We start from the raw sequence: 115,343 nt of genomic DNA on the forward strand, positions 1-115,343 counted from the left end.
CTTCATCCGCTTCAACATCGCCTGCCCGCGGTCGGTGCTTGCGCGCGCACTCGACCAGCTCACGGCCGCGCTTTAGATTCGTGTGGGACGACGGGGACGGAGGGTGTCGTCCCACATGGGACGACACCCTCCGTCCCCGTCGTCCCACACCCGTCGTCCCACACGCGAAGGGCCCGCTGGACGAACCAGCGGGCCCTTGCGTTCTGCGGCTACTTGTTGCCGTTCTTACCCTTCTTGCGTGCGATAGCCGCGAGGACCGCACCCGCTAGCGCGAGTGCCGCGGCCCCTGCCGCAAAGGGCAGGGCCTCATCGCCCGTGGTCGGGGTCGTAGCCGCAGGGCCGCCGGTCGCAGGCGTGGGGGCGTGGGGACCTGCGGTCGGGGTTGCGGGAGTGTCAGCCGGAACGGTGGGAACAGGTGGCTCTTCAGTCGGCGGCTCCTCATCGGCCGGCGGGGCCGTGTAGACGTTGGTGAAGACCGCCTCATCGGGCGCCGTCACCGACGCTTCGAGCATACCGCCCGCGTCTTTCACCGTCACCGTGTAGGTCAGCGCTGCATCGCTGTAGGCCATGCCTTCCTGGCCGGCATTGACTTCGGTCACCGTGTAGGTGAAGGTTCCCGTTTCGGCGAGGGGCACCACGAAGGCCACCGTGCCGTCGGCAGCGTTGGCCACCGTCTGCAGGACGGCTCCGCTCTCGTCGGCCAACTGGAAGGCGAAAGCGCCCTCGGTCAGGTCGGCTCCTTCAAGCACCTTCGTGGCCGTAATCGTCGCCACCGTCGGGTAGGGCTTGTAGATATTGGTGAAGGTCGCACCGGCGCCTTCGGTCACCGCCGCCTCGAGCGTGCCCGCACCCGTATCGGTTACGGTCACGCGCACCGTCTTGGCCGACCCGTCCATCGTGAAGCCGGTCGCATCGGGGCCGATCTCGCGAATGGTGTAGAGGTGGTCGCCCACCGCCGCAAGCTTGTAGTCGACGTTGAAGGTCACCGTGCCGCTCGCGTCGTTGAAGGCCGTCGCCACCTGCGTGTCGCCCTCGAACAGGCCGAACTCGAACTGGCGGTTCCCCAGCTGCGTGGGGCCTTCCACCACCTTGGTGGCCGTGATGGCAACCGTGCCTTCCGCCGCGTAGGTGTTGTTGAAGACGGGCGCCGTACCGGTCTGGGTGGCCGTGAGCGTGCCGTCGCCGTTATCGACCACGTGCACCGTCACCACCTTGGCTTCGGGGTCGTAGGCGTAACCGGCCGCATTGCCCTTGGCTTCGACGATCGTATAGTGGTAGTCCACGTAGCGCTTGCCGTCGGGACCCACCTGCACGGGAGCCGCGGGAGCAGACGCATCACCTTCGGCCGCATCGGCAGTTTCAGCGAGAAGCGAAGCCTTGGCATCCTTGGCTGCAGCCGCGCCTTCGTCGGAAGACGCTGCGGAGTCGTCGGCGTCCTTGTTAGCGTTTGCCTTGTCGGCGGCGCCGGCCTTGGCAGCCGCTTCGTCATCGGCGCCCGCCGCATCGGCCGAAGAGCTCTCGCTCTCGGTGGCCGCCGGCTTGGACGCCACGTCTTTGCCAGCTGTCGTTTCCTTCTTGGCAGCGGCATCATCCGCGCCCGACGTCGCAGCGGCGTCGGAAGCACCGGCCGCCCTCTCGTCGGTAGTCGCGGCATCCGCGGCAGTCGCGTTGGTCGCCGCAGCATCGGCCGGCGTCGCTTCGGTCGCCGCGCCCGCGAAGATGCTCGCGTCGTAGACGATCGGCCCGAAGGCCACCACGCCGCCCTCGTTGGTCACCGTGGTCTGCGCCGGCAGGGCGCCGCCGTCCTGGGCGGTGATCGTGAAGGTGAACAGACCGCTCGCTTCAGGCGCCTGGCCGTTGACGAGCTTGGCCGCTTCGATGACGGTCTCGCCCGACGTGGCCGTGTAGGTGTTGGTGAAGGTCGTGCCGTCCGGGTAGGACACCGTAGCCTCGAGCGTGCCCGTTGCCGGGTTATCGACCACGTTCACCGTCACCGTCTTCACCTGCGTATCGTAGGTGTAGGGCAGGCTGGCGTCGGCGGTTTCCTTCACCGTGTAGACGTAGGTGCCGGGCTTGGTGTAGGTGATGGCACCGAAGGCAACCGTGCCGCGTGCGTCGTTGACCGCGTTGGTCGTTGCCGGCAGCGGCGCGCCGTCCTTGGCAGAAAGCTCGAAGTTGAAGACGCCGTCCGCGATGTCAGCGTTGTTCAGCACCTTGGTGAAGGAGAAGGCCGCCGTGGTTGTCGCCGGCGTGTAGGTGTTTTCGAACACCGCCGCATCGGCATCGGTACCGTAGGCCACCTGGGCAACCAGCTTGCCTTCCGCATTGTCGGTCACGAGCACCGTAACGGTCTGTGCGTGTTCGTTATAGGCGACGCCTGGAATGATCCCCGCCTGCTCGCTCACCGTGTAGGAATAGGCACCCGGCTTGGTGTAGGTGATGGCGCCGAAGGCAACCGCATCGGGACCCGTCGCCGTCACCGTGGTTTCGGCGGGCAGGGGCGCGCCGTCCTTCGCGGCGAGCGCGAAGGCGAAGGCGTCACCGCTCATCCAATCGCGGCCCGTCAGCTGCTTCTGCACCTTGATAAGGCCCGTGGTTTCAACGGGATCCGCGGCGTAGGTGTTGGTGAAGACGACCGGATTGTCGGTCGTGGCAGAGCTTTCCGCAACGAGGCCGCCCGTACCATTGTCGGTCACCGTCACCGTCACCGTCTTTTCTGCAGCGGCGTCGTTGGTCACGCCGGCGAGGGAGCCGGATTCGGCAACCGTGTAGGTATAGGTGCCCGGAGCGGTGAACGCGATTGCGCCGAAGGTTGCCGCCGTGCCCGTACCATCGGGATTGGTGACGGTCGTGCCGTCGGCGGGCAGGGGCGCGCCGTCCTTCGCGGCGAGCGTGAACGTGAAGGCGCCCTTCACCTTATCGGCAGCCGGGCCGTCAAAGCCCGCAGGCACCACCAGGTTCTTGGCAACCGCAATGGTAGCCGTCGTGGCATCGGCCGCATAGGTGTTGGTGATCGTGGCAACGCCGCCGTCAACCGCAGCCTCGAGCGTGCCGTCGCCCTTGTCGGTCACTTTGATCGTAATGTCATGGTCGCTGTTGTCGCAGGTCCAGCCGTCCCCCGAGGCAGTCGTCTCGCGCACCGTGTAGTGATAGGTGCCGGTCGCGGTAAACGTCAGCTTTCCGAAGTCGATGGTCGCGGAGCCGGCCTTGGTGAAGGTCGCTTCGGCGGTGGCCTTCTCGGGCAGGGGCGTTGCCACGCCGGCGTCGTTGGCGCCGGCCTCGATGGCGAAGGCGAAGGTCTTGCCGCTCTCGCCCGCCCAGGCGTCGCCCGTAGCCTCGACCGTCTTCTTGATCAGGGCTTCGGCGAAGGTGCCTTTCGCGGCGTAGGTGTTGGTGAAGACCACCGGAGCGGCTTCGGGAGCGGAGCTCACAGCCGTAAGCGTGCCGTCATGGTTGTCGGTTACCGTCACCGTGACGGTTTTTTCGACAGCTTCGTTGGTCACGCCGTCAAGAGCGCCCGCTTCGGTCACGTGGTAGGTGTAGGTGCCGGGCTTGGTGTAGGAAATCTCACCGAAGGCGACGGGCGTCGCCGCGCCGTCGGTATTGGTGACGGTCGTGCCGCCCTTGGGCAGGGGCGCGCCATCGACCGCGGCGAGCGTGAACGTGAAGGCGCCCTTCACCTTATCGGCAGCCGGGCCGGCAAGGCCGGGCGGCACCACCAGGTTCTTGGCCGCGAAGATCGTGGCTGTGGCAGGCGTTACCGCATAGTTATTGGTGAAGACGGCCGTGGCCGTTTCGCCCTTCTCGATCGTGCCCGTATCACCCTCTGCCGTGGCCCTGAAGCCATCCACCGGGTTCTCGGTCACCGTGTAGCTCGCACCCGCCGGCAGGCCTTCGAACGTCCGGGACTCGCCGCCGCGCAAGTCAACCGTGGCCACGCCGTCGACGAACGCCGTGCCGCTGAAGACGCCGGAGATCTTCTTGTCGAGCGTAATCGTGAAGGAGAACGTCGCATCGGGCGCCGTCAGACCGTCGGCGGCGGTCACCTTCTTGGTCAGCTTCAGGCTGCCCGTATCGATCGTGTTGGTGATCTTGCCCACGTCGACCTTAGCGTCGTAGCTGCCCGTGTAGCCGGCGACCGGCTCTTCTTCGATCGTGTAGCCGATCGTATGCTGCTTGGCGGAATCGCTGTAGACCGGCAGGTTGAAGAAGCTGCCCGCCCAGCCTGTGTCGGACGTAAGCGCTATGGCCTTGCCCTTGAAGACGCCGTCTTCAAGCAGGCGGAAGGTCACGTGGTCGGGGCGCAGCTCCGTGAGCTCGTCGTCGCCCGCCCACTGCTTGGCCACATCGAGCTGCGTGGTCTCGTAGTCGTTCCAGAAGGCAGCCGTTGCGCCCTGGTTGGCATTGGTCGTCGCCGTAAGCGTGCCATCGCCCGCATCGACGACCTCGATCGTCACGATCACCGGCGTGGGATCGGTGGTGATGCCGGCCACGGTGCCCGATTCAGTCACCTTGTAGGTGTAGGTGCCGGGCGCATCGAAGCTGAGCCCCTTGAAAGCGCCCTGGCCCGAACGCGCGTTGCGGTCGCCCGCGATGGTCTGGGTGTCGACCGTGACGCCGTCGGCGTTGGCCAGCGTGAAGGTGTACTCCCACGCAGGCACTACCGCATCGTCAGCGGCCCGTACCGTCTTGGCAATCGGAATGGTCACCTCGACGGGCGTGATGCTGTTGTATGTGTTCGTGAAGCGCACGGCTTGATTGGGGTCAGCAGCCGCGTTAGTACCGTCGGCCACTTCCCAGGAGGCCGCAAGCTTGCCGTCGTTATCCTTCGCAACCGTTACCGTCACGATCTTTTCGGCAGCGGCGTCGTTGGTCACGCCGGCAACCGTGCCGGACTCGGTCACCTTGTAGCGGTAGGTTCCCTCGCTCTTGAACACAATCGGTCCGAAGAGCTCGGTGCCGCCGTTGTCGGCCGGGTTGGTCTTCACGACCTTGCCGCCGACGGCATCCGCAGGCAGAGGAGCACCGGCCGATGACGCCTCGAACGTGAAGGCGTATGCGCCCTTGATGCTCTGGGGGCCGGCAAAGCCTTTGGGCACCTCAAGCACCTTGGTCACGGGAATCACGACGGCGGCCTCGTCGTAGGAATTGGTGAAGACGATGGTCTCGCCGCCGTTGACGACCGCCGACAGGGTGCCGTCGCCCTTATCGGTCACATCGACGGTGATGCGCTTGTTGACGTTGGGGTCGTTGGTGACGCCCTCCACCGAACCCGTTTCGTTCATCAGGTAGGTGTAGACGCCGGGCTTGGTGTATTCGATGGCACCGAACGTCGTGGAGTCGCCGGCCTTCGGCGACGTCACCCTCGCGACGCCCTGATCGTCAACGTCCTCGGGCATAGGAGCCCCGTCAACCGCCTGCAAAGTGAAGGTGAACTTGCCCGTGACGTCGGGCGGCGTTTCGCCGTCGGGGGCCACCAGGTCCTTGCGCACCTCGATCTGCGCCGTGGTGGGCTTCACCGCATAGGCGTTGGTCACCGTGGGGTTGTTGCCCTCGACGGTCGCCTTCAGCTTGCCGTTGTCCTTGGCAACGGTGACCGTGATGGTCTTGTTGCCCGTATCGTAGGTCCAACCGGCAGGTGCCTGCGCGTTGGTCTCGTGCACCGTGAAGGTGTAGGTGCCTTCCCGGTAGAAGGTGACGTCGCCAAAGTTCAGCGTCTGCTTTTCGCCGTCGACCATCTTGTCGCCGGTCGCAGCAGTCGTGGCGCCCATCGTCACCGTACCCGCTTTCACGGCCACAGCCGTAGCGTCATCGCCTGCGGCAAGCTCGAAGCCGAAGGCTTCGGTCGCCGGGCGACCCGTTACCTCTTTGGTGACTTTCAGAGCCGTATCGCCCGAAAGCGTCACGCTGTCGAAGCTATTCACGCTCGCGATCGCGTAGGCCGTATCGGCCGCACCGATCGTGCCCTTCAGGCCCTGCTGAACATCGGTCGCGTTCGTCGGCGTCCCATTGGTGGCTTCCATCTTCTCGAAGCTGAAGCCTTCGGGCATACCGGTTTCCACGATCGAGAATTCGGTGCCCCTTGCCAAGCTCTCGAAGACCACGGTCCAGTTGGCCTTCAGCTTCAAGACGAATGGGGAACCGCTTTCGATCGCGTAGGTTCCGTCGCCGTTGTCTTTTGCGCTCGTTTCAACCGTCGCAGGCTGGCCGTTGGCATCGCGCACGGAAAACACGATGCCGGCGCCTTCGGGGCTCTTGAACTCAATCGCGTAAGAGAAGGCGACATCCGTCGGAGCCGCCCCGCCCGTGCGGTCATCGACGAGCTTTGCCAAGCTCAGGCTCGAACGGCGCACGTTCTGAGCCTCAAGCGATGCGCCGGCTGCGCCCGTCTGATACCAGCTATCGCCGATCTTGTAGGAACCCGTTTCCTGACCGGTTTTGACCAGCATGGTGGGCGTGCCGTTCACGATCATGGGACGCACAACCTCCGCGCGGAACTCCCATGCTCCGCCGTCGAAACCGGCCGGTTCGACAACCGTATAATCATGCCCGGCTTCGAGCACCTCGTAGCTGCCGTCGGCGGTCACCGCCATAAGGCCCGCAGAGACGGTCGCAGTCTCCTTGTAGGAATTGGCGTCGTCAAGGTTCACGCTCGTGTAAGAGAGCCCGTCGCGCGTGACGTCCAGCGTCACTTCCGAAGCCGCACGGGTGTCGACGTCGTTCTTCCAGAGCTTTTCTACGGGAAGCTGCGCGCTCGCAAGCGGCAGCGGGTCGGGATTGGACAAAGCTACGGTCCCCGTCACGATCTTGGTGCCCACCCACGTGCCGTCGGCTGCCTGGGTGAAGGTATAGCCGTCGTTCTGGATGCCCTCGGTCTGAGGATCGTCATCCACCGGAGCGTTCTTCGAGGTCCGCGTGAATACCTGGTCGTAGGTCACGTCGTTGCCCGTAGGCGTATTGGTCGCCAGACCCCAGCCGTCGGCGATCTTGACGATCTGCGCCCTCTGGTCGGCGGTGAGGTTGTCGTAGGATTTCAGCCCGCCCGCAAGCTCGGCCCGAAGGTCAAGCGCTTCCTGGCTGGGCCACACGCGGAACGACACCGCATAGATCACGTTGTGCTCGAGCTGTCCTGCACGCGAAAGGTCCCAGGAGACCCGACCGTCTGCGTAGGTTGCAGCGGGAGCATCGGGCCAGGCCGTCCCGTCCTTGGTATAGGTGAAAGACGCAGGGTCGGCGTTCAGGGCCGTCGACGTGAGTTCGGTAAGGGCATCGGTCACCTTCACGTTCGAGAAGACGACCGCGTTGGTGATGCGGTTGACGATTTCGTTGAAGGCCGCCGTGAGCGCGGCGGGATCTTCGGCGCTCTGGTAGGTGCCGCCCAGGTTCTGCATGTTTTCGGCGTCGCCGAAGGCGTTCACCGTATAGAGCTGGTAGCCAGCACCGACGATTTCGTCTGCCATAGCTTTGGCAGCGTCGAAGTTGCGGCCGTTGGGGTCGGAGTTGCCCGTGCCCCACACGCCGTAGGTGTCGTTCCAATCGTTACCGCCCAGGCGGCTGTTGCGGAAGGTGGGGTTGCCGTCGGATACGAAGACGACGTAGGTGGCTTCATCGGGTTGGGCCTGGGCCTTGGTGTCTGCCAGGGCCTTCGCGCGCGAAAGGGCGGCCTCCCAGTTGGTGCCCCCGCTGGCGCGGTAACCGTCAACCTGCGTGACGAGGGCGTACTCGTTGGTGGTCCAGTCGGTCACGCTGTTGACCGTGCTCGAGAAATTGACCATCGAGATTTCGACCGCATCGGGGTGGTCCGCGGTGTTGTTGGAAAGAAGGCTTTCGATGAGCGCGTTGGTCGCCGCCTTGGCGTTCGACATGCGCGTGCCCTGCTGTTGCTGCACAAGGCGATAGCGCTGGCCGTCATAGCGTTGCAGGGTGCCGCTCACATAAAACGCGCCCGTCCGATAGCTGTAGGTGAGCGGCACGTAGGCGCCATCGACCAAACCGTACCGGTTCTGCGTGTTGTAGTCGTTCACAGGGAGGTATTGCTTGGTGTACGCCGCCTCGTCCATTGACCCCGAAGTATCGAAGATGATGACGACGTTGGCGTTCGAATTCTCTTGCGACGAGCTCGAACGGCCCGCGACCGAAAGGGTGAGGTTGTAGGTACCGTCCCCGTTCGCGGTAAGGGTTTTGCCCACAGCGGGCTGGGAAGCTTCTTCGGCGGCGTAAGCTGCCGTCGGCAGCAGCCACGCGCACGCAAGGAGTGCGAACAGCGCGAAGAGAACAGCCGCCCCTCCTCTCAGCGACCGCGTAAGCAAGAGGTGAATTTCGCCTTTCATCTGCACGCCCCTTTCTCGCATGGGCGCGCGAGCGCCCACCAGCTTCACAACCTTGCAGGCCGTGTAAGCGAGCGGTCAGCGCATTCCCCCCCCGTCGCGATGGACGACTTTCGCGCCGGAACGCTCACCAACGGCTCCACGCGGCAACGATTGCGAAAATCACGTATCGGCCGCGCCGTCAAGGGTTACGTGATTATTTTACCATCCCTTCACATTTAACTGTCATATGTGTCGGTCAACCTTCGGCGATTGAGGTAATTTTTAGGCAGACTTGGACATGTGTCGCAAAATCAGCGCGAAAATCACCCCAGATAAACGCCTTAAGGTCCCTCATACAGGAGAAAATGGGGGGGGCGGAAACCGAGCTCCCCAAGAGATTGGCATTCTTTGGCACACAACCCCGACGGTGTGTCCTGGGACAACGGGGACGGAGGGTGTCGTCCCACATGGGACGACACCCTCCGTCCCCGTTGTCCCACCCGTTCACAGAAGAGCGGCGACCGCTATCAGAGCCGCGACGCAAGCAAGAGCCGCCGCCCATTGAAAGGGCGCAGCCGGAAGCGGATGCAATCGCGTGGGCATGGGAACCGCCCCGTAGCAGCGGACTTCCAAGGCGGTGGCAAGCGTAGCAGCCCGTCTGAACAAACGGATGAACAAGCCGATGAAAAGGGACTGCCACGCCCGCACCGCCGCGCGTACCCCTCCCCCTGCGAAACGAGCGCCACGGGCTTCGAGCGCTTCGCGGGAGGCGTAATACTCGTCGAGGATCTGGGGAATGAAGCGAAGGGCCACCGAAACGACGGCAGCGACGTCGCGCACAGGCACCCGCAGACGTGCCAGGGGAGACAGGAGGTCTTCAAGCGCTTGCGAAAGCGCCGTCGACGAGGTCGTCACCGTAAGACAGAAGGACGCCATCACGAGCACGACGATGCGGGCGCCGAAAAAGCAGCCCCGATCCAGCCCCGCCAGCGTGAAGCCCGCGGGAGCGCACGCGTTAGCCACAAGGGTAAAGGCCACCAGAATCTGCACGGCAACCGTTTGCCGCAGGGCCGGGCGCACGGGTATGCGGGCTGCCGCCCACACCAGGCATGCCTCCCCCGCGAACAGAGCCATTCCCGGCCAGGAGCTCACCCAAAAGAGAGCGAGCGAGTACACGAAGAGCAGAACCACCTTGGCGCGCGGGTCGGCGCGATGGACGCGGGTTGTTCCCGGTACGTATGCCGCAGCGTTCAGCGCCACGCCGCGCTCCTTTCGGCCGTTGCGGGGACGCGCTCTTTAGCATCCCCGATGAAATACAAAAAACGGAGGCCGCATGCACGACCTCCGTTTCAAAAAGCAAGCGCAAGCGCTTCCGGCCTACTCGGCCTTCTTTTCGGCTTCGGCAGCCTCTTCGACCTTGGCGTCGTCGGCAGCTTCGGCAGCTTCCTCAGCAGCGCCTTCAGCGGCCTCTTCCACAGCCTCTTCGGCCTTGGGAGCTTCTTCCTTGACGGGAGCAGCTTCCTTCTTGGCCTTCTTCTGCACCGGTTCGGTGACGAGCTCCATGATGACGATGGAAGCGTTGTCGCCCTTGCGGTTGCCGAGCTTCATGATGCGGGTGTAGCCGCCCTGACGGTCGGCGAACTGACCCTGAGCGACCTTCTCGAAGATCTCGCGGACGAGTTCCTTGTCACCCAGCTTGGCGATGGCCAGACGGCGAGAATGCAGGTCGCCCTTCTTCGCCCAGGTGATGATGCGATCGACATCGGGGCGAATTTCCTTGGCGCGAGCCTCGACCGTCTTGATGCGGTCGTTGGTGAACAGCGCGGCAACCAGGCTCTTCTTCATGGCCTTGGTATGCGCGGCGTCGGTACCGAGCTTACGACCTTTCTTGTAGTGTCTCATTGGTTTCTCCTATTGCTTCAAGTTGAGGCCCATGGAAATGAGCTTGTCTTTCACTTCTTCAATGGACTTCGCACCGAAGTTCCTGATGTTGAGCAGATCGTTTTCCGAGTACTCGACCAGCTGACGCACCGAATGGATGCCCGCGCGCTTCAAGCAGTTGTAGGAACGGACCGAAAGGTCGAGGTCCTCGATCTGCTTGTCGAGCTCGGCGTTGGTCTCTTCGCCTTCGGGAGCGAAAATCGAGGCCGGCGCTTCTTCGCCTTCCTCTTCTTCCGTTTCGTTGAGGGCGAGGAACGCACCCATGTACTGGTTGATGATGTTGGCCGCCTGGCACACCGCGTCGACGGGCGTGATGGCGCCGTTCGTTTCAACCTCGAGCTCGAGCTTGTCGTAATCGGTGCTCTGGCCCACACGGGTGTTCGACACGTTGATCGCGCAGCGGCGCACGGGCGAGAACAGCGAATCGACGTGGATGATGCCGATCGGGTCCTCGGTGCGCTTGTTGCGGTCGGCGACGACGTAGCCGCGACCCACACCGATGCGGATCGTCATATCGAGCTGGCCGCCGTCGGCGACGGTGGCGATGACGTGCTCGGGATTCACCAGGGTGAACTCGGTCGGAACTTCCAGGTCGGCGCCGGTCACCGTGCAGGGGCCTTCGACCGACACGTGCGCGGTGGCTTCGGTGGCATCGTCGATGAACGTGCTGAACACGAGGCCCTTCACGTTGAGGACGATGTCGGTGATGTCTTCGATGACACCTTCAGCCGTGGTGAACTCGTGCTGCACGCCATCGATCTGGATGGCGGTCGCGGCGGCGCCGTCGAGCGAGTTGAGCAGCACGCGGCGCAGAGAGTTGCCCAGCGTGTAGCCGTAACCGCGCTCGAGCGGCTCGACGGTAAAGCGAGAAGCGGTATCGCTGATTTCTTCCGTGGTAATCGTAGGCCTCATGAACTCTGTCATATGTTGTAAGCCTCCTAAAAAGCCGCGAGATGTTCTACTTGGAGTAAAGTTCGACGATCAGCTGTTCGTTGATGTCCAAGTCGATCTGATCGCGGGTCGGAAGAGAGAGCACGCTGCCCTGCAGCTTTTCGATGTCGACTTCGAGCCACGCGGGAACCTGCACGCGCTCGTTGCTCACGAGGGCGCTCTTGATGACGAGCAGGTCCTTGGCCTTGGGAGCCACGGCGATCAGGTCGCCGGGACGCACGCGGTAGGACGGGATGTCGACGCGCTTGCCGTTCACCGTGATGTGGCCGTGCGTGACGGTCTGACGGGCTTCCTTGCGGGTGCGAGCGAAGCCCAGACGGAAGACGATGCTGTCCAGACGGGATTCGAGGATAGCCATGAGGTTTTCACCGGTGATGCCGGGCATGCTCTTGGCGCGGCGGAAGTAGCCGCGGAACTGCTTTTCCTGCACGCCGTAGATGAACTTGGCCTTCTGCTTCTCGCGAAGCTGCATGCCGTATTCGCTTTCCTTGCGGCGGCGGTTCGGCTGGCGCTTGGATTCCTTGCCGGAATAACCGAGGACGACAGGGTCAATGCCGAGCTGCCTGCAACGCTTCAGAACCGGAGTCCTGTTCACTGCCATAATTCAAAATCCTTTCAGTTAAACGCGACGACGCTTGGCCGGACGGCAACCGTTGTGCGGGATGGGCGTGCAATCCTGGATGCTCGAAACTTCCAGGCCGGCAGCCTGCAGCGAGCGGATAGCGGTTTCGCGGCCGGAGCCGGGACCCTTGACGAACACGGAAACCTTCTTCAGGCCATGCTCCATAGCGGTCTTGGCGGCTGCTTCGGCGGCCATCTGCGCGGCGAAGGGGGTGGACTTACGGGAGCCCTTGAAACCCACGGTGCCGGCGGACTGCCAGGAAATCACGTTGCCCTGAGAGTCGGTGATGCTCACGATGGTGTTGTTGAACGTAGACTTGATGTGCGCGGCACCGGTCGTGACGTTCTTACGCTCGGAACGCTTGATGCGGGTGCGCACGTTTTTCTTCTGAGCCACTGGTTACCCCTACTTCTTCTTGCCGCCGATTTGCTTGCGCGGACCCTTGCGGGTACGAGCGTTCGTGTGGGTGCGCTGACCGCGAACGGGCAGGCCCTTGCGATGACGCAGGCCACGGTAGCAACCGATTTCCATAAGGCGCTTGATGTTCTGGTTGACTTCGCGATGGAGGTCGCCTTCCACCGTGAGGTTTTCGTTGATGTAGTCGCGGATCTTGGAAAGATCTTCTTCGGAGATGTCGCGAACGCGGATGTCGGGATCGACGCCGGTCTCGGCGAGGATCTTCTTGGCGGTCGTAGCGCCAATGCCGTAGATGTAGGTCAAGCCGACTTCAATGCGCTTATCGCGAGGGAGGTCGACACCAACAAGACGTGCCATATTCTTTCTTCCTCTTTCTCTAGCCCTGACGCTGCTTATGACGCGGATTTTCGCAGATCACGTAAATCTTGCCGTGGCGTCGGATGATCTTGCACTTGTCGCACATTTTCTTGACCGAAGGACGTACCTTCATATCAATCTTCCTTTCGGTATGTGTGGTTAGCCTATATGCACACCCAGCCGCAGGTGATTGCTTTCCAACAGGCGCGCAGCGGCTTGCGCGGAATTGCTGCCTACTTGAAGCGGTACGTGATACGGCCGCGTTCGAGGTCGTATACGGAAAGCTCGACCGTTACGCGGTCGCCCGGCAGGATTTTGATGTAGTGCATGCGCATCTTGCCGGAAATGTGAGCCAGAATCTCGTGGCCGTTTTCGAGTTCCACGCGAAACATGGCGTTCGGCAGGGCTTCAATGACCTTGCCCTCGAGCTCGATGACATCTTGCTTGCTCAAAAAAGTTCCTCCGTTAAGCGAAACAGCAGTTACTCGGCGCCGATGCGGTTTCTACCCACATAGAGAAAGGGCCCAGAGAGCCCACTTTCGCCCGATACCTTCGGGCGAACAGGCGGTCGAACGGCGCCTAGCACTATGCGGCAGAATACGGGGTAGAAGCGTTGCCCGTGCGAACATCTGCACTCCGAAAAAACGAGCGGCGCGGAAGCATGTGCATCCGTGTCGCTCGAATTGCTCCAGTTGCGTATTGTAACGCCTTTCGCCTACGGCGGGCGGTCTTACGATTCCTTGACCAAAACTCCACTTTCCAGGAGACGGTCGCGAACTTCGTCGGCGATTTCGGGGACCTCGCGGCCCGTGGTGGACACGTAGACGTCGGCCGCGGCCTCGTAGAGGGGCTCGCGTTCGGCCACGGTCTTGCGCGCGACGTCGAGGTTCTTGAAGAGGGGGCGCGAATCGGTGTTGGGGATGCGGGCGGCGGCTTCGTCGGCCGTGACGCCCAGATAGACCACGTAGCCGTGCTCCTTCATGATGCGGACGTTTTGCGCACGCTTGACCACGCCGCCGCCGCAGCCGATCAGGCGAGGCGAGCGTTCGGAGATTTCCTTCAGATAGCGGGTCTCGAGGTCGCGGAAGGCGTCTTCCCCGTCTTCGGCGAAGATGTCGGCGATGACGCGATCTTCGAGCAGTTCGAGATATTCGTCGGCGTCAAGGGATGCAAGGCCCAGCGTGAGGGCCAAGTACTGGGAGACGCTCGTTTTGCCGGCGCCCATGAAGCCGATGAAGTAGACCGGTTTGGTGAGCGTGTAGCCACCGGCGTGTCTGCGACCTGTAGGCATAGGTGTTCCTTCCTGTTGTGCGCGCGAGCAAGCGACGGGGCGGCTGCCGATACGGCGGCAGGTCGGCTTCCCAGACGGCGAGCCGACGGGCAGCGGGCCGCGCGGCGGCACTCCATCACGCGCTAGTGTTTCAGCAGATTGTAGGGCTCCGGCCATGGACTGCGCTCGGACTCTGCCCGTTCTGGATAAAACCTTCATTGACCTCACGTAAAGGCACCGATACAATAGCCGTTGCGCATAGGCACCCGGTGCCCGTGCCGGGCCGTTAGCTCAGTTGGTAGAGCAGAGGACTTTTAATCCTAAGGTCGTGGGTTCGAGTCCCACACGGCCCACCACTTCGTTTCCGCAGGTCAGGGGCTTATGGCTCCTGACCTTTCTTGTTTTTCGGCCGTGTTGTCACGGTTTGACAACACGCATGACAACAAAATGACAACATGCTTGGGGCGAACCGGGCAGTAACCCGGCTACCGGCAACCGTAGGGGCACCGTCGGATGCCGCCCCCCCCTACTCCATCCGACAGCGCCGCCCATGTGGGACCGGCGCGGGAAGTTAATCTTTCGTGCGGCGAAATTTTGAAAACCCGTCCCGAAATACGGCAAAGCCCCCTTCCATTACTACGTAATGGGAAGGGGACTTTGGATAGTCGGCGGTTGTCGCCCGCGATCTAGCCGCTCATGCTCGCGTGCTCGCGCTCTTACAGCGCCTCAATCAGGGCGTCGAAGGCCCTCACGTCCTCTATGGTGCTCACCGGCGCCGCGCTCCCGACGTTCTCGGGGCCGGCAAGCTCGGCCGCCTCTTCCGGCGTCAGCCCCAGTACCCGCGCCACGTCTTCCAGGTTGAATGACACGCGCCCGTCCGGCGACTCGTACACCCTTAGCGTTCCGAACTCCGGATGCTCGAACGCGTGCTCAATCATGTTGTCGTTCTTTCGCTCGGCCATTTACTTTTGCTCCGTTCTTTCTCATGCGGGCGCCGGCTCCTGCCGGCCCCTCGCCCCCTCGTGCCCGGTCGCCGTCTCGCAGTCCCCCAGCACCCCAAACACCCCTTTTTCAGCGCGGGGCGGGGACCGCCGGGGGATACACGACAATCGCAAGCGCCCTCCCTTTAGCTATCTCATCATCCGATGCGCGGTCGCTCTCGGTCCCGGCACTTCGGTGCAGTGGCGGGGGCTTTTTTTACGGCGCTCGCGCTCAGCCACCCACGCACGAGGGCCAATACCCCCGATGGATAATTTCCCCATAAAACCGCGCCGCCCCTTAGAGCGCATCCTGCGGAGCCGTCAGACGCGTTCTAAGGCCCCGTTTTCGATACCCCCGCGTACTTGGTCGTCTAGCTTCGCCGCTCGGAATGCTCCATGATGGGCCGGCAGTGGTCAGGCTCGTTCCCGCCCCTCCGCCACATCCATTTGCGCGATCGTCCGCCGGTACTCCGCGGACAGAGCCATGTAGCGTTTTTCCAAATGCTCTGATCCGGTTACGCCCATCGGCCCCATCTTGCCGCGCATCTTCTCCATGCGGTCGCGCAGGAACGCGGCGGATTCCGCCAGCGATTCAATGTCCGTGTTGTCCAACATGCGAATGTCCTTTCGCTAGATGTTCTGAAACCTAATGGCATGCGTCACGCGGGCGCTTGTATCCTATACATGTATAGGTTTATGGCCTCTAACAGTCTTCCCCTTTCGCGTAGGCGATTGCCTCGGCGACCTCGCACAAGCCGCCCGCGATCGCCTCGCTCGTCCCGTCGGCGTTCGCGACGTCGCCCAGGGCGTGCAGCTCGTCGGCGATTCTCGCAAGCGAGTCGCAAGGGCAGTTGCGGCAGACGGCCCCGCCCCACTGCTTCGTGCAGATGCCGGGGGTTCCGCCAACGAACGTGATCGGGCAATACAGATCGGGCATGGTATCTCCTTCGAAATGGTCGTTTTCGCGGTGGTTGTTTCGCTTCCGGCGTCGGGTGTGCATTTTGTGCATCCCATAACTTTTCCCCTATAGGAATTTTTATAGAGAGAAGGTTTAGAGATGCACATTTTGCACACCGGCGCGTCTGGGCGCATCTAGTTACCGCAAACGGACACCGACAACCACGTTGCGCTTCGTGTCGCCGTCTATGGTCGCCGTCTTCCTGAACGGCAGTCGCGCCCGCACTTTCCCGGCGAACTCGCTTTTGCTCACCCCGTTGCGCCCATCGGCGACGCACCATTGCTCGTACCTGGCTTTCAGGTCGGCCATGGTCGTTAGCGCCCCGCTCTCCTGCTCCGTGCAATCGGCCAGGAATTTGGAGAGCATGTCCGAACGCGCCTGGTAGGCCATTGTCGCGTCGCGCACTGCCTCGGGCGGCTCGAACCCCTGATCACGGTACAGCCCCACGCCGCGAAGCGCCCAGTTGAGCACGCCCGACAGGATCTCCGGCTCGCACAGCCGCGCCCTCAGCCCGGCGTCCCGCTCGTCCGGCGGGATCGAGGCGTCGAACGGGACCACGCGCACGCGCCCGGAGTCCCACACGCTCGGGTCGCTTATCTCGGGAAAATTGTTTGCCTGCATGACGATCACGCCGGAGAAGCGAAAAGAAAAGTCGTTCCCGTAGAGGTAGCGGGCGGTCACGAGGTCGCCGCCCGTGAGCTGCTTCACGCGCTCGGCGTCCAACTCCATGCCCTTGTTAGGCTCGGTCATTACGGCCAGCCTGGCGCCCGCCAGCCGCGCCAGGTCGCCCGACGCCCTCCCGCCGTCCGCGAAGCTGCGAAGCGCCAGCGTCTCGGGCTGCACGGGCCTCGCGTAGCCGTCCGCGCCCGTGCCCAGGAGTTCGAGCAACGGGGCCGTTACCGTGCCCTTGCCGGCGCGCGGCCGCTCCCCGAACATGTGCATGCAGTCGTCTGATGCGTCGCCGGCCACCGCCTTGCCGAACAGCTTTTGAAGGTACTCGATCAGCGACACGTCACCCTGCATCGCCCTGGCCACCGCCGATTCGAACTCGGTGGCTTTCGCGTCGGGATCGTATCGCACGGGCGCAAGCTTCGTTATGAGGTCGGCGGGGTCGTGCGCCTTGAAAGCGGGCGCGCCCGACAGGTCAATGGTGCCGTTCTCCACGTTGAGAAGATGCGGGTTCCGGTCGAACCGCGCCCAGGGCGTCGCCAGCTCCGATTTGGCGTCCGCAAGGACGTTCTGCCGCGCCCTGTAGCCTTGGTAGCGCGCCACGCCCCTGTACATGTCCTGGCGGGCCTTGTCGTCCGCCACCATGCCGACGTAACCCGCCAGCCCGTCGATGAACTTTTTCAAATGCAGCTCGGCCAGCTGCTCGGCCCCGGTAGCCGCCCAGTGCCTCCCGTCGTAAGAGAGCCACGTCCCGGCGCCCTTTCGGCCCTCGGGCGCGTCCGGGCAGTAGGCCAGCACGCCGCGCGTCCAATCCGCGAACAGGCGCGCCAGCTCCTTGTCGTTCATGTCGCCCTGGCCCACGCCGCGTTCGCGGAACATCTGCACGAGGTCGCCGCTCGCCCCCTTCTCGTAAGACAGAACAGAGTCGATGGCGCGCCGCACCTCCCGTTCGGGCAGGGGTTCGGCGAACCGCCCGGCGTTCTCGGCCCGCATCATCGCCTCCACGTCCCCGTCGGGAAGGCCCGCCTTCTGCGCGCGTATGCCGGCCATGAAGAGGGCGTTGTTCCTGCCGCCAACGGCGACCTTGCCGCCAGCTCCCGGCCGGCGCCCGCCGGCTTGCAGATGGGCTATGAACGCCCGCTCCGCATCGCCCAGCGGCGCTACGTCGGCGCGCTCGGGATCGTGCCCTCTAACGTAGCGGTACCGCTCGCCGCTCGGGTGAATGCTCGGCGGCACGAGCACGTAGCCGCCCTCGCCGCGCACGTCCACGCCCGTATCGCCGCCCGTTGAGTTCCTGACGGTCTCGCCGGGGGCCGCGCGGTAATACCAATGCTCGCCGCGCCCACGGCCGGACCTGACGCGCACGGTCTCGCGGTTGATCGGCGCATGGTCGGCCTCCCACTCCGCAAGGTGGTCGAAGCCGCACGGCCCGCCCTCGGCGCCGTGGTCGTCGAAGTCGATAACCACGACGCCGCCGGTGGCCATGGCCACGTTGAGGTCGCCGCCCTCCGGCCACCACGCGCCGATGCGCTCGGGGTCGTCGGTGGCGTCCTTGCAGCCGTGCGCCGTGGCGGGCTGCTTGCCGCCGGCCTTGCAGGGGAACACGGGCGCCCCGATGAGGCGCACCACGTCCATTGCGCCGCGGCACATCGCCAGTCCGGCCGTCATTCGGCATCACCGCCGGTCGCCAGCAAACGGTCGTACACGGCCGTGCGGCGCTCAACGAGGTTCGCGATCTCGGGATGCTTTGCAATAAGATCGCGCACGATCAGGGGCGCGTAGTCGTTGTTCGGGCGGCAGGGGTTCCCCTGATCGTCCACAATGTCCTTCGCCCTGATTTGAGCAACGAGCCATTGCCCGGAGACGCGCCGCTTGTTCGCGGCCTCTTCGAGGGCCAGGCGCTCGGCGTAGCGGTAGGCTTGCCCGTTGATGCGCCGCCAGGTTTGGTAGAGCGCGATGCGGCGTTTAGCCGCTTTGATTTGTTCCGGCGTGAATTCCCTCGCCGGCTTGCCGCTCCGTGTGCTATTTTGAGGCGGGATAGATTCGATGCAGTCCCCCGAACCGGCCTCGGCATGTTGCAGCATGTCGGGGCCTTCTTTGAAGGTGTTCTCCATTAGGCGACCACCTCCCCTTCGATGCCGGCGATGGCGTACACCTGGGCGCGGTTGATGCGCCACAGCTTGCCCACGCGCGCCGCTTTCAGCTCGCCGGTTTCGCAGAGGTCGCGCACGTGCTTCACAGAGCACGACAGGAGCCACGCCGCCTCCTTGGTGTCCATGGTGGGCGGCTCCTGGCCTTCGAACCCGCGGGGCGGGACGGGGGATAGGATGGCGGTGTTTCGTTCTTGATTATCCATTGCGATAATCCCTTCTCATGTCTTAGGCGAACATCCGTTCTCGTTCGCCTGATTACGGCATGAGGATAGCACCGCAACTTTACGCACTCCGAGTTCCGAACAGGCACGGTGATCGGGGTTTACTCATTGGGGAAACAATCCACGGGTTGGATTTCCCCAAACGCGATAAACGCAAACCCGCGATGGCATGTTTTCGGGTTTGGGGAAGTTTAGGGGGCGAAAGATTTCCCCAAACCAAATGTGTGGATGTTGTGGATGCATGCCGCTATAGCATCTGGGGGCGCCGTATGCCGCCGACGTCCTCGAAAGGCCAGTCGTAGTCGTCTGGCGGAAGAAGGGTGACGCCCATCGCCTTCTCGCGCTCGGCCTCCAACCTCCAAAGCATTTTCTTGTAGGCAAGCACGTTTGCGTCCACCGCATCGACGACGGTGCGCACCATGTCGTCGGCGATGGCCTCGCTAGGACGCCCTAGCTCGATGCTTTTAAACACGACTTCGAGAAACGATACGACCGTTGCCGCCGGCTCTTTGTAGCCGCAATCGAATAAGCCTTCCAGAAGGTCGCCTACAAACTGCTTCACCGCTTCAAGGCTTTCCTCGTCCGTGGGCGTGTACTCACACGCAATCGGCTCTCCCGTCTCGTCTCGTAACCCGTTGATTGAAGTTTTCAGGTAGGCGAGGGCGGCCAGGACGACCTCGGCCTTTTTCGCTTTGATGCAATCCCTGATGGTCCTATCAGTTACATCGGCGACTGGTTCGGAAACGTTCTGATTCGCAACATCGGGGATCACGACCGTGCCCCTCACGTAGTCGTACAAGTCGATGCCCGTCTCCCTCTTCATCTTCCTGGCGGCTCGCGTTATGGCGTCAAACAGGGCGTCGCCGTCCACGGTGTCGAGCTGCCGCCAGACGCACATCTTGGGGATGTTGGGTCGCTCTCGCACTGAGTACACCTTGTGCGTAGCCGCATCGGCCCTATCGGGAAAGAACATCGCGTACACGAGGCGACCTTCGTTCCACCCTGTATCCAACCTCCCATCAGGCGTAATGAACCGCTTATGCCCGGTTACTGGCAATCGAAACGTGAGATTGCTCTTCTTCGAAGCTTCGGCCCCGTCCTTATCCTTTTCCTGCATCGTTCTCCTGCTCCAATCCTCCGCCTTGCGCCCGCTACGCCGTGCGAATCACGGTAATGTCGGGCATGTCGCCCTCCGGCGGCTCGCTCTCGTGGTTGTCGGGGTTCAGCGCCCCGTCCATGGCCTCGGCCGCGCGCCTCTTCGCGTCCTCGTCCGCATCGGCGTAAACATTGAGCGTCATAGCCGCCGACGCGTGCCCGAGGTAGCTTTGCACGCTCTTCACGTCAACGTGGTTGGCGACGGCCACGGTCGCGAACGTGTGTCGCAGATCGTGGAACGTGGCAATCCTGCCCTTGGTGCCGGTAAGACCCAGGTTCTCGGCCAGCACGCGCCACTCCTTGCTTATGTAGTTGGGGTTCTTGTAGGCGCCCTCGATGGTGCCCACCACGTAGAGGCGCGCAAACTCGTCGGCGTTGAGCCTCACGCCCGCCGACGCAAGGTGCCCGCGCATGAGAGCACGGCGCTCTTTAAGCGGCGCCATGAGCGATTCGGGGATGGGCAGACGCCTGTTTGACGCCTCGCTCTTGGTGCCCTTCCTGTAGGTCGCGCCCTTGCCCTGGCCGATAGCCGCGTGAACGTCTATCTCCTTGCGCTTAAAATCGACGTCGCCCCATTGCAGGGCGGCAATCTCGCCGACGCGAAGACCCATGTACAGCGCCAGAAGAGCGGCCGTCCTAACCGGGGTTGGCCTGAATCGCCGCAACTCGTTCACCAGATGGTCGCGGTTCGCAAGCGTTAGCGCGTTGGGGTCGGCCTTCGCTCCCGCGGGGGGCCTCACGGCCTCCACGGGGTTCACATCAATGTCGCCGTCGCGCACCGCGTACTTGCATGCGAGGTTGAGAAGTATGTAAGCCTTGCGCTGCGATGATTGGGAGTGCCCGTTCTGCATGCCCACAAGCCATTCGTCTACGGCCTTCGCGGTCAGCTCCGGCAACGGCACGTCCGCGAACGCCTCCCGGATGTGCTTTGCCGATACGCGGTAGTCGCGCCTCGTGGACTCTTCGAGGGTGCCGTGCGCGCCGCGGTAACGCTCCACGAACCCGTCTACGTAGTCGGCGACCGTTACGGTGTTCTCTCTGGCCTCTGCGCGCTCCCGCTCCACGCGCATCTTCTCTACGCGGGCTTCAGCTTGCTCCTGGTCTTCCTTCAAGCTTTCTACCCACCGCTCGGCCGCGCGCTTCGCGCCCTTCTCCGTTGGGTAGTCGTTGGGATTGATGGTCTTGGTTTTCTGCCTTCGTTTCGTGATCGGCTCGCCGTCTTCGTCGTAGCCGATCACAGCCATATACGAGAGGGTGGCGCGCCACGGGCGCCCTCTTACCGTCTCGCGCCTATCGATAGTGAGCCTTGCCGTATCGAAGTCTATGCGCCCATTGCCGCCCATCTTCACCGCTCCGTTCGCTTTTGTGCCATGACAACATCGTGACAACACCATGACAACAAACTTTCCCTGTTGTCATTGTATCTGCCTATTTTCCCTGCCGCAAACGCACTTATCTGAACAGGGGCGATTCTGTATTTCCCCAGCTAGATGCCGTATTTGCCTATGACTAAAACTGAATCGTTAGACTTTTAATCCTAAGGTCGTGGGTTCGAGTCCCACACGGCCCACCACTTCGAAACCGCAGGTCAGGGGCTTATGGCTCCTGACCTTTCTTGTTTTTCGGGGCTGTGTACCCCCTGAGTACACAGCAGGGTACACAGGCGAGACGCACGCTTTCGGCCGGCGCCAGCTCCCGCAACGAACGGTCGCGAGGGCCTAGGCAATAGCCATCATGGGTGCCGCCCTTATGCATGCAGCGTAAACCGCCACCACGTTCCACGCGCCTTCCGCGCTTCCTTTCGGCATCCGCCACGCTTTTTTGGCACAGATATGCCGATGTGCAGCAAATTTCCGCGTCCGCTGGCACAGAATGGCCGTTTTGCAGCACGCGCTGGCGACGACCCAGCGGCTACGGTTGACGACCGACTCTGTGACCTGGTGTTTTGTTAATCACTCAAAGCCCACAAAGAGCGCGGAGGCAATTTTGGGCCACGGCGATGCTGCATTTCGGCATTTCCGTGCCATGGACAGCTGATTTTTGCTGCATATCGGCCAATCCGTGCCAGTCATACGAGGAGCGGGCGGGTCGGCCGGGAGGGCGCGAGCGGGCCGGGCGGCCGAGCGCGGGCGGGTCGGCCGGGCGGGCGCAAGCAAGCACGAACCTCGCGCTCGCCGCTTATGCGCCGCAGCGCTCCCTGATCACCAGGGGCACCGTGTAGCTCGCGTTCAGGTCGAAGGCCATCTCGGGCTGGATGCTCTTCACGTAATCGGTGTAGAAGAAGTCCTTGTAGCGCGCCTGAACCTCTTCGTTCGAGAGGCCCTCATCGTGCGCGCGCACGATGAGGTCGGCCGCGTACTGGGTGAAGTAGCGGGCCGAGCGCAAAAAGCCGCGGCCCTCCTCCCCCGCCATGATGCCGTAGTGGGGCACGAGCACGTATTCGGGCTCGAGCGCAATCGCACGCTCGATGTAGTCGAGCGACATCTGCCAGCCCACCAGGAAGGCCGTGTCGGCCAGGCAGGACACATCGGCCGGCGCGGGGTTCCCGTCGAAACCCACGAAGCCCTGCGGCAGAGGTCCTCCATAGACGCAGGAGGTCTCGCAGCTCACCAGCAGACGGCTCTTCGGATCCCAGAAGGCCAGGCAATCCTTGGTGTGACCGGGCGCCGCCATCACCGAAAGCGTCATCCCGCCCGAAACCACCGTGTCGCCCTCGTCGATAAGCACGTCGATGGGCATATGTTCGGGCACGTGCGGAAAGTCGGTGCGCCCCTGGTTCGCAGCCTCGTTGGCGTTGAGCTTGTTCATCGTGCGCAGGGCGCCGGGCCGCTTGAACACATGGGCCGCGTACGGCGCACAGGCGAGCTTGGCCTGCGGCATGCGCTCATGCAGGTAGGCCGCGCCGGCGCAATGGTCGTAATGGGAATGCGTGAGCAGAATCCATTCGATACGGGCGGGGTCGCACACGCTCGAAAGGTGACCGAAGGTTTCGGCCGCATCCCAGGCGTATCCGGCGTCGACGAGGAAGCCGCCGCCCGCTTCGGGCAGGATGGCAAAGCATTCGCCGCCCGCAGCGCCGCCGACCTGGTAGACGCTCGCTCCCGGCAGGTGCCAGGCACCGTGCTGGAAGGGGTTCGTGCGTCCCTGCTCGTGTTCTGCCATGTGATTCAGATCCTTTCGTTGTGCACGCGCCGCATCTGCGGGACTCGCGGGCGCGCAGTCAGAGTCGGAAGCCTAAGGGCAGGATACGCGCTGTCCCGTCGAAGGGAACGCGCCGCGTGCGGAACACCGCGGCCGCGTGCGGGGCACTTGCCGCACGCGCGCTCATCCACTGGGCCAGGTACTTTCTCTTAGACACCTCCCATGCGCCCGCGCTCGCCGCCCCCTTCAAAAACGGAAGCGAGGGAGCAAGCACCCCTCGCTTCCGCCCGATGATCCCGAACTAGAATTCCAGCTTTTCCAGACGATCGAACACGACGTCCTTGCGGGTGAGGAAATCCCAGGGGTCGAAAATCTCGTCGAGGGTTTCCTTGGAAAGGGTGCATTCGGGGTCGGTCTCGAGGCGCTCGCGGTAGCTGGGGCCAGGCTTGGCCTGCTGCACGTCGTGCCAGGTGGCCATCGCGTTACGCTGCACGATCACGTAAGCGTCCTCGCGCGTGATGCCGGTCTGCACCAGCGCCAGCAGCACCTTGCTCGAGAAGATGAGCCCGCGCGTCTTGTACATGTTGGCCTTCATGGCCTCCGGATAGGTCTGCAAGCCGTCGAGAATCCAGCGCAGCTTTTCGGCGATGTAATCGAGCGCGATGAAGCTGTCGGCCAGAGCCGTGCGCTCGGCGCCGGAATGCGAGATGTCGCGTTCGTAGAAGAGGGCTACATCGTCGAAGCCCACCTGGGCGTTGGCCTTGATCGTGCGGGCGAGGCCGCAGACGCGTTCGGCCGTGATGGGGTTGCGCTTATGCGGCATGGCCGACGACCCCTTCTGGCCCTTCTTGAAGGGCTCTTCGGCTTCGATCACGTCGGACTGCTGGAGCAGGCGCACCTGCAGGGCGACCGATTCGAAGCTGGCGGCGACCACAGCGAGCGTGGACATGACCTGGGCGTGGCGGTCGCGCGCAAGGACCTGCGTGGACAGCGGGTCGGGCGTGAGGCCCAAATGCTCGCACACGTACTGCTCGATGAAGGGGTCGATGCTCGAATACGTGCCCACCGCGCCGCTGATCGCGCCGGTGGCAGCCACCTCGCGCGCCTGCTGCAAGCGATCGAGGTCGCGCTTCATCGACCAGGCCCAACTGCCGAACTTCATGCCGAAGGTCATGGGTTCGGCATGGATGCCGTGGGTGCGGCCCACGCACAGGGTGTTCTGGAATTCGAAGGCGCGACGCTTGCAGACGTCGCCGATCTTCTTCACGTCGTCGATGATGATGTCGAGCGCCTGCGTGATCTGGTAGGACAGGGCCGTGTCGCCCAGGTCGCTGCTCGTCATGCCGTAGTGCACCCAGCGGGAGGGCTTTTCCTCGCCTTCGGGGACGTCGGCGTCGATGTATTCGGCCATGTTGGTGAGGAAGGCGATGACGTCGTGGTTGGTGACGGCCTCGATTTCGTCGATGCGCTCGACGGTGAAATCGGCGTGGTCGCGAATCCACTGCGCGTCCTCTTTGGTGATGCCCGACGCACCCAGCTCGGCCTGCGCCTCGCAGGCGAGGACCTCGATTTCCTTCCAGATGTTGAACTTGTTTTCGTTCGACCAGATCTTGCCCATTTCGGGTCGGGTATAGCGAGGAATCATAGACGTCCTTCCCATGCGGACTGCGCCGCCTGCTGCCGGTGTGCCGGGCGGCCTGCGCCGCCGATGGCACGATTGTACCGCGACGCCCGCGCGCAGGCAGGCGAATGGGGCGGCTCTAGGCAACCGCCATATGGCGGGCCGGGCGCACGCGCAAGCGTGAGGGGCGCGGAACGGGCGATGGCGCGGGGGAGGCGCGCACACGGCGGGGAGAAGTGGGGGGGGCGCGGGCCGGGCTACAGCGAGCGCAGCACCTGGACGGCCGCCTGCTTGAGCTCCTTGTCGCTCGCGATGACCACCACGTCGCCCGGATGCAGGTAGGTGTCGCTACCCACGACTTCCATGTCGTTGTTGTCGTCGCGCGACACGGCCACAATCAGGCAGCCGTCGGGCAGGGGCACGTTGTAGGCGAGCACGCCCTCTTCGGGGTCGTGATGGCGGAAGCGCGGCACGCTCACCTGGTTCAGGGCAACGTTGCCGTGCGACAGGCTCGACAGGACGCTGATGCCGCCGAGCACAGCGTCTTCTTCGATGATGGTGGCGATAAGCGTGGTCGACGACACGCATTCAATGCCGCATTCGCGGAAGATGCGCTGGTTTTTGGGGCTGTTTACGCGGGCGATCACGCGCGGCACGTTGAAGACGCGCGTGGCGATCTCGCACGACACGAGGTTGGCGTCGTCCTTGCCGGTGGTCGACACGAACACGTCTGCCCGGCGGATGTCGGCGTCCTCCTGGAAGCGCGACATGCAACCGTCGCCCCAAATGACCAGATAGCGCCCCGTGAGCACGCTCGACAGGCGGTCGGCCGTTTCCTGGTCCTCTTCGATGACGGCCACTTCATTGCCGTCGGCCAGCATCACCTGGGCCAGGTATTCGCCGACCTTGCCGCCGCCGTTGATCACGATGTACATGAGTCGCCCCTAACCTTGGATCCAGCGGCTGAAGGCCGGAATGAGCGAATGGCGCACGCAGGCGAGCACCGAATCGCCGTGGTGCAGAACCGAATCTCCCGAGGGAATCGACGAGGACCGCCCGTCGGCGCGTTCGAAGGCCACGATGCGCACGTCGTGGCTGCGCTCGATCTGCGAAACCTTGATGCTTTTCAAGCGGTTGCCCTTCAGGTTGAGCGAAAAGCGCAGCAGCTCGAATTCGCCGAAGCTATCGACGTGGAAGCCGTGGCCGTAGCTGATCTTGGAAAAGATTTCCTCCGCCACGAGCGCGGTGCCGCACACGTAGTCCAGCCCGAGCTGTTCGTAGGCGCGCTCATGCCCCTGGTTGTAGAGGCGGGTGATCACGTGGGGCACATGGAAGAGGCGGCTCGACACCTCGGCCGTCATGAGGTTGGTGTTGTCGGACTGGGTGACGGCTGCCACGCAGTCGCATTCCTCGACGCCGGCGCGCAGCAGCGTGTCTTCGTCGAACCCGACCCCCTGCAGCACCGACCCGTTGAAGGACCCGCCGAGGTTGGAGAACGCATCGGCGTTGCGGTCGATCACGCAGACGTTGCTGCCGTTTTCAGAAAGCATGTTGGCCAGCTGCGAACCCACGCGCCCGCACCCGACCACGATGATGTTGCCCAACGCCGCTCCTTCGTTATCGTCATATACGGTGGGAAGTATACGCCAAAGTCGCGCGGCGGCTTAGCTGTGACACGTCGCAGCGGATAGATCTCTTTGGCGCTAGCCGCGGGGCATGACGAGGGCAAGCAAGAGATAGATAAGCAACATGAGCGGCGGGCTCGCAAGGAACAAAAGCAGGACGCACACGCGCACGATCGTCGGGTCGATTCCGTAGTATTCCGCGATGCCGCCGCAGACGCCCGCAATGCGCGTGTTGGTCGCGCTGCGGTGCAGGTTTTCGGTGCGGCTACCGCGCGCCGATTTGAGCCCGCCATTAAAATAAGCCCAAATCAGATAGGCACCCAGACCGATGACCGCCAGGGGAAAGAGGGCGCTGAAGAAGACATCGAGCGCGCTCACGAGCACCCACCACACGTCGACGGTGAACCAGCGGGCCACCACGCCCAAAAGACCAAGCCCCACCAAGGCGGTGCCCAGCCAGAACATCGTGCGCTGGCGGGCCGGATAGTCGCTCAGGCGCTTCATACCGACCAGCCTCCCGCAAGGTCCGGCGCCGGCCCGGAAGCCGCCTGCCCGTCGAGCGGCACTTCGCGATAGGGCATGAGCATCCAATCGTCGGCATGTGGGCCGGCCGCCCCGTAGAGGGTGGCGCCCAAAACGCAGAAGACGACGAGGACGGCGGCGGCGCCCACGGCAAAGGCGGGCATTCGCAGGGCGCGCGCCTGCAGGAGCAGGCCGGCCACCACGAGCAGGAAGGGCCATTCATGGGCAAACCAGCCATCGACGTCCATCGAAATCACGCCCACGCCCGCAAGCAGGAGCACCACGCCCAGCACGAGCATCACGATGCCTTCGACCACCGCATAGACCGAATAGCCCTTGGGGCCGGGCACCGCCAGGCGAAGGATGCCGAGGGCCACCAACAGCAGGGGCCAGAACTGCACTGCGTCGAGCCCCGGCATCCAGAGGGAGAAGAGCAAGCTCATGCCCACCGCGACGAGCAGGGCGCCCAGCACGAGCAAGAAGGCAACCGAGCGGCGCGGAGCCCGACCGTCGTCGTCGGCCGCGCCGCCGCACATGCCGCAGCCCGCCTGCGAGTCGAACGAATTGGGATCGACGTCGAGCGGCCGGTTGGGGTCGCAATCCTTGGGCATCACGAGCCACAGCGCCACGTAGACCAACACGAACGCCCCGCCCGTGAGCACGGTGAGGGCCACGAAGACGAGCCGCATGATCGCCGGGTCGATGCCGAAGAAGCGAGCGAAGCCGCCGGCAACGCCCGCGATGGGGCCGTCGCAGGTACGGCTGAGCTTTCGTTTCGACGCTTGATGCTGCACGATTCCGCTTCCCCCGCCAGCCCGTAGACCGGCGGCAGTGACCTTGTGGAGGGACGTGGCGGGCATCGCGGAGCGCTTCGGAAAGCGCGCCGCGGTGCCGGCGACGCTGTCTTTCAGCCGATATTAAACCATCGGGCCCACGGGGCACGCCATGCGCCGGCCGTCACTGTTGCCTACTTGTTGGCATCCCGACTGGGAGCGGGAATGCAACGGGAGAGGACGCGCTAGTCGTCGCCGTCGTCGTCGTGGTCGCGGTCGTCGTGCGCGCCGTCGTCTTCCAAACGTTCCACGCGAATCACCTGGATGCGGCGGCGGCGCATCGACTGTACGGTAAAGCGGTAGCCGCCGAAGACGAAGGAATCCCCCACCTGCGGAATCGTGTCGACCATATCGATGAGCCACCCGGCCACCGTTTCGTAGTTGTCCGATTCGCCCAGAGGCCAGCCCAAATCGATGGCGTCGTCGACCGGCATGCTGCCTTGGATGAGCCATTCGCGGTCGGTCAGCTGGGTAACGAATTTGTCTTCCAGGTCGGTTTCGTCGACGATCTCGCCGACGATTTCCTCGACGATGTCCTCGATCGTGATCAGACCGTCGGTGCCGCCGTATTCGTCCACCACGATCGCCATCTGCTGGCGGCTCGTCTGCATTTCGGAAAGCAGGGGGAAGATGTCCTTAGTTTCGGGCACGAACTGGGCGGTCGACACGTATTTAGCCACGGGCGCGTCGCCTTCGTCGCCCAGCACGACCGGCATGAGGTCCTTGTAGTGCACGATGCCCACGATGCGGTCGTAGTCTTCATGGAAGACGGGCATGCGGGAATAACCGGTGCCGTGCATGCGCTCGAGCACCTGGCGCACCGTCTCGGTGTCCTCGACGAAGATGATGTCGGCGCGCGGGGTCATGATGTCGCGGGCCGTCGATTCGCTCATGTCGAGGATCTCGTGGATCATCCGCTTCTCGTCAGGCAGGAGCTCGTCGTTGTCGGCGACCATGTACTTGATTTCTTCTTCCGACACTTCCCCACGGTCGTCGGGCGACTTCACGTGGAAGAGCTTGCCCAAGCCGTCGCTCGAAGCGGCCGTGAGGCGCACGAGCGGGCGGGCAATCGTCTGGCTCTTGCGGAAGCTCGGGGCCATCCACATGGCCACGCGTTCAGGGTCGGCCAGACCCAGACGCTTGGGGAAGAGCTCGCCCACCACGATCGACACATAGGACACGATGAGGGTGATGATGATCGTGGCCGCGCCCGTCGAAATGGATTCGGGCACGCCCAGGCTTTCCAACCAGAGCGAGAAGGGGCCCGACAGCGTGGTGGCGGCCGAAGCCGACGCGAAGAAACCGAGCAGGGTGATGTAGACCTGCACCGTGGCGAGCATGTCGTCGGCATCGTCGGCGATTTTCATCGCAATTTCGGCGCGCTTGTTGCCCGCTTTCAGCTCGGATTCCATACGCGCGGGGCGGATGCTCACGAAGGCGAGCTCGGCCGCCGAAAAATAGCCGTTGCCCAGGATGAGGATGATGGTGATGAGGATGCTTATGCCAACTGACACGGGTCCATGCTCCTTAAAGCACGATCGACGCTAGGAAGAGAAACGCAGGCAGCGTCTGCGCAAGCGCCTGCCAGACGCGTGCGCAAGTCGCCAGCAAGGGCCACGTAGGCATGCGAACACGCACGTCGCTGGGACGACGCGTCGGCCGCAGGGCGAGCACCCTGCGCATATGCATACGTGAAAGCGGCGAGCGACGTCGCCAGGAAACCTAACGCATGAGCAGCTTGGTCGGGCCGGGCTTCAGGCCCAGGGTCTGTCGAAGCGGTACTTCGACCGCCTTTCGAGCTGGATGTGCGTGCATGCGTTCTCATAATGATGGCTACTCTAGCACATCCCGCCAGCCGTCACGCAGAGGGGCGACGATCGCACCGGTTTCCTCAAGTACTTTTGACCGTTTCGTTACGCTAGACGACGAAGGGGGCACGGCTCACGCGCGGCCGGGCGGCGTGCGCCGCGCCAAAGCGCGATGGCGACGGCGGCGAATGGCCACGTCGGCCGCGATGCCCGCAGCAGCGAGCGCGGCAATGAGCAGGGCCCATTCCCGAGCGCCCCAGTGGCGGTTGCCGAGCGATGCGGCATCGGCCGCTTCTTCGGGGTCGTAATCGGTGCGCTCGCAGTGCACGAGCAGGCGATGGTCGTTGACGCCATAGGGCGTGCAGGTGACCAGGGTGAGCAGGTCCTGGCCGGGTTCGATGGCAAGCGAATTCACCTCGTCGGGCCAGACCACTTCCGAGCCGGTGACCCGGTAGGCGTAGATATCGCCCATCGTGTGGAGCAGGACCAAGTCGCCCGGCTCAAGCTGGCGGATGTCGTCGAACATGCGCAGGTTCTGCATGCCCGAATGGGCCGTGAGGACGCAGTGGGTGGAGCTCCCGCCCACCGGCAGGCTCGTACCCTCAAGGTGGCCCACGCCCGCCATGAGGGCAGCGTCGGACGTGCCGTGGTAGATCGGCATGCTCACGTTGATCGAAGGAATGTCGACCCAGCTCATCATGGGATCGCGGTCGAAGGTGAGCTGGTCGTCGTAGGGCACGATCTGCGCAGGATCGAGGGCCGGCGTGAGCCCGGCAAGCTCGTCGTTGTAGGCGTGGGCCTGGTCGAGGTACCACTGCTTTTCGTCGGCGGGCATGGCATCGACGCGGGCCGACACTTCGGAAATGGTGGCGCCCACGCCCGTTGACGACACGAAATCGGCGACCCAAGGCCACACGAGCAAACCGATGCCGCCCGCAATGAGCACAACCGTCACGAGCCGGTCGACCCATCGGGGCACGCGGCGCTTGGCGCCGGCTTTCATGCTGTTCGATCGCTGTCGCATAGTCCTCCCAACGGCAGGGGTCCCGCCGAAGCGGGACCCCTCAACGCGCAGTGCCTTAACTTGTGCCTACTGCTGCGCCTTGTCCTTCTTGCGCGAGCGCACCAAATGAGTGGCGCCTGCGGCGACCATCACGCCGCCCGCGACCCAGAGCAGGGCCACGCCGGACTGGCCGGTAAGGGGTAGGCTCATGCCCGCCTTGTCCTTGACGACCAGGTCGACCACGCCGTCATAGACGTTGATGGTAGACACGTTGGCGTTCGAGGTCTTGACGCGAATCGTGTCGATGTCGCCCGTGGCCTCCTTGTAAACGGGATAGATCTGGAAGGTGAAGCTGGACACCGTGTTGTACCCGGAGGGAGCCTGGGTCTCGACGACCGTGTACTCGCCCGCATCGAGGCCGCTCACCGCAATGCTGCCGTCGGTACCAGATGTGAACTCGTATGCCTTATCGCCAAGCGTACCGTCTTGCTGCACGTACTTCTTGCTCGCGTCCCCGCCCTCGTCGGCACCGGTGGCCTGGATGGTGAACTTGGCACCCTGAAGGCCCTTGGAATTATCCGAGCTGTCGACCTTCATAAGCATGAGCTGGTAGGTGTAGTCGCGCACCGTCGCCGGCATGGTGTCACCGTGATCGTTAGTGCCCGGGTTGTTGGAGTATGTGAGCGTCACCGTGTTGTCGTTGGACTTGCTAGCAACCATCGCCTTGCTGTTGAGCTGGGCCGTGTAGTAGACGTTCACGACGGAATTCGGCGTGATGGCAATGGCGTTGCCGTGCGCGTCCTTCACCGACTTGAGGTCGTTGATGGTAACGGTGAGCGTGTTTTTGGCGGAATCGAGAGCGACGGTGTAGTCATCGGCGCGCACCTGGGTCTCGGTCTGGGCGGCATCCCCCGTTGCCGGGTTCTGAACCATGACCTTCACAGAGCTGGAATTGGCCGTAAGCCCCGAGTCGAGGACGTCTCTGAAGGAGTAGTAGTACGTGTCGTAACTCGCAAGCGCCGTGGAAACGGTGCCCGTGAGCTTGTAGTCGATGCTCTGGCCAATCTGGGAATCCGCAGCCTTTGCCCAGTCGGAACCCGTCGCGTCGTTCTTGATGTACTTGTTGACCGTGGGCAGGCTCGATTTCTGGTCGACCGTCACCGCGCTGCCGCCGACTACCGCGTAGATGGGAGCCGTGCCCACCTTGTCGATGTGGTCGTTCGTCGTGCCGCTGTCGGTCACGAACAGCCAGTAACCCTCATCGAGCGTCGCCTTGGTGCCGGGCGTGACCGTGGTGGCAGTCGCGCCTGCCGTGCGCATGGCGGCGGCAATCTTGCCAAACGCATCGTTGGCATCGACGACGGTGGCCGACCCCGAGCCAGACGCGTGCGTGCTCAGCCAGTCGGCCGCATCCTGTGCGGACGTGCCCGCGTAGGTGGGCTCGATGGCCTTAATTGCACCTACGACAGCCGTCTGTGCCTGGGTGCTGCCCCAGGTGATGTTGGACACCGCCTTGGACGTCGTAGCGCCCACCGTCTGGTCGGCAACGTCCGCCTTGAAGAGCTGATAGCCCAATAGCGTCGTGGTGTCCGACGTCACATGCGTGTTCGCATTGATCGTGATGTCGCCTTGAGTCGCCGTGCCGTCGGCGGCAAAAGCCGAAGAGACGCCGAACGGCACGCCTCCCAGGGCGAGCGCAGCAGCCAAACCGCCGGCGAGCGCCATATGCGTGAAACGGTTCCTTAGTTCCATGTGTTCTCCTTGGTTCCCTTTTCGATGTGCCTTGCGCACATTCCGTTACCCATGCGTTCTGCGCAGGCACCCGCGGCACCTGCACGTGCTCGTGCGCCGCATTCGGCGCAAACCCGAATGTCAGCTATGAGATGACCCCCTTCCCCGTCGTTGAGCGAGGAGGGCAATCGCTCCCGCGAGAGCGACCAGTGCGACCAGGATTCCGTAGAACCGGTCGCCGGTCTTCGGCAAGAGGGAGGCGATTCCGCCGCCCTCGGACGTATCGGTAGCGCTATCGAGCAGCGAAACGTCGGCCTGTCCCGTGGCTGCGTCGAAGGAATCGGCGCGCAGAGGGGCGGCGGCTTTCACATCGGCCTCGATCTGCGTGTGCACGATATGGTCGGGGTCGAGCCCCACGGAAAGAGCGATCGTCGAAGCGCCGTTCGCGAGCACGTAACCCTCGGGCGCCTGCACCTCTTCCACGATGTAGGTTCCGGAATCCACGCCCGCGGCTGCGATCTGGCCGTTGGCGTCGGTGGTCACCGTGGCATCATCGGAAGTCCAGGCGCCGTCCTGGGCAAGATGGCGACCCTGGTCGTCGGTCACGCGCAGCACGGCGCCGGCAAGCGGGGCGTCGTTGGCGGCATCGCGCTTCGTGAGCTGCAGAGCCCACGTGTAGGCGATCGCCGATTGAGGCTGGGTTTCCGCGAAGGTATCGCTGTACGGCGACTTCGGGTAGCGCAGCGTGACTTCGTTGTGGTTGCCCTCGGCGGTGCCCACGGCCGCCGCCGAGGTGAGCGGGGCATCGTAGGTCACGGCCACGCGCGCACCGCCGGCGAAATCGAGGCCGGCGTCCTTCATCGCCTGCATGAGGTCGTCGACGGTCACGTCGAAGGTGGCGCCGTCGTCGGCGGCCGCATAGGCGGTCGTGAAGGCGGAGGGGTCGAGTTCGGTCCATTCGTCGCCGGGTTCGGCGCCGTCGGCCCAGAAAGCGGTCGCGTCATCGGCCGCCGGGGCGGCCACGTATACGTGCACGTTCGAGGGTTCGGCCAAGCCGGCGGAAAGCGTGTCGTGGAAGGCGACGCCGTAGGAACGGTAGCCGGTGATGCCCGCCGGCACCGTGGCATCCAAGCGCCAGGAGAGGCTATCGCCCACCGTGGCGTCCGCCTGCTTCTGCCAGGCGGATGTGGAATCCTCGAGCACCTCTTTGCCGACGGTGGGGACCGCCGCCTTGGCGGTGGCTTGAGCGGGCGAGCCCCCTACCAGCGCCAGAATAGGAGCCGTGGCCGCTTGGTCGGCGCCCACCGCGCTGTCGGCGCTCGCCACGAGCCAGTAGCCCTGGGACAAGGTAGCGGTAGTGCCGGCCGTAAGGGCCGTGGCGGCTGCCTTCGAGGCAAGCAGGTTCTTTGCCATGCCGGCAACGGCTGCATTGAAGGCCGCAGGATCGGCGGTTTCCTTATCTTCGAGCCATGCGGCGGCCTGCGTGGCCGTCGCGCCCGCATAGGTGTCGTCGGCTGCTTCGATAGCCGCAACGACGGCCGCTTCCGCGTCGGCGTTCGCCCACTCGATGTTGGAGGCGATCTTCTCCCCCACGCCGTCGGACACGTCGGCCGCGAACACCTGGTAGGCAGAGAAGCTTGCAGCCGCGCCGTCGGAGGCGGCCACTGTCAACCGGCCGGTGGTCGCGCCGGAAGCGTCTGCCTGCGCGGCGGACGGCAGGCCGACGGCCGCCAGCACGAGGGCGAAGGCGCAGGTGAGCAGAGCGATCAGGCCACTGCGAAAAGCCGTGTTAGAGCTCATCGCTATCGCCCCCTTTCGTTGCCGAATTCATATGGCGCCGATGGAGGCGCACCGCCGCGAGCGTGAGAAGGACGGCGCCTGCCAAGAAGAAGACGCCGAGCCCCGCCTGACCCGAGAGGGGCAGCGTGACCGCACCGCGCGTGTTGGTGAAGGTCGCCTGCGCCGTTGCGTCCTTGGCGATCGTGCCTTCGGCGTTTTCGGACGAGGTGGCGTAGTCGCTATCCGACTGCTCGGTCACCGTGTAGGTGGCGCCCGCCGGCAGGGCGGAAGCCGTCTTGGTCTGACCATCGCTGAGCTTGAAGGTGGCCGTGCCGTCGGTGAAGGTCATGTCCCCGAAGGTGCCGGAAAGATGGGCGCCCGAACCTCCCAATTTCACGGTGAACGCGAATTCACGGGTGGAGTTCACCTCGCCCACCACGTGCTTGGTCACCGAAAGCTCGCCTTCCTGCACGGCGTTGACGACGGCGACGGTCGCATCAGCCGAAAGCGCGCCGGTAGCCGCAGCGGACGACCCGTTATAGGTTGCATCGTAGAGCGGCGCATCGGTCGCGGTGTTCGCGGTCTCCTCCACCGTGTAGGTGGTGCCGGACGGGATGCCCGCGATCGTGACCTGCTGGCCGGCAGTCAGGGTAACGGAGCCCGTGCCGTCGGCGCCGAACGCGATCTTGCCGTCGGCCGGGGCCGTGGCGCCCGAACCGGACACGCTGCCGCCCGTGTAGTCGTAGTCGCCGGAAAGCGGGGTGCCGCTCGCATCCTTCAGCGTGACGTGCAGGGTGAAGGCTTGCGACGTGCTCGCGGCCTGGCCCGAGACGGTCTTGCTCAGCGTAAGCTTGTAGAGACGGGTGTTGGTGAAGGCGGCCGTAGCGGTTGCGTCCTTGGCTATCGTGCCCGAGGCGCCCGTCGCGGTAGACGCATAATCCGCATTCGACGTTTCGGCAACCTGGTAGGACGTGCCCGCGGGCAGGTGCGTAGCCGTCGCGCTCTCGCCGGCCTTCAGGGTGACGCTTGCCACGCCGTTCGTGAAGGTCATGTCACCGTACGTGCCGTTGATGCTCGTATCGCTCAGCGTGACCGTGAAAGTAAAGGCGGTTTGCGAATTCGCCTCGCCCACCACCGACTTGGAAACGGTGAGGCTGCCCTCGTTCGCGGGTTTCAGCGCCAGCGTGGCGTTCACCGGCTTCTGCTTGATGGCGGCGCCGATCATGTGCTGGAAGTTCTTGCCGTCAGATGCGGTGTAGTTTTCCGGATGGGGCGAATACTGGCGGTACTCCTGCAGCCAAGTAAGCGTGTCGGAGGCCGTAATCTCCATATCGGTCGACGTGGGCCTGTCCGTCGATGCCAAGAAGAACTTCGTGCCGGCAGTCACCTTCGTGACCGGCGTCCCATCGGGCTCGTGAGCTGACACGCCCGAGGGGAGCGTGAGCGTGTAGGTGCCATGGTAGTTCGTGCCTTCGGTCACCGAGAGCATGCCCGTCTTCCACACCCCGTACTCGGGGTCGTAGGCGAACTGGCTGTCGCCGGCGATCTTCACGTTGCCCGCATCGGGTTCGGCGCGCAGAACCTGGTCGGCAGAAGCGTAGTTGAGTAGTTTGACGGCAAGCGCCTTTTGCGTGACCTCGCCGCTTTTCGAGGTAAGGGAGTTGTACTCGATGCCGTAATCGCCGAGCACGGCCCAGATGGCGTACTGGGTAGCGTCGTAGGCCCCAGCCTCGGTCACCGTATCGGCGTCGGAGTGGTTCTGGTCCCACAACTTGAGCGGCGTTTCGTTGTCGGTGGCATAGGCCATGGCGACCGCTGCCTGGTAGAAGGGCGTGGCGCGGATCTCCGCCGACGTGCGGCCGGAGGGGGTCGTGGCACCGGTAAAGTAGTACTTGAAGAGCTCATCGCTCACAAACTTCTGGAGCTTTTCAAGGTTTGCTTTATTGTCCGGATAATCGCTGTAGGAGAACACCGTGTCGCCGATGGAGTCGGGGAAGTCGGTCCTAATCCAGCTTGGCGGGTTGAGCAGGGCGTTGAACTGGTCTTCGGTGATGCCCGGCGTCGAGTTGACAATCGTATACATGTTCAGGCCGTTATAGGGATAGCCGGCGTAGAGGATGGCGAGGAGCTTGTTCATGCAGGCATCGTAGTCGGCCTGGGATTTGAATTTTTCCGGCGTCAGATAGCCTTCGATGTAGGAAGGCACGTTGGAGATGCTCGGCGTTTTATGCGGCCAGTGCGACTGGTTGTTCATGCAGTAGAGGATAATGCGACCGTTTGCGCTCTCAGGGTCGAGCACGTAGTGGATTTCTTTTTCCGTGTCATATTGGATCTGCACGGTGCCATTGGCCGCCGCCACGTTGTCGGCTAGAGGCGCACGGGCCGCCGAAGCCTTGATCAGGGTGGTTGCGGCCTCTTCGTTCGCGGTGGACGACGTAGCGGTGGTCGACGCACCTGCATCGCCGGAAGACGATGAGGAAGACGCGGCATCGGTCGCGCTCGAAGCGGTGGTCGACGTCGACGCGATAGTCTCTGCCGCCATCGCGGTGGACGACGCTGCAGGCTCGTCGGCGTGAGCCGGGGACGCGCACGCGCAAAGCAGGCAGACGAGCAAGGCAACAAGGGCGAGGACCGATGCGCCGCCCCTGCGGCGTTCGTGCGTTACGTCCATACAAGGCCCTCCGAATCCCTCGAGAGAAAGCAAGGCGGCGAAGCCTTCGCCTTCGCAGTCGATCCGCCTCTTGCGGCATTTGCCACAAGGCGAAACACCGCCGCACCAGCTGCAAGCTGGTATCTCTCTCTATAGCGTACCGAACGCTATCTTTCAAGTACGGTCCTTCTAGCTTAACCAATCAGGAGTGGGTCCTATTACTTGTTGTTTCAAGCCCATACCTTCTACGCAACCTGACGTTATTAGGGTCATAAGCAGAGATAACGCAGTGCGCCCCCGCAGACGATGATCTGCAGGGGCGCCTGAAAGAAGGGGGAGTTAGAAGCGATTTGCTCCGAACCTTATCGGTAGTAGCGATAGTAAGCAGCGCAGCTGCCCTCGCTCGACACCATGCAGGGGCCGATGGGATTTTCCGGGGTGCACACCTTGTTGAACAGGGGGCACTGGTCGGGGGCCATGGCGCCGCGCAGCACGTCGCCGCACCGGCAGCCCTTGTGCTCGACCGTGGGCTCGACCTGCGGATGGAAACGCTCGACCGCATCGTAGTCGCGGTACTTCTCGCGAATGTGGTAGCCACTGCCCGGAATGGGACCCAGGCCGCGCCAGGTCGCCGCCACCGTTTCGAAGACCTCGTCGATCGCCGCAAGAGCCACGGGGTTGCCTTCGGGACGCACGCCGCGCGTGTAGGCGATTTCGATTTCGGCGCGACCTTCGTGCAGCTGCCGCATGAGCATGGCGATGCCCTGCAGCACGTCGACCGGCTCGAAGCCCGTGACCACGCCGGGAATGCCGTACTCGTCGGCGAGGAACTGATAGCAGGCCGTGCCCGTGATCGTGCTCACGTGACCGGGGAGGATGAGGGCGTTCACCTCGAGCGAGGGATCGGCCACGATGGCCTCGAGCGCGCCGGGCATGTTCTTATGCGCCACGAATACGGTGAAGTTGGGCAGGTGCAGGGCCTGGGCGCGCTTGATCGCCATAGACACGAGGGGCGTGGTGGTTTCGAAGCCCACGCCCACGAAGACGACCTGGCGGTCGGGATGGTCTTGCGCGTACTTCAGCGCGTCGAGCGGCGAGTAGACGATTTCGATCGACCGGCCGGCGGCCTTTTCGGCGAGCAGGCTCGACGTGGACCCGGGCACGCGCGTCATGTCGCCGAAGGTGGTAATCGTGACTTCGGGGATGCGGGCCAGGGCGATCACCGTATCGATGTCCTTGTTGGCGGTCACGCAGACCGGGCAGCCCGGACCCGAAAGCAAACGGGTGCCTTGGGGCATGATGCCGCGAATCCCGTTGCGAGCGATGGCGACCGTGTGGGTGCCGCAGACCTCCATGAGGTTAGCGCTCTCGGGCGCGAGCGCGTAGATCGATTGGATGAGACCGCGCGCGAGCTGGGGATTCTTGAACTGTTTGAGGTCCTGGTTGAGCACGTTGTCGAGCGCGCGCGACCCTTCGCTTTCGACAGCCATCTACACGGCCTGCTTCGCTGCGGCTTCGGGCACCTCTTCGGCAACCATTTCGGGGAACTGCTTCACCAGTTCGAGCGTTTCCTCGGCGAATTCGGGGTCGACGACTTCGATCGCGAAGCCGGCATGGACGAGCACGTAGTCGCCCACCTTCGCCGTCGGCGTGAGGTCGATCGAGGCCTCGCGCGTGGCGCCGAGGATGTTCACCTCGACCATGTTGTTGTCTTTAAGCTCGGTGATTTGAGCGGGAATAGCCAAGCACATAGGTGCCTCCTTCTGTGGGTACTAGTGAGCACTCTACCAATGTGCCCCAGATTTGCAATGGGCGGGATGCCATTTTCGACGGAGCGGGACAACGGGGACGCATCCCGTCGTCCCACCTGGTGGGACGACGGGATGCGTCCCCGTTGTCCCAGCTTACTGGTTGAGGGCGACGACGGCCTGCCCGAACGAGACGCAGGCATCGTTGGGCGGCAAGTCGCGGTTCATGGCGACCGTATAGCCCAGGTCGGCCAAAGCCGGCACCGCGTGCTCGACCAGATAGCGGTTCATGAACACGCCACCCGACAGCACGACCGTGCGCACGCCGTACACCGCTTCGACGATCTGGGCCATTTCGACGATCGCGCGCACGATGGCTTCGTGGAAGCGGCGGGCGATGGCGCCCGTGGGCACCCCCGCTTCGATGTCGTCGAGCAGGGCGCGGAAGACGGGTTCGGGGTCGAGCTGGAGCACCGACGTGTCGAGGGCCGTGCTCTCCTTCGACGCCACGTTCTTCACGATGCCCACGTGGTAGCGGTCGAGCGCTTCGGCGTCGATGGCGGCGGACTCGTCGATCGCGGCCTCGAGCAGGACTGCGCCCTCCCCTTCGTAGGTAGGCTCTTCGCAGATGCCCAACAGGGCGCTCGCCGCATCGAACAGGCGGCCGACCGACGAGGTAAAGGGGCTGTTCAGCCCCCGGTCGATCATCTGCCGGCAGACGGGCGCGGCGTCGCCCAGGCGGCTGGCCAGCCGCTTGCCCTGGGGATGGTCGAGCAAATCGAGCGCCCACAGCAGACCCCAGGCGCACCGCAGGGGATGCTTGATCGCAGCGGCTCCTCCCGGCAGGGGGAAGTAGGTAAAGTTGGCGAAACGCTCGTAGGTCGAAAGGTTGGCAAGCATGACCTCACCGCCCCAGATGGCCCCGTCTTCGCCGTAGCCCGTGCCATCGAAGGCGAATCCGCACACAGGCCCTTCGAGCTTGTTTTCGGCCATGGCCGCCGCCAGGTGGGCGTGATGGTGCTGCACTTCGGTCACGGGAAGGCTCTGGGCGTGAGCCCACTTGCTCGTGAGGTATTCGGGATGCTTGTCGCAGGCCACGCGCACGGGATCGAGCTTGAAGAGCCGTTCGTAGATGCCTTTGGCCCCCAGCCAGGCGTCGTTGGTGGGCGCGTTTTCTATATCGCCGATATGCTGGCTCACGAAGGCCTCGCCGGGGCGCGTGAGCGTGAAGGTGTTCTTCTGCTCGGGGCCGGTGGCAAACAGCACGGGCGCGTCTTCCCCGCCGGACACCGCAAGCGGCACCACCGCCGGCGCGAAACCGCGGGCGCGCCGAATCATCTGCACGCTCGTCCCCCGCTCTCCGAAATCGAGCACGCGCAGGACCGAATCGTCGTAGCGCGACAGGATCGCCCGGTCGTTGCCCAAAAAGGCGTCGGCGATCCCGGCAAGGGCCCGGTAGGCGCAGGCGTCGTCGATCTGGATGGGCTCGTCGTGCACGTTGCCGCTCGTCATCACGAGGAGGCCCGGATAGTCGTGCATGATCAGATGCTGCAGGGGGGTGGCCGGCAGCATGATGCCCAGTTCGGAAAGGCCATCGGCCAGACCGGGCGCGAAGACCGCATCGGCACGCTTCTTGAGCAGCACGATGGGGCGCGCGGGGCTTTGCAGCTGCTGGGCCTCTTCGTCGCTCACGTGGCAGTAGGCGCGAGCTGCTTCAACGGAGGGCACCATGCAGGCGAAGGCCTTGCCCGGGCGGCGCTTGCGACGGCGCAGTTCGGCCAAAGCCAGCGGGTTGGTAGCGTCGCAGGCCAGATGGAAGCCGCCGAGCCCCTTGATCGCGACGATCTCGCCGGCGCGCAGCTTGTCGATGCAGGCCGCGATCAGCGCGTCGCTTTCCTCGCGCGTGGTGCCCCAGTGCATCCGGGGCGCTTCGTGCAGGTCGCCTGCGGGCGCGGCGGCACGGGCCGCCTCTTCCGAAAAGCCCGCCTGGCCCGGGCCCACTTCGGGCACGTACCAGCTCAGGTGCGGGCCGCAGTCGAAGCAAGCGTTGGGCTGGGCGTGGAAGCGGCGGTCGGCCGGGTCGACGTATTCGGTCGCACACGCCTTGCACATGGGGAAATCGGCCATGCTCGTTGCGGGCCGGTCGTAGGGCAGGCCGCGGATGATCGTGAAGCGAGGGCCGCAGTTGGTGCAGTTGATGAAGGGATAGCGGTAGCGGCGGTTGGCCGGGTCGAAGAGCTCGCGGACGCAATCGTCGCAGGTGGCCAGGTCGGGCGATACGAGGGTCGTCTTTTCAGTTGCGGCGTCGTCGGAATAGCGGATCTCGAAATCGGTGAAGCCTTCCAGGGGCACTTCGGCCATCGTGATCTTCTTCACGCGGGCGGCGGCAGGCGCTTCTTCGGAAATAGCCATCACGAATTCGTCGATGTGCTTTTCCTCGCCTTCGGCATGAATATGCACGCCGTCGACGCCGTTTAAAACCCAGCCCTTGATGAGGAAGGTGCGGGCCAGCCGGTAGACGAAGGGGCGGAAGCCCACGCCCTGCACCACGCCGGTTACCTGGATATCGAGTGCCTCTTGCACGAATGCCTCCTTAAACGGACGCGCGCCGCCGGCTGAACCGGGCGGCGCGCGCGTGTCGTTAGTCGATAGGTGCGGTCTGCTGCAAAGCGGACGCGCGCTCCGTTGCGCCCGTGCAGGGACGCTTGATGCGACCGAAACCCGCTAGAGGGTGCGGGCGATCTTCTGCACCAAATCGCCCACCTGGCGCAGGGTAGCGCCGCAGTTATCGGGCAGGTGCAGATGCACCACGCGGCGGCCGCGCTCGGAAAGCACGCGCAGGTCGCCTTCGGCCTGCGATTTCGCCAGCGTGGCGAGCGAGGGCACCTTCCAATCGGGCAGGGGCACGTCCTTCAGCTCGTCGGCCGAAATGATGAGGAAGACGCCATTGTTGGGGCCGCCTTTCTGCAGCTGGCCGGTGGAATGCAGGTAGCGCGGGCCCACTTCCAGGCACGACACCATGCCGAATTCCGACGCGAACGTGTGGCGGATAAGCTCGAGGGCCTCGCGACGGCCTTCGCCCGCGAAGGGCAGGAAGGCGTTGAGCGAGAAGTAGTCGCCGGGGCGCACGCTTTGCATGAGCTTGCGCAGGGCCTCTTCGAGCGTGGCAGCGCCCTTCATCGCATCGGACAGGCGCACTTCGACCTCGCCCAGAACCATGCCGTCGACCTTGCCCTGCACGAAATCGGGCTCGGTTTCGCCTTCGGCGATGACCTGCAGGGTGGCCGCCTTGGCGGAGGCCACGTCGGGCTGGTCGAAGGGGCAGACTTCCATGAGATAGCCGCACATGGCCGTGGCGTATTCCCACATCACGAAGTCTTCGGCCAGGTTGCACACCGTGTCGATGGTCATCGACAGGCGCGGTATGGTTTCCGAAATGTAGGCAAGGCTGACTTCGAAGTTCTTGCGTTCGTCCCAAAGATCGTTTTTGGTCTTGTACATGATCGCCGTGCGGTCGCCCTGGTCCTTGGCGAGCACGAGGGCGTCAGGCTCGATGTTGGGCAGGATGCCCTTGCCGTTCTTACCCAGGCTTTCGGCGATGAGCTGCTCGATCCACAGGCCGAGGACGCGACCGCGCTTCTGCGTGAGGAAGCTGAACTTGTCGCGACCCTGCACGTAGTTGTCGTAGAGGAAGGCCGCCAGGATGATGGCCGGGTTGTCGACCGAGTCTTCAGCGCAGGCGGCTTCCGCGGAGCGGGCATGGTCGAGGAACTCGTCGAGGTCGATGCCCACAAGCGCCGCCGGCACCAGGCCGAAGACCGAAAGGGCGCTGTAGCGGCCGCCCACCGTGGGCTCGCCGGAAAAGACCTTGAGCCAGCCTTCGCGTGTGGCCTGCTCTTCAAGGGCGCTGCCCGGGTCGGTGATGGCGACCAGATGCTTGACGATTTCCTCTTCGGGAAGGGTCTTGGCCAGTTCGGCGCGTACGGCGCGCAGGTAGCTCATGGGTTCGATCGTGCCGCCGCTCTTCGACGAGGTGATCACGATGAGCTTGTGCGGGTCGCACGTGTCGAGCAGGGAGCGCAAGCGCACCGGCGAGTCGGAGTCGAGCGTGCGGAACTTCACTTCCGCGCTGTCGACGCTGTTGTACTTGGTGATGGTCATGGGCGCCTGCGTGGAACCGCCTTCGCCCAAAAGGAGCACCTGGTCGAGTCCGGCGTCTTTGGCCTGCTTGGCGAAGGCCTTGATGTCTTCGATCGGGTAGGGCGGGTTGCTTGCCAGGTCGACCCAGCCCATGAAATCGCGCGCGCAGGCTTCGGCGGCTTCGTCGAAGCTGTACAGCGTGGCGTCTTTGGCGTGCAAACGACTGGCCACTTGGTCCTTCACCAGGGTTTTAGCCGATGGGTAGACCTTTTCCAAATCGCCGCTCAGCATATATCCTCTTTCTTTTTGCAACAGAATCGAAAGCAAGGGGCCCAGCCGAAGCGGGCCCCTTCTTCCATATGCGCAGATTATAGTGCAGCGCGCCTATGGGGTCGAATTTTCGTTGACAGATGGGCACCGGAACACGGCCGAGACCTGCGGGCGGGCGCCGTCTGCGTCGCTTCGCACACGAAAAAGCGGGCGCCGAAGCAGCCCGCCCTTCCATCGGCGCTCTCTGCGCGCGCTAGATGCCGAGTGCCTTCTTCAGCGACGACACGCGACGGCGTGACACGGGAATCTTTTCCTCGCAGCCTTCGAGAGTGAGCAGCAAGGTGCCGCCCGTGACCGATTCGACTTCGGTGACGGCCGAAAGGTTGACCAGGTAGCCGCGATGGACGCGGAAGAAGCCGTGACCGTCGAGGCGCTTTTCGAGCTGGGCCAGGCTCACCGTGCTGAAGTAGCGGTCGGTGTCGGTCTGCAGGTAGGCGTAGTCGTCGTGCGCCATGACGTAGCGAATCGAATCGATGGGGATGAGAATCTTCTTGCCCGCTTTTTCAACCGGAATGCGGTCGAGCTTCTGCACCTTGGCGCGCAGGGAAAGCTGTTCTTCCACGCGGGTGATGGCCTGGTCGAGACGGTCGGATTCAACCGGCTTTACCAGGTAGTCGATCGCGTTGACCTTGAAGGCGTCGATGGCGAATTCGCTGTAGGCGGTCACGAACACCACGGCCGGCGGGTACTTCAGATGACGCAGGGCCTCGGCGAGCTGAAGCCCCGTGGCTTCGGGCATGTTGATGTCGAGGAACATCACGTCGCAGGGATATTCCTTGAGCTTTTCAATCGCCTCGCGCACGCTCGCGGCTTCGGCGACCACTTCGGTCTTGCCGAGCTCGTCCAACAAAAAGCGCAGTTCGGAGCGCGCAGGTGCTTCGTCGTCGACGATGATAGCCTTCAGCTGCACGAAAGCCCCTTCCGTCTGGTCTCTACCGTGTGAATGCATGATTCTACATAGCTCAACAGTATAGTTCATCGCCCGCGGCGCGCGGCAATTGATACCCGCCGACACCCCTATATATGAAGAAAAATCGACAAGGGAGTGAGACTACGGGCAGGGCGTTGTGGGACAAACGGAAGGATGTGTCCAGCTGAGGAGTGTGCCGGACGGGAGGCGCGGCCATGGGCCTGCACGCATCGTTCGGGGCGGCGGCGCACCGAGCGTGAAACGCAGAGCACCGCCTGCCCCCGTCCTAATTCCGCAAGGCCGACGGCGCCTTCTGGTCGATCGAGGCGGCCATCTCCTGGGCGTTCATCGTGCAGCCGTCCTTCAAGTGGAGGGTTATCGTGGTGCCCTTCCCCTCTTCGCTTTCCACCGCCATGAAGGATTCGGGGCCGTAATACCCCTGCACGCGGTCGCGGATGTTGCGTACGGCGATCCCCAAGCCCGTATGGCTCTTGGGGTCCATGATGTTCTGGCGCCGGTCTTCGCTCATGCCCACGCCGTCGTCGACGATCGACAACACGAGCGCGTCGCCTTCGGCTTCGGCCCGCACGCAAATATGCAGCGTGCCCGTGGCCGGCATCGCGTGCTTGACGGCGTTTTCCACCAGGGGCTGCACCATGAAGGCCGGCACGTAGGTGTCGCGCAGCTCGTCGGGCACCTCGCGCGTGAACTGGATGCGGTCCTCGCCGAACCGGGCGATTTCGAAGCCCAGGTAGCGTTCGGTCTGGTCGATTTCGCGATAGAGGGGAATCAGGTCGCTCGCGTCTTCAAGCGTGCTGCGGTAGAACTTGGCGAACTCGCGCAAGAGTTCGCGCGCCTTGGCCGGGTCGGTGCGGATGAAGGAGGCGATCGTGTTGATGGTGTTGAAGAGGAAGTGAGGATTGATCTGGTTCTGCAGGGCCTTGAGCTCCATGCTCGTGGCCAGCTTCTTCTGCTCTTCCATGGCCGTGGCGGCGATTTGGGTAGACAGGAGCTCGCCGAAGCCTTTGGCGATCGACAGCTGCGTTTCGTTGATGCTGCGGGCCGTGGGGAAATAGAACTTCAGGGTGCCCAAGGTTTCGTCGCCGCGCTTAAGGGGAACGATGATCGCACCGTTGATGTGGCCGCGGTCGACGGGGAAGCCGATGTCGTCGGCCGACCGGATGACCCGCAGCGTCCCGTTGTTGAGCACGTCGTGGGTGGCCTGGGTGCGGATGGGCGCGTCGATGGGGTTGAGGTCCTTGTCGATGCCCACGTAGGCCAAGATCGACTGGCGATCGGTGATGGCCACGGCGATCGCGTTGGTTTTGGGCAGAAGGGCCTTGCATACAGCTTCGGCCGATTGCTCGTCGAGGCCTTCGCCCATCACGGCCGAAAGCTGGCTGGCCATGCGCAGGACCTCGTCGATTTGCGCGGCGCGCACCAGGTTGGGGCTGCGGTAGAGGTAAATGAACACGATGAGGGCGCAGGTGAAGCAGACGCCCGCGAGGATCGTGAGGGTATAGCTTTCGTGCGGCAAGGTGCGCTCGTAGACCAGAAAGGCGCCGGTGAGCGCCGCCACCACGAGCGAGAGGGCCTCGCCGACGCGGTAGCGAAGCGGGTGGGAAATGTTTTCGTGCATGGGAACCCCCTTTGCGACCGAGGCGCTAGACCTCGGGGACCATGATTTCGTTGCCGACAAGGATGACGGCGACCACCAGCAAAAAGCCGCCGAACAGAAGGCGCAGGGTGCGCTCGGGCACGTACCTCACCAGGTTGGCGCCCACAAGAGCGCCGGGGATCGAACCCAAGGAGAGCACAAGGCCGGCAAGGATGTGGACGTTGCCCAGCATGATCTGGGCAATCGCCCCCGGGATGGCGAGCAGGGTCACGGCAATCAGGGACGTGCCCGACGCCTGCCTCATGGAGATGCCGCCGAACTGGATGAAGAGGGGCACCATGAGGAAGCCGCCGCCCACGCCCACGTACCCTGAGGCCAAACCGGCCACCGCGCCGGCCGCGACGCCGACGACCGTCTGACGGCGCGTGGCGCGCACGCGGGCGGGACGCTCGGCCGGGACCGTCGCCTTTGCACCCGCCTTCGCCGTGGCCGCGCTCGCCTTCGAGCGACCCGTCTCCTTGGGCATGGCCAGACCCTTCTTGAGCATGGTGAAGGCCGAGTACCCGATGATCACGGCCGCGGTCAGCATGATCGCCCACGAAGGCGAGATGCTCGCCAGATGCACGCCCGCAGGCGACGTGCAGGCGCCCGCCAAGCCGGCGGCCAGCCCCACGCCGATCACGCAGGTGCGGTTGCAGAAATGCCCCACACAGCCCGAAAGCGAGGTGGGGATGATTGCAAGCAGCGAGGTCGCCGTCGCCTGAATCGCTGGCAAACCGAAGGCCAGGCGAAAGAGGGGCACCATGATCGTGCCGCCGCCGATGCCCAACAGCCCCGAAAGCAGGCCGACGAGCACGCCGGCCACCGCCGCAGCGACGAGAGTTAACACGACGAAGCCCTTCCTCTCGCCCTATTCCGTTTCCGCCATATGAAGACGGATGTCGCCCGTGGCGCCCGGGTCGACCGAGGCGCCGTCGGACCGCACGGCTTCGGCCGCGCCCACCACCGCCGACAGGAGCACCGTGCGCAGCATGTCGTCGCCTTCGGTGCGCGCCATCACTTCGGGCCACGTGAACTGAAATCCGAAGTACTTCTGGCAGTTGCGCTTGGCGTAAACCGACGCGTCGCGCGTGGCCGCCCTTGCCGCCTTGCGGTAGGCGCTTTTGTCGGGACGGCCGATGCTGCGCAGCAGGGCCGTGCGCTTGATGCGCTTGGTGATGCCCGGCTCGAGGAAGGGGCCCGGGTAGGGCTCGAGCGAATCGGGCCGCACCTGCTGCAGGTCGATCTGGGTGCGGCTGTACTCGATCTTGCGGTACTCGTAGATCCACCGATAGATGTCCTGGCGGAAGCGCAAGCCCTCGCTCTGCGTGGCGGGCGGCAGGTGAACGAGCTGCCATTGGTTGTCGAACCAGATGTCGGACCCGTACATGCGCAGGTCGAGCATGTAGTCCAAATCTTCGCCGCGCACGATCCAGGGGTCGAAGCAGACGCGCCGGTAGGCTTCGCGGTGAAGGGCCAAGCAGCCGCCGCAGACGTGGTTCGACCGCGACAGGCGCGGGCCCTGCATGGCGTGGTCGATCCACTTGTTGAAGGCTTCGCCCTGCAGCCAGAAGCGGTTGTACCACTTGCTCTGGCTTTTCGAATGGTAGGTGCCTTCGGAATTGAGGAAGTAACCGGTTTTGGCCAGGATGGGGATGCCGCGGCGGGTGAGCTTGCCCAGGCCGTAGACGCCCTTGGCGAGGAAGTCGGGGTCGTCGACCACTTCGTCGTCGTCGATGAAGACGACCGAATCGAAGCCGAAAACGTTGGCCACGAGCAAGCCCAGGTTGCGCACGGCGCTATAGCCGAAGAGGCCGATCTGCTCGTCGAGGTCGGAAAGACCCAGCTGTTCGAGGCGCTGGGCCACCAGGGCCGCTTCGGGCTGGCCCACCACCATGATCGAAAGGTCGGGGAAATCCTCGCAGAGGGCGCGTACCTTCTGCACCGCCTGCCCCGCCGCCGTGCGTTCGCCGCCCACGATGACGGCGATCTGCCCCAGGCCGCGCACCTTGCGCAGCGAATCGAGGCAGCGGCCGAGCTCGCCTTCCTTGTGCAGGGGCGTCAGGTGGTCGAAGGTGGATACGGGGGTCGCCGCACGCGGCTTCAGGCGCGTGGACACGTAGGTGGGGATGACGATAAGAGGGTTCATGGCTCGCCTTCTGGTTGCATGTAGTGCCCCTATTGTAGCGGGATGAGGCGCGCCTCGCGAAGACGGGCGATCTCGCCCGCATAGCCCGCGAGGTCATTGGGGGTTTCCAAATAGAAGGGCAGGTCGCGCAGGGCCGGGTGGCGGGTGACGGAGGAAAGCGCCTCGAAGCCGATACAGCCGTGGCCGATTTTTTCGTGGCGGTCCTTATGGGACCCGCAGGGGTTCTTGCTGTCGTTGAGATGGACGGCCCGCAGGCGGTCGAGGCCGATCGTCCGGTCGAATTCCTCGAGCACGCCGTCGAGGTCGCCGGCGATATCGTAGCCGGCGTCCCACACGTGGCAGGTGTCGAGGCAGACGCCCACATGGCTCGAAAGCTCGACGCCGGCGATGATGCGGGCGAGCTCTTCGAAGGTTCGGCCGATTTCGGTGCCCTTGCCCGCCATGGTCTCGAGCAGGACCGTGGTGGTCTGGTCGGGCGCGAGCACGCCGTTGAGCACGTCGACGATCTTGCGTATGCCCTCATCGACTCCCTGTTTCACATGGCAGCCTGGATGAAAGTTGTACATCTGCCCCGGCGTGTGCTCCATGCGGGCCAAATCGTCGGCGAAGGTGGTGCGGGCGAATTCCTGGATGCGGTCGTCCTTGGCGGCGGGGTTCAAGGTGTAGGGTGCGTGCGCCAAGATCCGCGCGATGCCATGATCGGCGCAAAAGGTGCGGAAGGCGGCCACGTCGTCGGGATCGATGGCCTTGGCCTTGCAGCCGCGCGGATTGCGCGTGAAGAACTGGAAGGTGTTCGCGCCGATGTCTACGGCCGTGCGGGCCATGGCCGTATACCCCTTCGAACTGGAGAGGTGGCAACCGATGGTAAGCGTGTCGCCCATGCGCGTGTCCTTCCGTCGTGCGTGATGTTCCGGGCGGTCCGGGTGGGACGACACCCTCCGTCCCCGTTGTCCCACTCCGGGTGGGACGACACCCTCCGTCCCCGTTGTCCCACTCCGGGTGGGACGACACCCTCCGTCCCCGTTGTCCCACGGGCGGGTGGGACGATACCCTCCGTCCCCGTTGTCCCGCGCGGGTGGGACGACGCCCTCCGGCCGCGGGTGGGACGACACCCTCCGTCCCCGTTGTCCCACCCACTGTACGCCGCTCGCGGATTGACGCGCGCGCATTGTATCTGTTACCCGAATACTTCCATTCATTTCACTTTCTCGTGGTAAAGTGCCAGAAATCATTCACAAAGGGAATGAATTCCCAGGAAGGATCGGAGCCGTGCCCACCGTTTCCGTACACACATCATCGCCTTACGAGGTCTTCATCGACGACCGCACGATCGACGACGTGGGCGCCGTCGCGCAGGCGACCGCCGGCGGCACGCGCGCGCTCGTGATTTCCGATAGCCACGTGGCGCCGCACTACCTGGCCCGCGTGTGCACATCGCTCGCCGACGCCGGCTATCATCAGGTGGCCAGCCACGTCTTTCCTGCCGGCGAAGAGAGCAAGACGCTTGCGACCTACGGAGCTTGCCTGGAAGCGGCCGCCCGCGCCCAGCTGGGGCGCGGCGACGTCGTGGTGGCGTTAGGCGGCGGTGTCGTGGGCGACGTGGGCGGGTTCGCGGCCGCCACCTACATGCGCGGCTGCCGCTGCGTGCAGGTGCCCACCTCGCTGCTCGCGATGGTCGACTCGTCGGTGGGCGGGAAAACCGCCGTCGACCTGCCTCAGGGCAAGAACCTGGCCGGGGCCTTCTTCCAGCCGAACGCCGTAGTGGCCGACACGCGCACGCTCGACACGCTTTCCGACGCCTTTTTCAAAGACGGGGCCGGCGAGATTGCCAAATATGGGGCCATCGCCGACGAGGCCCTGTTCACCCGGCTCGAACGCGGGCTCGCCCGCGACGACGCCGACCTGCCGGCCGTAATCGCCCGCTGCGTGGAAATCAAGCGCGACCTGGTCGAAGCCGACGAGCGCGAGGCCGGCGTCCGCCGTTACCTCAACTTCGGCCACACGTTGGGCCATGCGATCGAGCGCCTGTCGGGCTTCACCGAAAGCCACGGCTGCGCCGTCGTCACCGGCATGTGCCTGATCTCGCGGGCGGCCGCAACGATGGGCCGCTGCGACGCGAGCGTACCCCGTCGCATCGACGCCTTCGCCCGCGCGCACGGCTACGCCACAACCACGCGCTATTCCGCCGACGACCTCTTTTCCGCCGCGCTTTCCGACAAGAAGCGCCAGGGCGACACCATGCCCGTCGTCGTGGCGTCCTCGATCGGCCGGTGCACGGTCGTGCCGCTTTCCCTGGCCGACTTCCGCACCTGGATCGAAGCCGCCTTGTAGGCCAGCGCCCGCTCTCCCGCTCAACCGTCCTTCCGAAAAAGGAGCTGCCATGCCCAAGATGAATTTCAACCGACGCCTTCCCATCCCCCTGGAAATCCGAGAGGAAATGCCCCTGTCGCCTCGCTTGGTGGAAGCCAAGCGGGTCTTCGACGCCGAAGTGGCGCGCGCCCTCACGGGCGAAAGCGGCAAGCTGCTCCTGATTGTGGGGCCCTGCTCGGCCGACCGCGAGGATTCGGTCCTCGCCTATGCCGAACGCCTCGCCGCCGTCGCGGAAAAGGTGGGAGACCGCTTCGTGATCATCCCGCGCGTCTACACCAACAAGCCCCGCACCAAGGGAACCGGTTACAAAGGCCTGCTCCATCAGCCCAACCCCGAAGGCAAGCCCGACCTGCTCGCCGGCATCAAGGCCACGCGCGGCATGCACCTGCACGTGATCGAGCAAACCGGCCTGTTCACGGCTGACGAGCTCCTCTACCCCTACATCTACCGCTTCCTCTTCGACCTGCTTGCCTACGTGGCAATCGGGGCGCGGTCGGTGGAAAACCAGGAGCACCGTCAGGTCGCGAGCGGCATCGAGGTTCCGGTGGGCATGAAGAACCCCACGGGCGGATCGACCTCGGTCATGCTCAATTCCATCTACGCCGCCCAGCAGAGCCAGAACTTCGTCTACCGCAACTGGGACGTCACGAGCACGGGCAACCCCTACGCGCACGCCGTGCTGCGCGGCTACAAGGGGCTCGACGACGTGAACTACCCCAACTACCACTACGAGTACCTGGAACGCCTGGCCGGGGTCTACACGGCCGACACCTACCAAAACCCGGCCGTGATCATTGACTGCAACCACGATAATTCGGGCAAGCGCCCGCTCGAACAGGAGCGCATCTGCCTGGAGGTCTTGGAATCGTGCAAGCGCAACGCGACGATCAAGGGGCTCATCCGCGGTTTCATGATCGAGTCCTATTTGGAAGACGGCTGCCAGCCCCTCGACGGCGGGGTCTTCGGCAAGTCGATCACCGACCCCTGCCTGGGCTGGGACAAGACCGAACGACTGATTTTCGACTTGGCCGAACGTCTGTAAGGAACTAAGTCAGCGGGTCACCAAAAAGAGGGCTTCGAGCGCTGAGCTCGAAGCCCTCTTGGCGTTCAGGGGCGGAAGCGGTTACTGCTGCGCCGCGTCCCCCTCTTTCTGCTGCTTGCGGCGACGCATGAGCAGGAAGAGAAGCAGGGCCGCAACCAGGCAGGCGCCCACGAGGCCCGCGATAGCCGCAGGATTCGTCCACCAGGGGCTCGCCGTCTCGTCACCGGCCTGACCGTTGGCGCCCGCATCGGCCGCCAACGGGGTCTCGTTGTCTCCGATGCGTTCGGAATTGGCATCCTGGCCTTCCCCGTTCAGGGCCGCGTCGCCCTGGCCATCGGCGCCCGTAAGGACGTTCTGGCCCGTGCCGGCTCCCAAACCGATCGTCGCGCCGTCGCCGGCAGCGCCCGTGGCGCCCGTACCGACGGCCGCAGCACCCGTTGCCGTTCCCGCTCCGTTGCGCGTCGTCGTGCCGTTATCGACGGCCGCATAGGTGAGCGGGTTCACCACCACATCCGCAAGCAGGGAGTTGTTGATATCGCGGTACCACACCGTGTAGGTGCGGAACATCGTGTAGTAGCCGTGCTGGATGCCGGCCTCCTGGCCCTTCAGGCGCACGTAGGTGGTCGCACCGCTGGTGAAGCGTTCGGGTGCGGTGTAGACCGTGTCCTTCAGGTCGTTGGGGCTCACCGTGTAGGTGTGCGACTCGATGAGCGAACGGTCGGCCGCGTTTCGGTACTGGATTGTGATCGTGTAGGGGTTGGCCGCGGGCTTTTGGCCCTTGGGCACGTAGTAGACGTTGGTTACCGTGTGCGCATTCGACATCTTCGTGATCGCCGGCCTGCCGCTTTCCTGGCGCATTTCGAGCCGCCACCAGCGCGGCGACGGCGCGCCGCTCACCCCGGCCGATACCAAGCAGCTCGTCGACGAGCTCTACGAGCTTGCCGGCCGCGACCCGGCGGAATTCGCCAGCCTGCGCAACCACGACGAGGACTTTTCCTTCGCCTTGCCGGGCGTGGGCCGTTTCCGCGCCAACGTCTTCCGCCAGCGCGGGTCCTACAGCGCCGTGATCAGGGCCATCCCCTTCGGCCTGCCCGACCCCGCCCAGCTGCACATCCCCGAAGAGGTGCTCGGGCTCGCGCGCTTGCGCAAGGGCCTCGTGCTGGTGACCGGGCCTTCGGGCGCGGGCAAAACCACCACGCTCGCCTGCATCATCGACCGCCTCAACCACGAGCGGTCGGGTCACATCATCACGATGGAGGACCCGATCGAGTACATCCACAAGCACGGGACCTGCATCGTCACCCAGCGCGAGGTGCCCACCGACGTGGCCACCTATCAGGAAGGACTGCGATCGGCCATGCGCGAGGCGCCCGACGTGATCCTGCTCGGAGAAATGCGCGACCACGAAACCATCGCGACCGCGGTGACGGCCGCCGAAGAGGCCCAGCTTATCTTCTCGACCCTGCACACCACGAGCGCGTCGAGCACGGTCTCGCGCATCGTCGATGCCTTCCCCACCTCGCAGCAGCGCCAGGTACGCATCCAGCTGTCGATAGTCCTGCAGGCCGTCGTGTGCCAGCAGCTCGTGCCGAGTACCGACGGAGGCGTCGTGCCGGCCTACGAGATCATGATGGCGAACACGGCCACGCGCAACCTCATTCGCGCCCAGAAGGACTACCAGCTCGATTCAGTCATCGCTTCGGGAGCAAACGAGGGCATGCGCACGATGGATCAGGACCTGCTGCGCCTCGTAGCGGAGGGCACGGTCGACAAGGACACGGCCCTGCGTTTCGCCGCGCATCCAGAATCGCTCGCCGCCCATTTCGCCTAGGAGGGGCGCGTTACTCTCGAAACGAAAACGGGGCCTGCTGGGGAATCGTCCCCCCGGCAGGCCCCGTTTTCGTTTGCTTCTCTAGACGCGACGTTACGAAAGGAAGGTCGTGTGAGCCATGGCCCAGTCGTGAGCCTTCATGCGTTCGGCCATCTCGCGCAAGACGAACCAGGCACCGTTGTGGTCGAAGTTCGCGCGGACTTCGTCTTCGTGCCCGGGCGCCATTGCTTTCAGGGCCTTGTCCAGGTCCTCATCGGTGAGCTCCAGACCCAAGTGGGCATAGAGGGCGTCGAGCGCGAAGCCCTGGCGCAGAGAGCTCATGGCCTGCATCATCAGCTGCATGCCGAACCCGCGCTCGTCCAGGCCCTGCTGCTGCATGTACTGTTGCAGGTTCATGCCCTGGCTCGCCAGCTGGGCCGACATGTTGGCGATGATGTCGTCGCGGTTCTTTTCGTAGTAGAGGTCGGGGATCTTCCCTACCAGACGACGGGAAAGCGCCTGGTCGACCAGGTTGTCGCGTTCTTTGTCCCACTGCTTGGCCAGGTCGTCTTCCATGGTCTTCTTCACCATGGCGCGGAAGTCGGCGACGTCCTTGCCCTTGAACTGCTTCTGCACGAGCTCGTCGGTGAGTTCGGGCACTCTGCGGGCGTAGCGTTCCCTCACCGTCACGCTCGTGTGGAAGCCGGGCACCTTCTGCGTGCCCGATGCGCCCGTGGGGTCGGGGGCCGAAAAGTCGAACTCGCGCGTGTCGCCCACCTTGGCGCCCACCAGCTGGTCGATGAACTCGTCGGGCATGGCGCCGCGCTCGAGCGAAATGTGATGGTTTTCCCCGGTAACAGCGTCGAGCATGGCCCCGTCTTGGGTGGTCACGATGTCGCAGACGATGCGGTCGCCGGCGGCAAGCGCCCCTTCGTCGGCGCGCTCGTAGGAGGCCACCTGCTCGAGGATCTGCCCGATCTGCGTGGACACCATGTCGTCGGTCACTTCGACCGCGGGCATGGTGACTTCCAGGGGCCCGTAGGAATCGAGTTCGAAGGACGGCTTGATCGTGAACTGGATCGGCAGGACGATGGGACCTTTGTCGAAGATGTCATCGACGGACGAGGTGTCGACCTCGGGCGCGAACATGGTCTTGACACCCAGCTCGTTGATCACCGAAGGGGCCGCCATCTGAGCCGCGTAGGTGGTCACGAGCTGGCGCAGCTGTTCGTGGCCCGTGCGCTCGAGCACGGCCTCGCGCAGGTCGGGCACTTCGTCGGCCGAAATGCCCAGGTTATGGCCGATCTCCTCGATCGCTTCGTTGACGAGGGCGTTCTTGTCCTCTTCGGAAAGGCGCGTGCGCGCCACCATGATGTGGCCGTCGTCGAGTTCCTGTTTCTTGAGGATTTCGATGTTCACCGTGTCCCCTTTCAAGCGGGCCGCGCCCGCCGTATCGTACGTCCTGCCGGTTGGTCGATCGCCTGCCGCAACGCGCGGGCGGGGCGCGTGACCGGCCGCGCGCGGGCGCAGAAGGCCTTGTGCACAAGCCTGAATTATAATCGATTGCATACACGGGTCCTGACCGGTGTCGGGGCGCCGCGCCGCGCACGTCCCAAGGAGCGTCCATGCTGTTTTCCGATATCCAGATCATCGACGAGCACTTTCAGGCAAAAGACCACCAATGGGTGGGCACGCGAGGCGATACGATCGCCTACGTGGGCAGCTGCGCCCCCACCGAAGACTTCGGGGAGGTCTACAGCGGAACCGGATGCGCGCTCATGCCGGGCATGTACAACGCCCATGCGCACGCGCCCATGACCCTGCTGCGCGGCTACGCCGAAAACCTGCCCTTGCAGCAGTGGCTCAACGACCGCGTATTCCCCTTCGAAGCCAAGATCACCGACGAGGAAGCCTATCCCGCCACGCTTCTGGCCATCGCGGAAATGCTGCGCTTCGGCACCGTGTCCTTCTCCGACATGTACTACTTCAGCGACGCCCGCGCCCATGCCGTCATCGAGTCGGGCATCAAGTGCAATCTGAGCGAGGCGGCCCTGTCCTTCACCGACACGCCCTATAGCGAGCTGCCCATCGCCCGCGTGAACGAGCATTTGATCGACGCCTACCACATGGCCGCCAACGGACGTTTGAAAATCGACCTGTCGATTCATGCGGAATACACTTCGAATCCCGCCCTGGTGGAAGCCGTGGGGCAGCTGGCGGTAGAACGCGGCCTGCGCACCCACATCCACCTGGCCGAAACGCAGACCGAAACCCGCGAATGCGCCGAGCGGCACGACGGGATGAGCCCCGCCGCCTACTTCGACAGCCTGGGCTTCTTCCGCATGCCCTGTTCGGCGGCCCACTGCGTGTGGACGACCGCCGACGATTGGGCGATTTTGCGCGAGCGCGGCGTGACGGCGGTCACCAACCCGGCGTCGAACCTGAAGCTCGCGAGCGGCATCGCACCGGTGGCCGCCATGCTCGACGCCGGCGTAGCCGTGGCGCTGGGCACCGACGGACCGGCGAGCAACAACAACCACGACATGTTCCAGGATATGTACCTGCTTGCCCTGCTACAGAAGGGGGCGTCGGGCGATCCCTGCGCGGTGTCGCCGGCGCAGGCCCTGCAGATAGCGACCGAAAACGGGGCGCGAGCGCAGGGACGCGAGGATTGCGGGGCGATCAAGCAGGGCAACAAGGCCGACCTCGTGGTGGTCGACGTCGACCAGCCCCACCTGCATCCGGCAACCGACCTGGCGAGCAACCTGGTGTACGCGGCCCACGGCAGCGACGTGGTGCTCACGATGGTCGACGGAGCCGTGCTCTACCGCGACGGGGAATGGCCCACGATCGACGTAGAGCGAGCCGAAGCCGAAACCGACGCCGCCTTCAAGCGCATCATCGCCCGACTGTAGAAGCTTTAGGCCTGCTCCCCAACGCCCGCACGGGCGCCGCTTCCAAAACGGTGCCGGCCAGCCCACCGGGCAGATGCGGTCGAAAATAACGCACAATTCTGGCCGCTTTTTAAAAATTTTTGCCGCTTCACTTCGAAATTGTGCGTTATTTGCTGGGGGGAGCAGCTGGATCGGCCGATAGCCTTGGCGGCCTCAGTCCCCTGGATGCAGGCGGCGCGGCCCTACGTGCTCGACCAGAGCGATCGCGAGCAAGGCGGCCGAAAGAACGAGCGCCTCGGTTGGCGCGCCTATAAGAATCTGGCCTACCAGAAAGGCCGCAGGAATAAGGATTGCGCCCGCATGCAGCTTGCGACCCGGCAAAGCCACCACCGCAAGCCCCGCGACGAGGGCGATCGTCCCCATGACGGGGCGGGCGAGGAAGACGGTCGCACCGGTCGTTGCCACGCCCTCGCCGCCACGAAACCCATGCCATGCGGGAAAGCAATGTCCGAGCGTCGCGCCCAGGCCCACGTAGAGAGCCACCAGCTGCCCCAGGTCACCGCCCCATAACGCAAAGAGAGCGGCCCAGGGGAGGAGCACCTTGAGCAAGTCGCCGGCCAAGGTTACCGCGGCCGCACGCGTCCCCAGCACGTGGCCCACATTGGCCATTCCCGGATTACCCGAACCTAGCTCGAAGACCGTGCGCCCCCTCGCGCGGCGCGCCACCGCATCTGCCGTGAGAAAACTGCCGCACAGGTATCCCGCAAGGCAGCAGACCACGCGCTCGACCATGGGACCATCCTCTTTCGGGCATCGACGCCGGTTCGGGCGACACCGCCGAACCACCTGGCTTCATGGTACCGTATGAGAAAGCGAAAGGAGGCCATATGAGAATCGGAGGACTCGGCTTCACCGAGCTTTTGATCATCCTGATCGTCGTGGTGATCCTGTTCGTGCTCATCCGTCGCCGCAAGAAGTAGACGGCGGGCCGGGCGCGAGAAAAGCGCTGCCCCTACGGAACCCGCGCAAAAAGCGCGCAAGGTGGGCGCCGCACCGACGGCACCCACCTTGCTTCCGCGCCCTCTTCGGCACCTTCTACATCAGTTCGAAGTGGCTCTTGTGGAAGCGAATCACGCCGTCTTTCTGCATCTTGCTCAAGCAGCTGGAAAGCGCGCTGCGCTCCACCGACAGGTAGTCGGCAAGCTGCTGGCGGTTGAAGGGGATGTCGAAGCTCGACGATCCCGTCTTGCGCGACTGGATCGACAGGTAGGAGAGCACCTTTTCCCGCGTCGACCGCTTGGTGAGATGCTCGTTCTTCTGCGTGAGCGCCAGGTTCTTGCGCGCGAGCACCGTGAGCAGGTTGCGGACCACCCGCTGATGAAAGCTGCAGGCCGACGTGCAGGTGCCCACGATGCGGCTCACATCCATGAGGACGACCGTGCAGTCGGTGTCGGCCACCACGTTGACCCGGCTCGCCTCATCGGGCATGCAGGCGAAGGCTTCGGCGAACATGTCGCCGGGCACCGCCGCAACCAGGATGTTCACGTTGCCCCAATAGTCCTCGGTTTCGACGAGGGCCTTCCCCGAGATGACCACGCCGAGCGCCGTGGTTTCATCGCCGATGCGGTAAATGTACTCCCCCTTTTTGTACGTGCGCTCGCGGGCTTTCAGGCACCCGAGCATGGGGCGTACCTCTGCGGCGTTTATCCCCTGGAACAACACGCTACGCTGGAGTATAGAAAGCGTCTCCTCGCTGAAATTCGTCATCGTGTCCAACTTTCTGTTTTGTTGTTTTTCATACCGAAACGTGCTGTTTGCAACGAATAGAATACACCTATCGCAAGCAGGCAATGCCGAGATGTTGAAGGTCGATACGATTTCGCAACGCTCGGCGGAAACAGGAGAAGAAATGAGCGAAATGTTTTGCTTCCAATGCGAGCAGACCGCCGGTTGCACGGGCTGCACGGGCGCCGCGGGCGTCTGCGGGAAGACCTCTGAAGTCGCCAACCTCCAGGACGAGCTGACGGGCGCCCTGGTCGCCCTGGCCCAGGCCCAGCAGGCCGCCGGCACGCCGGCCTCCGACGACGCGCGCGCCCTCATGGTCGAGTCGCTGTTCGCCACCGTCACCAACGTCGACTTTTCTGCCGACGCCGTTAAAGCGCTGATCGACCGCGTGCACGCCGCTTCCGCCCAGCTGGGCGCGGGCGCCGACTACGACATGCAGCAGGTGTGGAACGGCAACGAAGACGTGCGTTCGCTCAAGAGCCTCATCCTGTTCGGCCTGCGCGGCATGGCCGCCTACGCCTACCATGCGCGCATGCTCGGCTTCACCGACGAGACCGTCGACGCCTTCTTCTTCGAGGGCATGGCCGCGATCGCTGTCGACGGCGGTCAGGACGAGCTGCTCCCCGTGGTGCTCAAGGTCGGCGAAGTGAACGTCACCTGCATGGCCCTGCTCGATAAGGCCAACACCTCGACCTACGGCGACCCCACCCCGACTGACGTGCCCTTCGAAATCGAAGCCGGCCCCTTCATCATCGTCACCGGCCATGACCTGAAGGACCTCGAGCTCCTGCTCGAGCAGACCGACGGCACCGGCGTCAACGTCTACACCCACGGCGAGATGCTGCCGGCCCACGCCTATCCGGAACTGAAGAAGCATCCCCAGCTCAAGGGCAACTTCGGCACCGCCTGGCAGAACCAGCGCAAGGAATTCGACGGTGTGCCTGCCCCGATCCTGTTCACCACGAACTGCCTCATGCCGCCCAAGGCCAGCTACGCCGACCGCGTCTACACGAGCGACTGCGTCGAGTACCCTGGCAGCCATCACGTGGGCGCCAACAAGGACTTCAGCGAACTGATCGCCAAGGCCAAGGAACTGGGCGGCTACGCTGAAAACAAGCCGATGACCGGCATCAACGGCGGCACCCACACCACCACCGGCTTCGGCCGCGCCACCGTGCTTTCCGTCGCCGGCCAGGTGGTCGACGCCGTGAAGGCCGGCCAGATCAAGAACTTCTTCCTGGTCGCCGGCTGCGACGGCGCTCGCCCGGGCCGCAACTACTTCACCGAGTTCGTCAAGCAGACCCCCGAAGACAGCGTCATCCTCACGCTGGCCTGCGGCAAGTTCCGCTTCAACGACATCGACCTGGGCACCGTTGCCGGCCTGCCCCGCCTGCTCGACATGGGTCAGTGCAACGACGCCTACGGCGCGGTGCAGGTTGCCCTGGCGCTCGCCGACGCCTTCGACTGCGGCGTGAACGACCTGCCGCTGCACTTCGTGCTCTCCTGGTACGAGCAGAAGGCCGTTTGCATCCTGCTGTCCCTGCTGTCGCTGGGCATCAAGAACATCTACCTGGGGCCGACGCTGCCGGCGTTCATTTCCCCCAACGTGCTCAACCTGCTGGTTGAAACCTATCAGATCAGCCCCACGAGCACCCCGGAAGAGGACCTGAAGAAAATCCTCGGCTAACGAGAGGCTTTCTCCTCCTGGGGCCAAAGCGCCCCGCTTGCTCAAACGCCCGACGGTCCTGTCGCCGTCGGGCGTTTTTTGTTGCGGAATGCGGGACGGGCGCACGACAGCTGCGCAGCTGCACGTGCCGACCATGCATGGCGCGTCGCCCCGCACGCGGCATGCCCCCGTTTTTGGGCACCAAGCGGCAATTTGCTCGAAATTCCGCGCTTGCAGAATGCATCTCCGCAGGTGGGAGCCGCATTTCGACACACGGACATATTTTGTGCGGCTTTCGCCCTGTTACCGATTCGACACGTTTGTCGTTTCCCCAGTTCAGAGCTTCGTATCCCCAATCACACGCCTATGAGCTGGGAAAACGCTCACGAGCATGTGGTAAGGTCGACAGTGGAAGAAGGCATGACATGACGGAAACCAAGCCACCAGCTCGCACCGATCAACAGGAGAAGCACAGCAAAAAGATACACACCGTCGCCCACAATTTCCGCGACCTTTCGGCCATGCACACCCCCTCGCACAGCGAGGACAAACGCTACGGCCTCGCGAGCGTCGACCAGGAAATCCCCCACCGGCGCGGCCGCGAGCACAACGTTACCTCGGTCTTCTGGGTCGCCCTTTCCATCACCATAGCCATCATCGCCCTCTGCCTGGCCTTTCCCGCGCCGTTTGCGGCGGCTGCAAGCGGCGCCTGCTCCTTCATCGCCACCAATTTCGGCTGGTACTACCTGCTCCTGGTCGCCCTCATCGTCATCGTGTGCCTTGTGCTCATGATCTCGCCCGCCGGCGCGATCACCTTGGGCGACCCGGGCGAAAAACCGCGCTTCTCCTTCGTCTCCTGGCTCGCGATGCTCTTTTCGGCCGGCATGGGCATCGGCCTGGTCTTCTGGGGCGCGGCCGAACCGCTGTCCCACTATGCGGTGTCGGCGGCCGGCGGCGACGTGGGCACCGAAGAAGCCCTGCGCGACGCCTTCCAATACTCTTTCTTCCATTGGGGCATTTCGGCCTGGGCCATCTACGGCCTCGTCGCCCTCGCCCTGGCCTACTTCCGCTTCCGCAAAAAGGAGAAATCGCTCCTTTCGGTAACGCTCAAGCCCCTCTTCGGGAAAAAGGTCGAAGGCCCCTGGGGCAAGGCGATCGATTCGATCACCGCCTTTGCCACGATCGTCGGCGTGGCCGCGAGCCTGGGCATGGGCGCCATGCAGATCAACGGCGGCCTGAACTACCTGTTCGGCGTGCCGGTGACCTCGGGCGTGCAGCTCGTCATCATCGCGATCACCACCGTCTGCTTCATCGCGTCGGCGCTTTCGGGCCTGTCGCGCGGGGTGCGCGTCCTGTCGAACGCCAACGTGATTATCGCCGTGGGGCTCATCGCCGCGGCCATGGTCGTGGGACCGGCGGCGCATATGATGGACGTGCTCGTGACGTCGGTGGGCAACTACCTGCAGAACTTTCTTGCCATGAGCCTCGACGTGGCGCCCTTCAACGACGCCCATCGCACCTGGATCAATTCGTGGACCATCTTCTATTGGGCCTGGTGGATTGCCTGGGCGCCCTTCGTGGGCGTCTTCATCGCCCGCATCTCGCGCGGGCGCTCGATACGTGCCTTCCTGGGCTGCGTGATCTTCGTCCCCACGATCTTCAGCAGCATCTGGTTCGCCGTGTTCGGCACCCTGTCGACCGGCGCGCAGATGGCGGGCACCCAGCTCGCCCAGCTTTCCACCGAAACGGTGCTCTTCGGCACCCTGGCTGCCTATCCCGCCGGTCAGGCGCTGTCGATCATCGCCGTGGTGCTCATCTTCTCGTTCTTCATCACGTCAGCCGACTCGGCCACCTTCGTGCTGGGCATGATCACCGAAGACGGCTGCCTCGAACCCCACCGCCGCACCAAGGCCGTCTGGGGCGTACTCCTGTCGCTCATCGCGTCGGTGCTGCTGGTGAACGGCGGGCTCGACGCCCTGCAGAACGTCCTGATCATCACCGCTTTCCCCTTCTCAATCGTCATGCTGCTCATGATGGTCGCCCTCTGCCGCGAGCTACATCACGAACGGCGCATGATGGGCCTCTACCTGCACCCGGCAGCCCTGCCCGATGCCGATACGCCCTTCCGGTCCTACGAAGACGACCCGCCCGACGATCCCGTAGCCGTTATCCAACGCGACATCGCCATCGCAACGGCCGTTACCGCCGCCGTGGAGGAGTCGCGCGACCGCGCGGCCGAAACCGACGTGGCTGGCGAAGAGGACGACACGTAGCGAGCGGCTTGTGCGAGCGGGCGGGCCGCTCAACGGCCGACTGAGGCACGCAACTCGGGACGAGACATGCGCGCTAATCGCTCGTGCGCATGCGGAACTGCCCCTTCTTCATGACGAGCGCGCCGCCGCCCAGCTCGAAGAGCCACTTGTTCTCGATGACGTTCTTCATGAAGGCGGCGAACTCGCCCGAAATGACCTTCCCGCCCACGATGCCCACGGCGTCAAGGTGCGAAAGCGAGCAGACGGTGCCGCGGTAGTGGTAGGTGAAGGGCCTGCCCGGTTCGCCGCCGCGCACCACGGCCGCGATCTCCCGGCCCACGTAGCGGCCCATCTGCTGGGCGATCTGGCCCGTGGGCGGATAGGGACGGCTTTCCCCCTTGCCCGTGAAGGCCGCGCAATCCCCGATCACGTACGTGCAGGTGGAGCCGGGCACGCGCAGGTGGTCGTCGACCGCCACCCGGTTGCCCCGCTGCGGCAGGCCCGAATCGGCGACGAGCGGATTCCCCTGCACGCCGGCCGCCCAGAGCACGGTGCTCGCGAGCACCGTGCGCATGGTGCCGTCGGGGCATTCGACTTCCACGCCTTCGGGATGAACGCGCACGGCGCTGCCCACCAGGTAATGCACGCCCATGTCGAGCAGCTTCTGCTTGGCAAGCGCTCCGCCGCGCTCGCCCAACATGGGAAGGATCGATTCGTGCCGACCGATGAGGGTAATGTCCACGTTGCGATAGTCGATGCCGCAGATCCGACAAAGCTCGCGCGTGCGGTCCACCAATTCCGCGGCATACTCCACCCCTGTGAACCCATTGCCGACAACGGCGAATTTCAACCGCGCGGGGTCGGCGTTGAAGGAGTAGTTCTTAAAGCGCTGCTCCATATCGGCGAGCAGACGTTCCGCTGTATTCATCGAGGTCATCTGGTAGGCGTAGGTCTCGACGCCCGGCAATCCAAAGGTGTTTCCCGTGAAACCCGCCGCCAGCACCAGGTAATCGTAGGGATAGCAGCTCATCACCCCTTCGACAACTTTATGGGACAAATCGACGTGTTCCACGATGTCTTTTGCAAACTCGATGTGGTCCGTATCGAGCACCGTGCGTATGAATACGCGCGCCTTTCGCGCGCTGTAGGTGCCCAGGGACACGCGATGGAGAAGGGTCGCCGGGTAGTGATAATCGTGCCGGTTCACCAAGGTGACGTGCACCTTCTCGCCCTTGAGCTTGCGCTGCAGGGTGAGCGCGCATTCCAGACCGGCATAGCCCGCGCCCACGATTACGATTCGCTTCAATGCAACCACCTCTTTCAAGCACGGCGAGCGCTCCCGCGCATGCCGTCGATATCCCTGCGTCTCGCGCAGGATTCCCTGCTTGAAAGATAGTAGATGTGGCCGCCGTTCCGCAGCGGGGCAAGCCCTCTTTCCCCACCTGGACGAGGTCTCTTTTCCTCAGCGGATTCCCTGTTCGCGGCCTAATTCTTCCGCTTCTTCTTGTCGTGGGCTTCTTTCCACCGCAGCAGACCGCGCACGTAATGGCGGTTGAGCACGTCGACCACCACACCGGCCGACGACATGCGGAAACCCTGCATGTGCATCGACTTGATCGGCATGTCCGAAAGCATCTCGGCATAGGCTCGCTGCAGGTTCTCGTCGTCGGTGCCCACCATTTCGCGCATGCGACGGTAGACGGCGCCACCGAGCACCTTGCCGTAGACGGTGTGCATGGCATCGCTTACCGAGGAGTCGATCGTGAAGGGGCGCAGGGGGCGCATTTCGGGAAGCGGCCGGCCGTAGAGGTCTTCGAAATCGCCGAGAGCGCCGCGCGCCCGCTTGCCGCGTGGGGTGGAATCGAAGAGCTGGAAGCAGCCGGCCACGGGATGGTGGTAGCGAATAGGTGCCCCGTCGTCGTGCTTGGCGATGCCTTCGACGTCGATCCTCTGGGCCAGGCGCACGTCGCGGCTCGATGCGCTCACCCGAATCTCGTAGCTGCCGGCTTCCACACACCAGCCTTTCAGCTGGGCATCGTAATGGGCGAAGGCACGCCGGTCGAGCTCGAAGGTCACGCGCTTGGCCCCTCCGGCAGGGATTGCGACGTTGGCGAAGCGCTGCAGGGTCTGCGGCGCCTTGTAGACACCCGGGTCGATGGGCGCCACGTAGAGCTGCACGATTTCGCGCCCGTCGCGCGCACCCGTGTTTTCCACGGTGAACGACACCGATACGCACCCGCTCTCTTGCCCGGGCAAAGGCTTGATGCGCAGGTCGCGGTAGGCGAAGGTGGTGTAGGAAAGGCCGAAGCCGAAGGGATAGGCTACGGGCAAGCCCACCGCATCGTAGTAGCGGTACCCGATGAAAATGCTTTCGGTATAGAGGATTTCCGAACGGGTATCGGGATAGCGGCCCGCCGTGGGGGTGTCGGCGCGCTCGATCGGCCAGGTTTCCGCGAGCTTTCCGCTGGGATTGGCCGCCCCGTCGATCAGGCGGGCGGCGGCGTGACCGCCCTGACAGCCCGACAGGTACATGAGCAGGATCGCCGCCGGCTTATGGCGCCAGGCAAGGTCGAAGGGCGCGCCGCCCATGAGGACCACTACGGTGCGCGGGTTGGCCTCGCAGACGCGCTCGATCAGCTCCACCTGGTTGGCGGGCATGCGCATGCTGCGGCGGTCGAATCCCTCGCTCTCGTAGGTATCGGGCAGGCCGGCGAAAACGATCGCCACATCGTGGGTACGGGCGAGCGCTTCGGCTTCGGCAAGCTGGGCTTCGGTGGCCACGCCCGATGCGGCTGCGTATCCGGGCGCATAGCCGATCGGCCCCTCGTGGGATTCCAGGTACGCGTCCCAGAAATTGTCGAGCACCTTGGGCACGATGCGCGAGGAGCCGGCACCCTGGTAGCGGGGCTCTTTGGCGAAAGCGCCGATGACGGCGACCGACTCGCGAGGCGCAAGCGGCAGGATTCCGTCGTTTTTCAGCAGGACGGCGCTGCGTTCGGCCGCCTCCTGGGCGAGGGCCAGGTGGGCGTCGACGTCGCATTCGTACGGGATGCGGGCGCCGCGCTGGGCCTTGTCGGTGAGTTCCAAAATGCTGCGCACGGCCCGGTCGAGCTCGTAGCGCGTGATCGATTTGCGCCGCACGGCCCAATCGACCGCTTCCGCATAATCGGGCCGCGGGCCGGGCATGCACAGATCGAGCCCGGCGGGCAGGCTCGCGTACACGCTCGATAGGGCCTCCCAGTCGGTGACGGTCAGCCCGTGCCAACCCCAACGATCGCGCAGGATGTCGGTCATCAGCGTCCGGTTCTCGCTGCAATAGGTGCCGTTCAGGCGGTTGTAGGCGGTCATCACGGCCCAGGGGTCGCTCTCCTGCACGGCGATATGAAAAGCGCGCAGGTAGATTTCGTGCAGGGCGCGATCGTCAATGACCGAATCGCTCGTCATGCGGGCCTTTTCCTGGCTGTTGCCGGCAAAGTGTTTGAGGGCGCACCCCACCCCGCGGCTCTGTACGCCGCGGATGTGCGCTGCGCCCAGGTGGCCAGCCAGATAGGGGTCCTCGCTGAAATATTCGAAGTTGCGGCCAGACAAGGGGCTGCGCTTCATGTTCACGCCCGGGCCCAAGAGGACCGACACGCCCTCGGCGCGACACTCTTCGCCGAGCGCCTGGCCGATGCGCTCGAGCAGGCGTTCGTCGAAGCTGCAGGCCATGGCGCTGGCCGTGGGGAAGCAGGTGACGGGAATGCTGTCGTTGAAGCCCAGGATGTCGACGCCGTCGGTCTGCTTGCGCAGGCCATGGGGTCCGTCGGCCATCATGATTTGCGGAACGCCCAAACGCTCGCATCCCATGGTGTGCCATCCGTCGCTGCCCGCGAGCAGGGCGCATTTTTCCTGCTGCGTCATTTTCGAGATGATCTCGTCGATATCCATCCGCGCTCCTCGATTCGGCTGCGTCGCAGCCCCTCTGCGTTTCAGAATCATTTTCGCCGAGGATTGCGAAGATGCAAGGGAACGTCGCAGAAGATACCCGACCCGAAACCGCAACCCGCCCCACGGGTTCAGCGGCCCGGCGCCAGGGGCGCTCACACCCCGCAGGTGGAACCCAGCCGCGGCCAGGGGCGACAGCGCAGCGCCTCGCCCCACCCCAAAGCCGCCCGTTCACGCTTAGAGCGCACAAATGGCACGCCAATCAAGTTTTCGAGGAATATCGGCTTTGAAATGCATGGTATGACAGCGTTTATGGACATATTTACAATATTTGTTCATTAATGTTTTCGAATAATCAGATAACGGTTCGAAAACTTGATTGGCATGCCATAAGAGCATCGTTTCCGTTTCGCGGCTTCCGACCAGGGGCGCGTCCTCCCGCAGGCGGAATGCGACCCGCGACAGGGGCGCCAGCGCAGCGCCTCGCCCCGTCCCGCAGGTTGAACCCGCCCCAAAGCGGACCTGTGCCGGGGCGGGCGGGCGCGGGGCAGCTGTGCATAAGCGACAGCCGCCCGCCCGCCCCGGCGTCCCGCGCACAGCAAAAGACCCAGCGTCGAGAATTCGCTGGGCCTTTGCAATTAAGCGCGCACGTGTGAAGGAGAAAGGAGAAGGAACCACGAGCGGCTTACCGGGTTAACGTTGTTACGCTGATTGCGAGCGCCGTGGGCGAAACGCCCGAGCGATGCAGGCCGCACCGCCGCCGATGGCCAGCAGGCCAGGCCCCGGCAGAACGAGCATCGGAATTCCCACAAGCACGAGAACCATGCCAAGGAGGATCAATCCGATTCGCCTCACGACGCCTTCCTTTCGCAATCGAGTTTGCAATTCATATAGTACGCATCCCGGCGGTAGGGAAGGGCGGCATCCCCCGTTCGGAACCGCAGCGCTACGCGCCCGTTGCCTTCCCGATACTTTCCCGCCGAAGCGCCTATTCGCTGCGCAAGGCCTCGACCGGATCGCGGCGGCTCGCCATCGACGAGGGAATCAAGCCGGCGATGAAGGTGAGCCCCACGCTGATCGCGATAAGGGCCAGGGCATCCTGCGGGGGCAGGGCCATCACGTTCGGCACGTGCCACCCTTGCAAGACGAAGGCGTTGACCGGCACCGAAGCAAGATAGACGACCGCGATGGCGAAGATGCCCGAAATGAGGCCCTCGATGATCGTTTCCGCATTGAAGACGTTGGCGATGTTGAACTTAGAAGCACCCATGGCGCGCAAGATACCGATCTCCTTCTTGCGCTCGAGCACCGAAATGTAGGTGATGATCGCGATCATGATCGAGCTCACCACAAGCGAGATTCCTACGAAGGCGATAAGCACCAGGCTGATCGTGTTCACGATGCTCGTGACCGAGCTCATGAGCGTGCCTGCAATGTCGCTGTACTGAATCGTACCCGCGTCGTTGCCCGCTGCGGACTGTTGGTCGTTGTAGGCGTCGATAATGTCGATAACGCTCTGCTTGGCGGGGAAGTCAATCGGGTATATGCTGATCGATTCGGGGTTGTCCTCCTCGGCGTAGCCAAGCTTTTTCATATTACTGTCGTAGCTCAGATCGCCGGCGTTCATATAGTTGGTGAGCAGGCTCGTGAGGTCTTCCTGCGACATGTTCACCGTGATGGCGTCGGCGAACTTCTGCGGATCGAAAGTGAAGCCGTTCTGCATCGCGGATGACAGATTGCTCATCTGGCTTTGCAGCTGGCCCGAAATCGCACTCGACAGCTGCGAGCCAATTTGCCCGGTTGCGGCGGCCATCTGCGTTTGCATCTGTTGGGCCATCCCGATCGCCATCGCCTGGGCCGCCTGCTGCATCATGCTCTGCATAGCGCTGGCCAGGTAGGGGGCGAACTGGTTGGTCATGTAATCCTGCATGGCGGAGTTAATCTGGTCCTGCATGCTCTTGGTGAGGCTCTTCTGCAGGGGCGCCACGATCTTCTGCGCCTCGTCGGTCTGCATATATTCGGCAATGAGCTCTTGATAGGCCTTCTGCAGCGCCTCCCGGTCGGTGCCCGCCGCAGTGATTTTCTGCGTCACTTCATCGGAATGCTCGGTCGCCCAGACGGCATAGCCCGCGGCAAGCTGCGATGCTGCGTCCGAAATCTCCTTCTGCTGCTCTTCGGTCAGCGCCGACGACTCCGCCTGCGACCCTTCGCCCGAGCTATCGCTCGTCTCGCCGCCCGCCGCTTGGCCGCCTGCCGCCTGGCCGCCGAATCGGAAGGTGGGCGCGTTCTGCATGACCTTCTTCATCGTGTCTTCGTTGAAGATGCTGGTCACCGACGACATGTCCATGCCCGAGGTGTCCATCTTGCTCATATCGATGCTGCCCATATCGAACGCACTCGGGTCAAAGCTCATGCCCGAACCGGCGTTTTCCAACGCGCTCGAATCGAAGCTGAAGGCCTCCTTGAGCTTGTCCTGGTCGACGCTGAACATCGACGCCATGTCGAAGTTGTTCCCCTGTTCGTCCTGCAGCTCCTCGAAGGTCTTGCCCGTGAACACGTCGACGTCGGGGTCGGCCAGCTGCTGCTTGACGATATCGGTGTCGGCCGCCTGCGCCATGAGCTGCCGGGTGAGTTCGGGTGAATAGGCCACGCCCTCCTGAAGAGCAGAAGTAGTGGCGGTATCGCTCTTCTTCACCACGCCTACGATCTTTAGGTCGATGCCCTTATCGACCTGCTGCTTCATGTAGTCAGTGTCTTTCGACATGTCCGTCCAGGTGCCGCTCGAAGCGCTGTACTGATACTCATCGGCCGCAGGAATGACCTTGAAGTGCAGCTTGAGCGCGTCGTCGATCGTGAAGTCGCCGCTCGTGTCGGGCACGGTAACCGTATCGCCGTTCATCGCCTGTTCGGCCATGTCGGTCATCGCGTCGGGGTCGTAGACGCCCAGGCTGTAGAGGGCGTAGTCGGAAAGTCCGCCCTGATCGTTGAGCACGAGCACAGCTTCGTCGTAGTTTTCGGGCCAATGGCCGGCCACCACGTCCATCTGCTGGTCGAGAATGTTCTGGTCGTCGAGCATCTCGCTGAACATGCTCATGCCGCTGCCGCCCGTTGCGGAAAGCGACGACGTGCTGATGCTGTTCTGGAAGAGGGAGGCGAACGAGCTCGGATTGAGCTGCTTGACCCCGTTGGCGTCGGTATCGGCCATGAAGACCTGCGGGGTCACCGCATAGTTGTACTGGATCGTGTTCACATACGGCTCGATGCCCGAATCACCCGAATCGAGGTACTGCTTGAAGGACTTGAGGTCGTTGTTCTTCACCTCGGCGAACATGTCGGACATGATGTTGGTCTGGGGAATCGCGTCGGGATCGGCCGACGACGAATCGTCGCCGCTGCCATCGCCTCCCGTGTAACCCATCGTGGCCGTGAGCAGGCTCGTCATGTCGAAGCTGCTCTTGGTGATGGTAAGCGGGTAACTCGTGAGGGCGTCTTCTTCGGTGTCGGCGATGTAGTTGTTCACGCCGCTTGCCAGGGCCAGAATCGCCGCGATGCCGATAATGCCGATCGATCCGGCGAAGGCGGTGAGGAAGGTGCGCCCTTTCTTGGTCATCAGGTTGTTGAAGGACAGGCCGAGGGCCGTGAGGAAGGACATGCTCGCCTTCTTGGCGCCCTGCTTGGCATCGACCGGCGGGGCGATGAATGCTGCCGCCTTCTTGTCGACGCCGATGCCGGCGGCGGGATCGTAGGGGTCGCTATCGCCAGTGATCTTGCCGTCGGCGAGGTTGACGATGCGAGTGGCGTATTCCTGGGCTAGTTCGGGGTTGTGGGTGACCATGACGACCAGGCGGTCGGAAGCGACCTGCTTCAGGATGTTCATGATCTGCACGCCGGTCTTGGTGTCGAGCGCACCGGTGGGTTCGTCGGCAAGAACGATTTCGGGGTCGTTGACCAGGGCGCGGGCGATGGCCACGCGCTGCATCTGACCGCCCGAAAGCTGGGCGGGCTTCTTGTTCACGTGCTGCTCCAGGCCTACGGCTTCGAGGGCTTCTTTGGCGCGACGGGTTCGTTCGGCCCGGCTTGCTCCCGAAAGGGTCAGCGCCAGTTCGACGTTCGACAGAATCGTCTGGTGGGGAATGAGGTTGTAGCTCTGGAAGACGAAGCCGATGCGATGGTTGCGGTAGGTGTCCCAATCCTTCGACTTGTAATCCTTGGTGGACGTGCCGTTGATGACGATGTCGCCACTATCGGCATGGTCCAAGCCGCCGAGCACGTTGAGCAGGGTCGTCTTGCCCGACCCGCTGGGGCCCAAAATCGCCACGAATTCGTTGTCGCGCAAATTCAGGGACACGCCGTCAAGCGCCTTCTGGACGAAATCGCCCGTCTTATACGATTTGCGCAGGTCTTTGAGCTCAATCAAGGATAACCCCATCCCGAAACGCCGCGAATGCGCGGCTTCCTTTGCCTGAATTCATACGTGATGCTGTACCTCAATAGTGAAAGACTACGTGACGGGAAAGAAGCGCCCCTTGCGGGGTTGACGTTCGACAAGAAACCGTCACCTCATTTTACTCATATTGCAGTAGGCACCGCGTGGTGCAGGTAGCCCGAGAAATTCCCCGCCCCCATCTCAGCTGACCATACTGTGGGACCCTTGAAGAGGCCTCCCGTGCTATCGTGCGTACCGACTAACGGTTGGGAGGCCCCATGAAGTTCCTGCATACCGCCGATCTGCACATCGGCAAGCGCGTGCGCGGCTTTTCGCTGGTCGACGAGCAACGCCACGCCCTCGACCAAATCGCGTCTATCGCCGCACGCGAGAGGGTAAGCGCTGTGCTCGTCGCCGGCGACGTCTTCGACAAGCCCGTGCCGCCCGTCGAAGCGCTCGACCTGCTCGAAACCTTTCTCGCCCAGATTTCGCAGGCGGGCATACCCTGCATCCTCATTGCCGGCAATCACGACAGCGCCGACCGGCTCGCTTTCGGCGCCCGCTTCATGAGCGACAGCCTCGTGCGCATCGCCCGGCCCTTTTCCCGCACACCCCAGTTCGTCGACCTAGCCAGCGGAAACGAATGCGCCCGCATCCACCTGCTCCCCTTCGTGCGACCCCTGCACGTGAAACTCGCCTACCCCGAAGAAGCCGACGGCATTGCCACCTACACCGACGCCCTGCGCGTTGCCGCCTTGCACCAGCCCCTTGCGAACTCCGGCGCCAACATCCTCATGGCCCATCAGTTCGTGGTCGACGGGGCCCAAGGACCTGCCACCTGCGATTCCGAAACCGTGTCGGTCGGCGGGCTCGACAGCGTGGAAGCGTCGGTCTTCGACGCCTTCGACTACGTGGCGCTCGGCCATATCCACGGCGCCCAACGCGTGCGGCGCGATGCCGTGCGCTACAGCGGAAGCCTCTACCCTTATTCGTTCAGCGAAGCCGGCCGGAAGAAATCGTGCGGGATCGTCGAAATTGACGGCCGTTCGGCCGCGGGCGACGATGCGCGCTTCCGGTCCTACACGTCTGTGGAATTCGACGAAGTGCGATCGTTACGCGAAGTGAACTGCTCCTTCGAAGAGCTGCAGGCCGCGGCAGCCGTCGACCCCCATGCCGACGACTACCTGCACGTGACGCTCACCGACCCCGCCCTCATGAACGCAATGGAACGCGTGCGGGCCCTCTACCCGCACGTGATGCAGCTCGATTTCGACACAGGGGCGCAAGCGGGCGACGTGCCGGCGGCACGCCGTGCGCGTCTTGCCGCACTTGACCCCATCGACCTGCTCGAAGACTTCTGGCAGGCGCAGACAGGGGACGCTCTTACGAGCGATATGCGCGCCATCGCTCTCTCGCTGTTCCAAGCCGATGAGGACAAAAACGGCGCCGCACATGCCGCGAATCAGAAGGAGGTGGGCGCATGAAGCCGGTCACGCTCGAGCTTTCCGCCTTCGGCCCCTACGCCGGACACGAAACCATCGATTTCTCCCCGCTCGAGGCGGGCGGCATCTTCTTGGTCTGCGGCCCCACGGGCAGCGGAAAAACAACCCTTTTCGACGCGATGAAATTCGCCCTGTTCGGGGAAGCAAGTGGGACCATGCGACCCGTGGGCTCCTTCGCAAGCGATTACGCCGCCCCCGAAGACAAGCCCTTCGTCGAGCTCGTGTTCGAGCACCAGGACCAAACCTACCGAGCCCACCGCGTTCCCCGGCACACGCGAAAGGCAAAACGCGGCGACAAAATCGTCGAAGATGCGGGGTCCGCCGAATTCGAAAACCTCACCGCGCACACGGTGCTTGCCACCAAACCATCGGACATGGACGCCGCCGTGCGCGACTTGCTCGGCATCGACGCCGACCAGTTCTCGCAGATCGTGATGATCGCCCAGGGTGATTTCGGCCGCCTGCTCACCGCCGACACGGCCCAGCGGTCGAAGATCTTCCGCCGCATCTTCAAAACCTACCGCTACGAACAGGCCCTCGATGACCTGGCCGCGCGCAAGCGCGGCCTGCAGCAGACCGTCGACACAATCGAACACGACCTCATGGTGCCCTTCGGCCAGATTGCCTGCGACCCTGCAAGCTCCGAAGCCGATGAGGTGCGCACCATTCAGCAGGCCGCCCACCCCCTCGCCTACGCCGAGGCCGCGCTCGCGCTCATCGAGCGGATAAACGCCGCAAGCGAGGCCGCGCGCGGGAACGCCGGAGCGCGAAAGGCCGCGCTCGACGCGACCGTGTCCCAGCTTGACCAGCGCATCGGCCAAGCGGAGCAAGCCCAGGCAGCCCGCGCCCAGCTGGCGGCCGCCGAAGCCTACGTACAGGCGCATGCCCCGGAGCTTGCCAAACTCGAAGCGGCGGCAGGTGCCGAACGGGCCAAAGAGCCAGCACGCGAAGAGCTCGCCACCCGCATCGCGGACACCCGCACTAAAATCGGCGTCATCGCCCAGGTTGACGCTAAACGCGCCGAGCTCGACAAGCTAAAGGAGGCCGCCGAGAGCGCAGAGGCCAGCGCTACTGCAGCACGCATCCGGTACGACCATGCAAAAACAGCCCGTGAAGAGCTCGAAGACCAGCTGGCTCGCTTGGAAGATGCGGCTCAACAGCGCGCCGACGCCGATGCCGCGCTCGACCGCCTGCGCGCCCAGCAGGCCGACGTGCTGCAGTTGAAGAGCGCGATCGCACAGCTTGCAGACCAGCAGCAAGCGGCAACCGATGCCCAGCGCACGGCGCAGGACCGTCAGAATGATCTGGAAGCGGCTCGCACATCGTACGACACCGCCCAGCAGAACCTCGCCGAAACCGAAGCAGCCCGCGAGGCCCTGCGCAGCATCGACGCGCAGGTCGAGCGAGCGCGAAACGCTGTTTCCGCAGCTCAAAGCCTCTGCGACAGCGCCACGGAACGAGCGGCGGAGCTCGAGCGCGCACGCACGCTGCAGGATAAGGCCAACCGCGCTCGCACACGATTCGCCCACGCATCGCAGGATTTCGAAGCGGCGCGGCAGGCGACCACACAGGTCGAGCAGCGCTACTTCGCCGCCCAGGCGGGCCTGCTCGCCCAGTCGCTCGCCGATGGCGCCCCCTGCCCGGTCTGCGGGTCGACGCACCATCCGCAGCCAGCCGCGCTTGCAGACGACGCACCTACCCAGCAGCAGCTCGACGACCTGAAGCAAGCCGAAGAAGATGCGCGAGCGCGGATGGGCGCGGCCTCACAGAAAAGCGCGTCTGCCCAGTCAGCCTTCGATGCGCACGCCGCCGCGCTTGCCCGCAACATCGAGGCCCTCGCCATCGCCCTCACGGGCCAAGCTGCGGCCGAAGGCGGCCACGACGTCGAAAGCGACCCGCTCGCCGCAAGTGCACGCACGCTCGAGAGCCTTTCCGCAACCGCTCGCAAGGCGGCGGGCGGCGCCGAAGCGGAACTCATCCGCCTCGAAGCCCAGCAGAAACAGGCGGCTGCACTCGACAAGCGCATCGAACAGGCGAAGCAGCAGGTAGAATCGGCCCGTACCGGCCTCGATTCGAACCGCGTCGCCGCTGAAGAAGCACGCACCGAGGCGGCACGCGCGGCCGCATCCTTCGAATCGGCCCGCACCTCGCAGGAAACATGGGCCCAGAGCCGGTTTGCCTGCAGCCTGTCCCAGGCCAAGGAAACAGAATTGCCCAAGGAAGCGCAGCTCTTTTCGCGCATCACCGTTGCCAAAGCCGCCCGCGCGACCGCCCGCGCCCGACAGGAACAGCGCAGCCGTCTCATCGAGCAGCGCCCCGCTACCGCTGAAGCCGTACAGGCGGCCGATGCCGCCCTTCAAACCACCCGCACTTCCGCCGATGCCGCTGCTTCGGCCTACACGAAAGCGCAGGCCGAAATCGACACGCTCACCGCTTCGGCCGACTACGCGTCGGCCCAGCAGGCGCAGGCGGACCTAGACGCGCTCGAAGCCAACTTGACGCAAATGAAGAAGGACTTCGAGCATGCGACGAACGCCTTCAACGACGCCCAAAAGGCGATGACCGAGCAGACGGCGCGCTTGGCCAGCTTGCGCGAGCAGCTTGCCCAAGCGCCCGCAGAATCCGCCGAAGAGCTTTCGGCCGAGCGTGCCAGCGCCGCCGAAGAAGCAACGGCCGCCGAAGCCGAACTGTCCACCCTGCGCGAGCGCATCAAGGCCAACAAGACAGCACAGCGCCGCATCGAAGAATTGGTCGATTCCAACCGCGAAGCCGAAACCGCCTATCGCACCATTGCGCCCTTGGCCGACATAGCCACGGGCACCGCCCCGGGCGCGCTTGGCAAACTGTCTTTCGAAACCTACGTACAGGGCGTCTACTTCGACAACGTGATCGATGCGGCCAACGAACGCCTCACCCTTATGTCCGAAGGCCGCTACCGGCTCGAACGGCAGGCGCAGTCGAAGGATAACCGCAAGCAGTCGGGGCTCGACCTCAACGTGTTCGACGCCTACACCGGCAAGGCCCGCGACGTGAAAACCTTGTCCGGCGGCGAGAGCTTCCTTGCCTCGCTCTCGCTCGCCCTGGGCTTTTCCGACGTCATCCAGCAGCAGGCGGGCGGCATCCGCCTCGACACCATGTTCATCGACGAAGGCTTCGGCACCCTCGATGCCGACACACTCGAACTCGCCTTGCGCGTGTTCGACCAGCTGGGCAACAACGATCGCATGGTGGGCATCATCTCGCACGTGGAAGATTTGCGCGAACGCATCGACCGGCAGATCATCGTGAACAAATCCCAGGCCGGCAGCACCCTTACCGTGCGGCTATAGCAGTTTTTGTCACGCATTCCGTCGGCAAACAAGCGGCTCCCTGAGCAATCGAACCATGCGAAAAGTTTCCATCCTCATGAAAAGACAACTCCGGGAAACGTTGTCCTGTCTCCCGGAGTTGTCAAATCACATATTTTTTCGACGACGCCAAAATTTCTTTCTCGTCATGAAACCCATTTTACTCAATTGCAGTATTTGGCTCAGCCGTTCAGGAGATGATTTCTAATGTGGAGCCACTATAGCCTCCCGATTCAAGAACAATAGGAAAATACCTAACCTCCACTCGCGTAGACCCAGGCAGTAGCTGTTCAAACTCGTCCGCCACTTCACTCTCGTGCCGCGAATAATCAACAATAACGATTGAGGAAGGGGAAAATAATGCGTCAGAATCAGCGCGTACCTCTACAGTGAACGAAGCACTATCTACGTTTTCCACCGTCCCTTTGCTGATATGCATCACATCGGTTATTCCGCCTGTAGTGTTGAACATCCCCTCTGTGTCCTCCTTATTGGCTTGAGGAGATGCAGAACACGAGGCGGCATTCAGCGCGTAAATCATAATGACGGCAAAAAGCCCCGTAATAATGATTAGCAGGAGTAATCGTCGCCGGCGCAGCAACCTGAATAAAGTCATGCTGCTTCTTATCCATGAAAGATAAAAAGCGAAACTGCAATTAATCGATTCCTCATCTCTTCTCCTAGATGCAATACCCGCCAATTGAAACCTGTATTAGGATTGCATATGAGAAATCAGAGATCTTCGATCTTGTTGGGCTTTTCGGCAGCTGGAGAAATGCGTCGCTAAATCAAATGCGTATTCGACCAATTCAGTAAATGATTACAGCATATTGGAGCAGCCTCACGTTATATCGTCTATCAGCGCTAGCCAAAAGATTGGAATCCCGCCTTTTGACGATGTACTCTCACGCCTTTGGCCCCCGAATCTATGCAGCGTGATTGCGCCGGAAAACATGGTGTACGAAGGGGAATGAAAGAAGACCACCGCTTGCCCCAGAATATCGGTTCGCCAAAAACGACAGATAGGACGGAAGCGATGGTCAACAACAGGATACCGCATGACAGCCCCGAGCTGAGGGAGGTCCTCATGGGCTTCCTGGACAGCGCCTCGGGCCTGTGCGACATGATGAGCACGACGATGGCCGCCCTGCTGTGTTTTGTCAACTAGCTTTGAGCAGAAGGGGCTGCGGTGGGAATCTTGGACCGAATCCATCCTACGCTGCTAGCAGACCCAAGTCCCTGCGGTACTGCATGGGGCTCCTATAATCCAGGTTGCTCTTTATCCTGACATCCCTGTACCATCTGAGGTAGGCGTCGGGCATCCCCCATGAACTCCTCGATCGTGACCCCGGACCAGTCGCAGCCGTGGAAGAACTCTATCTTCAACCTCCCGAAGAAGCCCTCGCACCTCGCGTTGTCGGGGCTGCATCCCTTCCTCGACATCGATCTGACCAGACCGTTCTCATCGCATATCCTTATCCATCCCGACCAGCGGTAATGGCCACCTCTATCCGAGTGCACCGTGGAATGGTCCCCTTCGTTGAGCCACCCGCACGCGCCGATCAGGGACGAGTTCGCCATCTCGGCATCGGACGAGGTCGATATCGACCAGCTCAGCGGCATGCCGTCGAAGCAGTCCACGATGGGCGAGAGGTATACCTTGCCGGCGGGGATGCGGAACTCGGTCACGTCGGTGATTCACAGCTCGTTGGGATCGTCAGCATGGAAGTGGTGCTTGCCCCGCTCGTCGCGCAGCAGGTTCGGGGGCGCCTCGGATATCTCGCCCTCGTAGGAGCTGTAGCGCCGCCTCTTCTTGGCGGAGCGGGCGGCCAGCCCCTCGTCCCTCATGATGTCGCGAACGGTCCACTCGCCGACGTCGACCACGGCGGTGATGCGCCTGTAGCCGTATGTGCCGCCGCTGGCCTCGAACGCCTCGATGGCCGCCTTCCGCGCTGCGGCGCGCTCTTCGGTGTCCCCGACATTATCGCCCATTATCTCCCTTCGCCAGACGTAGGGCGCCGTCCTCGACACGCCGTGCTTCTTGGCGACCTCCGTAGCGGGACCCGTCCTCGCCTCCAGCTCGGCGATGGCCTGCACCTTCTTCTCGACGGAGACGGGTTCTCGCCTTGGGTTGGGGCCCCTGTACTTGCGCTGGCCGGGGGGCGAGCTCGTCGATCCAATCGCAGAGGTACTCCCTGCTGGCGGGATAGCCCATCCTGCGCATGGTCCTGGCGAGGCTCCTCCCATGTGCGAGGTAGTAGCCCACGGCGGCCCGCCTTATCTCCAAGGTGAACTTGGGCTCCCGTTGCCGCTTCGGGGGCCTGACCTCCCCATGCTCCAGATAGTCCTTGTACCAGGCTCTGATCGACTGCCTCGTCGAGTAGCCGAGCTCGGCAACGGTGTCTGCGGCGCTCAGGTCGAACTTGATGTAGGTATCGATTGCCAGCTTCCGCTGCTCTGCGCTGTACATGCGGCCCTCCGTGTAACCTTGTCTTGGTCCAAGATCACCACCGCAGTCCCCCCGGCCGCCGCGAAGGTGCTCGAGGACGCCGAGGTCGACGCGCTCGCCTGCCTCTCGTTCCCGCGGGAGCACCGCGTCAAGATCCGTGCCAACAACGTCCAGGAGCTGGCGAACTGCGAGATCAAGCGCAGGGCGAAGGTCGTCCAGGCGTTCCCCTCGACGGGCTCGGTCATGAGGCTCCTCGGCGGCATAGTCGACGAGATCAACGCGGACTGGGAGTCCGGGAGGCTGTTCATGTCGAGGGAGTCGCTGAAGCCGGTGCTGGGCCTCGAGAGGGCCGAGAACCGCGTGGAGGAGTTCGCACCGGGCGAGGAGGCGAGGTCGCGGGCGAAGGTGATCATGAGGATCGTCCTTGACGAATGCGGCAAGGCGGCATAGGTTACGGGCGAGAAGGCGAAGCGCCCCGAGCGTAGCGGCGGGCCTTCGTACACCACTAAATACGACACAATCTGCAGCGTATAGCAACAACAAGGGGGGATGGAATCAATTAGCCCATCGCCTATTACTATATATGTGAGTTACCCGTACGGCTAAGTCCCTGACGTAACGATTATTGGGCCTTTACTGACTTTTATGCCTTCAAACTGTAAACAGAGCCCAGCATGGTAATTTATATCGTCGTGAACAAGTCCCACGCCGGCAGCTCCCTTACCGTGCGGCTATAACTGACAGCGCATAAAGTAGGGGTCGTCGCCTTTCGCAAGGCGACGACCCCTTTGTCACTATGCGTACTCTCTTCCGCTCGCGTTTACTCGTCGAAGCCTTCGAAGCGGCCCAGGATGAACATGTTGTGCGTGCCTTCGAACAAAAGCTTGCCCGTGGCCGCCGATCGCGCCGACACACGGATAACGGCCGTCGAACGGCCCTTGTGAATGGGCTCGGTCCACACGTCGAGTTTGCCCACTGGCTCGGCGCGCACGTATTCGATGCTCGCGCTGCTGCTCACGTTGTTGTCGCCGTAGCTGTACATCGCGAAACCCGCGCCCGTGTCGCAGATCGACGCCGCCGTACCGCCGTGGGTGGCCCCGTGGAAGTTCGCGAGCGAGGCGGGAACATCCACCGTGTAGTGCACGCGACCCGGCTCGGGCACGTCGATAATCGTAATCGCGTCCTGCCACTCTTTCAGCGCTGGGATGTTGATGCGCATCCGCTCCATCATCTCTGCCTTATCCATGCGATACCTCGTTTTCCTCGCGGTCGAGACCCTCTATCGTTTTATACAGCAAGCGGTAGAGCTCTTTGAATTCATCGGGCGACAGGTTGATGCACGCGCCCATCTTGTGGGGCACATCCGCCGCCTTCTCTTCGAGCGCCCGCCCGGCATCGGTGAGGGACACGATCACGTTGCGCTCGTCGTTGACATCGCGACGGCGCGTGACGAGGCCCTTGGCTTCCATCTTCTTGCAGAGCGGCGTAAGCGTCCCGCTGTCGAGATGCAAACGTGCGCCGATTTCCTTGATCGGCGCTTCGCCCACCTCCCACAGCACCATGAGCGTGATGTACTGCGTGTAGGTAATGCCCAGGTCGTCGAGGAAGGGCTTGTAGTGTTTCACCACATCGCGCGCGGCGGCGTAAAGGGGAAAGCACAGTTGATTTTCGAGTTTCAACTGTTCGTGCATGGGTGCATCCTTGGTTCGCCAGATTATCTACACCCTATTATAAAGAGCGCAACTAAATTGTCTGTTCGACTTCAGCAAGAGTCGACAATTTGACAACCGGTCAGAGTCACAGACGAGCGGCTCCCCTATGAACACCCCGTCACCCTTCCGTGCACGTTCTATGAAACCGCCCATCAGCGCGGCCAACCGCCGTATCCTTGCGTCCCTGCAGTAAACGATTCGATGATAGAAAAAGAGCTGATTGCACCTCATGCCGTTAAAACTGAAGAAAGGCCTGCTCATCGCTGGCCAACTGGGTATCCTCATCGCCGTCTACGAATTCGGATGCGTGATTTCGCGCGTGCTCCCCATCGACCTTCCCGGCAACATCATCGGTATGGGCCTCCTGCTTATCTGCCTGGTCACCGGCATCCTCAAGCACAAGCACGTCGGCATGGCCTGCGACTACCTCATCGATAACATGTCCATCTTCTTCGTTCCCGCCGGCGTGGGCATCATGGGATGCGTGTCGCTCCTTCAGGGAACGGCAGCGATCAAGTTCGCCTTCGTCTGCGTCGTGACCACGGTCCTCGTCTTCCTTTCCACCTCGGCGACCGTTGTGCTCGTGCAGCGCCTTATGGAAAAGCGCGCCGCCGCTTCCGCCGGGAAGGAGCTTGCCCGCTAATGGACCCCGTTTCCGTTATCACCAACCTCGACTTCATGGTGGCTGTGCGCTTCATCGTCGCCACCGTCGTATCGATCGCCGTCTTCGAACTGGCGGTGTTGCTCTACCACAAGGTAAAGTCCCCTCTGCTCAACCCTATGCTCGTAACCGTCGTAGGGCTCATCCTCGCCCTCAACCTCCTGCAGGTGCCGGTGGAAACCTACGAGCAGGGGACGGGCCTTTTCACCTTCATGCTGGGCCCGGCTACCGTGGCCCTCGCCTATTCGGTCTACCGTCAGCGCAAGATTCTGAAGGAGCACTTCATCCCCGTAGTGGCAGGCTGTCTCGTGGGTTCGATCGTGTCCATGGTGAGCGCCTACACCCTCTGCCGCCTGCTCGGTCTCGGTCACGACATGGCCATCTCCTTCATTCCCAAATCGGTCACTACGCCGATCGCCATCGCGGCCTCCCAGGAGCTCGGCGGCATCACTGCGATCACCGTGGCCGCAGTCATCATTACCGGCATCTTGGGCGCGATTTTCTCGCCCTACATGGCCAAGCTTTTCCACATCAAGAACCGCATCGCCAAAGGTGTGGCCGTCGGTACGGCCGCACACGCGATCGGCACGTCGCGCGCCCTTGAAATCGACGAGCTCGAAGGCGCCATGAGCGGGGTCGCCCTGGCGGTTGCCGGACTCATGACCACCTTCATCGTCATCGTCGCCCACATCGTCTTCCAGGGCTAACGCACCCTCGCAAGGATGCGTCCCACGGCCTCTCGCCTCTTCGGATGCGGGAGGCCGTTTTCGTGACGCACCGCCGCACGGCGCAGGGGCCGGCAACCGACCTGCTACAATTGCCCGCATGAGCGCATACACCACCATAGAAGCCCCTGCACGGGGCGAAATCGAAATCAAGAAGAGCCGCTTCATCGCCCAGGTGGCCCCCGTGGAAACCGAAGAGGAAGCCCTCGCCTTCTTGGAAGAGGTGCGGGCGGCCAACCGAATGGCCCGCCACAACGTCTACGCCTACATCCTGCGCGACGGCGGTTGGGGGCCGGCGGGGCGCACCCGCTATTCCGACGACGGCGAGCCTCAGAAAACCGCCGGCATGCCCACCCTTGAAGTTCTCCAACGTGCCGAACTTACCGACGTCATATGCGTGACCACCCGCTACTTCGGCGGCGTCCTTCTGGGCACGGGCGGTCTCGTGCGCGCCTACACGCAAGCGGCGCTGGAAGCCATCGCCGCTGCCCAGATCGTCACCGTTTCCCGCTGCGTCGATATGCGCGTGACGATCGACTACCCCCGCTACGACCAGCTCGTGCGCATGGCCACCGATTGCGGCGCCCGCATCGTCGACACCGTCTATACCGATAGGGTCACCCTCACCCTGCGCATGCTCGACGGCATGCAGACACCCTTGCTCGACAAGATTTCCGAGCTCACGCGCGGCGCCGCGGCGGTCACCGTGTCAGATCCCTTCGACGCCGCCTTCTAGCTGCGCCCTTATTCCGCAGAAAGCACGCTCACGAGTTCCTGCCCGAAGGCAAAGGCGGCCTTGGGCCCGTTGGCCGTGATGACCACAGAACCCGTCGGCGCCGTGTCGACCGCCACCGGCGTGCCTTCCCACAGAGCCCCGTGATCCACCAGGTCGGCCTCCTGGTCGGGCCAGGCCGTCGCATGCAGGCCTTCAAGCGCGCCCGCATGGGCCAGGGTGCTCGGAGCGATGCAGATGGCCGCTACCGGCTTGCCTGCTTGTATCTGGTTGGTTGCGAGCCTATGGGCTTGATCGTCGTCGAAATAGGTATCGGCCCCGTTGCCGCCCACGAACACGACGAGGTCCCACGCTTGGTCAACCGCATCGGCAAGGGTCGTATCGGCATGAACCGCCGACCCAAGCATCCCGTGGCAGTAGCCCGTCGAACGCGAAGCAGTCGAGATTTCGGCGCCCGCCGCATAGAGTGCTGCACGCGGCTGCGCGTATTCTTCGTCCCTGAAATTCTCCGGCGCGATCAGAAAAAGGACGCGTTTGCCTTCAAGTCCCATATGAAATCCTTTCCCGAATCCGTTAACGGGAAAATCGTAGCAGGTCCGCCCCTGTCCCACGAACGGGATTCAAGGCCTTGCGACTTAGTAAGGAGAGGGCAGGGGCTAAGGCGCATCCACCCCTAAATAGAAGTGTCGCCGGCTGGGGGAGAGCCAGTCCGGCGACGGAGGAGGAGTTTCGGAATCGAGTCCATATAAGGGAGAGAGGGAGGAGGCTCGATTCCTCTGGATTGTTGCATCCACTCAAGCCGCCGGGGAAAAGTAGGAGAGAGAACCGACGAACTTGATGAATAGGATAATGACAGGACAGAACCCTCTTTTCAGCACCCATTGAGGACTATTTCGCGATTTTTCTCATAGCACGATTGGTGCTATTCGAGTGATTACACCTAATTTGATGGACAAGTTTTTCTTTTTGTCCTCATCAAGAGCGATGGACACCCCCGTCGCTTCCTATCAGCCAAACCCCTCGGGGCAGGTACAATAGGGGCCATGACTCTTGCACAGCATTCATATCCCACCCGCAGCGCAGCCCTCCAAGGCGCCTTCACGCTGCTCTCGAACGCCCGCGCCCGCGGCATGCGGGCCGTCATGCTCGTACGCTCGGCTTCTGCCGCCCAGTCGGTGCAGCGTGCGCTCGCCGCGCGGGGCCGGGGCTTCGGAATCGACGTGGCCACTCCCCGCGCATGGCTTGCCGACGCCTGGGAACTTTTCGGCGACGGGCGCGCAATCGTCGAAGCAACCCAGCGATGGGCGGCCTTGCACGCCGTTTTGAAAGAGCGCGGCGCAGCCGCTTCGAAAGGCTACCTGAACCTGCTCGAAGCGCTCGCGTGCGACGGCCTCGACGTCATCGACGCTCCCGCCGAGCTCGCTCAAGCGGAAATCGAGGTGCGCGACGTGCTGCGTGCCTACCGTGCCCGCATTCATGAAGGGGGCCTTATCGAGGAAAGCGAGGCAGTCGCCGCCCTTGCCGACTCCGACGCCCGGCGCGCTTACGCCGTGGTACTCTACGACGCAACCGAAGCGGATATATCCGCACCCTTCGCCCGACTCCTCGAAGCCTGGGGCGCGCCCTGTGTCACCTCGTCTCTCGACGATCCCGAACCGGGCGATCGAGCGCCCGAACTCGACGCCCTCGCGGGGGTACTTTTCAGTCGTTCGGCAGAGGAGGAAGCCGTAGCCCCCACGGGTGCCGTGCGCGTGCAGCTCTCGTCAGGTCCGCTCGCCAGCAGACGCGCCCTCTTCGACGCCCTGCGACGGGCGCTCGATGCCGATCCGCACGCCCGCATCGCCCTCGCCGCGCCCGACCCTGCCGAAATGGCCCGCTATTGCAACGACGCCTTCGCGCGCAGTGGGGTGTCCTACGCCCTCAAAGAACGATGCCGGCTCGGCGAAACCGATGCGGGACGGGCCCTCGTCTGCGCCTGCACCCTGGTCACCAGCGATACGCCCGACGTCTTGCTCGCGGCCGACCTGGGCCTCAATCCCTTCGCCGGCATGTGGGTAGGCACGGCCTTCTTCACCGACAAGACCCATCGTGGCAACCGCCTCATCGATACGTCCGAACTCCTCACCGACCTTGCCGGCCACGCCGACGAAGGCCTCCAGGGCGTCATGGGCCTGCTCGAAGCGGGCGACATGGAAGGCGCCCTCGATACGATCGAAGCCTGGGCTTCGCATGCGTTCGCTTCCGAACCCGCCTACCTTTCGCTGCAGATGGCCGCATTGGAAACCGTCCGCCGCGCGTCCCAGGAAGCCGTCCGTTGGGGCCTCGACCCCGTTGCCGCAGCGACGCTCACAGGCGATGTGCCCCTTTCCCTGCACGCCGCCACCGCCCCCCATGCGCGCGTGACCTTCTGCACCCTTTCCGACTTGCGCGACGCGGCACCGGCCTCTTTCGATACCGTCATCGTCGGCTGTCTGGAAACGACGTCCTACCCCGTGCAGGACACGCGCGATTCTTTCGACACCCTTATGGCCAAATGGGGCGTCCAAACCGTGCATGACCCCCTCGACAGCCTCCGGCGCTCCTTTTTCAGCGCCCTTGCCGCCGCGCGGGGAAGCTTCGTCGTCCACCGGTCGCTCGCCAACGAAGCAGCCGACGACGCCCAGGCCTCCGTGGTCTTCGAAGAGCTCATGGACTGCTACCGCATCGACCCCACCGCCCGCGATTCGTCCGACCGCGACACCGGCGTGGCCCTGCCCCTCATGCCCTCCACCGAACTGGCCGGCGAGCAGGACCTCACCGCCAACGAAACGGCGGAGTTCTCCTTCGCGGTGTCCGAAGAGCCGGCGCCCGCCACCGAACGCATCAGCGACCAAGCCCGGCCCTATATCGTGCTCGACCAGCAACGCCACGGCCAGGTCTTTCCCGGACTCGACCTTTCGGCGTCGCAGATCGAAAGCTACCTGGAATGCCCCTACGAGTGGTTCGCCAAACGTCGGCTCAAGCTTGAAAGCATCACCGAAGGCTTCGGCCCGGCCGAACGCGGGACCTTCATGCATTCCGTGCTCGAGAGTTTCTACGCCCGTTTTCGGGACGAGGTGGCCCCAAAAGTGACCGCCGACACGATCGAGGCGGCCGCCGCGCTCTTGCGAGCCGTTTTCGCCGAAAAAGCCGAGCGCCAATACACCGACACGAGTTTGGGAAAGGGCCAGCGCTACGTGCCCATCACCCCCTGGGAGGAAAAGCAGCGCGACGACGTCCTCGTCAAATTGCTCGATTGGCTCCCGTTCGAAACGACTTTCCTGCCCACCTTCGAGGTGCGCCACCTGGAATGGGAATACGGGGCTTCCGTGCCCTTCTCCTATGCCGGTTGCAACCTCGTGGGCCGCATCGACCGCATCGACGTCGACAGCAGAGGGCGGGCGGTGGTCATCGACTACAAGTCGTCGCTTTCCGACGCCTATCGCCCCCATAGCGACCCCGAAAGCGCCGCGGCCAAGGAGCAGGCCGCGCACGAGGCGGCGGCTGCAAAGGAAAAAGATGCCGCCCGCGCCGCAGGAATCGACGACGGCGAAGACGAATCCCCCAACCCCTTCGAGCTCCCGCACAAGGTGCAGGCCCTCATTTACGCCAAGGCGGTGCGCGACCAGCTGGGCTACCAGGTGGTCGGCAGCCTCTACGTGAACCCCTTGAACAACACGATTCAGGGTGCCTGGGATGCCCGTTCGCTCGATATCGCCGAACTGCCCTTCGCCAAAGCCTCCGACCTACGCGCCGGCGCCGTGCCCTTCAAAGGCGTGGTCACGTTCGACGACCTGCTCGACTCCTGCGAAGACGCGATTGCCGCCCGCATGCGTCTGCTCGCCCAGGGCCATATTGCACCCGACCCCCACGGCCCCGATGCCTGCCAGTACTGCCCGGTAGGCAATTGCTCGGCGCGCCTCGTCGCCAGGAAGCTCTAACCATGGATATGTCGACTATGCGCCCGGGACAGCGGGCGAGCATCACCTATCTCGACGGCCCCCTGCTCATCTGCGCAGGCGCCGGTTCGGGCAAGACCTTTACGCTCACCCAGCGCATCGCCTGGGCTCTGATGCCCGGGTCGGGCGCGGACGGCGCCCCCTTCCTTTCGAGCATCGACGAAGCCCTTGTCATCACCTTTACCAACAAGGCCGCTGGCGAAATCAAGGACCGCATCCGCCAGACCCTGCGCGCCGAAGGCATGCAAGACGAAGCCTTAAAGGTCGACAGCGCCTGGGTTTCGACGATCCATGGCATGTGCAACCGCATTCTTCACGAACATGCCCTCGAGTTCGGGCTCGACCCGGCCTTCGAGCTCGCAAGCGACAACGATGCGGCCGACGTCCGGCTCCTCGCCCTCAACCAGGTGGTCGCGCGCGCAAAAGAAGCGCCCGAACACCCCTACGGCGACCTCTTCAGCCAGATGGAGGCCGACAAGCTCGACGCCCAGGTGTCCCACATCCTCGACATGGTCTCCCACGAGCCCGCAGGTTTCGATGCGATTTCCTTCGGGCCCGCGCCCGCTTCTGCTGGCGAGCTTGCCCGCGAGCTGTTGCCCCTGGCCGAAGCAGCCCTCGACAACGACCCCGAAAAGCACGAGGTCCAGTACGCCGCTGCGGAAAAGGACGTCGCAACCTGCAACGCCGTGCTGGCCGCCCCCGCCCCAAGCGAACAAGAGCGATTGCTGCAGGATTTCATCGATGGGAAAAACTACCGGCAGTACAACACCAAACCTTCCAAGCCCCTATGGAAGGCGCTCGGCCACGCCCAAACCGCCCTCGAGCTCGCCCAGACCACGCGCCGGCTCCACCTGATCGTCGACCTGGCCCGCGACGTGGAAACCGCCTACCGCGACCTGCTCGCCGCGCGCGGCCTTGTCGACATGGCAAGCCTCGTCCCCCTCACCTTGCGCGCCCTGCACAGCCATCCGCAGATCGCGGCCGCCTACACCGACCGCTTCAAGATCATCATGGTCGACGAATTCCAAGACACGAGCCAGCTGCAAATCGACATGATCGAATGCATTGCCGGTACCGACAAGCGCCATCTGTGCACCGTGGGCGACTCCCAGCAGAGCATCTACCGCTTTCAGGGCGCCGATGTGGGCGTCTACTTGCAGCATAAGCGCGACATGCTCAGCGACGATGTGGGCGCCCACATCGAGCATCTGGTCGACAACTTCCGCAGCCATGGCGATATCCTCGCCTTCGTGCGCCGCGTCTGCGGGCAGGCGGGCTATTTCGTCGAAGACTTCCTCGACCTCCAGGCCGCCACGTGCGGCCGCACCTACCACGGCACATCCCCGCGCATCGAGCTCGCCCTCACCACCTATACCGACCGCGTGTCCAACGTGACGACAGCCCGCGCGGTCGAGGCCGCCCACATCGCCGACCGTTTTGCCGAGCTCCGCGCCGCCGGCCACAAGGCGAGCGACATGGTAGTGCTCATGGGCACCACCACCGGATCGGACCTCTACGCCGACGCCCTGCGCGCCCGCGGCTTCTCCTGCGTCGTTGCCGGCGGATCGAAGTTCTTCCAGACCGAAGAGACCCTCGTCTGCCAGCATTTGCTCAACGTTCTGGCCAACCCCTACGATTCGGAAAGCCTGCTCATCGTGTTCACGAGCGATCTTTTGCCCGTGTCCTCCGACGATTTGCTTTTCCTTTCCACTTACATCGACCCCTCGACGGGCAGGCCCACGCGACAGAACCCCGCGCTCGGCCTCTTGCGCAGCGACCGAGCGCCCCTCCACGCGTCGCCCCTGCTCAGACACGCCCTCGAAGTGCTCAACAAGGCCTGGGCGCGCCTGGGCAGTGCATCGCCACGGGCGGTCTTCATGGACGTCGTCGTCGATTCCGGCTGGCTCGGCCGACTCGAGGAACAGGGCCCCCAGGGTCAGGCGAAGGCGGCCAACATCCTCAAGTTCGCCCGTATGATCGACGAGGAAGCCACGGCCCATGGCTTCGATGTGGCCCGCATCGCCTGCGCCCTCGACGAGCGTCGCGCCAACAGCACCGAAAAGATGGGGGCGCTTTCCGCAAAGGGTTCGGATGCCGTGCGCATCATGACGGTACACAGCTCGAAGGGGCTCGAATTTCCCATCGTGGCCGTCACCTCGTGCTACACCACCTCGACGCGCATGGAACAACCCTACATGATCGCCGACCACGGAATCCTGCATACGGCCGCCGGCACCGGTGGCAAGGCCGACCCCGACGACGACCTCACACTTGAAGATGCGCCCGACCTGCGCACCTGGGCGCTCGCCATTCAGCAAGCCAACGCCTACCGCGAATACGAAGAGCGCAAGCGCCTCTTCTACGTGGCCGCCACCCGCGCAAGCGACGCGCTCATCGTGGCAATGACCCACAAGCTCTCGAAAAGCGGGGCTCCTCAGGCCTATAAAGACGTGGAAACGGACCTGCTCGAAGGGCTCTTCCCCGGTGCCGAGGATTTCCCCGCCACGTCGGGTACCTTTTCCTACGGCGGCAGCGAGCCAGGCACCTTCACGCGCCTTTCGGCCGACGAAAATGAAGAGGACGCGCCGGCAGCCGCAGACGAGACGGAAGAACGCCCCCTCATCGCTATTCCCGAACCGCGCACCCACCTGCGTAACGGCCTCGTGCCGGTATCCACGCGCGCCGATTTCTTCTCGTATTCGTCGATTGCCCCGAAATCCACCGGCCATATCGCACGCGGCGAGGATTTCGCAGCCGAAGACGCTATCGAAGAGACGGTAGCTCCCGCCGGCGACGCCTACAAGGCGACCAACTTCGGCAGTGCCCTCCACCGAGCCTGCGAATGGCTCGCCCTGCAAGACGGTGAGCCCGCTGAAGAGGAATGGGCACGCGCCCTCACTCGGTTCGCCCGCATAGAGGGCGTCGAAGACATCGACCGCCTCACCCGCGCCTTCACGCGGTGGCTTGCAAGCCCGGTGCGCACCGAAGCGGCCTCCTTCGCCCACCGCGCGCCCGAAGTCCCCTTCCATACGGCGATTGGGGGACGGGTGCTCGAAGGCTCGATCGACCTCCTCTGCACGAACGGCCCGGCCGGCACGGCGCTGATCGTCGATTACAAAACGGGAGGGAGCCCCGCCGAAACCCCCGAAATGTTGCACGTGAAACACCTGCTGCAAGCCCAGTGCTACGCCTTCGCCACCCTCGAAGCCGGCTACAAGCACATCGAAGCGCGCTTCGTGCGGGTCGAGCAGGACGACGGGCAGGGGAGCGCCCAAACGGTCACCTACCGCTTCGACCGCAGCGACCTCGACGACCTGCGGCGGGCGATTGTCGATGCGCTCGAAACGGCGAAATGAATGCATACGCCACCGGGCCCATTGGTCCTACATCATTTGATGTAACGTTGCGCCCAACCTATCGCCGTTTGGTGATAGGCATGCTAAATCGCCTCACGCACCCTATGATGCAGGTGTCCCTTAAAAGCGACGGGTCGCACCCCTCATTGATACCGTCGCTTACTTTTCCTACAAAGCCCCGTTTGCACGCTGCAGATGCAAACGGGGCTTCTTGTTGCACGAGGTCTCTGGGGCTCCGTCGCTAGGGCGACCCCTTTAGCGTCCGGCTGCGTAGCAGTCAATCCCCCAACAGTGCGACCGCTGGGGGATTGACGCCTAATCTTCCACGCCGTAAAAGCGGGCGAAGTTATCGTAGAAGACCTTCTGGTTGTCCTCATGCGAAAGGCCCAGAGCCAGGAAACGATCGATTTCCTCCGAAGGCGACCACATGGGGAAGTCGGTGCCCCACATGATATGGTCGATGCCCAGCTGGTCGATCAGATAGAGAACCGCTTCCTTGGGCGCCCACTTGAGCGTGCTGCTCGTATCGAACGCCACGTGGGCACCCTTGAGCACCTGAGCGGCCATGACCACCGGTCGGCGGTCCCACAGACGGCAGCAGCCGAAATGGGCCGCATGCACCTTCAGGTCGGGAATCGCGTCCATCACGCGGGCAAGGCGTTCGGGAGCGCTGTAGTCGTAGCGCTCGTCGCCCACATGGAAGAGCATCGTCAGGCCGCGCTCGGCGGCGCCGCGGTAGAGCGGCATCATGCGCGGGTCGTCCAGATTGAATTTCTGCATGTCGGGATGCAGCTTGATGCCGACGAGCCCCAAGCGCTCCACCTCGTCGAGCACGGCACCGAAATCTTCGCAGTCCTGATGCGCCGTTCCCAGGCCGATGAACTCGGGGTGCGCGCCTACCTCTTCGGCTATGAACTCGTTGATGCCGCTCACCTGGGAAGCCTTGGTGGCCACGCTGAACACGAGGAAGCGGTCGACGCCCACCTGCGTCGCGCGGTCGAGCATCTCCTGCGGCGTGGGGTTCGCGTCGTACATCTTCACGTTGAAGGGGGCTTTGTCGTAAAAAGAGCCGATTGCAGCAGACGCCTTCGCGGCGATCTTCTGCTTGTAGATATGGCAATGGGTATCGGCCACACGGTAGGTGAAGCCGTCGGGTGCGGTAACAGTCATAACGTTCCTCTCAGTTCTCCTCGAGGGTAGCACGAAACGCGCAGGCCGCACGGGCGAGAGGCACGAACCCGACAAGACGGCCGTGGCAAACGAGGCGGGCGCTAGCGACGACGCCGGCGGGGGCGGGGCTTACCGCGGCCGCGCATGCGGGCGGCAACTTCGTTCTTTTCCATCTGCTCGGCGTTTTCGGCCACCAAACGCACGTACGACGCCACGCGCTCGGACGAAAGCTCGCCCGCTGTCACCGCCGCCTGCACCGCACAGCCCGGTTCGCCGCCATGCGTGCAGTCGCGAAAGCGGCAATCGGCCGCATGACCCGCCACATCGGGGAATGCCGCGTCGATGCCCTCGCGCGAATCCCACAGGCCCAAACCGCGCACGCCCGGCATGTCGACCACGTAGCCGCCCTGGGGCAGCGCCACCATCGACCGGTTCACTGTGGTATGCCGTCCCTTGCCGTCGGTTTCGCGCACGGCGTTCGTCTCCTGCACGTCGCGCCCGGCGAGCAGGTTCACCAAACTCGATTTGCCCACGCCCGACCGGCCTATGAGCACCGCCGTGGTTCCTGCCGGAATGAAGGCCCGCAAGCGCTCGACGGATGCAGGGTCGTGCTCCGACACGGCCACCACCTCGACCCCCGGCGCCGCCATGGCCCGCACGTGGGCGAGCACGCTTTCCACCTGCCGGGAACTCTCGGCAAGATCGGCTTTGGTGAGCGCGACGACCACCTGCGCGCCCGTGCTCTGGGCAAGTACGAGCTCGCGTTCCAGGCGCCGCTCGTTCAGCTCATGCAGCGGATGCGCCACAATCACCGTATCGAAATTCACCGCGAGCACCTGGGCGACCGTGCGCTCGGCGGGGTCGCGTCGCACCAGCTCGCGCGTGCGCGGTTCGATAGCGGCGATCTGCGCGATGTCGGCATCGTCAGCCACATCGACCATCACGCGGTCGCCCACCTGGGCGCGCACATCGGCCCCCTTCACCAGGGATACCGCGTGCTTGCACCGGAACCGTCGCCCGTCGGCGGTTTCCACCAGGGGGAATCCGCGGTCGATCTGCACCACCAGAGCCGCTTCGCGCATCACAGGTTCCTCTCGCGCATGATGTAGTAGGCGATGGAAAGCACCAGTCCCACCGCGCAGACGAAAATGCCCGGCACGAAATCGTCGAAGTTGAATTCCTCGTGATACGTCTGCCCCTCGGTCACCGCCGACACGCTGTCGGCATGCACGTCCATAATGCCCTCGTGCTCGCCGCAGGAGAGATGGTAGGTGCCCTTCACGCGCAAGATCGTGCCCGTGGTGCCGAAAGCCCCATAGGTGTCGACCAGGCTTACGTCGTCGTCATCCACGAGCACCGAAATCGATCCGGGCGCTTTCTCGTCGGTGCTCGACAGGGTGAGCCAGGTCTTGCCCGGATCTTCCAGAGCATGCACGGCATCGCCCACCACTTCGCCGGTGATCTGCACCGTGGATCCTTCGTACGTGGGGTCGGCGTTGATCAGGTCGTAGATGCTCGTATCGTAGAGGAAAGAGTTGTCGGGCATCTGCAGGGGGTTGACCACGTTGCCGTCGTCGGAGTCGTCAGCCCAAGCGGCGGGAGCCGCGGGCGCGAGGCAGGCCACGGCCAGGACGGCAGCGCACAAGGCAGACGCGAAGGTGCGGGCGCTCATCGCGAACGGTCCTTTCGCCACTGGCGCAGGCGCTCGGGCATGCGCGGCTTGACCGATACGAAAATCTTGATGCCCACGGCGAGCAGGGTCACGTATTCCAGACGTCCAGCCCACATCTCGACAGCGTAGACCGCCTTCAGCAAGGCCGGCATATCGGCCGTGGTGATCCCCGTCGAGATACCGCCGTTGCTCGCCATGGCGATGCTTTCGGTCACCGCCGAAACGGCGTCGTACCCGTAGGCCACTCCCACCAGGGCGCCCACGATGTAGACGAGCACGAACATGATGAAAACGGTCATGGCCGATTTCACCTCGTCTTCGCCCAAGCGGCGGCGGCCGATGTGGTGGTAGTTGGTCACCAGGCGGGCGGATTGGGGCGAGGCCACGCTCTTCAGCGTTTCATAGGCCGAAAGGGCGATGACGGCCACGCGCTTGAGCTTCACGCCGCCGGCCGTCGACCCCGAAGAACCGCCCACGGCCATCGCAATGGCGAAGACGAGCAAAGCGCCCGACGGCACGATCGACGTCAGCTGGTTGCTCGTGAGTTTGGTGAAGCCCGTGGTGGTCACGGCGGCCAGGAAGTTGAACAGGCCCGTGCGCAGCATGTCGGGAAGGCTGCTGAAGAGGTTCGAGGCGGAAAGGGCGAAGATGAAGATCACGAGCATGACCGCCGTCCAGACGATGCCCGCCTTGATTTCGGTATCGCGGAAGAGCGACCCCACGCGACCGTGCAGAATCTCGGCTTGCACGGCGAAGTTGATGGACCCCATCACCATGAGCACCATGAGCACCAATTCCACGAAGGTGCTGTGATAGTAGACGATGTTGGTGCTCGGCGCCGTCATGCCCACGGTCATGAAGCCGGCGATCGAAAGCCATATCCCCTGCAAGGCCGCACGCACGGGCTCGATGCCGTGCAGGGCCAAGGCGATGGCGAGCACCACCGACGCCACGGCAATCGCCGAAGCGGAAAACAGGGCGATGAAGCGGGCGGTTTCCACCACGTTGGGCAGCACATGGTCGCTGCGGCCTTCCGATTCGTAGAGGCTCGAGTCGCTCACGCGGCCGAACAGCCCGAACGACATGCCCACGACGATCAATCCCACGCCGCCGGCGTAGGCCGCCGCGAACCTCCACATGTTGTCGGCGATCGACAGGTGGTCGGGGTCGGACATGATCGAAAGGCCGGTGGTGGTGAACAGGGCGATCGAATCGAAGAGGGCGTCACCGTAGGACGCGTAATGGTTCGTGAGCGAAAGGGGTACGGCCGCCACGCTGGCGACCACGATCCAGGCGAACACGGTGACGGCAATGGCCTGCTGGCGATTCAGGCGGCCCGACTCGATGCGGAGCATGCGCAGCGCCGAACCCAGGCACAGGGCCAAGCCGATGGAGACCAGATAGCGCGACGCCGGTTCCCATTCGCTGAAGACCAAAGCCGTCACGAAGGGGATGATCATCGCCAAACCGGTGTACTGGATGAGCACGCCCAGGTAATGGCAGATGACGCGCACGTCATAGAGTGTGTAGCGCTGCCACATACGCCTACCCGATCGCGAACCGCACGAGCACGACGATCATGCCGAGCCCCGCAAGGAAGCACAGGATGCCGAGCAGCAGGGTCGTGAGTCCCAACAGGGATTCGGATTTCCTGCGGCGACGGTCGCGCTTCGATATGACTGCCATTTTTTGCATGGCTGCATTCTAGTACACGAATGCAAAATGCACGAGCTACCAGGAGTTCCCCGCAGTTAGGCGGGACGAAAGCCGCCCTTCGAAGCGTAAGGCGAAAAAGGGAGGCAACCCCTGCGGGGGCCGCCTCCCTTGAATCGGCCGGGATTAGTCAGTCAGCTTCGGCTGCTCGGGTGCGGGATTCTGCACCGTGCAGGCGTAGTGCAGCTCGCCGTCGATGTCGATGGTCACCGTGGCACCTTCGAGGACCTTGCCACGAACGATTTCGTTGGCCACCAGGTCGACCACCTGCTTCTGGATAAGCCGCTTGAGCGGGCGGGCGCCGAACACCGGGTCGTAGCCCTCGAGCGCCAGCTGCTGCTTGGCGGCCGGCGTGACTTCCAACTTAATGCGGCGGTCGGCCAGACGCTTGCGCACGTCGGTCAGCTGCAGGTCGACGATCGGCTCGATATTGTCGAGCGTGAGACTGTTGAAGATGATCACATCGTCGATACGGTTGAGGAATTCGGGGCGGAAGGTGGTGCGCAGCGCACCGTCGACCGCATCCTTCATCTTCTTCTGGTCGCCATGCTCTGCGTACTCGCGGATGTACTGGCTGCCGATGTTCGACGTCATGATGATGATCGCGTTCTTGAAACTCACCACGCGACCCTGGCCGTCGGTCAGGCGACCGTCATCGAGCACCTGCAAGAGGATGTTGAAGACGTCGGGGTGAGCCTTCTCGATTTCGTCGAGCAAGATCACGCAGTAGGGGCGACGGCGCACCGCCTCGGTGAGCTGACCGCCCTCGTCGTAGCCCACGTATCCCGGAGGGGCACCGATCAGACGCTGAACGCTGAACTTTTCCATGTACTCCGACATATCGATACGCACCATAGCGCGCTCGGTGTCGAAGAGGTACTCGGCCAAGGCCTTTGCGAGCTCGGTCTTGCCCACGCCCGTGGGGCCCAGGAAGAGGAAGCTGCCGATGGGCTTGTCGGGGTCGGAAAGGCCCGCCTTGTTGCGGCGGATGGCGCTCGCCACGGCCGACACGGCTTCGTCCTGGCCCACAACGCGCTTATGCAGCACCTCTTCCAGGTTCACGAGCTTTTCCATCTCGCCCTGCATCATCTTGTGCACGGGAATACCCGTCCAGGCAGACACCACGTCGGCGATGTCTTCCTCGTTGACGACCTCTTCGAGAATCGCACCGTCTTCCTTCATCTTGTCGATTTCGGATTTGGCTTCATCGAGCTGCTTCTGCAAGTTGGGAATCGTCGCGTAACGCAACTCGGAAGCTTTGGAAAGCTCCCCGTCGCGCATGGCGCGCTCTTCTTCCTGCTGGGCGGCGTCGAGCTGGGTTTTCAGGTCGTTCTGGCGGTCGATCGTGACCTTCTCGTTCTTCCATTCGGCGTTGCGATGGTCCAGGTCCTCCTGGGCGACGGCGATGTCGTGGGTCAGCTTTTCCAAGCGTTCCCTGCTCGCCGGGTCCTTTTCCTTTTCGAGGGCCTGCTTTTCCATCTGCATCTGCATGAGCTTGCGGTTGGCGCGGTCGATGTCTTCGGGCTTGCTGTCGAGCTCGATACGACGGCGGCTCGCCGCCTCGTCCATCAGGTCGATGGCCTTGTCGGGCAGGAAGCGGTCGGAAATGTAGCGGTTCGAAAGCTCGGCGGCGGCCACGACGGCGTTGTCGGTGATCGTCACATGGTGGTGGATTTCGTACTTCTGCTTCAGGCCGCGCAGGATGGCGATCGTGTCTTCCACGGTAGGCTCGCCCACCATGACCGGCTGGAAACGACGGGCCAGGGCGGCGTCCTTCTCGATGTACTTGCGGTACTCGTCGAGCGTGGTCGCGCCGATGGCGTGCAACTCACCGCGGGCCAGGGCCGGCTTGAGCATGTTGCCGGCGTCGAGGCTGCTTTCGCCCGACGCGCCGGCACCCACGATCGTGTGAAGCTCGTCGATGAAGAGAATGATGCGGCCATCGCTCTGCTTCACCTCGCGCAGCACGGCTTTCAAACGGTCTTCGAACTCGCCGCGATACTTGGCGCCTGCCATCATCGAGCCCAAATCGAGGGCGATGATCTCGCGGTCTTTCAGGCTGCTCGGCACGTCGCCCGCCACGATGCGCTGGGCCAGGCCCTCGACGATGGCCGTCTTGCCGACGCCCGGCTCGCCGATGAGCACCGGGTTGTTCTTGGTGCGACGCGACAGCACCTGAATCGTGTGGCGAATTTCTTCGGAACGGCCGATGACCGGGTCGAGCTTGCCCTCGCGTGCCTGCTGGGTCAGGTTCTGGCCATACTGCTCCAGAGCTTCGAACTGAGCCTTCTGGTCGGGTTCGGTCACGCGGGTGTCGCCGCGCAGCTCTTCGTAGGCCTCTTCGATGTTCTTGCGCGTGAGGCCCGCGCCCGTGAGGATGTGGCCCGCCTCTCCCTTGTCCTGGGAAAGGGCGAGCAGAATATGCTCGGTCGTCGCGTAGCTGTCGCCCAGCTTTTCGGCGATCTTCACGGCTTCGTCGAGCGTTTTCAGCAAATCCTGACTCGGTACGCTCGGCATGCTCGACCCCGTCTGTTTGGGCAGGCGGTCGACCGCGTCGCTGGCCTGCTGGGCCAAGGTGGCCGCATCGGCGCCGATGCGCTTGATGATCGCGTTTAGGTTGTTCTCTTTCTCATTGAGCACGGCAGCAAGCAGGTGGAGGGGCTCCACCATCGCATTGTCGTGCTCGCTGGCCAAACTCATCGCGTTCTGCAGCGCCTGCTGCGAGGTGATGGCCAGCTTGTCCATGCGGAGTGCCATGTGGTCTCCTATCCTTGGATTCCGATTGGTTCCCTGCCGCCTGCCCTAGGGCAAACGGCGCAGCGCGTTGGTCTGGGCGACCACGAGCGAGGTCACGCTTTCGCGCGTTTCCAGCTCGCAGACGCGGTCGGCCAAGCGCCTGATCTTCTTATGAAGGCTGTCGAGCTCCCGATCGCGATCTTCGATGCGTCCCTGCAGATCGAGGATGCGAATCACGCCGGCCAGGTTGATGCCCTCGCCGGTGAGCTCGTTAATAAGTTCGAGCCGGTCGATATCGGCCTTCGAATACATGCGCGTATTGCCGCTCGTGCGCTGGGGCGACACCAGGCCCTTTTGCTCGTAGGAGCGCAGGGTCTGCGGGTGCACGCCCGCCAGCTTCGCGGCGACGCTGATCATGTAGAGCGGCTCGTTGTATGCGTCGTCGTCCATTACCAGCTCCTTAGCTCGTCATGAGACGCAGCCTGGAAGGCCTCGAGCGCCGCACGCTGTTCGTCGTTGAGCTCTTTGGGCACCCGCACGCGCACCTTGGCGAGCAAATCGCCCGTGCCCGCCCCTTTCACATGGGGCGCGCCGGCGCCGCGCACCTTCATCGTCGCGCCGTCCTGCGTGCCGGCGGGAATTTTCATGCGCACTTTCTTGCCGTCGGGCGTGGGCACGTCGACGCGCGCCCCCAAGGAGGCTTCCGCGATGCTTACGGGCACGTCGATGAGCACATCGGCCCCGTCGCGCTTGAAATAGGGGTGCGGGGCAATCTTGGTCGTAATCAGCAGGTCGCCGCGCGGCCCGCCGTTCTCGCCCAGCCCGCCACGGCCTTTGGCGCGCACACGCCCGCCATCGACGGCGCCTGCCGGGATCTTGCAGGAAATGGTTTCCGGTTCGCTCATTCCCGGCACCCGCACGGTCACGCGCTTGGTGCACCCGCGGAAGGCCTCGTCGAAGGACACGGTAAGGGTCACGTTCATGTCGCTGCCCTTGCGCGGGCGCGGCTGCCCGCCGAAGGGGCCGCCCCCGAAGGGCGAACCTCCGCCGAAGTCCCAGTTGCTGCCGAAAGCTCCGTCGCCACGGCGTATGCTCTCCAAGATATCCTGCCAGCTGCCAAAGTCGGCGCCGTTCATATTCACGGTGAACCCGCCGCCCCCGAAGGGGTTGCCACCGCCCCCGAAGGGAATCTTGCTCGCGTCGCCCGTGCCGTATTGGTCGTAGAGCTTGCGCTTCTTTTCGTCGCCGAGCACTTCGTAGGCTTCGTTGATTTCCTTGAACTTCTCCTCGTCGCCGCCGGCGTCGGGGTGGTTCTTGCGGGCCAGCTTGCGGAAGGCCTTCTTTATCTCGTCCTGTGTAGCGTTGCGTGGAACGCCGAGTGTCTTGTAGTAGTCCGGAGTCGAGCCGGGCATGACGCTCCACCTTCCTTTCGTCTTGTCGCGTTTCCGCGTATCTATCGTCTATGAAGCAACGGGCGGGCTCGCTGTCGCTCACCCGCCCGCTCCGCTTGCTATTCGGCCTTGTCGGCCTCTTCCTTCTTTTCCCGTTTGGGGCCGCCCGATGTGACGGTGACCATTGCGGGCCTGATGACCTTTTTGCCCATCTTGTAGCCCTTTTGGTACACGTCCTGCACCGTTTCGTCGGGGACCTGGGTGTTGTCCACCTTGGCCACCGCCTGCGCTTCGAGCGCATCGAACGGTTGTCCGGCCGGGTCGATGACCTCGACGCCCGATTTCACGAGCACGTCGACCAGCTTGGTGTGCACCTTTTGCACCCCATCGAGCAAGTCGCCCTCGCCGTTCTTCACGGCGTACTCGATGCTGCGCTCGAAATCGTCGAGCACGGGGAGCAGGTTGCCCACCAGCTTTTCGTTGGCGCGCTTGCGCTCTTCCTCGCGCTGATCGTTCGTGCGGCGGCGGTAGGTGTCCCATTCGGCGTGCAGCCTCATGAAACGGTCCTGCCATTCGGCTGCTTCGGCCTTGGCCGCAGCGAGCGCGTCGTCTGCCGAAGGAGCCGCCGCATCGTCGGCGGTTGCAGCATCGGCTGCCGCTTGGGCGGGCTGGTCGGCGGCGGGTGCTTCTTGCGCGCCCGCCGCGGCCTCTACCGTGGAATCCTCAGCCGCATCGGTCGCCTGTTCGGTGTGATCCTGATGCTCTTCCATGATTCCTACTTCCCCTTGTTCGCGTCGTCGTCGACCACTTCGTAATCGGCCTCGATCGGGGAGTCGTCATCCTGCTGCGGTGCAGCGCCCGCGGCAGACGCCCCGGCGCCCTGCGGTGCGCCCTGGTTCTGGCTGTACACGACCTCGCTCAGCTTGTAGCCAGCCTGCTGCAACTTTTCGGTTGCCGCCTTGATGGCGTCGATGTCGGTGCCGGCCAGCGCCTGCTTGGCTTCGTCGACGGCCGACTGAGCATTCTGCTTGGTGTCGGCCGGGACCTTGTCGCCCAGCTCCTGCAGGGTCTGCTCGGTCGCGTTGACCAGGGAGTCGCAGTTGTTGCGGGCTTCCACTTCTTCCTTGTGCTTGGCGTCTTCCTCGGCGTGGGCCTCGGCATCCTTCACCATGCGGTCGACTTCGTCGTCGGAAAGGGCCGTCGATCCCGAAATCGTGATTTGCTGCTGCTTGCCGGTGCCCAAATCCTTAGCGGACACGTTCACGATGCCGTTGGCGTCGATGTCGAACGTGACCTCGATCTGAGGCACGCCACGGCGGGCCGCCGGGATACCCGTGAGCTGGAACTTGCCCAGGGTCTTGTTATCGCGGGCCATTTCGCGCTCGCCCTGCAGGACGTGAATTTCAACGGAGGTCTGGTTGTCGGCCGCCGTGGAGTAGATTTCGGTCTTGCGGGTCGGGATCGTGGTGTTGCGGGGGATCATCTTGGTCATGACGCCGCCCATGGTTTCAACGCCCAGGGACAGGGGCGTCACATCGAGCAGAAGGATACCTTCCACGTCGCCGGCGAGCACGCCGCCCTGAACGGCAGCGCCCATGGCCACCACTTCGTCGGGGTTGACCGACATGTTGGGCTGCTTGCCCGTGATGGTCTTCACCAGATCCTGCACGGCAGGCATACGGGACGAACCGCCGACCAGCAGCACCTCGTTCACGTCGCCGGTCGAAAGGTTGGCGTCGGAAAGGGCGCGCTGAACCGGCTGCTTGCAACGCTCGAGCAAATCGCGGGTGATGCGTTCGAACTCGGCGCGCGTCAGCGTGTAGTCCAGGTGCTTGGGGCCCGTGGCGTCGGCGGTGATGAAGGGCAGGTTGATGTTGGTCTGGGTCGTGCTCGAAAGCTCGATCTTGGCCTTTTCAGCGGCTTCCTTCAAACGCTGCAGGGCCATCTTGTCGCCGCGCAGGTCGATGCCGTTTTCCTGCTTGAACTTGTCGGCCATCCAATCGATGACGCGCTGGTCCCAGTCGTCGCCGCCCAGGTGGTTGTCGCCGGCGGTCGAGCAGACCTCGAAGACGCCGTCGCCCAGCTCGAGGACCGACACGTCAAAGGTGCCGCCACCCAAGTCGAACACGAGGACCTTTTCGTCCTTGTTGGTCTTATCGAGGCCGTAGGCCAGGGCCGCAGCGGTCGGCTCGTTGATGATGCGCATGACCTCGAGGCCGGCAATCTTGCCGGCGTCCTTGGTAGCCTGACGCTGGGCGTCGTTGAAGTAGGCGGGGACGGTGATGACGGCCTGGGTGATGGGGCTGCCCACCTGCTTTTCGGCGTCGGTCTTCAGCTTCTGCAGAACCATGGCCGAAATCTCTTCCGGCATGTAGTCCTTGCCGTCGATGTCGATGACCGCACGGCCGTCCTTGCCGTTCTTCACGTTGTAGGACACGGTCTTCTGCTCATCGAGCGTTTCCTGATAGGAGCGGCCGATGAAGCGCTTCACCGAGGAAATCGTGTTCTCGGGGTTCGTGACGGCCTGGTTCTTGGCGGCCTTGCCGACCACGCGCTCGCCGTCTTTGCGGAAACCCACCACCGACGGGGTAGTGCGGTCGCCTTCGGCGTTTACCAGAATCTCAGGCTCCGAGCCTTCCATGACAGCCATCGCCGAATTGGTGGTGCCCAAGTCGATACCGATGATCTTGCTCATGTATCTATCCTTTCAGTTGCCTGCTAATGCCTTGGTTGGGTGAGGGGGGAATTCCAGGTTCAGAATTTCTTCACGATTGGGAATATAAAATCTTAGTGTTCACCTGTCAAGTTTTCTGCCTTACATGCAGTAAACGCTCTTATGAGGCGTTGACCTGGTCTTTCGTCCGCAACTGCGGGCCGAACCGTCCGTTTGCATCGGTCTGCATCTGTTCCGTAACGCGCCCGTTACCCTCGGAAGCCCCGCCAAAGCACTCCTCTCTACATAGAAAAAGCCCTGGCCACACGGGCCAGGGCTTTTCGGGTGCGCTGCTCTGCGGATACCTTAGTCCTCTTGGATTTCGGTGATGGCGCCCATGGGGCACTCTTCCAGGCAATCGCCGCAGGCGATGCAGGATTCCTCGTTGGCGACCACGCAAACGCCGCCGTCGACTTCCAGAACTTCCTGAGGGCAGGCGTCGACGCAAATGCCGCAACCGATGCAATCATCCGTGCTGATAAGAGGCTTGGACATAGTGTTCTCCTTCTCGTATCGTCTACCCGTTTCGCAACGGGAGCGCTGGTATGTAGCGCAAGATACCATCTTCGTCAGGCATTGCAAGATGACACGCTCGAAATGCCGTTCATCGATGGTAAGCGGAGCCCTGCTTCCCCGAAGGCAACGCGTGGCGCAACTATAGCGCACCGACGCGGTAACGTTAGGGGGCAAATTAGCAAATGCGGGGAAGTTGCTGACCGACGAGCATATCGAGGATGCGGGTACTCCCAAAGCCCGTGCGCACGGTCACGCGGCTAGGCCGGCCCGCTTCCGTTGCCGTTACCTCGCCGATAATCGCCGCGTCCGCCCCGTATTTGTGGGCGCGCATGGCCGCCAGCGCCGCGTCCGCCTCACAGGCGGGCACCACGCAGACCATCTTGCCTTCGTTGGCCACCTGCATGATGTCGTAACCCAGCATGTCGCAGGCGCCACGCACGGCGTCCTTCACCGGGACCGCATCCTCATCGATCACCATATCGACGCCCGACTGCTCGGCGAGCTCGTTCAAGGTCGACGCGATCCCGCCGCGGGTGGGGTCGCGGAAGCAGTGCACATGCGGAGCTGCGGCGATGACGTCGGCGATCAGACCGTTGAGCGGGGCGGCGTCGCTGGCCAGGTCGGCATGGAAGCTCAGCTCCTCACGCAGGCTCATGATCGTGATGCCGTGGTCGCCCAAGGTGCCGCTCACCAAGATCTTGTCACCCGGCGCGCAGAGCTCGCCGCCCAGATGGCGGCCTTCGGGAAGGAAACCCACGCCCGCCGTGTTGATGTAGATGCCGTCGCCGTGGCCGCGATTGACCACCTTGGTATCGCCCGTGACGATGCGCACACCGGCTTCCTTGGCCGTGGCCGCCATCGAAGCGCAGATGCGCCTCAGGTCTTCCATTGGGAAGCCCTCTTCCAGGATCATGCCGCAACTGAGGTACTGGGGCACCGCGCCGCTCGTGGCCACGTCGTTGACCGTGCCGCAAATCGCCAAATGCCCGATGTCGCCGCCGGGGAAGAAATGCGGCGTCACCACGAAGCTGTCGGTCGAAAAGGCCAGGCGCTCGCCCGCTGCCGGCACCGGCAGCACGGCGGCGTCGTTACCCTGGTTGAGTTCGTCGTTTCCGTAGGCTTCCATGAACACGTCGTCGATGATGCGGCACATCATCGTGCCGCCGCTCCCGTGTCCGAGCAGTACCGTTTCGTCCATCATGCGTCCTTTTCTCCGTATACCGATTGGCCCATCCTAGAGCCTTTAGAAGTATTTTCCCGTTGTCGTGAGAACCAGTTTGCCGGTCTTCACGCCCTTGGTGCCTAAGATGAGGTCGGCCAGCCCCTGAATCTCGCCGGTCTCGCCCTTCATGATGATGACCTCCAAACACCATTCCTCGTTCATGTGGATATGCGTGGTCGACACGATGCTCTCATAGTACTGGTGCTGAATAGCGTCGAGCTTGTCGCGCAAGACGCTCGCGTGATGGTCGAAGACGATGGTAAGGGTGCCCATGACTTCGGTGCCGGGGCGGGCGCATTCGTCTTCCACGAGCGCTTCGCGCACGAGATCGCGCACAACCTCGCTTCGGTTTTTAGCCAAGCCGCGGCGGGCCACCAACTGGTCGAATTCCACGAGCAGGTTTTCGGGCATTGCCACCGAAAACCGCATCAAATCGTTTGCCATGCGAGCTCCTGACATGAAAAATCCCCCGCAGGGCGCACTGCAGGGGAACGAAAGCGGGCGGGACGAATCGCTATACCAACTTCACTTGCACGTTGGCCAAACGCTCGGCGTCGTCTTCCAAGGCGTCCTGGGCGTCGGTCATAAGCGCGCGGGCGTCGTCGAGCAGAGCCTGGGCCTGATGCATGATCTCGTTGGTCTTGTCGTAGCCGTTGTCTCCGGCGAGGTGGGCCAGCTTATGCATCCAGCGGCGATTCACTGCCAGCTGGTCGTCCATCTGTTCGAGCATCATCTTGTACTGGCCGGTATTCACTCCGTTTGAGCACATAGCAAAGCACTCCTTCGATTGCGCAATCTTCGTATGACCGCATTATCGTGCGCGGCAGGGGAGCGCACAACCGATAAAGACGAAATTGTGTGAAGAATTCTTCCTCGAGTAACAATCGACCGGCGGGACCGTCTGTTTTCGCTGCGCCTCGATTATCTCGCCCGCGATGTTGGGGGCAAGGTCGCAGGCCCCGAAAGGTGAACACGATACGCCACGCCTACGCAGGCGGCCGCAGATGCACCTAATAAGAAAGCCGCACCTCTCTTGGTGCGGCTTTCTTACAACGGGGCTATTTGCCCTTGTTGGCCTTCTTGCGGGCCACCGTGTCCAAAATGCGCTTGCGCAGGCGGATATTCTTCGGTGTCACTTCCACCAGCTCGTCGTCCTGGATGTACTCCAGTGCCTCTTCGAGGGTGAACTTCACCGGCGGGGTGAGCTGAATGGCCTTGTCGGCCGTCGACGAACGCTGGTTGCCCAGGTTCTTGGTCTTCGACACGTTGACGACCATGTCGCCTTCCTTGGCGGACTCGCCCACGATCATGCCTTCGTAGCATTCGTCGCCCGGGGACACGAACAGGCGGCCGCGCTCCTGCAGGGTATCGAGCGCGTAAGCCACGGCCTTGTCGGTCGACATGGAAATCATCGATCCGTTGCGGCGGCCGGCGTATTCGCCGCGGTAGGGGCCGTACTCGCTGAAGCGATGGAACATGTTCGCCTCGCCGCGCGTGGCGTTGAGCAGGCGCGTGCGCAGACCCATCGTGCCGCGCGTGGGGATTTTGAAGACGAGCTGGGTCTGGTCGCCCTTGGTGACCATGTCGAGCATTTCGCCGCCGGCAGTACCGAAGACTTCGATGCACTTGCCCGCGTATTCGCTCGGCGTTTCAACCGTAGCTTCCTCGATGGGCTCCAGCATCTTGCCGTTCTCGTCCTTCTTCATGATGACGCGCGGGCGGCCCACCTGGAGCTCGAAGCCCTCGCGGCGCATCGTTTCGATAAGCACCGAAATCTGCAGAATGCCACGACCGGACACCTCGATGCCCGACTTGTCCTCGAGTTGGGCGATCTTCATCGTCACGTTCGATTCGGCTTCGGCGAAGAGGCGCTCGTTGAGCTGGCGGGCGCCGACGATTTCACCGTCGTTGCCCACGAGCGGGCTGTCGTTGGGCTGGAACACGACGGCCATCGTGGGCTCGTCGATCTTGATCGGGTCGAGCTCGACCGGATGATCGATGCTCGTCACCATGTCGCCGATGTCGGCGTCTTCCACGCCCACGACGGCGATGATATCGCCGGCCGTCGCCTGGTCTTCTTCCTTCTTACCAAGCTTGTCGAAGGTGAAAACCTGTTTGATGGTCGTGTTGTAGCGAGTACCGTCGCGCTTGATCACGAGCACCTGCTCGTTCTTGTGCAGGGTGCCGGAATAGAGACGGCCGACACCGATGCGGCCCACGAAACTCGAATGGTCGACCGTGCAAATCTGCAGGGCCACCGGGCCGTCGGGCTGGACGTCAGGAGCGGGAATCTCCTTCAGGATGGTATCGAGCAGGGGAATCATGTCCATGTTGCCGTCGTCGGCCTCATAGCGGGCATAGCCGTTCATCGCGCTCGCGTAGACCACGGGGAAGTCGAGCTGTTCGTCGGAAGCGTTCAGTTCGACCATGAGGTCGAAGACTTCGTCGAGCACCTCTTCGGGGCGGGCGCCCGGTCGGTCGATCTTGTTGATGACGACGACGATGCGCAGGCCCAAGTCGAGCGCATGGCGCAGCACGAAACGCGTCTGGGGCATGGGCCCTTCGAAGGCGTCGACAATCAGCAGAGCACCGTCGGCCATATTGAGCACGCGCTCAACTTCGCCACCGAAGTCAGCGTGACCCGGCGTGTCGATGACGTTGATCTTGACGTCCTTGTAGGTGATGGAAATGTTCTTCGACAAGATGGTGATGCCGCGTTCGCGCTCCTGGTCGTTGCTGTCGAGCACGCGGTCTTCCACCTGCTGGTTAGCGCGGAACACGTTGGTGGTCTTCATTAGCTGGTCGACCAGGGTGGTTTTGCCATGGTCGACGTGGGCGATGATGGCCACGTTGCGAAGGTTGTCCTGTTTCATTACCCCAATTCCTCTATCTCTTGAAGGATTCTCTTCTTCTCTTTGGTCAACTCATCAAGCCTATCACTCAGAGAGTTGATGTTTTGCGTGGTGGAAACTACTTCGATTAACCCCCATACCGCCGCCGTGCCGGCGATACCCGCCAGCCAGACAATGCGGCGCATAAAAATCGCGATCAGAGCGCCTACCACGAGCATCGTAAGCCCGTTGCGCCGAGAATCGAGCAGGGCGTCGCGTTGGGCCACCAGCTGGGCGCGAGCCGCTTGGATGCCGGCAAGGCGAGCTTCCAGCTCGTCCTCGCGCGACGAAGCGGAGCGTGCGCGCCCGGTGTGCGATCCGCCCCCTTTCGCACCGTGGTCCCTCAGATAGGAATAGGCTTCCTGAAGGTTCTTGAATTGCTCGGTCGCTCGTTTTTGCAGCTTGGGCTTACCGGCAAACCGGTCGGGATGCATGATCTGGGCCGATTCCTTATAGGCGATGACGATGTCCTCGTCCGTCGCATCCTCGTCAAGGCCGAGCGTGCGCAAAGCTTCTTGTCGGTTCACGGCAACCCCTCGCTTCGTTCAAGCATATCCTGCGGTGTGTAACGTGAGAATCGCATTGGATTCTAGCGGCGACGCGCGCCCGATGCCAGCATCCCAAGGCCAAAAGTGGTCTGCGTGCAAAGCCTCACGGCTGTACGCATAAAAAAATCCGCCCTGAGGCGGAAAACAACCAAGAAAATGGTGGAGCATAGGGGGATCGAACCCCTGACCTCAGGCTTGCAAAGCCCGCGCTCTCCCAGCTGAGCTAATGCCCCACGTTGCCGCGCGCAGCTCGTTTAGATATAAATAAACGCTCCACCGGCAAACTCGGCTCACGGTGGAGCGTTTATCAGTAAAAATGGTGGGCCCGAATGGATTTGAACCAGCGACCTCACGCTTATCAGGCGTGCGCTCTAACCAACTGAGCTACGGGCCCGCGAAAAACGCGCTTAATTAAAATACCAACCGCCTAGAGGAGTGTCAAATTAAATCTTGAGTTATGAAGTTTCTCCACAACTTCAGTTCCTTCACCTTATCCTGCATGCGGAATGACTCTTTAAGGAACCGTCGTTTCGCCCCATTCACCACACAGCGTGCTTTATCCTACAAGAGGAGGTGGTCCCATGCTTATTCCCGTCGCGATTCAGACCCTCGTGGCTACCGAGCCGCCCAATCCCTCGGTTCTCGTCCTGTGCCCGGCCAACGACTTAACCGTGTCGCGCACCCGGCGCATCGTCCCCATTTGGGTCGGAGCCCACGAAGCCGCGCAAATCAGCGCAGCCATCCAACACCTCTCATTTAAACGGCCCATGACGCACACCCTTATGCTCGACGCGCTTGCGACGCTCGATGCCACCGTCGAAGAAGTGCAGATTGTCGACGTGCAGGACGTCACGTTTTTCGCCCACGTCATATTGAAGCACGAAGGAGACATCATCACACTCGATGCCCGACCGAGCGACGCCGTCGTTCTTGCGCTTCGTTCGAACGCCCCGCTCTACATGGCCGATACCGTGTTCGAGCGCGCATCGTATCCCTTCATATTCAAAGAAGAACCGACGAACGAAGACGAGCTCAAAGAATTCGAAGCGTGGATTCAGGATATCTCGCCCGATGACTTCGCCCAGTAGGCGATCGACTCGGTCTTTTCCCTTTCTGCCGTCGACCTACTGGTCCTTCCATGAAGCGCCCTACGCAGAGGGCCGGCATGCTTCACGCATGCCGGCCCTCTCTTCGTTGTTTCACGTGAAACATGTTTCATGAAACAAGGCGTTATGGCCTGTTATTCCTCGTCGACATCCACATCCAAGTCGTCGACCGAGCTGCCCACGCGCTTATGGCGTTTGCCCTTGCTGTCATCGGCAATGCCGACGGCAACCACCTTGTCCTTGGCTTCCACATTCATGATGCGAACGCCCTGAGTCGAGCGGCCCAGTTCCGACACGCCCTTCACCGGGGTGCGCACGACCACGCCCTCCTCGGTGATGATGATGAGCTCGTCATCTTCGGCCACGATCTTGGCAGCCGCCAGGTCGCCCTTCTTCTTGGTCATCGTGATCGTATAGACACCCTGACCGCCACGGTGATGTAGGGGATACTCGTAGACCGACGTGCGTTTGCCGTAACCCTTTTCGGTAATCACGAAGAGGTCGGTATCGGGCTTGCCGATCGACATGTCGAGCACGCGCTCATCTTCGGGCAGTTTCATACCGCGGACGCCCTTGGTATCGCGTCCCATAGCACGGGCTTCCGATTCATCCCACACGATGGCCTTGCCGGCGTTCGACACCATGAAGACCTTCTCGCCTTCCGACACACGCTTGACGCTGATGAGTTCGTCGCCCTCGTTGAGGTTGATGGCGATCAGACCGTCCTTGCGGGTGCGGTCGTAGAGGCTCATCGAAGTCTTCTTCACCATGCCCTGGGCCGTCGCGAACATAAGGAACTCGTCTTCGGGGAAGTCCTTGGTCGCAATAACGGCTCGGACCGTTTCGCCGTCCGACTTGCGCAGGTTGAGCAAGTTGATGATGGCGGTGCCGCGGGCGTGGCGGCCGGCTTCGGGAATCTCGTAGACCTTCAGGCGATACACCTTTCCCTTACTCGTGAAGAAGAGCATATAGGCATGGGTCGACGCGATGAAGAGGTGCTCAACGAAGTCGTTCTCCTTCAGGCTCACACCCTGCATGCCCTTACCGCCGCGCTTTTGCTGACGGTACGTCGCGAGCGGAAGGCGTTTGATGTACCCGCTCTTGGTGACCGTTACGACCATGTCCTCGTCGGCGATGAGGTCTTCCACTTCGATGTCGGTCGTCGAAGAGGCTGTGATGGTCGTACGGCGCGGGGTGTCGAACTTCTTCTTGATCTCGAGCAGCTCGTCTTTGATGATCTGCTTCACCAGATTCTCGTCGGCAAGCACGCGCTTGTAGTAATCGATTTTCTCTTCAAGCTCCTTCAATTCTGCAACGAGCTTGTCGTATTCCAGGCCAGTCAGACGGCGCAGGCGCATTTCCAGAATGGCGTTGGCTTGGATCTCGTCGAGGTTGAAGTTGGCGATCAAGCGCTCGCGCGCTTCCTTGTCGGTCTTCGAAGACCGAATCGTATGGATGACCGCATCGATGTTGTCCAAGGCGATGAGCAAGCCGCGCACGATATGGGCGCGCTCTTCTGCCTTCTGCAGGTCGTAACGCGTACGACGGACGATGACGTCTTCCTGATGCTTGATGTAGTAGAAGAGAATCTCTTTGAGCGACAGGGTATGCGGCACCCCGTCGACCAGGGCAAGCATGTTGCAGCCGAAGGTGGTCTGCAGCTGCGTGTGCTTGTAGAGCTTGTTGAGCACGACCTGCGGAAGGGCGTTCTGCTTGAGCTCGATGATGATGTCGATGCCATGGCGGTCGGCGCCGTCGTGCACGTTCGAAATCTCGGGCAGCTGCTTCTCGCGAATGAGCTCGCCGATTTTCTCAAGCAGGCGCGTACGGTTCACCATGTAAGGGATTTCCTTCACGGTGATAATCGAACGGCCGCGCTTGGTTTCCGAAATCTCGCAGCGCGCACGCAAGGTGAGCGACCCGCGCCCCGTTTCGTAGGCGTCGACGATGCCTTTCTTGCCGCAGATGATGGCGCCCGTGGGGAAGTCGGGGCCCGGCAAGACCTTCATGAGGTCCTGCGTGGTGCAGTCGGGGTTTTCCATCATGAGAATCGTGGCGTCGATAGTCTCGCCTAGGTTGTGGGTGGGAATGTTGGTCGCCATACCCACGGCGATGCCCTGGCTGCCGTTAACGAGCAGGTTGGGGAAACGGGCCGGCAGGACCACCGGTTCACGCAGGCTCTCATCGTAGTTAGGCTGCCAATCGACCGTTTCCTTGTCGAGGTCGCGCAGCATTTCCATGGCCGGACGGGCAAGACGGGCTTCGGTATAACGCATAGCAGCGGCACTGTCGCCGTCGATCGAACCAAAGTTGCCGTGGCCGTCGACCAGAGGCACGCGCATCGAGAAGGGCTGAGCGAGGCGCACCATGGTCTCGTACACGGCCGAGTCGCCATGCGGATGGTACTTACCAATAACGTCGCCGACGGTACGAGCCGACTTCGAATGGGGACGGTTGGGCAGGATACCGCTTTCGTACATAGCGTAGAGAATGCGGCGATGGACGGGCTTCAGGCCGTCGCGTACGTCGGGGAGGGCGCGCGCCACGATAACGCTCATCGAGTATTCGATGAAGGACTGGCGCATCTGGTAGCCCAGTTCGGCCGGTTCCACGTGGGCGGAGTTCGCAATCTCCTCCGGCGTGGCTTCCGCGCCCTCCTCGGGCTCCTGACCCGTATCTTTAGGATCGTCTGCCAACTTGTAACTCCTTTATCTTCGTTTGAGCTGCGATTAGATGTCGAGGAAACGCGCGTCTTTAGCGTGCTCCTGAATGTACTTCTTGCGCGGTTCTACTTCAGAGCCCATAAGCTCGCTCACCGCTCTTTCGGCAGCGGCGGCATCGTCGATTGTCACCTGCATGACGATGCGCTGGTCGGGGTCCATCGTGGTCGCCCACAGCTGGTCGGGGTCCATTTCGCCCAAACCCTTGTAGCGCTGCACCGACGGCTTCTTGTCTTCGGGATACGCCTTCATGGCCTCGGCGAGGGCGTCGTCGTTGTAGCAGTACTTGATCTTCTTCTTGCCCTCTTTGATGCCGTACAGGGGCGGCTTGGCGATGTAGATGTACCCGCGGTTGATGAGTTCGGGCATATAGCGATAGAAGAAGGTAAGCAGAAGGATCTGAATGTGGGCGCCGTCGACGTCGGCATCGGTCATGATGATGATGCGATGATAGCGGGCCTTTTCGGCATCGAAATCCTCGCCGATGTTGGTGCCCACGGCCGTGATGAGCGAGCTGATCGTGTCGCTCGACAGGGCGCGGTGCAAGCCGGCGCGTTCGACGTTGAGGATCTTGCCGCGCAGAGGCAAGATGGCCTGGTATTTTCGGTCGCGGGCCTGTTTGGCCGACCCGCCTGCCGAGTCGCCCTCGACGATGAACATTTCGCACTCGGCAGCGTTTTTGCTGCTGCAGTCAGCCAGCTTGCCCGGCAAGCTGAAGGAGTCGAGCACGCTCTTACGGCGCGTCATCTCGCGGGCCTTACGCGCGGCCTCGCGTGCCTTCAAGGCGCGGCTCGCCTTGTCGACGATCTTCTTGCCCGGGGTGGGGTTCTCTTCCAAGAACTCGCCCAGGCCCTGCGTCACCGCGCTCGACACCAAACCGCGCATTTCGCTGTTGCCCAGTTTGGTCTTGGTCTGGCCTTCGAACTGGGGTTCGTGCAGCTTGACCGAAATCACGGCGCACAAACCCTCGCGCACGTCGTCGCCGGTGAGGTTGTTGTCCTTTTCCTTCAGCAAACCGCGATTGCGGGCGTAGTCGTTCATCGTGCGCGTAAGCGCCGTCTTGAAGCCGTCGAGATGGGTGCCGCCCTCGATCGTGTTGATGTTGTTGGCAAAGGAGAAGACCGTGTTAGTCGCGTAGGATTCCGTCCATTGCATGGCCACTTCGACCTCGCCGGCTTCGGATTCCGCCTCGAAGTAGATCGGCTTGGTGTTGATGGGCTCCTTGCCGCTCACCAGGTACTTCACGTAGTCGATAAGACCATATTTGTACTGGAAGGTCTCGCCCTTGAAGGAGCCGTCTTCGTTCTTCACGCGTTCGTCGGTGAGGTTGATCTTCAGGCCCTTGTTCAGGAAGGCCATCTCGCGGAAGCGCTCGGCGAGCGTGTCGTAGTTGAAGGTGGTCGTCTCGGTGAAGATTTCCGGATCGGGCCAGAACTGCACGGTGGTGCCGGTGTGCTTGGCCGTGCCGACCTTCTTCAGCTTTTCGACCGTCTTGCCGCGCTCGAAGGCGATTTCGTAGAGGTTGCCGTCGCGCGCCACCTGCACCGTCATGTGGGTTGACAGCGCGTTGACGACCGAAACGCCCACGCCGTGCAGGCCGCCCGACACCTTGTAGCCCTCGCCGCCGAACTTGCCTCCGGCATGCAGGATGGTGAGTACGACCTCAACGGTGGGAATATGTTCTTTGGGATGAATATCGACGGGAATGCCGCGGCCGTTGTCGACGCATTTGACGCTGCCGTCTTCCATGATGTGCACGTCGATATCGGTGCAGTACCCAGCGAGGGCCTCGTCGACCGAGTTGTCGACGACCTCGTACACCAGGTGGTGAAGGCCGCGGGCGCTCGTCGAGCCGATGTACATGCCCGGGCGCTTGCGGACCGGTTCCAGGCCTTCGAGAACCTGGATGTCACCGCCGTTGTAATGGGATGGTTTGGTTTCTGCCACGCTCTGCTCCTTTTGCAGTGATGTTGGGTTTGGAGAGAACATACGCAGGGGGCGCCCTGCGTAAGCGTGGAGAATTCTACCATAGATTCATGGCGCAAATATGACGCTGAAAACGCCAAATAGGCCTGAGAGCTATTCTCGCGCTTTCTGAGACGTATTTGCTAACTTTCTGCAGGAGGATGAGGGGAGTTGCCCTTCTTCCACTCCAAATCACGAATCATGGCTTCTTTAAAATGCTCTCTTAGCCGCGAATCGGGTATTTTCGATACAGAGTCCTCTACAGACTGTAATTCGGCCTGTGAGAGCGGCACAGCGGGGTGTGCATCGATTTCGGGCTTTTTCGTCTGAGCGTAGGGATGCTCGAGCTTTCGCTGACCGCGCGAGATGTGGATAGAGAACTCATCGATGTGCTCGCCGAACTGTTCGGCGCACATGAGCTTGAGGAGCTCGCGCCGATTGTTGAGCTCGGCCGCGTAAATGCTCTCGTCCACGTACACGTGCATCTGCCGCTTGCCGTCTTTGGTGAACACGTACACGCCGTTGGTATGGGCAAGAATCGCCGGTTCCACCAGTTGCGCCCACATGTCGCGCACCTGCTTCACGCGGGCCGCCTTGCGAATGGCGCCTGCGTCCATGCCCGGTATCTTGTCGAGTGCGGAATAGACGGTGTCGGAAAACTTTTTCATGCGGGGCCCTCCCCGAGCCTCACGATCCGAGCGCGCCGTTTCATCGCATCGGTGAAATAGGCGGCGTTCGTGGTGGTAATGAACGTTTGGATGTCGTCGGCCACGAACTCCATGAAGTAGGCCCGGCGTCGCTCGTCGAGTTCGCTCATCACGTCGTCGAGGAGGAGGAGCGGTTTGCGCCCCATCGCGTCTTCGATTGCCGCCGCTTCGGCTAGCTTGTAGGCGAGCACGATGCAACGCTGCTGGCCCTGGCTGGCGAAATGCACGGCATTGCGGCCGTCGAGCAGAAAGAGCACGTCGTCGGCATGGGGGCCCGCGACGGTCCGCCGACGGGCGCGTTCGACCGGCCGCATGGCACGACCGTAGGATTCCAGGCTCGAGAGGGCCTCGTCGCGGTCGAACGCGTAGCGCGCGAGCTCATCGTCGTCGCCGCGCAGCCAACAGGGCACGTAGTTGAGGGCAACCCGCTCGTCGCCGCCTGAAATCTCCTTATAGAACCGCTGGAAGTAGGGCTGCACGCGTTCCACGATCGTCATACGATGCGAAAGCACCTGCACGCCCACCCGTACGAGCACGTCGTCTATCGAGGACAGATAGGTATCGGATTCCTCGGCCTTGAGCGCCCGGTTCTTCTGCTTCACGAGTTTCGCATAGTCGCTGCGCACGGCAGCGAAGTTCTTCGAGATCTGCGCGCCCAAGGCGTCGAGCGCGTCCCGGCGGGCGGCGGCCGCCCCCTTAACCAGGTGCAGGTCGTCGGGAGTGAAGGTCACCGCCGGTAAGAGGCCTGCCAGGTCGGCAACCCGTTTGGTCTTGCCGTTGAGCTTGTAGCTGCGCGAAGAGCCTTTGATATCGAGCTCGACACTCAGGTCACGCGCCTCGCCGATCAGACGCGCGCCCACATGGGCCCGCGTCTCGCCCCACTTCACCAGCCGAGACGCCTTCGACGTGCGAAATGATTCCAGGGCCGTGACGAGTTGAATCGCCTCGACGACGGTCGTCTTTCCCACCGCGTTGGGCCCTACGAGAATCGTGAGGTAGCCCAACTCGTCGAGGCGGAAGGAATCATAGTTGCGAAAGTGCACGAGGTCGAGCGATGCAAGGTGAAGCTCGTCGGCGGTGTCAAAGGCCATGGAGCGCCCTTAGCTCACGCGCATCGGCATGACCAGGTAGAGGTAGCGTTCCTCTTCTTCCGATTTGAAGATGCCCTGGCGCATGGGCCCCTGCAGTTCCAGGTAGACGGCATCGGTTTCCACCGACGACAGGCCGTCGAGCACGTAGGAGAAGTTGAAGGAGATGTCGGTATCCTCGCCTTCGATTTCACTCGCGATCGTTTCGCGGGCTTCGCCGATGTCTTGGCTCACGGTGGAAACCTGCGTGGTATTCGAGGCGCTATTAAGGTCGAACTTCACCGGAGCCGTGCGATTGCTCAGAAGCGACGTGCGCTTGACGGCTTCGGTCAGCTGCTTGGTATCGAATTTCGCGCGCGTCTTGTATTGGTCGGGGATGAGCTGCTGATAGCGCGGATAGGTGCCTTCGATCTTGCGGTTGACGAAGGTGGTGCCGCTGTAGGTGGCCACGATCTGGTTTTCGGCAAGCGACAGGGTGATGTTGTCCTCGTTGGGCGCGAGGGCCGCCAAATCGGACAGGAAGGTTCCCGCGATAACGGCTTTGAAGCCTTCCGAATCGGCGGTGAAATCGGTATCGGTGACCGCCAGGCGGTAGGAGTCGGTCGCGACCATGCGCAGCACGCCGTCTTCGGCCTCCACGAGCACACCGGTGAGAATCGGCCGCGACTCGTCGCGCGAGACTACGCGGGCGACGCGCTTGACCATGCGGGAGAAAGTGGCGAAGGGAATGGAAATCGACGATTCGGGGTCGACGTCGGGGAATCCGGGGAAGTCTTCCGCATTGAGTGATTTCAGAGAGAAGGCCGACGTCTCGCAGAGTATTTTTGCCGATTCGTCGTTTGCATCCACGTGCACCGCAGCATCGGGCAGGCTCTTCACCACGTCGGTGATGAGCTTGGAGGGAATGACGGTTTGTCCCTCTTCTTCGATGAAGGCAGGAAGAGCGCAGCGGATGGAAAGGTTGAGATCGGTTGCTTCGAGCGTGAGCGTATCGTGAGAGGCCTTCAAGAGAATGCCCGAAAGAATGGGGAGCGTCGAACGGGAGGCTGCGCCTTTGGCTACTACGCCTAAGGCGGTCTGCAACTCCGTGCGGTTAATGCTGAATTTCATGAACAACCCCTTTAATTAAATACTAAAAATAATAGTAATAATAAGCTCTGTGGAATGGTGGATAACTTTTGTTTCCCCAGTTCAAACCCATTATGTGTGCAGTGGAATCCTGTTGATTGACCGCGCAGGCTTTCCCCAAGAATTATTGCTTTTATTATCTCTCCTCCATTGCGTTCGGTTTTCCACCGTTCCTCCCAACGTTGTGGGAGACGTTTTCCACAACTCCCCTATTGGTCGAGAATCATCTGCCGCAGAATCTCGAGCTCTTCGTTGACCTCGCGGCTTTCCTTCACCTTTTCTTCCACCGACCGATAGGAGTACATGATTGTCGAGTGGTCGCGGTTGAATTCGCTTCCGATGCTGTTGAAGGGAATGTCGATCATCGTGCGGCAGAGGTAGATAGCGATTTGCCGGGCGTAGGTGATGTTGGCCGACCGTTTGCGGCCCACCAGTTCTGCGTGGCTCACATTGTAGTAGCGCTCGACCGCCGATTGGATGTCGGCGATGGAGAGCTTTTTCATCGCCCCGCCGCTGAAGTGGTCGGCGAGCAGTTTCGAGGCTTCGTTGACGGTGATGTCGTTCTTCTCGCCGTTGCGGAGCGTGAAAATGACCTTGGTGACGGCACTTTTCAGCTCGCGAATGTTCGAGCTCGAGTTTTGGGCGATGTATTCCTGCACTTCGGGGGAAATCGTGAAGTCGTCGCTGCCCGTGCGCTTGCATTCTTCGATGTAGCTGCGGATGATGCCGATTTTCGTCTCGAGTTCGGGCGGCTGGATGTCGCAGGTGCCGCCCATGTTGAATCGACTTTTGTATCGTTCGTCGATGTCGATGTGCTTGGGGGCGCGGTCGGCCGAAAGCACGACCTGCTTGCCTTGGTCGATCATGCGGTTGAGGATCTGGAATACCATGTTCAGGGTCTCTTTTTTGTTCTGAAGGCCCTGCACGTCGTCGATCAGGAGCACGTCGGCCGTTTCGTAGCGCTGCTTGAACTGGGCAAACGATTTGTTGCTCTTGCTCATGGCTGCGTCGGTGTAGTCGTTGACCAGCTCCATCGTGTCCACGTAGACCGTGGAAAGGTTGGGGTAGCTATGGTGCACGTAGTTTTGAATCGACCGCAGCAAATGGGTTTTGCCCAAGCCGCTTTTCCCGTAGATGAACAGGGGGTTGAGGTGGGGCTGACCGGGCGTTTCGGCCACAGCGACGGCCATGCTGTAGGCCATGCGGTTCGACGTGCCGATGACGAAGTTCTCGAAGGTGTAGCCGCTTGCCACGGTGTCCATGAAGTCCCCGTCGCCGTTGGGCTTTGCGGGCGCGGCAGCCGGAGCCGCCGCGGGAGCGGGCACGGGTCGGGGCTGGGGCTGCGGCGCGGGCGCCGGTTGGGGCGCTGCGGGAGCGGGCGCAGACGGCGCAGGCGCTGCGGCGATCTGACTCTGGGATGTGGGGTCGACCTCTATCGCGATGTTGAAGGGCACATGATAGAGCTCTTCAAGGGCGCGTTTGATGACCGTCATGTAGTGAGATTCGATCCACTTCTTGATGAATTCGGTATCGGCCGTGAGCATGAGAAAGCCCTCGCTGAAGGCCTGGACTTGCAGGCGCGAGAAAAACGCGTCGATTTGCGAGGCGTCTATGTTGTCGTACGTCTTTATCTGCGCGACGACGTTCTGCCAAAGCGTGTCGTACTTGTCGCCCATGTCGGCATCCCTTTGCTACTACGTGTGAGCTGCTTGCAAGGGTTCAAGTGTAGCAAGAGTGGCCCTTGCGGTGCAAAAAATGTGGAAAACCATGCCCAGG

At 63.0% G+C, this 115,343-nt stretch carries 91 protein-coding genes and 3 tRNA genes (1 of these 94 only partly in view); 18 read left to right on the forward strand and 76 right to left on the reverse strand.

Annotated features, from left to right (window positions below):
• On the forward strand, window positions 1-76 hold the end of the coding sequence (locus tag BN3270_RS02035; protein ID WP_058985532.1) for a MalY/PatB family protein. It extends 1,100 nt beyond the left edge of the window; only the last 76 of its 1,176 coding nucleotides appear in the window; the start codon falls outside the window, past its left edge; its stop codon occupies window positions 74-76.
• A gap of 133 nt (window positions 77-209) precedes the next feature.
• Here the strand turns inward: BN3270_RS02035 and BN3270_RS02040 are convergent, their stop codons facing one another.
• From BN3270_RS02040 to BN3270_RS02085, 10 genes are all read right to left on the reverse strand, one after another.
• A complete protein-coding gene (locus BN3270_RS02040; RefSeq protein ID WP_058985533.1) occupies window positions 210-8,330 on the reverse strand; it encodes a Spy0128 family protein in 8,121 nt (2,706 codons plus the stop codon).
• Window positions 8,331-8,813: 483 nt separating this feature from the next.
• A complete protein-coding gene (locus BN3270_RS02045) occupies window positions 8,814-9,569 on the reverse strand; it encodes an energy-coupling factor transporter transmembrane component T family protein (RefSeq protein ID WP_058985534.1) in 756 nt (251 codons plus the stop codon).
• Window positions 9,570-9,686: 117 nt separating this feature from the next.
• Window positions 9,687-10,211, reverse strand: coding sequence for a 50S ribosomal protein L17 (gene rplQ, locus BN3270_RS02050; RefSeq protein WP_058985535.1), 525 nt, complete (start codon window positions 10,209-10,211; stop codon window positions 9,687-9,689).
• A 9-nt stretch (window positions 10,212-10,220) separates the two neighbouring features.
• Window positions 10,221-11,174 (reverse strand): DNA-directed RNA polymerase subunit alpha, encoded by a 954-nt coding sequence (locus BN3270_RS02055; protein ID WP_058985536.1) that lies wholly within the window; start codon window positions 11,172-11,174, stop codon window positions 10,221-10,223.
• A gap of 34 nt (window positions 11,175-11,208) precedes the next feature.
• Window positions 11,209-11,802 (reverse strand): 30S ribosomal protein S4, encoded by a 594-nt coding sequence (gene rpsD, locus BN3270_RS02060; protein WP_058985537.1) that lies wholly within the window; start codon window positions 11,800-11,802, stop codon window positions 11,209-11,211.
• 18 nt (window positions 11,803-11,820) lie between these two features.
• Entirely contained in the window at window positions 11,821-12,219 is a 399-nt protein-coding gene (gene rpsK, locus BN3270_RS02065) for a 30S ribosomal protein S11 (protein ID WP_058985538.1), read from the reverse strand.
• Between the two features lie 9 nt (window positions 12,220-12,228).
• Entirely contained in the window at window positions 12,229-12,597 is a 369-nt protein-coding gene (rpsM, locus tag BN3270_RS02070) for a 30S ribosomal protein S13 (RefSeq protein ID WP_058985539.1), read from the reverse strand.
• A gap of 19 nt (window positions 12,598-12,616) precedes the next feature.
• Window positions 12,617-12,730: a 50S ribosomal protein L36 gene (gene rpmJ, locus BN3270_RS02075; protein ID WP_058985540.1), complete on the reverse strand. Its 114-nt coding sequence runs from the start codon at window positions 12,728-12,730 to the stop codon at window positions 12,617-12,619.
• 100 nt (window positions 12,731-12,830) lie between these two features.
• Window positions 12,831-13,049: a translation initiation factor IF-1 gene (gene infA, locus BN3270_RS02080; protein ID WP_058985541.1), complete on the reverse strand. Its 219-nt coding sequence runs from the start codon at window positions 13,047-13,049 to the stop codon at window positions 12,831-12,833.
• 278 nt (window positions 13,050-13,327) lie between these two features.
• Window positions 13,328-13,888: a shikimate kinase gene (locus BN3270_RS02085; protein WP_058985542.1), complete on the reverse strand. Its 561-nt coding sequence runs from the start codon at window positions 13,886-13,888 to the stop codon at window positions 13,328-13,330.
• Window positions 13,889-14,147: 259 nt separating this feature from the next.
• Between BN3270_RS02085 and BN3270_RS02090 the strand changes: the two genes are divergently transcribed.
• A tRNA-Lys gene (locus BN3270_RS02090) sits at window positions 14,148-14,223 on the forward strand.
• 360 nt (window positions 14,224-14,583) lie between these two features.
• Here the strand turns inward: BN3270_RS02090 and BN3270_RS02095 are convergent.
• The 28 genes from BN3270_RS02095 to BN3270_RS02230 all read right to left on the reverse strand — a co-directional run bounded on the left by BN3270_RS02095 (window position 14,584) and on the right by BN3270_RS02230 (window position 48,531).
• Window positions 14,584-14,829: a hypothetical protein gene (locus tag BN3270_RS02095; RefSeq protein ID WP_058985543.1), complete on the reverse strand. Its 246-nt coding sequence runs from the start codon at window positions 14,827-14,829 to the stop codon at window positions 14,584-14,586.
• A 432-nt stretch (window positions 14,830-15,261) separates the two neighbouring features.
• The gene (locus tag BN3270_RS02100; RefSeq protein WP_058985544.1) at window positions 15,262-15,462 is read right to left on the reverse strand and encodes a hypothetical protein; all 201 of its coding nucleotides are present in this window, start codon (window positions 15,460-15,462) and stop codon (window positions 15,262-15,264) included.
• An 88-nt stretch (window positions 15,463-15,550) separates the two neighbouring features.
• On the reverse strand, window positions 15,551-15,784 hold the full coding sequence (locus tag BN3270_RS02105; protein ID WP_148335454.1) for a hypothetical protein: 234 nt from the start codon (window positions 15,782-15,784) through the stop codon (window positions 15,551-15,553).
• Window positions 15,785-15,943: 159 nt separating this feature from the next.
• A complete protein-coding gene (locus BN3270_RS02110; protein ID WP_082673281.1) occupies window positions 15,944-18,142 on the reverse strand; it encodes a phage/plasmid primase, P4 family in 2,199 nt (732 codons plus the stop codon).
• Entirely contained in the window at window positions 18,139-18,588 is a 450-nt protein-coding gene (locus BN3270_RS02115) for a hypothetical protein (protein ID WP_058985547.1), read from the reverse strand. Before BN3270_RS02115 ends, BN3270_RS02110 begins: the two co-directional genes overlap by 4 nt.
• Window positions 18,588-18,830, reverse strand: a complete 243-nt coding sequence (locus tag BN3270_RS02120; RefSeq protein WP_058985548.1) for a helix-turn-helix domain-containing protein — start codon at window positions 18,828-18,830, stop codon at window positions 18,588-18,590. Before BN3270_RS02120 ends, BN3270_RS02115 begins: the two co-directional genes overlap by 1 nt.
• A 265-nt stretch (window positions 18,831-19,095) precedes the next feature.
• The gene (locus BN3270_RS02125) at window positions 19,096-19,965 is read right to left on the reverse strand and encodes a hypothetical protein (protein WP_058985549.1); all 870 of its coding nucleotides are present in this window, start codon (window positions 19,963-19,965) and stop codon (window positions 19,096-19,098) included.
• Window positions 19,966-19,999: 34 nt separating this feature from the next.
• Window positions 20,000-21,346 carry a tyrosine-type recombinase/integrase gene (locus tag BN3270_RS02130; protein WP_167551311.1) on the reverse strand — a complete coding sequence of 449 codons (1,347 nt, stop codon included), beginning with the start codon at window positions 21,344-21,346 and terminating at the stop codon, window positions 20,000-20,002.
• A gap of 835 nt (window positions 21,347-22,181) precedes the next feature.
• Complete coding sequence (locus BN3270_RS02135) at window positions 22,182-23,165, reverse strand: MBL fold metallo-hydrolase (protein WP_058985551.1); 984 nt, start codon at window positions 23,163-23,165, stop codon at window positions 22,182-22,184.
• Between the two features lie 280 nt (window positions 23,166-23,445).
• Window positions 23,446-24,789 carry an adenylosuccinate lyase gene (gene purB, locus BN3270_RS02140; protein ID WP_058985552.1) on the reverse strand — a complete coding sequence of 448 codons (1,344 nt, stop codon included), beginning with the start codon at window positions 24,787-24,789 and terminating at the stop codon, window positions 23,446-23,448.
• A 233-nt stretch (window positions 24,790-25,022) separates the two neighbouring features.
• Window positions 25,023-25,700: a potassium channel family protein gene (locus BN3270_RS02145; protein ID WP_058985553.1), complete on the reverse strand. Its 678-nt coding sequence runs from the start codon at window positions 25,698-25,700 to the stop codon at window positions 25,023-25,025.
• A 9-nt stretch (window positions 25,701-25,709) separates the two neighbouring features.
• Window positions 25,710-26,369: a potassium channel family protein gene (locus BN3270_RS02150; protein WP_058985554.1), complete on the reverse strand. Its 660-nt coding sequence runs from the start codon at window positions 26,367-26,369 to the stop codon at window positions 25,710-25,712.
• Window positions 26,370-26,468: 99 nt separating this feature from the next.
• The gene (locus tag BN3270_RS09205; RefSeq protein ID WP_271711880.1) at window positions 26,469-26,894 is read right to left on the reverse strand and encodes a PspC domain-containing protein; all 426 of its coding nucleotides are present in this window, start codon (window positions 26,892-26,894) and stop codon (window positions 26,469-26,471) included.
• Complete coding sequence (locus BN3270_RS09605) at window positions 26,891-27,706, reverse strand: PspC domain-containing protein (RefSeq protein WP_058985555.1); 816 nt, start codon at window positions 27,704-27,706, stop codon at window positions 26,891-26,893. The genes BN3270_RS09205 and BN3270_RS09605 overlap by 4 nt, the downstream gene beginning before the upstream one ends.
• Before the next feature lie 224 nt (window positions 27,707-27,930).
• Window positions 27,931-29,259, reverse strand: coding sequence for a hemolysin family protein (locus BN3270_RS02165; protein WP_058985556.1), 1,329 nt, complete (start codon window positions 29,257-29,259; stop codon window positions 27,931-27,933).
• Between the two features lie 427 nt (window positions 29,260-29,686).
• Entirely contained in the window at window positions 29,687-30,577 is an 891-nt protein-coding gene (locus BN3270_RS02170; protein WP_082673284.1) for a class C sortase, read from the reverse strand.
• A gap of 66 nt (window positions 30,578-30,643) precedes the next feature.
• Window positions 30,644-32,308 (reverse strand): SpaH/EbpB family LPXTG-anchored major pilin, encoded by a 1,665-nt coding sequence (locus BN3270_RS02175; protein ID WP_058985558.1) that lies wholly within the window; start codon window positions 32,306-32,308, stop codon window positions 30,644-30,646.
• Between the two features lie 120 nt (window positions 32,309-32,428).
• Window positions 32,429-34,087: a SpaA isopeptide-forming pilin-related protein gene (locus BN3270_RS02180; RefSeq protein ID WP_058985559.1), complete on the reverse strand. Its 1,659-nt coding sequence runs from the start codon at window positions 34,085-34,087 to the stop codon at window positions 32,429-32,431.
• A complete protein-coding gene (locus BN3270_RS02185; RefSeq protein WP_058985560.1) occupies window positions 34,077-36,737 on the reverse strand; it encodes a DUF7601 domain-containing protein in 2,661 nt (886 codons plus the stop codon). The genes BN3270_RS02180 and BN3270_RS02185 overlap by 11 nt, the downstream gene beginning before the upstream one ends.
• Before the next feature lie 341 nt (window positions 36,738-37,078).
• Complete coding sequence (hypD, locus tag BN3270_RS02190; RefSeq protein ID WP_058985561.1) at window positions 37,079-38,206, reverse strand: hydrogenase formation protein HypD; 1,128 nt, start codon at window positions 38,204-38,206, stop codon at window positions 37,079-37,081.
• Window positions 38,207-38,467, reverse strand: coding sequence for a HypC/HybG/HupF family hydrogenase formation chaperone (locus BN3270_RS09425; RefSeq protein ID WP_058985562.1), 261 nt, complete (start codon window positions 38,465-38,467; stop codon window positions 38,207-38,209). It lies immediately after the preceding gene.
• 153 nt (window positions 38,468-38,620) lie between these two features.
• Entirely contained in the window at window positions 38,621-41,047 is a 2,427-nt protein-coding gene (gene hypF, locus BN3270_RS02200; protein ID WP_058985563.1) for a carbamoyltransferase HypF, read from the reverse strand.
• 141 nt (window positions 41,048-41,188) lie between these two features.
• The gene (locus BN3270_RS02205) at window positions 41,189-42,895 is read right to left on the reverse strand and encodes a glucose-6-phosphate isomerase (protein ID WP_058985564.1); all 1,707 of its coding nucleotides are present in this window, start codon (window positions 42,893-42,895) and stop codon (window positions 41,189-41,191) included.
• 232 nt (window positions 42,896-43,127) lie between these two features.
• The gene (locus BN3270_RS02210; RefSeq protein WP_271711881.1) at window positions 43,128-43,844 is read right to left on the reverse strand and encodes a LytR/AlgR family response regulator transcription factor; all 717 of its coding nucleotides are present in this window, start codon (window positions 43,842-43,844) and stop codon (window positions 43,128-43,130) included.
• Window positions 43,845-44,130: 286 nt separating this feature from the next.
• Window positions 44,131-45,483, reverse strand: coding sequence for a histidine kinase (locus tag BN3270_RS02215; RefSeq protein WP_058985566.1), 1,353 nt, complete (start codon window positions 45,481-45,483; stop codon window positions 44,131-44,133).
• A 25-nt stretch (window positions 45,484-45,508) separates the two neighbouring features.
• Window positions 45,509-46,351 (reverse strand): sulfite exporter TauE/SafE family protein, encoded by an 843-nt coding sequence (locus BN3270_RS02220; protein WP_058985567.1) that lies wholly within the window; start codon window positions 46,349-46,351, stop codon window positions 45,509-45,511.
• Between the two features lie 21 nt (window positions 46,352-46,372).
• Window positions 46,373-47,650 (reverse strand): glycosyltransferase family 2 protein, encoded by a 1,278-nt coding sequence (locus BN3270_RS02225; protein ID WP_058985568.1) that lies wholly within the window; start codon window positions 47,648-47,650, stop codon window positions 46,373-46,375.
• A gap of 29 nt (window positions 47,651-47,679) precedes the next feature.
• Window positions 47,680-48,531, reverse strand: a complete 852-nt coding sequence (locus BN3270_RS02230) for a deoxyribonuclease IV (RefSeq protein ID WP_058985569.1) — start codon at window positions 48,529-48,531, stop codon at window positions 47,680-47,682.
• 388 nt (window positions 48,532-48,919) lie between these two features.
• Here BN3270_RS02230 and aroB point away from each other — a divergent pair, with 388 nt between their 5' ends.
• Window positions 48,920-49,981, forward strand: coding sequence for a 3-dehydroquinate synthase (aroB, locus tag BN3270_RS02235; protein WP_058985570.1), 1,062 nt, complete (start codon window positions 48,920-48,922; stop codon window positions 49,979-49,981).
• Between the two features lie 49 nt (window positions 49,982-50,030).
• Window positions 50,031-51,062, forward strand: a complete 1,032-nt coding sequence (locus BN3270_RS02240; protein ID WP_058985571.1) for a 3-deoxy-7-phosphoheptulonate synthase — start codon at window positions 50,031-50,033, stop codon at window positions 51,060-51,062.
• 81 nt (window positions 51,063-51,143) lie between these two features.
• On the opposite strand, the gene BN3270_RS02245 is transcribed toward BN3270_RS02240, so the two are convergent.
• Window positions 51,144-51,884: a hypothetical protein gene (locus BN3270_RS02245; protein ID WP_058985572.1), complete on the reverse strand. Its 741-nt coding sequence runs from the start codon at window positions 51,882-51,884 to the stop codon at window positions 51,144-51,146.
• Here BN3270_RS02245 and BN3270_RS02250 point away from each other — a divergent pair.
• On the forward strand, window positions 51,868-52,893 hold the full coding sequence (locus tag BN3270_RS02250) for a type IV pilus twitching motility protein PilT (RefSeq protein WP_271711882.1): 1,026 nt from the start codon (window positions 51,868-51,870) through the stop codon (window positions 52,891-52,893). The two genes, BN3270_RS02245 and BN3270_RS02250, sit on opposite strands and share 17 nt — an antisense overlap.
• Window positions 52,894-52,986: 93 nt before the next feature.
• Here BN3270_RS02250 and BN3270_RS02255 read toward each other — a convergent pair whose 3' ends face one another.
• Complete coding sequence (locus BN3270_RS02255; protein WP_058985574.1) at window positions 52,987-54,291, reverse strand: trigger factor; 1,305 nt, start codon at window positions 54,289-54,291, stop codon at window positions 52,987-52,989.
• A gap of 206 nt (window positions 54,292-54,497) precedes the next feature.
• Here BN3270_RS02255 and BN3270_RS02260 point away from each other — a divergent pair, with 206 nt between their 5' ends.
• The gene (locus BN3270_RS02260; RefSeq protein ID WP_058985575.1) at window positions 54,498-55,787 is read left to right on the forward strand and encodes an amidohydrolase; all 1,290 of its coding nucleotides are present in this window, start codon (window positions 54,498-54,500) and stop codon (window positions 55,785-55,787) included.
• Between the two features lie 192 nt (window positions 55,788-55,979).
• Here the strand turns inward: BN3270_RS02260 and BN3270_RS02265 are convergent, their stop codons facing one another.
• Together BN3270_RS02265 and BN3270_RS02270 are read right to left on the reverse strand one after the other, a co-directional pair.
• Complete coding sequence (locus BN3270_RS02265) at window positions 55,980-56,558, reverse strand: glycerol-3-phosphate acyltransferase (protein WP_058985576.1); 579 nt, start codon at window positions 56,556-56,558, stop codon at window positions 55,980-55,982.
• 303 nt (window positions 56,559-56,861) lie between these two features.
• Window positions 56,862-57,449: a Crp/Fnr family transcriptional regulator gene (locus BN3270_RS02270; RefSeq protein WP_271711883.1), complete on the reverse strand. Its 588-nt coding sequence runs from the start codon at window positions 57,447-57,449 to the stop codon at window positions 56,862-56,864.
• 226 nt (window positions 57,450-57,675) lie between these two features.
• Here BN3270_RS02270 and hcp point away from each other — a divergent pair, with 226 nt between their 5' ends.
• Together hcp and BN3270_RS02280 are read left to right on the forward strand one after the other, a co-directional pair.
• Window positions 57,676-59,238 (forward strand): hydroxylamine reductase, encoded by a 1,563-nt coding sequence (hcp, locus tag BN3270_RS02275; RefSeq protein ID WP_058985578.1) that lies wholly within the window; start codon window positions 57,676-57,678, stop codon window positions 59,236-59,238.
• A gap of 404 nt (window positions 59,239-59,642) precedes the next feature.
• Entirely contained in the window at window positions 59,643-61,490 is a 1,848-nt protein-coding gene (locus BN3270_RS02280) for a BCCT family transporter (protein WP_271711884.1), read from the forward strand.
• 73 nt (window positions 61,491-61,563) lie between these two features.
• On the opposite strand, the gene BN3270_RS02285 is transcribed toward BN3270_RS02280, so the two are convergent.
• From BN3270_RS02285 to BN3270_RS02295, 4 genes are all read right to left on the reverse strand, one after another.
• Window positions 61,564-62,775, reverse strand: coding sequence for an NAD(P)/FAD-dependent oxidoreductase (locus BN3270_RS02285; RefSeq protein ID WP_058985579.1), 1,212 nt, complete (start codon window positions 62,773-62,775; stop codon window positions 61,564-61,566).
• Window positions 62,776-62,954: 179 nt separating this feature from the next.
• Window positions 62,955-65,396, reverse strand: coding sequence for a beta-glucosidase family protein (locus tag BN3270_RS02290; protein ID WP_058985580.1), 2,442 nt, complete (start codon window positions 65,394-65,396; stop codon window positions 62,955-62,957).
• Between the two features lie 699 nt (window positions 65,397-66,095).
• A complete protein-coding gene (locus tag BN3270_RS09210) occupies window positions 66,096-66,248 on the reverse strand; it encodes a PGPGW domain-containing protein (RefSeq protein ID WP_082673287.1) in 153 nt (50 codons plus the stop codon).
• A 133-nt stretch (window positions 66,249-66,381) separates the two neighbouring features.
• Window positions 66,382-69,810, reverse strand: a complete 3,429-nt coding sequence (locus tag BN3270_RS02295) for an ABC transporter ATP-binding protein/permease (protein WP_058985651.1) — start codon at window positions 69,808-69,810, stop codon at window positions 66,382-66,384.
• Between the two features lie 287 nt (window positions 69,811-70,097).
• Between BN3270_RS02295 and BN3270_RS02300 the strand changes: the two genes are divergently transcribed.
• Complete coding sequence (locus BN3270_RS02300; protein WP_058985581.1) at window positions 70,098-71,303, forward strand: exonuclease SbcCD subunit D; 1,206 nt, start codon at window positions 70,098-70,100, stop codon at window positions 71,301-71,303.
• Complete coding sequence (locus BN3270_RS02305) at window positions 71,300-74,650, forward strand: AAA family ATPase (protein ID WP_058985582.1); 3,351 nt, start codon at window positions 71,300-71,302, stop codon at window positions 74,648-74,650. The genes BN3270_RS02300 and BN3270_RS02305 overlap by 4 nt, the downstream gene beginning before the upstream one ends.
• A gap of 208 nt (window positions 74,651-74,858) precedes the next feature.
• Here the strand turns inward: BN3270_RS02305 and BN3270_RS02310 are convergent, their stop codons facing one another.
• Window positions 74,859-75,284 carry a hypothetical protein gene (locus BN3270_RS02310; protein ID WP_058985583.1) on the reverse strand — a complete coding sequence of 142 codons (426 nt, stop codon included), beginning with the start codon at window positions 75,282-75,284 and terminating at the stop codon, window positions 74,859-74,861.
• A gap of 420 nt (window positions 75,285-75,704) precedes the next feature.
• Between BN3270_RS02310 and BN3270_RS09430 the strand changes: the two genes are divergently transcribed.
• On the forward strand, window positions 75,705-75,836 hold the full coding sequence (locus tag BN3270_RS09430) for a hypothetical protein (RefSeq protein ID WP_271711885.1): 132 nt from the start codon (window positions 75,705-75,707) through the stop codon (window positions 75,834-75,836).
• 92 nt (window positions 75,837-75,928) lie between these two features.
• Here the strand turns inward: BN3270_RS09430 and BN3270_RS09610 are convergent, their stop codons facing one another.
• Window positions 75,929-76,357, reverse strand: a complete 429-nt coding sequence (locus BN3270_RS09610) for a DDE-type integrase/transposase/recombinase (protein ID WP_271711886.1) — start codon at window positions 76,355-76,357, stop codon at window positions 75,929-75,931.
• 9 nt (window positions 76,358-76,366) lie between these two features.
• Window positions 76,367-76,660: an IS3 family transposase gene (locus BN3270_RS09615; RefSeq protein ID WP_271711887.1), complete on the reverse strand. Its 294-nt coding sequence runs from the start codon at window positions 76,658-76,660 to the stop codon at window positions 76,367-76,369.
• 253 nt (window positions 76,661-76,913) lie between these two features.
• Here BN3270_RS09615 and BN3270_RS02325 point away from each other — a divergent pair, with 253 nt between their 5' ends.
• Complete coding sequence (locus tag BN3270_RS02325; protein ID WP_271711888.1) at window positions 76,914-77,567, forward strand: transposase; 654 nt, start codon at window positions 76,914-76,916, stop codon at window positions 77,565-77,567.
• Between the two features lie 370 nt (window positions 77,568-77,937).
• Here the strand turns inward: BN3270_RS02325 and BN3270_RS02330 are convergent, their stop codons facing one another.
• Both BN3270_RS02330 and BN3270_RS02335 read right to left on the reverse strand, forming a co-directional pair.
• Window positions 77,938-78,363 (reverse strand): PaaI family thioesterase, encoded by a 426-nt coding sequence (locus BN3270_RS02330; protein WP_058985586.1) that lies wholly within the window; start codon window positions 78,361-78,363, stop codon window positions 77,938-77,940.
• Window positions 78,356-78,808, reverse strand: a complete 453-nt coding sequence (locus BN3270_RS02335; protein WP_058985587.1) for a MarR family winged helix-turn-helix transcriptional regulator — start codon at window positions 78,806-78,808, stop codon at window positions 78,356-78,358. The genes BN3270_RS02330 and BN3270_RS02335 overlap by 8 nt, the downstream gene beginning before the upstream one ends.
• A 250-nt stretch (window positions 78,809-79,058) precedes the next feature.
• On the opposite strand from BN3270_RS02335, the gene BN3270_RS02340 reads away from it, so the two are divergent.
• From BN3270_RS02340 to BN3270_RS02350, 3 genes are all read left to right on the forward strand, one after another.
• Complete coding sequence (locus tag BN3270_RS02340) at window positions 79,059-79,472, forward strand: CidA/LrgA family protein (protein WP_058985588.1); 414 nt, start codon at window positions 79,059-79,061, stop codon at window positions 79,470-79,472.
• On the forward strand, window positions 79,472-80,197 hold the full coding sequence (locus BN3270_RS02345) for an LrgB family protein (RefSeq protein WP_058985589.1): 726 nt from the start codon (window positions 79,472-79,474) through the stop codon (window positions 80,195-80,197). The genes BN3270_RS02340 and BN3270_RS02345 overlap by 1 nt, the downstream gene beginning before the upstream one ends.
• Before the next feature lie 118 nt (window positions 80,198-80,315).
• Window positions 80,316-80,951 (forward strand): IMPACT family protein, encoded by a 636-nt coding sequence (locus BN3270_RS02350; RefSeq protein ID WP_058985590.1) that lies wholly within the window; start codon window positions 80,316-80,318, stop codon window positions 80,949-80,951.
• An 8-nt stretch (window positions 80,952-80,959) separates the two neighbouring features.
• On the opposite strand, the gene BN3270_RS02355 is transcribed toward BN3270_RS02350, so the two are convergent.
• On the reverse strand, window positions 80,960-81,499 hold the full coding sequence (locus BN3270_RS02355; protein WP_058985591.1) for a DJ-1/PfpI family protein: 540 nt from the start codon (window positions 81,497-81,499) through the stop codon (window positions 80,960-80,962).
• Window positions 81,500-81,991: 492 nt separating this feature from the next.
• Between BN3270_RS02355 and BN3270_RS02360 the strand changes: the two genes are divergently transcribed.
• Window positions 81,992-84,907 carry a PD-(D/E)XK nuclease family protein gene (locus tag BN3270_RS02360; protein ID WP_058985592.1) on the forward strand — a complete coding sequence of 972 codons (2,916 nt, stop codon included), beginning with the start codon at window positions 81,992-81,994 and terminating at the stop codon, window positions 84,905-84,907.
• Window positions 84,908-84,909: 2 nt separating this feature from the next.
• Window positions 84,910-88,281, forward strand: a complete 3,372-nt coding sequence (locus BN3270_RS02365) for a UvrD-helicase domain-containing protein (RefSeq protein ID WP_058985593.1) — start codon at window positions 84,910-84,912, stop codon at window positions 88,279-88,281.
• A gap of 315 nt (window positions 88,282-88,596) precedes the next feature.
• Here the strand turns inward: BN3270_RS02365 and BN3270_RS02370 are convergent, their stop codons facing one another.
• From BN3270_RS02370 to BN3270_RS02450, 18 genes are all read right to left on the reverse strand, one after another.
• Window positions 88,597-89,451: an amidohydrolase family protein gene (locus BN3270_RS02370; protein ID WP_058985594.1), complete on the reverse strand. Its 855-nt coding sequence runs from the start codon at window positions 89,449-89,451 to the stop codon at window positions 88,597-88,599.
• Window positions 89,452-89,552: 101 nt separating this feature from the next.
• Window positions 89,553-90,533: a ribosome small subunit-dependent GTPase A gene (gene rsgA / locus BN3270_RS02375; protein ID WP_058985595.1), complete on the reverse strand. Its 981-nt coding sequence runs from the start codon at window positions 90,531-90,533 to the stop codon at window positions 89,553-89,555.
• The gene (locus BN3270_RS02380; protein ID WP_058985596.1) at window positions 90,533-91,123 is read right to left on the reverse strand and encodes a hypothetical protein; all 591 of its coding nucleotides are present in this window, start codon (window positions 91,121-91,123) and stop codon (window positions 90,533-90,535) included. Before BN3270_RS02380 ends, rsgA begins: the two co-directional genes overlap by 1 nt.
• The gene (locus BN3270_RS02385; RefSeq protein WP_058985597.1) at window positions 91,120-92,664 is read right to left on the reverse strand and encodes a TrkH family potassium uptake protein; all 1,545 of its coding nucleotides are present in this window, start codon (window positions 92,662-92,664) and stop codon (window positions 91,120-91,122) included. Before BN3270_RS02385 ends, BN3270_RS02380 begins: the two co-directional genes overlap by 4 nt.
• Before the next feature lie 4 nt (window positions 92,665-92,668).
• Window positions 92,669-92,809, reverse strand: a complete 141-nt coding sequence (locus tag BN3270_RS09435) for a hypothetical protein (protein WP_156411856.1) — start codon at window positions 92,807-92,809, stop codon at window positions 92,669-92,671.
• Window positions 92,810-92,962: 153 nt separating this feature from the next.
• Window positions 92,963-95,593, reverse strand: a complete 2,631-nt coding sequence (gene clpB / locus BN3270_RS02390; RefSeq protein WP_058985598.1) for an ATP-dependent chaperone ClpB — start codon at window positions 95,591-95,593, stop codon at window positions 92,963-92,965.
• 45 nt (window positions 95,594-95,638) lie between these two features.
• On the reverse strand, window positions 95,639-96,022 hold the full coding sequence (locus BN3270_RS02395; protein ID WP_058985599.1) for a heat shock protein transcriptional repressor HspR: 384 nt from the start codon (window positions 96,020-96,022) through the stop codon (window positions 95,639-95,641).
• Window positions 96,022-96,984, reverse strand: a complete 963-nt coding sequence (locus tag BN3270_RS02400; protein ID WP_058985600.1) for a DnaJ C-terminal domain-containing protein — start codon at window positions 96,982-96,984, stop codon at window positions 96,022-96,024. The genes BN3270_RS02395 and BN3270_RS02400 overlap by 1 nt, the downstream gene beginning before the upstream one ends.
• Before the next feature lie 98 nt (window positions 96,985-97,082).
• Entirely contained in the window at window positions 97,083-97,733 is a 651-nt protein-coding gene (locus BN3270_RS02405) for a nucleotide exchange factor GrpE (RefSeq protein ID WP_082673288.1), read from the reverse strand.
• 5 nt (window positions 97,734-97,738) lie between these two features.
• Window positions 97,739-99,658 carry a molecular chaperone DnaK gene (gene dnaK, locus BN3270_RS02410; RefSeq protein WP_058985601.1) on the reverse strand — a complete coding sequence of 640 codons (1,920 nt, stop codon included), beginning with the start codon at window positions 99,656-99,658 and terminating at the stop codon, window positions 97,739-97,741.
• Between the two features lie 324 nt (window positions 99,659-99,982).
• Entirely contained in the window at window positions 99,983-100,171 is a 189-nt protein-coding gene (locus BN3270_RS02415; protein ID WP_058985602.1) for a 4Fe-4S binding protein, read from the reverse strand.
• 196 nt (window positions 100,172-100,367) lie between these two features.
• Complete coding sequence (gene hypE / locus BN3270_RS02420) at window positions 100,368-101,390, reverse strand: hydrogenase expression/formation protein HypE (RefSeq protein WP_058985603.1); 1,023 nt, start codon at window positions 101,388-101,390, stop codon at window positions 100,368-100,370.
• 45 nt (window positions 101,391-101,435) lie between these two features.
• Window positions 101,436-101,858, reverse strand: a complete 423-nt coding sequence (nikR, locus tag BN3270_RS02425) for a nickel-responsive transcriptional regulator NikR (protein WP_058985604.1) — start codon at window positions 101,856-101,858, stop codon at window positions 101,436-101,438.
• 70 nt (window positions 101,859-101,928) lie between these two features.
• Complete coding sequence (locus BN3270_RS02430) at window positions 101,929-102,183, reverse strand: hypothetical protein (RefSeq protein ID WP_058985605.1); 255 nt, start codon at window positions 102,181-102,183, stop codon at window positions 101,929-101,931.
• A gap of 289 nt (window positions 102,184-102,472) precedes the next feature.
• On the reverse strand, window positions 102,473-104,287 hold the full coding sequence (gene typA, locus BN3270_RS02435) for a translational GTPase TypA (protein ID WP_058985606.1): 1,815 nt from the start codon (window positions 104,285-104,287) through the stop codon (window positions 102,473-102,475).
• On the reverse strand, window positions 104,287-104,832 hold the full coding sequence (locus BN3270_RS02440; RefSeq protein WP_058985607.1) for a J domain-containing protein: 546 nt from the start codon (window positions 104,830-104,832) through the stop codon (window positions 104,287-104,289). The genes typA and BN3270_RS02440 overlap by 1 nt, the downstream gene beginning before the upstream one ends.
• Before the next feature lie 178 nt (window positions 104,833-105,010).
• Window positions 105,011-105,086, reverse strand: a tRNA-Ala gene (locus BN3270_RS02445).
• A gap of 84 nt (window positions 105,087-105,170) precedes the next feature.
• Window positions 105,171-105,247 (reverse strand) — tRNA-Ile (locus tag BN3270_RS02450).
• A 187-nt stretch (window positions 105,248-105,434) separates the two neighbouring features.
• Between BN3270_RS02450 and BN3270_RS02455 the strand changes: the two genes are divergently transcribed.
• Complete coding sequence (locus BN3270_RS02455) at window positions 105,435-105,941, forward strand: bifunctional nuclease family protein (protein ID WP_058985608.1); 507 nt, start codon at window positions 105,435-105,437, stop codon at window positions 105,939-105,941.
• Window positions 105,942-106,093: 152 nt separating this feature from the next.
• Here the strand turns inward: BN3270_RS02455 and gyrA are convergent, their stop codons facing one another.
• The 6 genes from gyrA to dnaA all read right to left on the reverse strand — a co-directional run bounded on the left by gyrA (window position 106,094) and on the right by dnaA (window position 115,243).
• The gene (gene gyrA / locus BN3270_RS02460) at window positions 106,094-108,571 is read right to left on the reverse strand and encodes a DNA gyrase subunit A (protein WP_271711895.1); all 2,478 of its coding nucleotides are present in this window, start codon (window positions 108,569-108,571) and stop codon (window positions 106,094-106,096) included.
• A gap of 117 nt (window positions 108,572-108,688) precedes the next feature.
• Window positions 108,689-110,626, reverse strand: a complete 1,938-nt coding sequence (gene gyrB, locus BN3270_RS02465) for a DNA topoisomerase (ATP-hydrolyzing) subunit B (protein ID WP_271711889.1) — start codon at window positions 110,624-110,626, stop codon at window positions 108,689-108,691.
• 161 nt (window positions 110,627-110,787) lie between these two features.
• Window positions 110,788-111,312 carry a DciA family protein gene (locus BN3270_RS02470; RefSeq protein WP_058985610.1) on the reverse strand — a complete coding sequence of 175 codons (525 nt, stop codon included), beginning with the start codon at window positions 111,310-111,312 and terminating at the stop codon, window positions 110,788-110,790.
• Window positions 111,309-112,442, reverse strand: coding sequence for a DNA replication/repair protein RecF (recF, locus tag BN3270_RS02475; RefSeq protein ID WP_058985611.1), 1,134 nt, complete (start codon window positions 112,440-112,442; stop codon window positions 111,309-111,311). Before recF ends, BN3270_RS02470 begins: the two co-directional genes overlap by 4 nt.
• A 9-nt stretch (window positions 112,443-112,451) precedes the next feature.
• Entirely contained in the window at window positions 112,452-113,549 is a 1,098-nt protein-coding gene (gene dnaN, locus BN3270_RS02480; RefSeq protein ID WP_058985612.1) for a DNA polymerase III subunit beta, read from the reverse strand.
• A 227-nt stretch (window positions 113,550-113,776) separates the two neighbouring features.
• Entirely contained in the window at window positions 113,777-115,243 is a 1,467-nt protein-coding gene (gene dnaA / locus BN3270_RS02485; protein WP_058985613.1) for a chromosomal replication initiator protein DnaA, read from the reverse strand.
• Window positions 115,244-115,343 lie beyond the last annotated feature (100 nt).

The sequence above is a fragment of the Hugonella massiliensis genome, from assembly GCA_001486445.1.
Classification (GTDB): Bacteria; Actinomycetota; Coriobacteriia; order Coriobacteriales; family Eggerthellaceae; genus Hugonella; species Hugonella massiliensis.

Excerpts from the sequence above, each read along its gene's own strand:
- rpsD (WP_058985537.1), bottom strand. The coding sequence starts at position 11,802 with ATGGCAGTGAACAGGACTCCGGTTCTGAAGCGTTGCAGGCAGCTCGGC.
- BN3270_RS02365 (WP_058985593.1), top strand. The coding sequence starts at position 84,910 with ATGGATATGTCGACTATGCGCCCGGGACAGCGGGCGAGCATCACCTAT.
- BN3270_RS02405 (WP_082673288.1), bottom strand. The coding sequence starts at position 97,733 with ATGGAAGAGCATCAGGATCACACCGAACAGGCGACCGATGCGGCTGAG.
- BN3270_RS09615 (WP_271711887.1), bottom strand. The coding sequence starts at position 76,660 with ATGGGCGATAATGTCGGGGACACCGAAGAGCGCGCCGCAGCGCGGAAG.
- rpmJ (WP_058985540.1), bottom strand. The coding sequence starts at position 12,730 with ATGAAGGTACGTCCTTCGGTCAAGAAAATGTGCGACAAGTGCAAGATC.
- rpsM (WP_058985539.1), bottom strand. The coding sequence starts at position 12,597 with ATGGCACGTCTTGTTGGTGTCGACCTCCCTCGCGATAAGCGCATTGAA.
- BN3270_RS02110 (WP_082673281.1), bottom strand. The coding sequence starts at position 18,142 with ATGACGGCCGGACTGGCGATGTGCCGCGGCGCAATGGACGTGGTGCGC.
- BN3270_RS02355 (WP_058985591.1), bottom strand. The coding sequence starts at position 81,499 with ATGGGACTTGAAGGCAAACGCGTCCTTTTTCTGATCGCGCCGGAGAAT.
- BN3270_RS02215 (WP_058985566.1), bottom strand. The coding sequence starts at position 45,483 with ATGCACGAAAACATTTCCCACCCGCTTCGCTACCGCGTCGGCGAGGCC.
- BN3270_RS02415 (WP_058985602.1), bottom strand. The coding sequence starts at position 100,171 with ATGTCCAAGCCTCTTATCAGCACGGATGATTGCATCGGTTGCGGCATT.
- BN3270_RS02270 (WP_271711883.1), bottom strand. The coding sequence starts at position 57,449 with ATGCTCGGGTGCCTGAAAGCCCGCGAGCGCACGTACAAAAAGGGGGAG.
- BN3270_RS02350 (WP_058985590.1), top strand. The coding sequence starts at position 80,316 with ATGAGCGCATACACCACCATAGAAGCCCCTGCACGGGGCGAAATCGAA.
- BN3270_RS02205 (WP_058985564.1), bottom strand. The coding sequence starts at position 42,895 with ATGCTGAGCGGCGATTTGGAAAAGGTCTACCCATCGGCTAAAACCCTG.
- BN3270_RS09435 (WP_156411856.1), bottom strand. The coding sequence starts at position 92,809 with ATGGCAGTCATATCGAAGCGCGACCGTCGCCGCAGGAAATCCGAATCC.
- BN3270_RS02040 (WP_058985533.1), bottom strand. The coding sequence starts at position 8,330 with ATGAAAGGCGAAATTCACCTCTTGCTTACGCGGTCGCTGAGAGGAGGG.
- rplQ (WP_058985535.1), bottom strand. The coding sequence starts at position 10,211 with ATGAGACACTACAAGAAAGGTCGTAAGCTCGGTACCGACGCCGCGCAT.
- BN3270_RS02180 (WP_058985559.1), bottom strand. The coding sequence starts at position 34,087 with ATGAGCTCTAACACGGCTTTTCGCAGTGGCCTGATCGCTCTGCTCACC.
- recF (WP_058985611.1), bottom strand. The coding sequence starts at position 112,442 with ATGGCCTTTGACACCGCCGACGAGCTTCACCTTGCATCGCTCGACCTC.
- BN3270_RS02395 (WP_058985599.1), bottom strand. The coding sequence starts at position 96,022 with ATGGACGACGACGCATACAACGAGCCGCTCTACATGATCAGCGTCGCC.
- BN3270_RS02085 (WP_058985542.1), bottom strand. The coding sequence starts at position 13,888 with ATGCCTACAGGTCGCAGACACGCCGGTGGCTACACGCTCACCAAACCG.
- BN3270_RS02185 (WP_058985560.1), bottom strand. The coding sequence starts at position 36,737 with ATGGACGTAACGCACGAACGCCGCAGGGGCGGCGCATCGGTCCTCGCC.
- BN3270_RS02400 (WP_058985600.1), bottom strand. The coding sequence starts at position 96,984 with ATGCCCGGCTCGACTCCGGACTACTACAAGACACTCGGCGTTCCACGC.
- BN3270_RS02260 (WP_058985575.1), top strand. The coding sequence starts at position 54,498 with ATGCTGTTTTCCGATATCCAGATCATCGACGAGCACTTTCAGGCAAAA.
- BN3270_RS02470 (WP_058985610.1), bottom strand. The coding sequence starts at position 111,312 with ATGAAAAAGTTTTCCGACACCGTCTATTCCGCACTCGACAAGATACCG.
- BN3270_RS02455 (WP_058985608.1), top strand. The coding sequence starts at position 105,435 with ATGCTTATTCCCGTCGCGATTCAGACCCTCGTGGCTACCGAGCCGCCC.
- purB (WP_058985552.1), bottom strand. The coding sequence starts at position 24,789 with ATGATTCCTCGCTATACCCGACCCGAAATGGGCAAGATCTGGTCGAAC.
- hypD (WP_058985561.1), bottom strand. The coding sequence starts at position 38,206 with ATGGCTGTCGAAAGCGAAGGGTCGCGCGCGCTCGACAACGTGCTCAAC.
- BN3270_RS02135 (WP_058985551.1), bottom strand. The coding sequence starts at position 23,165 with ATGGCAGAACACGAGCAGGGACGCACGAACCCCTTCCAGCACGGTGCC.
- BN3270_RS02430 (WP_058985605.1), bottom strand. The coding sequence starts at position 102,183 with ATGTGCTCAAACGGAGTGAATACCGGCCAGTACAAGATGATGCTCGAA.
- BN3270_RS02105 (WP_148335454.1), bottom strand. The coding sequence starts at position 15,784 with ATGCCCGATCTGTATTGCCCGATCACGTTCGTTGGCGGAACCCCCGGC.
- BN3270_RS02300 (WP_058985581.1), top strand. The coding sequence starts at position 70,098 with ATGAAGTTCCTGCATACCGCCGATCTGCACATCGGCAAGCGCGTGCGC.
- BN3270_RS09425 (WP_058985562.1), bottom strand. The coding sequence starts at position 38,467 with ATGTGCTTGGCTATTCCCGCTCAAATCACCGAGCTTAAAGACAACAAC.
- BN3270_RS02095 (WP_058985543.1), bottom strand. The coding sequence starts at position 14,829 with ATGGCCGAGCGAAAGAACGACAACATGATTGAGCACGCGTTCGAGCAT.
- BN3270_RS02240 (WP_058985571.1), top strand. The coding sequence starts at position 50,031 with ATGCCCAAGATGAATTTCAACCGACGCCTTCCCATCCCCCTGGAAATC.
- BN3270_RS02290 (WP_058985580.1), bottom strand. The coding sequence starts at position 65,396 with ATGGATATCGACGAGATCATCTCGAAAATGACGCAGCAGGAAAAATGC.
- BN3270_RS02360 (WP_058985592.1), top strand. The coding sequence starts at position 81,992 with ATGACTCTTGCACAGCATTCATATCCCACCCGCAGCGCAGCCCTCCAA.
- hypE (WP_058985603.1), bottom strand. The coding sequence starts at position 101,390 with ATGGACGAAACGGTACTGCTCGGACACGGGAGCGGCGGCACGATGATG.
- BN3270_RS02055 (WP_058985536.1), bottom strand. The coding sequence starts at position 11,174 with ATGACAGAGTTCATGAGGCCTACGATTACCACGGAAGAAATCAGCGAT.
- BN3270_RS02310 (WP_058985583.1), bottom strand. The coding sequence starts at position 75,284 with ATGACTTTATTCAGGTTGCTGCGCCGGCGACGATTACTCCTGCTAATC.
- BN3270_RS02330 (WP_058985586.1), bottom strand. The coding sequence starts at position 78,363 with ATGGATAAGGCAGAGATGATGGAGCGGATGCGCATCAACATCCCAGCG.
- BN3270_RS02370 (WP_058985594.1), bottom strand. The coding sequence starts at position 89,451 with ATGACTGTTACCGCACCCGACGGCTTCACCTACCGTGTGGCCGATACC.
- BN3270_RS02145 (WP_058985553.1), bottom strand. The coding sequence starts at position 25,700 with ATGTACATCGTGATCAACGGCGGCGGCAAGGTCGGCGAATACCTGGCC.
- BN3270_RS02385 (WP_058985597.1), bottom strand. The coding sequence starts at position 92,664 with ATGTGGCAGCGCTACACACTCTATGACGTGCGCGTCATCTGCCATTAC.
- BN3270_RS02340 (WP_058985588.1), top strand. The coding sequence starts at position 79,059 with ATGCCGTTAAAACTGAAGAAAGGCCTGCTCATCGCTGGCCAACTGGGT.
- BN3270_RS02100 (WP_058985544.1), bottom strand. The coding sequence starts at position 15,462 with ATGTTGGACAACACGGACATTGAATCGCTGGCGGAATCCGCCGCGTTC.
- BN3270_RS02380 (WP_058985596.1), bottom strand. The coding sequence starts at position 91,123 with ATGAGCGCCCGCACCTTCGCGTCTGCCTTGTGCGCTGCCGTCCTGGCC.
- rsgA (WP_058985595.1), bottom strand. The coding sequence starts at position 90,533 with ATGCGCGAAGCGGCTCTGGTGGTGCAGATCGACCGCGGATTCCCCCTG.
- nikR (WP_058985604.1), bottom strand. The coding sequence starts at position 101,858 with ATGGCAAACGATTTGATGCGGTTTTCGGTGGCAATGCCCGAAAACCTG.
- dnaA (WP_058985613.1), bottom strand. The coding sequence starts at position 115,243 with ATGGGCGACAAGTACGACACGCTTTGGCAGAACGTCGTCGCGCAGATA.
- BN3270_RS02305 (WP_058985582.1), top strand. The coding sequence starts at position 71,300 with ATGAAGCCGGTCACGCTCGAGCTTTCCGCCTTCGGCCCCTACGCCGGA.
- BN3270_RS09205 (WP_271711880.1), bottom strand. The coding sequence starts at position 26,894 with ATGAAGCGCCTGAGCGACTATCCGGCCCGCCAGCGCACGATGTTCTGG.
- BN3270_RS02280 (WP_271711884.1), top strand. The coding sequence starts at position 59,643 with ATGACGGAAACCAAGCCACCAGCTCGCACCGATCAACAGGAGAAGCAC.
- dnaK (WP_058985601.1), bottom strand. The coding sequence starts at position 99,658 with ATGAGCAAGATCATCGGTATCGACTTGGGCACCACCAATTCGGCGATG.
- typA (WP_058985606.1), bottom strand. The coding sequence starts at position 104,287 with ATGAAACAGGACAACCTTCGCAACGTGGCCATCATCGCCCACGTCGAC.
- BN3270_RS02345 (WP_058985589.1), top strand. The coding sequence starts at position 79,472 with ATGGACCCCGTTTCCGTTATCACCAACCTCGACTTCATGGTGGCTGTG.
- BN3270_RS02225 (WP_058985568.1), bottom strand. The coding sequence starts at position 47,650 with ATGAACCCTCTTATCGTCATCCCCACCTACGTGTCCACGCGCCTGAAG.
- clpB (WP_058985598.1), bottom strand. The coding sequence starts at position 95,593 with ATGGCACTCCGCATGGACAAGCTGGCCATCACCTCGCAGCAGGCGCTG.
- BN3270_RS02130 (WP_167551311.1), bottom strand. The coding sequence starts at position 21,346 with ATGGGCGGCAATGGGCGCATAGACTTCGATACGGCAAGGCTCACTATC.
- BN3270_RS02170 (WP_082673284.1), bottom strand. The coding sequence starts at position 30,577 with ATGCGACAGCGATCGAACAGCATGAAAGCCGGCGCCAAGCGCCGCGTG.
- BN3270_RS09430 (WP_271711885.1), top strand. The coding sequence starts at position 75,705 with ATGGTCAACAACAGGATACCGCATGACAGCCCCGAGCTGAGGGAGGTC.
- BN3270_RS02265 (WP_058985576.1), bottom strand. The coding sequence starts at position 56,558 with ATGGTCGAGCGCGTGGTCTGCTGCCTTGCGGGATACCTGTGCGGCAGT.
- BN3270_RS02335 (WP_058985587.1), bottom strand. The coding sequence starts at position 78,808 with ATGCACGAACAGTTGAAACTCGAAAATCAACTGTGCTTTCCCCTTTAC.
- BN3270_RS02175 (WP_058985558.1), bottom strand. The coding sequence starts at position 32,308 with ATGGAACTAAGGAACCGTTTCACGCATATGGCGCTCGCCGGCGGTTTG.
- hcp (WP_058985578.1), top strand. The coding sequence starts at position 57,676 with ATGAGCGAAATGTTTTGCTTCCAATGCGAGCAGACCGCCGGTTGCACG.
- dnaN (WP_058985612.1), bottom strand. The coding sequence starts at position 113,549 with ATGAAATTCAGCATTAACCGCACGGAGTTGCAGACCGCCTTAGGCGTA.
- BN3270_RS02325 (WP_271711888.1), top strand. The coding sequence starts at position 76,914 with ATGTGCGAGGTAGTAGCCCACGGCGGCCCGCCTTATCTCCAAGGTGAA.
- BN3270_RS02125 (WP_058985549.1), bottom strand. The coding sequence starts at position 19,965 with ATGCAGGAAAAGGATAAGGACGGGGCCGAAGCTTCGAAGAAGAGCAAT.
- BN3270_RS02120 (WP_058985548.1), bottom strand. The coding sequence starts at position 18,830 with ATGGATAATCAAGAACGAAACACCGCCATCCTATCCCCCGTCCCGCCC.
- BN3270_RS02245 (WP_058985572.1), bottom strand. The coding sequence starts at position 51,884 with ATGTCGAATGCGCACACGGTAACCAACGTCTACTACGTGCCCAAGGGC.
- BN3270_RS02230 (WP_058985569.1), bottom strand. The coding sequence starts at position 48,531 with ATGGGCGACACGCTTACCATCGGTTGCCACCTCTCCAGTTCGAAGGGG.
- BN3270_RS02115 (WP_058985547.1), bottom strand. The coding sequence starts at position 18,588 with ATGGAGAACACCTTCAAAGAAGGCCCCGACATGCTGCAACATGCCGAG.